The 114,150-nt window shown below is 56.1% G+C and carries 110 protein-coding genes (1 of these 110 only partly in view); 70 read left to right on the top strand and 40 right to left on the bottom strand.

Annotated features, from left to right (window positions below; translation table 11 throughout):
* From F3I44_RS15815 to F3I44_RS23945, 7 genes are all read left to right on the top strand, one after another.
* Positions 1–453: the 3' portion of a glycoside hydrolase family protein gene (locus tag F3I44_RS15815; protein WP_013356911.1), read on the top strand. 15 nt of this gene lie to the left of the window's left edge; 453 of the gene's 468 nt are visible here — the last part of the coding sequence; its start codon lies off the left edge, out of view; its stop codon occupies positions 451–453.
* On the top strand, positions 450–797 hold the full coding sequence (locus F3I44_RS15810; protein ID WP_150013031.1) for a hypothetical protein: 348 nt from the start codon (positions 450–452) through the stop codon (positions 795–797). Before F3I44_RS15815 ends, F3I44_RS15810 begins: the two co-directional genes overlap by 4 nt.
* Positions 794–1,087 carry a hypothetical protein gene (locus F3I44_RS15805; protein WP_039390758.1) on the top strand — a complete coding sequence of 98 codons (294 nt, stop codon included), beginning with the start codon at positions 794–796 and terminating at the stop codon, positions 1,085–1,087. Before F3I44_RS15810 ends, F3I44_RS15805 begins: the two co-directional genes overlap by 4 nt.
* 204 nt (positions 1,088–1,291) lie before the next feature.
* Entirely contained in the window at positions 1,292–3,046 is a 1,755-nt protein-coding gene (locus F3I44_RS15800) for a glycosyl hydrolase family 28-related protein (RefSeq protein ID WP_150013033.1), read from the top strand.
* A gap of 244 nt (positions 3,047–3,290) precedes the next feature.
* Complete coding sequence (locus tag F3I44_RS15795; RefSeq protein WP_223811682.1) at positions 3,291–3,620, top strand: Ivy family c-type lysozyme inhibitor; 330 nt, start codon at positions 3,291–3,293, stop codon at positions 3,618–3,620.
* Positions 3,621–3,927: 307 nt separating this feature from the next.
* Positions 3,928–4,140, top strand: a complete 213-nt coding sequence (gene cspA / locus F3I44_RS15790; RefSeq protein ID WP_003854408.1) for an RNA chaperone/antiterminator CspA — start codon at positions 3,928–3,930, stop codon at positions 4,138–4,140.
* Between the two features lie 3 nt (positions 4,141–4,143).
* The gene (locus tag F3I44_RS23945) at positions 4,144–4,314 is read left to right on the top strand and encodes a cold-shock protein (RefSeq protein ID WP_150013181.1); all 171 of its coding nucleotides are present in this window, start codon (positions 4,144–4,146) and stop codon (positions 4,312–4,314) included.
* A gap of 214 nt (positions 4,315–4,528) precedes the next feature.
* Here F3I44_RS23945 and F3I44_RS15780 read toward each other — a convergent pair whose 3' ends face one another.
* The 3 genes from F3I44_RS15780 to F3I44_RS15775 form a co-directional block, all read right to left on the bottom strand.
* Positions 4,529–6,106 (bottom strand): methyl-accepting chemotaxis protein, encoded by a 1,578-nt coding sequence (locus tag F3I44_RS15780; protein WP_150013037.1) that lies wholly within the window; start codon positions 6,104–6,106, stop codon positions 4,529–4,531.
* A 301-nt stretch (positions 6,107–6,407) separates the two neighbouring features.
* Positions 6,408–6,557 (bottom strand): hypothetical protein, encoded by a 150-nt coding sequence (locus F3I44_RS23760; protein ID WP_190285954.1) that lies wholly within the window; start codon positions 6,555–6,557, stop codon positions 6,408–6,410.
* 80 nt (positions 6,558–6,637) lie between these two features.
* A complete protein-coding gene (locus F3I44_RS15775; protein WP_013356916.1) occupies positions 6,638–7,600 on the bottom strand; it encodes a chemotaxis protein in 963 nt (320 codons plus the stop codon).
* A gap of 167 nt (positions 7,601–7,767) precedes the next feature.
* Between F3I44_RS15775 and F3I44_RS15770 the strand changes: the two genes are divergently transcribed.
* A complete protein-coding gene (locus F3I44_RS15770) occupies positions 7,768–8,160 on the top strand; it encodes a YgiW/YdeI family stress tolerance OB fold protein (protein ID WP_150013039.1) in 393 nt (130 codons plus the stop codon).
* Positions 8,161–8,196: 36 nt separating this feature from the next.
* Here F3I44_RS15770 and dbpA read toward each other — a convergent pair whose 3' ends face one another.
* The 3 genes from dbpA to F3I44_RS15750 form a co-directional block, all read right to left on the bottom strand.
* Complete coding sequence (dbpA, locus tag F3I44_RS15765; RefSeq protein WP_150013041.1) at positions 8,197–9,579, bottom strand: ATP-dependent RNA helicase DbpA; 1,383 nt, start codon at positions 9,577–9,579, stop codon at positions 8,197–8,199.
* A 1,063-nt stretch (positions 9,580–10,642) separates the two neighbouring features.
* Positions 10,643–12,031 carry an amidohydrolase gene (locus F3I44_RS15755; RefSeq protein ID WP_150013043.1) on the bottom strand — a complete coding sequence of 463 codons (1,389 nt, stop codon included), beginning with the start codon at positions 12,029–12,031 and terminating at the stop codon, positions 10,643–10,645.
* 90 nt (positions 12,032–12,121) lie between these two features.
* Entirely contained in the window at positions 12,122–12,982 is an 861-nt protein-coding gene (locus F3I44_RS15750; protein WP_150019479.1) for a LysR family transcriptional regulator, read from the bottom strand.
* Between the two features lie 87 nt (positions 12,983–13,069).
* Between F3I44_RS15750 and F3I44_RS15745 the strand changes: the two genes are divergently transcribed.
* From F3I44_RS15745 to yniD, 6 genes are all read left to right on the top strand, one after another.
* A complete protein-coding gene (locus F3I44_RS15745) occupies positions 13,070–14,242 on the top strand; it encodes a cyanate transporter (RefSeq protein WP_150013047.1) in 1,173 nt (390 codons plus the stop codon).
* 207 nt (positions 14,243–14,449) lie between these two features.
* Positions 14,450–16,105 (top strand): L-lactate permease, encoded by a 1,656-nt coding sequence (gene lldP / locus F3I44_RS15740; RefSeq protein ID WP_150013049.1) that lies wholly within the window; start codon positions 14,450–14,452, stop codon positions 16,103–16,105.
* On the top strand, positions 16,102–16,875 hold the full coding sequence (gene lldR / locus F3I44_RS15735; RefSeq protein ID WP_150013051.1) for a transcriptional regulator LldR: 774 nt from the start codon (positions 16,102–16,104) through the stop codon (positions 16,873–16,875). The genes lldP and lldR overlap by 4 nt, the downstream gene beginning before the upstream one ends.
* A complete protein-coding gene (gene lldD, locus F3I44_RS15730) occupies positions 16,875–18,062 on the top strand; it encodes an FMN-dependent L-lactate dehydrogenase LldD (protein WP_150013053.1) in 1,188 nt (395 codons plus the stop codon). Before lldR ends, lldD begins: the two co-directional genes overlap by 1 nt.
* Positions 18,063–18,119: 57 nt before the next feature.
* A complete protein-coding gene (locus F3I44_RS15725) occupies positions 18,120–18,548 on the top strand; it encodes an OsmC family protein (protein WP_150013055.1) in 429 nt (142 codons plus the stop codon).
* Between the two features lie 120 nt (positions 18,549–18,668).
* Positions 18,669–18,776: a small membrane protein YniD gene (gene yniD, locus F3I44_RS24275; protein WP_085980552.1), complete on the top strand. Its 108-nt coding sequence runs from the start codon at positions 18,669–18,671 to the stop codon at positions 18,774–18,776.
* Between the two features lie 115 nt (positions 18,777–18,891).
* On the opposite strand, the gene F3I44_RS15720 is transcribed toward yniD, so the two are convergent.
* The 3 genes from F3I44_RS15720 to F3I44_RS15715 all read right to left on the bottom strand — a co-directional run bounded on the left by F3I44_RS15720 (position 18,892) and on the right by F3I44_RS15715 (position 20,216).
* Positions 18,892–19,122 carry a hypothetical protein gene (locus tag F3I44_RS15720; RefSeq protein WP_033731707.1) on the bottom strand — a complete coding sequence of 77 codons (231 nt, stop codon included), beginning with the start codon at positions 19,120–19,122 and terminating at the stop codon, positions 18,892–18,894.
* Between the two features lie 99 nt (positions 19,123–19,221).
* The gene (locus tag F3I44_RS23755) at positions 19,222–19,392 is read right to left on the bottom strand and encodes a hypothetical protein (protein WP_003850083.1); all 171 of its coding nucleotides are present in this window, start codon (positions 19,390–19,392) and stop codon (positions 19,222–19,224) included.
* Between the two features lie 173 nt (positions 19,393–19,565).
* The gene (locus tag F3I44_RS15715) at positions 19,566–20,216 is read right to left on the bottom strand and encodes a CPBP family intramembrane glutamic endopeptidase (RefSeq protein ID WP_086905361.1); all 651 of its coding nucleotides are present in this window, start codon (positions 20,214–20,216) and stop codon (positions 19,566–19,568) included.
* A gap of 213 nt (positions 20,217–20,429) precedes the next feature.
* Here F3I44_RS15715 and F3I44_RS15710 point away from each other — a divergent pair, with 213 nt between their 5' ends.
* The 3 genes from F3I44_RS15710 to F3I44_RS15700 all read left to right on the top strand — a co-directional run bounded on the left by F3I44_RS15710 (position 20,430) and on the right by F3I44_RS15700 (position 24,069).
* Complete coding sequence (locus F3I44_RS15710; protein WP_150013057.1) at positions 20,430–23,024, top strand: EAL domain-containing protein; 2,595 nt, start codon at positions 20,430–20,432, stop codon at positions 23,022–23,024.
* Between the two features lie 275 nt (positions 23,025–23,299).
* Positions 23,300–23,596, top strand: coding sequence for an I78 family peptidase inhibitor (locus tag F3I44_RS15705; protein WP_150013059.1), 297 nt, complete (start codon positions 23,300–23,302; stop codon positions 23,594–23,596).
* 155 nt (positions 23,597–23,751) lie between these two features.
* Positions 23,752–24,069, top strand: coding sequence for a hypothetical protein (locus F3I44_RS15700; RefSeq protein ID WP_150013061.1), 318 nt, complete (start codon positions 23,752–23,754; stop codon positions 24,067–24,069).
* Between the two features lie 9 nt (positions 24,070–24,078).
* Here F3I44_RS15700 and F3I44_RS15695 read toward each other — a convergent pair whose 3' ends face one another.
* The gene (locus tag F3I44_RS15695) at positions 24,079–24,330 is read right to left on the bottom strand and encodes a biofilm development regulator YmgB/AriR family protein (RefSeq protein ID WP_150013063.1); all 252 of its coding nucleotides are present in this window, start codon (positions 24,328–24,330) and stop codon (positions 24,079–24,081) included.
* A 433-nt stretch (positions 24,331–24,763) separates the two neighbouring features.
* On the opposite strand from F3I44_RS15695, the gene F3I44_RS15690 reads away from it, so the two are divergent.
* Positions 24,764–26,038, top strand: coding sequence for a multidrug efflux MFS transporter (locus F3I44_RS15690; RefSeq protein ID WP_150013065.1), 1,275 nt, complete (start codon positions 24,764–24,766; stop codon positions 26,036–26,038).
* Here F3I44_RS15690 and F3I44_RS15685 read toward each other — a convergent pair.
* Positions 25,920–29,057: a beta-galactosidase gene (locus tag F3I44_RS15685; RefSeq protein WP_150013067.1), complete on the bottom strand. Its 3,138-nt coding sequence runs from the start codon at positions 29,055–29,057 to the stop codon at positions 25,920–25,922. The genes F3I44_RS15690 and F3I44_RS15685 overlap by 119 nt on opposite strands.
* A 253-nt stretch (positions 29,058–29,310) precedes the next feature.
* Here F3I44_RS15685 and F3I44_RS23750 point away from each other — a divergent pair, with 253 nt between their 5' ends.
* From F3I44_RS23750 to F3I44_RS15670, 4 genes are all read left to right on the top strand, one after another.
* Complete coding sequence (locus tag F3I44_RS23750) at positions 29,311–29,460, top strand: hypothetical protein (protein ID WP_190285953.1); 150 nt, start codon at positions 29,311–29,313, stop codon at positions 29,458–29,460.
* A gap of 203 nt (positions 29,461–29,663) precedes the next feature.
* Positions 29,664–29,915, top strand: a complete 252-nt coding sequence (iraP, locus tag F3I44_RS15680; protein ID WP_150013069.1) for an anti-adapter protein IraP — start codon at positions 29,664–29,666, stop codon at positions 29,913–29,915.
* A gap of 115 nt (positions 29,916–30,030) precedes the next feature.
* Entirely contained in the window at positions 30,031–30,333 is a 303-nt protein-coding gene (locus F3I44_RS15675) for a PsiF family protein (protein ID WP_135909936.1), read from the top strand.
* Positions 30,334–30,540: 207 nt separating this feature from the next.
* A complete protein-coding gene (locus F3I44_RS15670; protein WP_150013071.1) occupies positions 30,541–32,067 on the top strand; it encodes an FAD-dependent oxidoreductase in 1,527 nt (508 codons plus the stop codon).
* Between the two features lie 53 nt (positions 32,068–32,120).
* Here F3I44_RS15670 and proC read toward each other — a convergent pair whose 3' ends face one another.
* The gene (proC, locus tag F3I44_RS15665; RefSeq protein WP_150013073.1) at positions 32,121–32,933 is read right to left on the bottom strand and encodes a pyrroline-5-carboxylate reductase; all 813 of its coding nucleotides are present in this window, start codon (positions 32,931–32,933) and stop codon (positions 32,121–32,123) included.
* A gap of 168 nt (positions 32,934–33,101) precedes the next feature.
* Here proC and F3I44_RS15660 point away from each other — a divergent pair, with 168 nt between their 5' ends.
* Positions 33,102–33,551, top strand: a complete 450-nt coding sequence (locus F3I44_RS15660; RefSeq protein WP_150013183.1) for a YaiI/YqxD family protein — start codon at positions 33,102–33,104, stop codon at positions 33,549–33,551.
* A gap of 2 nt (positions 33,552–33,553) precedes the next feature.
* Here F3I44_RS15660 and F3I44_RS15655 read toward each other — a convergent pair whose 3' ends face one another.
* Positions 33,554–34,285 carry a DUF2076 domain-containing protein gene (locus F3I44_RS15655; RefSeq protein WP_150013075.1) on the bottom strand — a complete coding sequence of 244 codons (732 nt, stop codon included), beginning with the start codon at positions 34,283–34,285 and terminating at the stop codon, positions 33,554–33,556.
* Between the two features lie 315 nt (positions 34,286–34,600).
* Here F3I44_RS15655 and aroL point away from each other — a divergent pair, with 315 nt between their 5' ends.
* The 7 genes from aroL (at position 34,601) to ppnP (ending at position 40,371) form a co-directional block, all read left to right on the top strand.
* Positions 34,601–35,125 (top strand): shikimate kinase AroL, encoded by a 525-nt coding sequence (aroL, locus tag F3I44_RS15650; protein ID WP_150013077.1) that lies wholly within the window; start codon positions 34,601–34,603, stop codon positions 35,123–35,125.
* 111 nt (positions 35,126–35,236) lie between these two features.
* Positions 35,237–35,428: a YaiA family protein gene (locus F3I44_RS15645; protein WP_033731718.1), complete on the top strand. Its 192-nt coding sequence runs from the start codon at positions 35,237–35,239 to the stop codon at positions 35,426–35,428.
* A gap of 330 nt (positions 35,429–35,758) precedes the next feature.
* Entirely contained in the window at positions 35,759–36,511 is a 753-nt protein-coding gene (locus F3I44_RS15640; RefSeq protein WP_150013079.1) for an IclR family transcriptional regulator, read from the top strand.
* 286 nt (positions 36,512–36,797) lie between these two features.
* On the top strand, positions 36,798–38,357 hold the full coding sequence (locus F3I44_RS15635) for an OPT/YSL family transporter (protein WP_150013081.1): 1,560 nt from the start codon (positions 36,798–36,800) through the stop codon (positions 38,355–38,357).
* A gap of 10 nt (positions 38,358–38,367) precedes the next feature.
* Positions 38,368–39,300, top strand: a complete 933-nt coding sequence (locus F3I44_RS15630) for a DUF1177 domain-containing protein (protein ID WP_150013083.1) — start codon at positions 38,368–38,370, stop codon at positions 39,298–39,300.
* Between the two features lies 1 nt (position 39,301).
* Positions 39,302–39,979 carry an AroM family protein gene (locus tag F3I44_RS15625; RefSeq protein ID WP_150013085.1) on the top strand — a complete coding sequence of 226 codons (678 nt, stop codon included), beginning with the start codon at positions 39,302–39,304 and terminating at the stop codon, positions 39,977–39,979.
* 95 nt (positions 39,980–40,074) lie between these two features.
* Complete coding sequence (ppnP, locus tag F3I44_RS15620; RefSeq protein WP_013356948.1) at positions 40,075–40,371, top strand: pyrimidine/purine nucleoside phosphorylase; 297 nt, start codon at positions 40,075–40,077, stop codon at positions 40,369–40,371.
* 254 nt (positions 40,372–40,625) lie between these two features.
* Here the strand turns inward: ppnP and rdgC are convergent, their stop codons facing one another.
* Positions 40,626–41,537 carry a recombination-associated protein RdgC gene (gene rdgC / locus F3I44_RS15615; protein WP_150013087.1) on the bottom strand — a complete coding sequence of 304 codons (912 nt, stop codon included), beginning with the start codon at positions 41,535–41,537 and terminating at the stop codon, positions 40,626–40,628.
* A gap of 146 nt (positions 41,538–41,683) precedes the next feature.
* On the opposite strand from rdgC, the gene mak reads away from it, so the two are divergent.
* The gene (mak, locus tag F3I44_RS15610; RefSeq protein WP_013356950.1) at positions 41,684–42,595 is read left to right on the top strand and encodes a fructokinase; all 912 of its coding nucleotides are present in this window, start codon (positions 41,684–41,686) and stop codon (positions 42,593–42,595) included.
* Between the two features lie 82 nt (positions 42,596–42,677).
* On the opposite strand, the gene eat is transcribed toward mak, so the two are convergent.
* A complete protein-coding gene (eat, locus tag F3I44_RS15605; RefSeq protein WP_150013089.1) occupies positions 42,678–44,042 on the bottom strand; it encodes an ethanolamine permease in 1,365 nt (454 codons plus the stop codon).
* A 249-nt stretch (positions 44,043–44,291) separates the two neighbouring features.
* Here eat and F3I44_RS15600 point away from each other — a divergent pair, with 249 nt between their 5' ends.
* Both F3I44_RS15600 and F3I44_RS15595 read left to right on the top strand, forming a co-directional pair.
* On the top strand, positions 44,292–45,296 hold the full coding sequence (locus F3I44_RS15600; protein ID WP_150013185.1) for a phosphotransferase enzyme family protein: 1,005 nt from the start codon (positions 44,292–44,294) through the stop codon (positions 45,294–45,296).
* Between the two features lie 162 nt (positions 45,297–45,458).
* Positions 45,459–46,526: an AraC family transcriptional regulator gene (locus tag F3I44_RS15595; RefSeq protein ID WP_150013091.1), complete on the top strand. Its 1,068-nt coding sequence runs from the start codon at positions 45,459–45,461 to the stop codon at positions 46,524–46,526.
* On the opposite strand, the gene F3I44_RS15590 is transcribed toward F3I44_RS15595, so the two are convergent.
* Positions 46,523–46,915: a cell envelope integrity TolA C-terminal domain-containing protein gene (locus F3I44_RS15590; RefSeq protein ID WP_150013093.1), complete on the bottom strand. Its 393-nt coding sequence runs from the start codon at positions 46,913–46,915 to the stop codon at positions 46,523–46,525. The two genes, F3I44_RS15595 and F3I44_RS15590, sit on opposite strands and share 4 nt — an antisense overlap.
* 154 nt (positions 46,916–47,069) lie before the next feature.
* On the opposite strand from F3I44_RS15590, the gene F3I44_RS15585 reads away from it, so the two are divergent.
* From F3I44_RS15585 to F3I44_RS15575, 3 genes are read left to right on the top strand one after another with little or no spacing between them, the layout of a single operon-like run.
* Positions 47,070–47,747 (top strand): CsgG/HfaB family protein, encoded by a 678-nt coding sequence (locus F3I44_RS15585; protein WP_150013095.1) that lies wholly within the window; start codon positions 47,070–47,072, stop codon positions 47,745–47,747.
* Positions 47,748–47,758: 11 nt separating this feature from the next.
* Positions 47,759–48,118 (top strand): DUF4810 domain-containing protein, encoded by a 360-nt coding sequence (locus tag F3I44_RS15580; RefSeq protein ID WP_150013097.1) that lies wholly within the window; start codon positions 47,759–47,761, stop codon positions 48,116–48,118.
* Positions 48,115–48,771 carry a DUF799 domain-containing protein gene (locus tag F3I44_RS15575; RefSeq protein WP_150013099.1) on the top strand — a complete coding sequence of 219 codons (657 nt, stop codon included), beginning with the start codon at positions 48,115–48,117 and terminating at the stop codon, positions 48,769–48,771. The genes F3I44_RS15580 and F3I44_RS15575 overlap by 4 nt, the downstream gene beginning before the upstream one ends.
* Before the next feature lie 29 nt (positions 48,772–48,800).
* Here the strand turns inward: F3I44_RS15575 and F3I44_RS15570 are convergent, their stop codons facing one another.
* Together F3I44_RS15570 and sbcD are read right to left on the bottom strand one after the other, a co-directional pair.
* Positions 48,801–52,475, bottom strand: coding sequence for an AAA family ATPase (locus F3I44_RS15570; RefSeq protein ID WP_150019478.1), 3,675 nt, complete (start codon positions 52,473–52,475; stop codon positions 48,801–48,803).
* Positions 52,472–53,671, bottom strand: coding sequence for an exonuclease subunit SbcD (gene sbcD, locus F3I44_RS15565; protein ID WP_150013103.1), 1,200 nt, complete (start codon positions 53,669–53,671; stop codon positions 52,472–52,474). Before sbcD ends, F3I44_RS15570 begins: the two co-directional genes overlap by 4 nt.
* A 197-nt stretch (positions 53,672–53,868) precedes the next feature.
* Here sbcD and phoB point away from each other — a divergent pair, with 197 nt between their 5' ends.
* The 6 genes from phoB to proY all read left to right on the top strand — a co-directional run bounded on the left by phoB (position 53,869) and on the right by proY (position 61,231).
* Positions 53,869–54,558 (top strand): phosphate response regulator transcription factor PhoB, encoded by a 690-nt coding sequence (phoB, locus tag F3I44_RS15560; RefSeq protein ID WP_003852491.1) that lies wholly within the window; start codon positions 53,869–53,871, stop codon positions 54,556–54,558.
* 14 nt (positions 54,559–54,572) lie between these two features.
* The gene (phoR, locus tag F3I44_RS15555) at positions 54,573–55,886 is read left to right on the top strand and encodes a phosphate regulon sensor histidine kinase PhoR (protein WP_150013105.1); all 1,314 of its coding nucleotides are present in this window, start codon (positions 54,573–54,575) and stop codon (positions 55,884–55,886) included.
* 19 nt (positions 55,887–55,905) lie between these two features.
* Positions 55,906–56,826: a PstS family phosphate ABC transporter substrate-binding protein gene (locus tag F3I44_RS15550; protein WP_150013107.1), complete on the top strand. Its 921-nt coding sequence runs from the start codon at positions 55,906–55,908 to the stop codon at positions 56,824–56,826.
* Between the two features lie 164 nt (positions 56,827–56,990).
* Positions 56,991–58,097 carry a cobalamin-independent methionine synthase II family protein gene (locus tag F3I44_RS15545; RefSeq protein ID WP_150013109.1) on the top strand — a complete coding sequence of 369 codons (1,107 nt, stop codon included), beginning with the start codon at positions 56,991–56,993 and terminating at the stop codon, positions 58,095–58,097.
* A gap of 391 nt (positions 58,098–58,488) precedes the next feature.
* Entirely contained in the window at positions 58,489–59,808 is a 1,320-nt protein-coding gene (gene brnQ, locus F3I44_RS15540) for a branched-chain amino acid transporter carrier protein BrnQ (RefSeq protein WP_013356963.1), read from the top strand.
* A gap of 70 nt (positions 59,809–59,878) precedes the next feature.
* Complete coding sequence (proY, locus tag F3I44_RS15535) at positions 59,879–61,231, top strand: proline-specific permease ProY (RefSeq protein ID WP_150013111.1); 1,353 nt, start codon at positions 59,879–59,881, stop codon at positions 61,229–61,231.
* 521 nt (positions 61,232–61,752) lie between these two features.
* Here proY and F3I44_RS15530 read toward each other — a convergent pair.
* From F3I44_RS15530 to F3I44_RS15520, 3 genes are all read right to left on the bottom strand, one after another.
* Positions 61,753–63,009, bottom strand: a complete 1,257-nt coding sequence (locus F3I44_RS15530; RefSeq protein WP_150013113.1) for a histidine-type phosphatase — start codon at positions 63,007–63,009, stop codon at positions 61,753–61,755.
* A complete protein-coding gene (locus F3I44_RS15525; protein ID WP_150019477.1) occupies positions 63,010–63,822 on the bottom strand; it encodes an inositol monophosphatase in 813 nt (270 codons plus the stop codon).
* A 208-nt stretch (positions 63,823–64,030) separates the two neighbouring features.
* Entirely contained in the window at positions 64,031–64,612 is a 582-nt protein-coding gene (locus F3I44_RS15520) for an ACP phosphodiesterase (RefSeq protein WP_150013117.1), read from the bottom strand.
* 103 nt (positions 64,613–64,715) lie between these two features.
* On the opposite strand from F3I44_RS15520, the gene queA reads away from it, so the two are divergent.
* The 5 genes from queA (at position 64,716) to secF (ending at position 70,198) form a co-directional block, all read left to right on the top strand.
* Positions 64,716–65,786, top strand: coding sequence for a tRNA preQ1(34) S-adenosylmethionine ribosyltransferase-isomerase QueA (queA, locus tag F3I44_RS15515; RefSeq protein ID WP_033731738.1), 1,071 nt, complete (start codon positions 64,716–64,718; stop codon positions 65,784–65,786).
* Positions 65,787–65,865: 79 nt separating this feature from the next.
* Positions 65,866–67,014: a tRNA guanosine(34) transglycosylase Tgt gene (tgt, locus tag F3I44_RS15510; RefSeq protein WP_033731739.1), complete on the top strand. Its 1,149-nt coding sequence runs from the start codon at positions 65,866–65,868 to the stop codon at positions 67,012–67,014.
* Positions 67,014–67,346 (top strand): preprotein translocase subunit YajC, encoded by a 333-nt coding sequence (gene yajC / locus F3I44_RS15505; protein ID WP_009091760.1) that lies wholly within the window; start codon positions 67,014–67,016, stop codon positions 67,344–67,346. Before tgt ends, yajC begins: the two co-directional genes overlap by 1 nt.
* Positions 67,347–67,371: 25 nt before the next feature.
* Positions 67,372–69,219, top strand: a complete 1,848-nt coding sequence (secD, locus tag F3I44_RS15500; RefSeq protein ID WP_150013119.1) for a protein translocase subunit SecD — start codon at positions 67,372–67,374, stop codon at positions 69,217–69,219.
* A 10-nt stretch (positions 69,220–69,229) separates the two neighbouring features.
* The gene (secF, locus tag F3I44_RS15495) at positions 69,230–70,198 is read left to right on the top strand and encodes a protein translocase subunit SecF (RefSeq protein WP_150013121.1); all 969 of its coding nucleotides are present in this window, start codon (positions 69,230–69,232) and stop codon (positions 70,196–70,198) included.
* A gap of 59 nt (positions 70,199–70,257) precedes the next feature.
* Here the strand turns inward: secF and F3I44_RS15490 are convergent, their stop codons facing one another.
* Both F3I44_RS15490 and lysM read right to left on the bottom strand, forming a co-directional pair.
* Entirely contained in the window at positions 70,258–70,836 is a 579-nt protein-coding gene (locus F3I44_RS15490) for a DUF3251 domain-containing protein (protein ID WP_150013123.1), read from the bottom strand.
* Positions 70,837–70,852: 16 nt separating this feature from the next.
* The gene (lysM, locus tag F3I44_RS15485) at positions 70,853–71,290 is read right to left on the bottom strand and encodes a peptidoglycan-binding protein LysM (RefSeq protein WP_150013125.1); all 438 of its coding nucleotides are present in this window, start codon (positions 71,288–71,290) and stop codon (positions 70,853–70,855) included.
* Positions 71,291–71,475: 185 nt separating this feature from the next.
* On the opposite strand from lysM, the gene nrdR reads away from it, so the two are divergent.
* The 6 genes from nrdR (at position 71,476) to pgpA (ending at position 75,546) form a co-directional block, all read left to right on the top strand.
* Positions 71,476–71,925 carry a transcriptional regulator NrdR gene (gene nrdR / locus F3I44_RS15480; RefSeq protein WP_009091750.1) on the top strand — a complete coding sequence of 150 codons (450 nt, stop codon included), beginning with the start codon at positions 71,476–71,478 and terminating at the stop codon, positions 71,923–71,925.
* A 3-nt stretch (positions 71,926–71,928) separates the two neighbouring features.
* On the top strand, positions 71,929–73,029 hold the full coding sequence (ribD, locus tag F3I44_RS15475; RefSeq protein ID WP_150013127.1) for a bifunctional diaminohydroxyphosphoribosylaminopyrimidine deaminase/5-amino-6-(5-phosphoribosylamino)uracil reductase RibD: 1,101 nt from the start codon (positions 71,929–71,931) through the stop codon (positions 73,027–73,029).
* A gap of 90 nt (positions 73,030–73,119) precedes the next feature.
* Positions 73,120–73,590, top strand: coding sequence for a 6,7-dimethyl-8-ribityllumazine synthase (gene ribE, locus F3I44_RS15470; RefSeq protein ID WP_013356975.1), 471 nt, complete (start codon positions 73,120–73,122; stop codon positions 73,588–73,590).
* 19 nt (positions 73,591–73,609) lie between these two features.
* The gene (gene nusB, locus F3I44_RS15465) at positions 73,610–74,029 is read left to right on the top strand and encodes a transcription antitermination factor NusB (protein ID WP_009091744.1); all 420 of its coding nucleotides are present in this window, start codon (positions 73,610–73,612) and stop codon (positions 74,027–74,029) included.
* 55 nt (positions 74,030–74,084) lie between these two features.
* A complete protein-coding gene (gene thiL / locus F3I44_RS15460) occupies positions 74,085–75,062 on the top strand; it encodes a thiamine-phosphate kinase (RefSeq protein WP_150019476.1) in 978 nt (325 codons plus the stop codon).
* On the top strand, positions 75,007–75,546 hold the full coding sequence (gene pgpA / locus F3I44_RS15455) for a phosphatidylglycerophosphatase A (RefSeq protein ID WP_013356978.1): 540 nt from the start codon (positions 75,007–75,009) through the stop codon (positions 75,544–75,546). The genes thiL and pgpA overlap by 56 nt, the downstream gene beginning before the upstream one ends.
* A gap of 58 nt (positions 75,547–75,604) precedes the next feature.
* Here the strand turns inward: pgpA and F3I44_RS15450 are convergent, their stop codons facing one another.
* From F3I44_RS15450 to xseB, 4 genes are all read right to left on the bottom strand, one after another.
* Entirely contained in the window at positions 75,605–76,579 is a 975-nt protein-coding gene (locus F3I44_RS15450) for an aldo/keto reductase (protein WP_150013131.1), read from the bottom strand.
* Positions 76,580–76,660: 81 nt separating this feature from the next.
* A complete protein-coding gene (gene dxs, locus F3I44_RS15445; RefSeq protein ID WP_150013133.1) occupies positions 76,661–78,526 on the bottom strand; it encodes a 1-deoxy-D-xylulose-5-phosphate synthase in 1,866 nt (621 codons plus the stop codon).
* A gap of 19 nt (positions 78,527–78,545) precedes the next feature.
* Positions 78,546–79,445 (bottom strand): (2E,6E)-farnesyl diphosphate synthase, encoded by a 900-nt coding sequence (gene ispA, locus F3I44_RS15440; protein ID WP_150013135.1) that lies wholly within the window; start codon positions 79,443–79,445, stop codon positions 78,546–78,548.
* On the bottom strand, positions 79,445–79,687 hold the full coding sequence (gene xseB / locus F3I44_RS15435; protein ID WP_013356982.1) for an exodeoxyribonuclease VII small subunit: 243 nt from the start codon (positions 79,685–79,687) through the stop codon (positions 79,445–79,447). Before xseB ends, ispA begins: the two co-directional genes overlap by 1 nt.
* A gap of 232 nt (positions 79,688–79,919) precedes the next feature.
* On the opposite strand from xseB, the gene thiI reads away from it, so the two are divergent.
* A complete protein-coding gene (thiI, locus tag F3I44_RS15430; protein WP_150013137.1) occupies positions 79,920–81,368 on the top strand; it encodes a tRNA uracil 4-sulfurtransferase ThiI in 1,449 nt (482 codons plus the stop codon).
* A 51-nt stretch (positions 81,369–81,419) separates the two neighbouring features.
* Here thiI and yajL read toward each other — a convergent pair whose 3' ends face one another.
* Positions 81,420–82,016: a protein deglycase YajL gene (yajL, locus tag F3I44_RS15425; protein WP_150013139.1), complete on the bottom strand. Its 597-nt coding sequence runs from the start codon at positions 82,014–82,016 to the stop codon at positions 81,420–81,422.
* A complete protein-coding gene (gene panE / locus F3I44_RS15420; protein ID WP_150013141.1) occupies positions 81,970–82,890 on the bottom strand; it encodes a 2-dehydropantoate 2-reductase in 921 nt (306 codons plus the stop codon). Before panE ends, yajL begins: the two co-directional genes overlap by 47 nt.
* Positions 82,891–83,025: 135 nt before the next feature.
* Here panE and F3I44_RS15415 point away from each other — a divergent pair, with 135 nt between their 5' ends.
* Positions 83,026–83,517 (top strand): YajQ family cyclic di-GMP-binding protein, encoded by a 492-nt coding sequence (locus F3I44_RS15415; protein WP_009091726.1) that lies wholly within the window; start codon positions 83,026–83,028, stop codon positions 83,515–83,517.
* A 370-nt stretch (positions 83,518–83,887) separates the two neighbouring features.
* Here the strand turns inward: F3I44_RS15415 and F3I44_RS15410 are convergent, their stop codons facing one another.
* The 8 genes from F3I44_RS15410 to F3I44_RS15375 form a co-directional block, all read right to left on the bottom strand.
* Positions 83,888–85,252, bottom strand: a complete 1,365-nt coding sequence (locus F3I44_RS15410) for an MFS transporter (RefSeq protein ID WP_150013143.1) — start codon at positions 85,250–85,252, stop codon at positions 83,888–83,890.
* Positions 85,253–85,384: 132 nt separating this feature from the next.
* On the bottom strand, positions 85,385–86,272 hold the full coding sequence (cyoE, locus tag F3I44_RS15405) for a heme o synthase (RefSeq protein ID WP_061061826.1): 888 nt from the start codon (positions 86,270–86,272) through the stop codon (positions 85,385–85,387).
* A 13-nt stretch (positions 86,273–86,285) separates the two neighbouring features.
* The gene (locus F3I44_RS15400) at positions 86,286–86,615 is read right to left on the bottom strand and encodes a cytochrome o ubiquinol oxidase subunit IV (RefSeq protein WP_008924889.1); all 330 of its coding nucleotides are present in this window, start codon (positions 86,613–86,615) and stop codon (positions 86,286–86,288) included.
* Positions 86,615–87,232 carry a cytochrome o ubiquinol oxidase subunit III gene (locus F3I44_RS15395; protein WP_009091720.1) on the bottom strand — a complete coding sequence of 206 codons (618 nt, stop codon included), beginning with the start codon at positions 87,230–87,232 and terminating at the stop codon, positions 86,615–86,617. The genes F3I44_RS15400 and F3I44_RS15395 overlap by 1 nt, the downstream gene beginning before the upstream one ends.
* Positions 87,232–89,214 carry a cytochrome o ubiquinol oxidase subunit I gene (gene cyoB, locus F3I44_RS15390; RefSeq protein ID WP_150013145.1) on the bottom strand — a complete coding sequence of 661 codons (1,983 nt, stop codon included), beginning with the start codon at positions 89,212–89,214 and terminating at the stop codon, positions 87,232–87,234. Before cyoB ends, F3I44_RS15395 begins: the two co-directional genes overlap by 1 nt.
* 4 nt (positions 89,215–89,218) lie before the next feature.
* Positions 89,219–90,145 (bottom strand): cytochrome o ubiquinol oxidase subunit II, encoded by a 927-nt coding sequence (gene cyoA, locus F3I44_RS15385; RefSeq protein ID WP_150013147.1) that lies wholly within the window; start codon positions 90,143–90,145, stop codon positions 89,219–89,221.
* A gap of 444 nt (positions 90,146–90,589) precedes the next feature.
* On the bottom strand, positions 90,590–92,080 hold the full coding sequence (gene ampG, locus F3I44_RS15380) for a muropeptide MFS transporter AmpG (protein ID WP_150013149.1): 1,491 nt from the start codon (positions 92,078–92,080) through the stop codon (positions 90,590–90,592).
* A gap of 57 nt (positions 92,081–92,137) precedes the next feature.
* On the bottom strand, positions 92,138–92,716 hold the full coding sequence (locus F3I44_RS15375; protein WP_150013151.1) for a lipoprotein: 579 nt from the start codon (positions 92,714–92,716) through the stop codon (positions 92,138–92,140).
* A 286-nt stretch (positions 92,717–93,002) separates the two neighbouring features.
* On the opposite strand from F3I44_RS15375, the gene bolA reads away from it, so the two are divergent.
* The 9 genes from bolA to F3I44_RS15330 all read left to right on the top strand — a co-directional run bounded on the left by bolA (position 93,003) and on the right by F3I44_RS15330 (position 103,418).
* A complete protein-coding gene (gene bolA, locus F3I44_RS15370; protein ID WP_033731761.1) occupies positions 93,003–93,317 on the top strand; it encodes a transcriptional regulator BolA in 315 nt (104 codons plus the stop codon).
* Positions 93,318–93,610: 293 nt separating this feature from the next.
* Positions 93,611–94,915, top strand: coding sequence for a trigger factor (gene tig, locus F3I44_RS15365; protein ID WP_150013153.1), 1,305 nt, complete (start codon positions 93,611–93,613; stop codon positions 94,913–94,915).
* A 335-nt stretch (positions 94,916–95,250) separates the two neighbouring features.
* Positions 95,251–95,874, top strand: a complete 624-nt coding sequence (gene clpP / locus F3I44_RS15360; RefSeq protein ID WP_010255410.1) for an ATP-dependent Clp endopeptidase proteolytic subunit ClpP — start codon at positions 95,251–95,253, stop codon at positions 95,872–95,874.
* Between the two features lie 135 nt (positions 95,875–96,009).
* Complete coding sequence (gene clpX / locus F3I44_RS15355; protein WP_003850494.1) at positions 96,010–97,281, top strand: ATP-dependent protease ATP-binding subunit ClpX; 1,272 nt, start codon at positions 96,010–96,012, stop codon at positions 97,279–97,281.
* Positions 97,282–97,467: 186 nt separating this feature from the next.
* Positions 97,468–99,822 carry an endopeptidase La gene (lon, locus tag F3I44_RS15350; RefSeq protein WP_150013155.1) on the top strand — a complete coding sequence of 785 codons (2,355 nt, stop codon included), beginning with the start codon at positions 97,468–97,470 and terminating at the stop codon, positions 99,820–99,822.
* 214 nt (positions 99,823–100,036) lie between these two features.
* On the top strand, positions 100,037–100,309 hold the full coding sequence (gene hupB / locus F3I44_RS15345; RefSeq protein ID WP_033731763.1) for a nucleoid-associated protein HU-beta: 273 nt from the start codon (positions 100,037–100,039) through the stop codon (positions 100,307–100,309).
* A gap of 247 nt (positions 100,310–100,556) precedes the next feature.
* Positions 100,557–102,425: a peptidylprolyl isomerase gene (ppiD, locus tag F3I44_RS15340; protein WP_150013157.1), complete on the top strand. Its 1,869-nt coding sequence runs from the start codon at positions 100,557–100,559 to the stop codon at positions 102,423–102,425.
* Positions 102,426–102,565: 140 nt separating this feature from the next.
* Positions 102,566–102,919, top strand: coding sequence for a helix-hairpin-helix domain-containing protein (locus tag F3I44_RS15335; RefSeq protein WP_150013159.1), 354 nt, complete (start codon positions 102,566–102,568; stop codon positions 102,917–102,919).
* A gap of 100 nt (positions 102,920–103,019) precedes the next feature.
* The gene (locus tag F3I44_RS15330) at positions 103,020–103,418 is read left to right on the top strand and encodes a YbgC/FadM family acyl-CoA thioesterase (RefSeq protein WP_150013161.1); all 399 of its coding nucleotides are present in this window, start codon (positions 103,020–103,022) and stop codon (positions 103,416–103,418) included.
* A 51-nt stretch (positions 103,419–103,469) separates the two neighbouring features.
* Here F3I44_RS15330 and queC read toward each other — a convergent pair whose 3' ends face one another.
* Positions 103,470–104,165 (bottom strand): 7-cyano-7-deazaguanine synthase QueC, encoded by a 696-nt coding sequence (gene queC, locus F3I44_RS15325; protein WP_150013163.1) that lies wholly within the window; start codon positions 104,163–104,165, stop codon positions 103,470–103,472.
* Between the two features lie 41 nt (positions 104,166–104,206).
* Positions 104,207–105,925 carry an SgrR family transcriptional regulator gene (locus tag F3I44_RS15320; RefSeq protein WP_150019475.1) on the bottom strand — a complete coding sequence of 573 codons (1,719 nt, stop codon included), beginning with the start codon at positions 105,923–105,925 and terminating at the stop codon, positions 104,207–104,209.
* Between the two features lie 92 nt (positions 105,926–106,017).
* Between F3I44_RS15320 and cof the strand changes: the two genes are divergently transcribed.
* Positions 106,018–106,839: an HMP-PP phosphatase gene (cof, locus tag F3I44_RS15315; protein ID WP_150013167.1), complete on the top strand. Its 822-nt coding sequence runs from the start codon at positions 106,018–106,020 to the stop codon at positions 106,837–106,839.
* A 34-nt stretch (positions 106,840–106,873) separates the two neighbouring features.
* On the opposite strand, the gene F3I44_RS15310 is transcribed toward cof, so the two are convergent.
* Positions 106,874–107,908 carry a PLP-dependent cysteine synthase family protein gene (locus tag F3I44_RS15310; RefSeq protein WP_150019474.1) on the bottom strand — a complete coding sequence of 345 codons (1,035 nt, stop codon included), beginning with the start codon at positions 107,906–107,908 and terminating at the stop codon, positions 106,874–106,876.
* A 117-nt stretch (positions 107,909–108,025) separates the two neighbouring features.
* Here F3I44_RS15310 and F3I44_RS15305 point away from each other — a divergent pair, with 117 nt between their 5' ends.
* From F3I44_RS15305 to amtB, 5 genes are all read left to right on the top strand, one after another.
* Complete coding sequence (locus F3I44_RS15305) at positions 108,026–108,487, top strand: Lrp/AsnC family transcriptional regulator (protein WP_150013171.1); 462 nt, start codon at positions 108,026–108,028, stop codon at positions 108,485–108,487.
* A 24-nt stretch (positions 108,488–108,511) separates the two neighbouring features.
* On the top strand, positions 108,512–110,281 hold the full coding sequence (locus F3I44_RS15300) for a SmdA family multidrug ABC transporter permease/ATP-binding protein (protein ID WP_150019473.1): 1,770 nt from the start codon (positions 108,512–108,514) through the stop codon (positions 110,279–110,281).
* Entirely contained in the window at positions 110,274–112,049 is a 1,776-nt protein-coding gene (locus F3I44_RS15295; RefSeq protein WP_150019472.1) for a SmdB family multidrug efflux ABC transporter permease/ATP-binding protein, read from the top strand. Before F3I44_RS15300 ends, F3I44_RS15295 begins: the two co-directional genes overlap by 8 nt.
* 256 nt (positions 112,050–112,305) lie before the next feature.
* A complete protein-coding gene (gene glnK / locus F3I44_RS15290; protein WP_003850469.1) occupies positions 112,306–112,644 on the top strand; it encodes a P-II family nitrogen regulator in 339 nt (112 codons plus the stop codon).
* Positions 112,645–112,678: 34 nt separating this feature from the next.
* A complete protein-coding gene (gene amtB, locus F3I44_RS15285; protein ID WP_150013177.1) occupies positions 112,679–113,965 on the top strand; it encodes an ammonium transporter AmtB in 1,287 nt (428 codons plus the stop codon).
* The last annotated feature ends 185 nt before the right edge of the window (positions 113,966–114,150 follow it).

Genomic DNA, 114,150 nt, shown 5'->3' with positions numbered 1-114,150 from the left:
GCAGTACTGAATTTTGAAGAGGGATATGTCGACACGCCTTACCTCGACACGCTGGGCTTTCCCACGGTGGCGGGCGGTATCCGCATCGGGCCTAAGGGGGCATCGCTGAGTAATTACACTTTCCGCGTACCACGGCGCGTCGGGGATGTCTGGAAGCAGTGCATTCTTGAAAACAAAGTTCAGGAGATGCAGGGCAGGGATCTGCTGCGTAATGCGCTGGCGAAGTGCAATGACGCCCGTACGGATGTGTTGCTGAGCATGACCTATCAGCTGGGCGTCGAAGGCGTTATGCAGTTCAAAAACATGCTCACCGCCATCGCGGCTGAACAGTTCAATGAGGCGGCTGACGCGATGATGAACAGCCTCTGGGCCCGTCAGACACCGGGCCGGGCCAGACGTCACGCCGAGATGATGCGCAGCGGAACCTATGCGGTTTACAGGGGGTTGCTATGAGATGGCTCATGTTTCTGGTCGCCGTGCTGACGGCGATCATCATCCTGCTGCTGTTGCAGCGTTTCACCACCCTCCAGTTTGTCTCGCACGCCCGCCTGCTCTTCAGAACCTGGTCAGTCTGGCTGGCGTCGCTGGGATCGATGCTCAGCGCCTGGGCGCAATCCTTTCCTTCAGCCGCCGTTGATGCCTGGAGCGTGCTGCCGGAGGACGTCAAAACGATTCTGCCGCACAACTACCTGGGGCTGGTAGGCGCATTCATGGTGGCGATGGGCGTGATTGCACAGTTTGTTCGCCAGAAAAATCTGCTCAACGCGAAGGAGCAGGCTGAAGGAGCGAAACCATGACTCTGATTACCACCTTACTGGGCGGCAGCTGGCACTGGCTTGCCGCACTGGCTGGCGTCATTGCGGCGCTGGGTGCCAGTTATTTCGGCGGCAAGAAAATCGGCAAAGTGCAGCAAAAAGCGCGATCTGACGTTGATAACGCACAACAGGAGGCGTCCCGCGTCAGCGCGGTGGCGCAACAACAACAACATAACCGCGAGGAGGCTAACCGTGTGGCGACCGACAACCACAGCCTTGATGACGCTGCTGCTCGCGACAAGCTGCAGCAGTCGAAATACCACAAACCCTGAACCGGTGGCGATCACCGACTCTGCCTGCGTACTTTTTTCCCCTCTTTATACCTACGGCGATGACGCGCAAAAAATGGACGTCAGGACAGTGCGCGCCATCAACACCCACAACGACATGTGGGACACCCTTTGCGGCCATCCGGCTGCGGCTAAGTAGTGCGCTGACAATCAGCGCGATATCCCAATGATCCTGAGGAGGATTCTATGATCGAAGTTAACTCTTTTGCTGAACTGCGCACCACGGTCCCGCCAAAATCAGGTGAAGTTGCGAGCCTGAAACGCTATTACGACAAAGACTCCAGCTTCCGGGGTGGTGCTGACTTTGTCGGTTTTCTCTCCACTACTACGCTGAAAGATGATGGCGGTACTGTGGCGGTGGGTAACGGTTTCTACTGGAAGCGCACCATCAACGACCCTGCTGAAGTTAACATTCTGCACTTTGGCGCGAGAGGGGATGGCGTGACCGATGACACTGAAGCCTTTAAGCGGATGCTGGCATGGACGCAGTCCTATAACGCCTATGCGAAAGCGATGCCGGTACGTTTTCCGGGTGGCCGCTTCCTGATTTCACCCATCGATATCAGCGATACAGAGTTGCCGTTTTTTGGTCTGGCAGGTGATGATATCGAACTCGGGTCGTCACCGCGCACCACCATTGTCTCTGACAAAAGCGCGAGTGCGGTGTTTAAGGTTAATGCACGCAAAATCGTCATCAAAGGCATCTGCTGGCACGGACAAGCGAATGCCGGGACTGTCGACACCACTCTCAAAGTCACCGTTACGCCTGAACAGTGCAGCAACGTGCAGCCATTCTTCGAAAATACGATTGTCGGCGGGCAGATCGTCAATATCTTCTGCTTCAAGGCGCAAAGTACCGGGGGAACCGTCTTTAAGCTGCAGGATACGCTCGACAGTAAGTTCGATCAGATTTACAGCTCCTCGACCTATTCACGCGTGTTTGATGTCGGCTGGTCAAACACACCGAAGGGGAACTGGGACCACTCAACCGCCATTGAGTTATGCAACGCCAACTTCCAGTCGGGCTATGGCGACGCTACGATCTATATGCCGCGTGTTACCCAGGGGATCATGCGAAATGTCTGGATTGAGCACACCACCAACCCGGGGGATTTGTCGGACGGCGGCTGGACCATCGATACGCTCAACATTGAGGATTGTGCCACACCGCTCAATCTTAACAATGCCCGCGTGGTGATGCGTCAGATTAACCTGCAGGCGGGGGCGAAAATCACTAATGATTTGGCCGGAAGTAAGTGGTTATCGACCTTTGAATATGGCTATCGTCGGGATGAGAACTACGGCACGTTCATGACGGGTTCGCTGCGTGCCGGCTATTACAGCGGTTATAAAGTGGTGAACAACACCGATACCGATAACTGGTATCGGCTGGGGCAGCTCTTTTTCCCGGCGCCTAACCAGCAATGGGTGATGGAGTTAATCGGGAAAGCGGATGCCACTACGCCGTCCGGTACCGCCGGTTCACCCGTAAATATGCCTGCTACCGGTAAAACGCTGATCAACCTGCAGCGACTGGAAACGGTCTGGGCGGATGCTTACCACATGGGCCAGCCTTCCGTACTGGACATCCGTTACAGCCGGGTAGGAACTACCTATGCAGCGGTATGGGTCAAGCTGAAGGCCAACAGTGGCGAGACCATGTTCAACCTGAAGACCACCGGTCCAACCCGCTTCGATACCGGCTCCTGCTCGTTGTTCCAGTCCGATATGTCGGTGGTCACGGACATTACCAAAGTTGGCTCTCTGAAACCCGCTGCACGCTTCGGCATGCACAATGGACTGGCGGGCATCGGTGCCAATGAAAAAGGGGTCGTTACGCTCGCTACTGCAGCGGGTACACCGACCAATAAAACCGCGCCAACCGGTTTTGTGCTGATCAATATCAACGGCGTTGACCGCAAGGTTCCTTACTACGATTGATGATTGGCATGTTTTGGGCGAGGCTTCGGCCTCGCCCTTTTTTTGATCTGCCTCTCTGAAGCGTCAATGGCAAGCGTTCTTTGCCTGACAAACAGTGGCAAAGCCGATAGTGTCCTGTTTAACACAGGCAAAACGCAGCGATTAAGAGGGAAACCCGATGAATAAAGCTTTAATCGTCGCAGTATTAGCTGGCATGCCAATGTTAGTAGATGCTGTAACTCAAACTTATCTTTATGATTTCATAATGAATAAGCAGACCAGCCAGGCGTATCACCAGCTTATTGCCGGACATGATTTCCCTGCCTGGGTTAAGCAGGGCGGGACCAGTACCCCGGCTAATACAATCACTATTAAGGGTGAAACCTGGCAGCTACTCTCCGGCTGTAAGCCGCACAATTGCCCGGCGCAGTCGATCGCCATTCTTTACTCTCCGGAGAAAGGGGAGATTCATGGCGTCTACTCCGACTACGATCAGAAAAGCGAGCGTCAGACGCTAACATGGCTTAATCTCGATCCCACTGATGATGCGGGAATGCGTAAAATTCTGTTCAACAGGCTGAACGGCGATTTATAAGAATGAGCTTCCCTTCCGGGAGGCCGCGCAGGGCAGGGCGGGCTATAACAGCGCTCAAGCCCCGCCCCTTTGTCCGGGCAACGGTATTTGAGTTTAATTTCAATTACGGCTTGCGTCGCCCGGTGAAGTGTGGCCTAATGAACTGTCGGTTTGATTAACAGACACTATCAAAGTAAGTAACCAAAGCAGTTCTCATCTCTAAGTTTGTCGCGAGACATCCCTTCTTTTTGAGTCTTCTCTTACGTTCTGATTAAAATCTGTTCTCAGGCCATTATGCCGGAAGGCTCGATATATTAAGGATTTAAGCATGTCTAACAAAATTCGCGGTACCGTTAAATGGTTTAACGCAGAGAAAGGCTTCGGTTTCATCTCTCCTGCAGATGGCAGCAAAGATGTATTCGTACATTTCTCTGCAATCCAGGGCACCGATTTCCGTTCATTAGACGAAGGTCAGCAAGTTGAATTCACAGTAGAAAATGGTGCCAAAGGCCCAGCTGCTGCGAACGTTGTTGGTCTCTAAGGACTGAAAATTACTTTTAAATGTCCTCACTGTAATGGCTCACAGTTTCGTACATCACATTTTGATGTTACAAGAGCCAACCCGCATGGAGCGAAATGCATTTTCTGCAAATCTGTCGTTGTTCAGGTGAAAGCGGCGAGGATTGCAATTCAGAGCCAGCTTCGCGCTTTCTGAAAAGGCTAGTGAGCTTTATAGCGTTGTTGCATTTACAGTAATTAAAGGCTGCCTCTGGCGGCCTTTTTTGTTTCTGCTGTGTCCATCCGCAATTCCTCATCCTTTCTTCTGTACCCGCCGGAATACCTTAGCTTCTCTGTGTAACTTTTGGGTCAACCCCCGTTTAATATCACCGATCTGAAAAAGGCCCGCCGGAGCAGGCCATAAAAGTGAATCAGCGAAGCACGGGTTGCAGTGCGAGCTTGCCGGTATTAAACACGCTCATCGCCTGCGCCATACGCTCAGCCTGATCCTGCAGTGCCTGTGAAGCGGCTGACGCTTCCTGAACCAGCGCGGCGTTCTGCTGCGTGACCGCTTCCATTTGGGTAATCGCCTGATTAATTTCATTGATACCGCTGCTCTGCTCGCTGCTGGCAATGGTGATTTCACTCATGATATTTGCCACGCTCTGCACGCTGTTCACCACCTCACCGATGGTCGAACCCGCATGGGTTACCAGTTTGCTGCCTTCATCGACTTTAGCGACCGAATCTTCAATCAGTACCTTAATCTCTTTGGCCGCGGAGGCTGAGCGCTGTGCCAGATTACGCACTTCACTCGCAACCACGGCAAAACCGCGACCCTGTTCACCCGCCCGCGCAGCTTCAACGGCGGCGTTCAGTGACAAGATATTGGTCTGGAAGGCGATGGAGTCGATAACGCTGATGATATCGACAATTTTGCGTGAAGAGAGGGCGATCGCTTCCATCTTCTCGATCACTTTCTCCATGACCACGCCACCTTCTCGCGCTACGCTGGACGTCGTCGATACCAGGTGATTAGCTTCACGCGCGTTATCGGCATTGTGTTTCACGGTCGACGTCATCTGCTCCATGGCAGAGGCGGTCTCTTCCAGCGAGCTGGCCTGCTGCTCAGTGCGGGTTGAGAGGTCAAGGTTACCGCTGGAGATCTGATTAGAGGCGACCGCGATAGTGTCTGAGCCGGTGCGTACTTCAGTCACAATCGACAGCAGGTTATCGTTCATGCGCTGCAGCGCCTGCATCAGGACGCCGGTTTCATCACGCGAGGTGACCTGCATCTGGGTACTCAGATCGCCCGCGGCAACGCGTTCAGCGACGTCAACCGCGGCAACCAGTGGACGGACAATAGATCGGGTCAGGAAGTAGCCCAGCATAATCGCGGCCAGAATGGCCAGCGCGGAAAAAATCAGCGTGATGGTGATGGCTGCCTGTCCATTTTCCACAATACCCTGGCCTTCACTGCGCAGCTGTGAGTCCTGTGAGTTGGCAAAATTCACCGCATCCTGAAGAAATTTATTTTGTGTAGCGGTCATCGATTTCAGGACATAGGTGCTGGCAGCATCAAAATCGCCTGCTTTAATCAGGGCGATCAGCTCAGCTTTAACCTTCTCAAATGCCTGAGCAGACGCCAGCAGACCGGCGATCTTTTTCTTACCTATTGGCGTGACCTGAATATCCTCAATCTTTTTCATCGCGATGTTAGTGCGTTGCGTGGCTTCATCCAGCTGGCTATAACGCTTCACATTCATTTCCGGGTGTGTTGTGTCGATCACCATGCCGCGCAGGTATTTGATCTGATCGTTCACGCCGTCGCGCACATCAAATGCCAGTCGTACTTTCACATAGCGATCGTCGATGATCGATGCGATCGCCGTATTAATACTGTTAATTCTGGTAATGGATGTTACGCCAATCACTATCAGTAACGTCACAATAATACCGAAGGCTGCTGCGAGCCGCATACCGACCTTCATATTCTTGATACTGAACATGTTCTCTTCCCCGTTTTATTATTAATCAGTTTGTTAGCAGCACTCAGGTTTTCTGCTGTTGTGCGCAGTGCCTTGCTGATGTCTGTGGTCACAACCGCAGGCAAAAAGGTGATCTCGCACAGTCTGTTATCGGAGCACGCAGTTGTACCTTTAATATTTTTTAAGTAATAACGGAGCGTGAATGAATAGTCACTGAAAAGCTTCAGAAAGGGTTAACAAATAAACAAAGAGGAAACTCGGGCAAAAAAAAGGGCCGTCAGCAGGAATGCTGACGGCCCGATCCAGACAAGCAGGACTGGATTCAGAAAACTAAGAAGTAGAGGCCTGCCCAGAATGCGAGACTTAACGTGACGGCGGTAATCCAGGCCAGCTGGCGTAAACGGCCACGCAGCACTTTCTGAGGAGAAGGGGTAGCAGGTGCCGGTGTAACAGGTAAAGTTTCAATGTGCATAGTCGGTTCCTGGTCAGGTCAGTCATTCTGCTGGTTTAAAAGTAAAGATATACCGGGCATTCTTCGCGGCCCGGATTTGTTTAGCGGGCAGTGTCGAGAACGTTGAAAATCACGTCTGACAGCTCATTCAGTTCAAACTTCGCCACATAACCGTCGGCACCCACTTTGCGCACATGATCTTCGTTGGCGCTGCCAGAGAGTGAGGAGTGAATGACCACCGGCAGCACCTTGAGAATCGGGTCACGCTTGATGTTGCGGGTCAGCGTAAAGCCATCCATCTCTGGCATCTCCAGATCGGTCAGGACCAGCGCAATTTTGTCGTGAATCGACTCGCCCGCAGCCTGTGCTTCCTGGCTCATCAGCTTGATTTTTTCCCAGGCTTCCAGACCGGTGTTAAACATCAGCGCCGGAATACCCATGCTCTTCAGACCCTGCTCCAGCAGCTGACGCGCCACTTTAGAATCTTCTGCCACAATGGCGACCGCACCAGGGCGATAGTTGAAGGCACGCGGTCTGGCCGCTTCCGGTTCAACGCCGCGCACTGAAGGAATGATGTCATACAGAATCTGCTCAACGTCCAGCACCATCGCCAGTTCGTTGCTCTGCTTGTCGCTGTCCAGGCAGGCGATGCTGGTAATATTGCGGCCACCGATACCGGCTTCGGCAGTATGCACCTGGCTCCAGTCGAGACGCACGATGTTCTCAACTGACTCCACGGCAAACGCCTGGGTGTTACGGGCATACTCGGTCACCAGCAGCAGGTTAAGACCGGTTTCAGGCACACAGCCCGCTACCGCAGGCAGGTCTATCACCGGAATGAACTGACCACGAATACTCGCCATACCCAGCAGCGGTGAACGCATGCCCGCGGCTTTAGTGATGGTCGGCATCGGTACAATTTCACGCAGCTTGAAGACGTTTATGCCAAACAGTTCAGACTTGCCTTTCAGCTGATCGGAACCTAAGCGAAACAGCAGCAGCTCAAACTTATTCGATAACGCGAGGTTCGCTCTTTCATCGATCTCTTTTTGAAAATTATCCATGGTTGCCTCTGCATTAACGCAGCTGGTGAAATTGGGTGTGAACAGGTTATCGGCAGCAAACGGAAAAAGGTGAGAAGAGAAGGGTGAAATAAAACGAATGCCAATTATTGTGCCAGGCTTAACCCTTAAGGTTCAACATGGACACCTTTCCAATAAAGGAGTGTGAAATGAAAAAAGTGATTTTAGCGTCGTTGCTGGTGATGATGAGCGCGGGCGTTTCAGCTGAAGAGGGCGGATACAAAGCTGGCGATGCGCCGCCGCCGCAACACAAGCAGGATGCCGGCTATAAAGGTTCTGAAGATACCGGTCAGACCCACATCGATCAGATCCGCGATTTCCGTCAGGGCGGGTATGTGACGCTGGAAGGTTACATCGTGAAGAAAGAGCAGGGCGAGCGGTATCAGTTCCGCGATAACACCGGGACGTTACCGATTATTGCCCCGAAGAAGACCTTTGATGGTAAAACCTACACCGCTGAAGACAAAGTACGCGTCAGTGGCAAGGTACAGGGCAAAGGGGATAAAACCACGCTGCATGTGTCAAGCATCGAAGAGCCATAACAGACCGGGCGAGGTCATGACCTCGCCCTCTTTTATTTAGTCTTTCAGCAGAATCGCCCGGCAGGTTTTGCCTTTGATTTTGCCCTGCTTAAGTTTCACCAGTGCCGCTTTGGCCTGATTTGCCTCAATCGCTACGTAGGCATGGGTCGGGGTCAGAACAATTTTCCCGATCTGCTCAGCGCGATAACCCGCTTCACCGGTCAGTGCACCCAGAATATCTCCCGGACGTATCTTGGCTTTACGGCCACCATCAATGCATAACGTCATCATGGCGGCAGGCAGTGGCTTGCTGCTGCCCTTTTTCAGCGTGCTGGCCGAGACCCAGGGCAGTTTCTGTTGCAGGAAATCTTCCAGCGCATGCGCACGCGCCATCTCATCAGCCGCGACCAGGCTGACGGCAACGCCATGTTCGCCTGCACGCGCCGTACGACCGATACGGTGCAGGTGAACTTCAGGATCCCAGGCGAGCTGATAGTTGACCACCATCGCCAGCGATTTGATGTCGAGTCCGCGCGCGGCGACATCGGTGGCCACCAGCACGCGGCCGCTGCCGTTCGCGAAGCGAATAAGCACACGTTCACGATCGCGCTGCTCCAGGTCACCGTGAAGTGGCAGGGCGCTGATATCACGCGCGTTAAGCGCCGCAGCGACATCATCACATTCACGCCTGGTATTGCAGAAGACCACGCAGGATGAAGGCTGACGATCGCTGAGCAGGGCGATCAGCAGGCCCAGCTTTTCATTGTGGCTGGCTTCAAAGAACTGCTGGTCGATTGACGGCAGCTCGCTGACATCTTCAGTCACTACGCTCAGCGCATCACGCTGAAAGCGGGTGCTGATAGCGGTGATGCCGTCGGGCCAGGTAGCGGAAAAGAGCAGCGTCTGACGCGAGGCGGGCGTCGCTTCAATGATCGTTTCCATATCGTTCAGGAAGCCCATCTCCAGCATCCGATCTGCCTCATCCAGTACCAGCGTGCTGAGCTGGTCCAGCTTGAGATTTTCGCGGTTGATGTGGTCGAGGATACGACCAGGCGTGCCGACCACAATATGCGGTGGATGCACCAGTGAATCACGCTGTGCGCTCATCGGCTGTCCGCCACACAGGGTGAGGACTTTGATGTTGCGTGTGAAGCGCGCCAGCTGGCGCAGGACATTGCCCACCTGATCCGCCAGTTCACGGGTCGGACAGAGGATCAGTGCCTGCGTCTGAAAGCGGGTGCTGTCGATATGGTGCAGTAAACCAATACCAAAGGCAGCCGTTTTGCCGCTGCCGGTTTTTGCCTGCGCGCGCACGTCGCGTCCCTGCAGAATGGCGGGCAGCGTAGCGGCCTGCACGGGCGTCATGCTGGTGTAGCCCATCTCGCGCAGGTTATCGAGCTGGCTATCGGGAAGCGAATTGAGGGTAGAAAAAGCGGTCACGGGCGCGGCCTCTGAGGCTGAAAGTGTAGGGCATTATTGCGGGGCAAGTCTGGCAGAAAGCACGCCTGACAGCAACGGGAACCTCGATGGTTAGCGGTATGAAACTAAATCTGCCGGTGCGCTTAGGAATAAGCTGAAGTTTACTGAAAAAAGGTGGTTTATTTTTATAGATTAACGGCGGCTTAACGTAAGTGTTCCGGAGTGACGATCGGTTAATGCCAGTAATTATTTTATAAGTGACCGTTTTTAAAAAAATATTTCATTGTTAATCAGATAAATCCTCAACTAAGACTCCAGTAATAGAATTAATCATTAAAAAATATCACCACTGGTGCCGATAAAAATCCTGATCTAATTGCTTTATATTTATCGCGCCATATTCCTGGTACAACGACCGGTAGAGGGTATTTGCATTGAGTAATAGCATCCAGGGACCACATGAAAATGTGCTTAAAATAGTAGGCCGCGCCGTACTGACACTGCATGTTCATGGCGAGAGTTTATCTGCGGATAAAATCGCATCCATGATCGGCTGTTATGCGGAAGATGAGCCCTGTGATCAGGAAGATCGTCGCTTATACGCGCTGGCAATGGAATTAATGTCGAATGATCAATGGGCCAAAAGCGCGTAACCCGCACTCCGCTCAGGTAAATGCAGAGCCTCCCGTGTGGAGGCTCTGTTGTTTTTGGGAGGCGTATCAGGGGACAGGTTTAGGCAGTAAGGTCGCTGCTGGCAAATCCTGAGCAGGTAGGTGTTAGCCGCAGAGCAGGCTTCAGGGAGCATATGCCCTCGACAAAGACGCAAAACCGCTATCTGTGGCCCGCTATGCTTTGCTACAGGCATAGGCTCCCTTCGCTTCACATCGGGCAGACGCTTCCCGTTTCAGGACCGTCGCTGCGGGTAAACCACGGGCACTGGGAATCTATCAGCAATAAACAAGCTTAAAGCGCAGGGAAGCCGGTCAGAAGAGGAAAGCGTCCCGCGGCCTGGGACAGCTTAAGCGCCTTTCCGCTCTGACCGGTTTCCCTGAGCAGGCTCGATCTCGCCGCTAGCTGAGAAGGCTCAAGCCGATGCCAGGGCAAAGACCGGTTTACCGCGTGAAAAGGTCGCCACTACCGGTGAAATGCGCGCTACGGCTTCAGCGGAACAGCTTGCTGCTACCAGCATCATGCTCGCGTCATCGCCCGGTTGCGGCCACTGTCTTTCGCCCTGGGCCGAAAGCGGGAGCCGATTGTCTGTGGCTATCCCCAGCGCCCGCGACAGCGAGAACTCGTCCGAACCACGATAGAGCTGCGCATAGAGATTCGCTTTTTCCAGCATGCTGCCGGTGCCAAACGGAGACCAGTGATCGATCACGCTGTCGGTGCCGGTCATCACTTTGATGCCCGCCGCCTGCAGCTGTGGTATTGGCATAGTCAACTTGCCAATCGGCAATGTGGAAGCGACGCTGAACTGCTGCTCCGCCAGCCCTTCAATCATTTTATCCAGCGCACTGCCGTTGAGCGTCGCCAGCGCAAAACCGTGGCTCAGCGTCACATTGCCTTTCAACACCGGATTCTTCGCCACGGTGTCAATCATGTACTGAATCGCCGCCACGCCAGCCTGTGAGGTTTCATGCAGATGAATATCCACACCGCGCTGATAGTCGAGCGCAATCTGAAACATGGCATCCAGCGACTTCTCCATCGCGCCATCCACGTTAGTGGGATCCAGCCCGCCGACATACTCAACGCCGTGCTGCATCGCCTCACGCATCAGGCCATCAACCTGCGAGTGCAGCAGGCCGTGCTGCGGGAAGGCAACGATCTCGCAGGAAAAGGCGGGATGACGGGCTAATGCCGCCTGCAGATGTTCCAGGCTTCTCAGGCCGCTGACCGGATCGATATTGCAATGGCTGCGGGCGCGGGTGGTGCCTTTGGCGTGCAGCAGGGCGATCAATCCTTCGGCGCGGGCCTGGGAGTGCGGCAGCAGCTGCGGAATCAGCACCTGCTCGCGCGCAATCATATCCATGATGGTTTTGCCCTGACGTGGACGTGGAGCCTGCCACGGGCCGCCGTAGAAGGTTTTATCAAGATGGATATGCATATCCTGCGTCGCGGGCAGCAGCAGCGCCTCCTGCGCATCCCACGACGGTAGCGTGCTGTCACCCTGGCCCGCCGAGGTCAGTTGGTCAATTTTGCCGTCGCGCACGCTGATGTCGTAAAGACCGGTCCGGGTCGCGACGACGTCGTCATCCTCGCGGATAAAGCCCTCTTCCAGTCGCACATTGCGTAGCAGATAGTGGTCCTGTCGGGGCAGGGCGGCAGGCTGGTCGGGATTGATGGCGGACAACGATGAGCGGGTGGCGGCACTGGCCTGACCGAGACCGGCGGCCAGCAAGCCGCCTGCGGCGGTCCAGCGAACGCTTTGCCCCAGGAAATCACGGCGGCTCGGCGAAGAGGAAATAGGCATCAGAGGCTCCTGTAAAGTGAACAAGGTCTTAATCTGACAAACGACGCTTCGCCCTGCTGCGTTATTTTCCACTGACGGCTATTCGATATTTCACTGCCAGCGCAGCTTGCCGAATGCCGCCAGCGACGCCGCCAGTTCGCGCTGCAGCGGATCCTGCGGATGACGGCAGAACAGCGCCAGTTCAAAGGTATCAATCACCGGCAGACCCTGTTCAGACCCCAGAACCCGATGCGCCGGCAGACGGCAGCTGGCAGGCAGTAACGTCAGCCCCAGCCCCTGTGCACTGGCGGCGGCCAGCGCGACCAGGCTGGCGCTGCTGTAGCTGATGCGCCAGCTTCGGCCCAGCGCATCAAGCGTCTGACAGACCTCATCGCGATAAAGCCCCTGCTGGGGAAACAGCACCAGCGGCACCGGCGTCTGCTCAAAGCAGGGCCACGCTGCACTGTCGAGCCACAGTAGCGGTTCCGGACGCGACGCCAGCGGACGGTCGCCAGCGGGCTGTTTAATCAGCATGATGTCCAGCTCTTCACGCTGCCAGGCACGACGAAGCTCCACCTGCATACCGCTCATCACATCCAGCCGCAGCTGCGGATGATCGCGACTGAAGTGCGCCAGCAGACCGGCCGTGGGGGCGGCAAAATCTTCCGGCACGCCAAGGCGCAGTACGCCATCGCGCCACTGGTCACTCAGCACATCGTGCGCTTCCCCGTTCAGGGCAATAATTCGCCGGGCGTAGCCTAAAAGTTTTTCGCCTTCTTCGGTGATCTGTACCTGATGCGAGGAGCGGACCAGCAGTTCTTTGCCAACCATCTCCTCCAGCCGCCGCACCTGTTGGCTGACGGTGGACTGCGACAGATGCACCCGGTCGGCGGCGCGGGTAAAGCTGGCGGTTTCGCACACCGCCACAAAGCTGAGCAGCTGTTGCGGAGTGAACATCGGTTGACGATTCATTTTTCCACTACCTGGCAGAGTAATATTTCATTTCCAGATAGTAGCGACTGTTGTCAGGCTGGCAACTTTTAATGGCGCAGATTTTATATGAAGAGAGATAATAACCTGCTGCTGGCGGCGCTGGTGCTGGCCGGGCTGAATATGCGGCCACTAATGACCTCGGTCAGTCCGTTACTCGGTGAACTGCGACAGAGCATCGGTCTGTCACCGCTGGCGGCCTCGCTGCTGCCTGCGGTGCCGATGATGATGATGGGGGCCATTGCCCTGGTCAGTGCGCCGCTGATGCAGCGCTTTGCGATACGCAAATTGCTGCCGGGCGGGCTGTTATTGCTGCTGCTGGCGCTGGTGAGTCGATGGTTTGTGACGGACGGACGCGGGCTGGTACTGACTGCCGTACCGGGTGGGGCGGGCATTGGTATCGTCCAGATGGCGATGCCGGGATTGATTCGTCAGCGCTTTGGCAGCCGCAGTGCGGGCGTGACCGGACTATGGGCAGCGGCGCTGATGGGCGGCGGCGGGATTGGCGCGGCGGTCTCGCCGTGGCTGAGTGCACATGCTGGCTGGCAGGGGGCACTGAGCAGCTGGGCACTGCCGGTGGTGCTGGCTATCCTGCTCTGGCTGTTGATCACCACCACGCCGCCCGCAGCCCGCATGGAGGCCGCCGCGCTGCCTTCGCTGTGGCGAAAAACCCGCGCCTGGACGCTGGCGCTGAGCTTCGGGCTGGTGAACGGCGGTTACGCCATCTGTGTTGCCTGGCTGCCCGATTTTTACCATCAGCTTGGCTGGCGTGCGCAGGCGGGCGGTTCACTGCTCGGCATGATGATCGGCTGTCAGGTTACCGGTGCGCTACTACTGCCGTTGCTGGCGCGGGGCCGCGATCGTCGTCCATTACTGCTGCTGGCCCTGGCCATGCAGTTCTGCGGCATGCTCGGCTTCCTGTTTGCACCACAGCTGGCACCGTGGTTCTGGGCGGGGATGGCGGGCTTCGGGCTGGGCGGAGCGTTTCCGCTGGCACTGGTGCTGGCGCTGGATCATCTGGAGCAGCCCCAGGCTGGCGCGCGGCTGGTGGCTTTTATGCAGGGCGTCGGCTTTATTATTGCGGGCAGCATGCCGTTTATTGCCGGTCAGCTGCATGCGCTCACCGGAAATTTCGCCAGCGTCTGGATTCTGCAGGCGACGGTCACGCTGCTGCTGTTTGCGCTTAATCTGCGTTTTCATCCGCACAGCTATCAGCGGGCATTCCCGGAGAGAAACCGCTGATTTTGGTCCGACCAATTCCGGCAATCTTTTTCTCTGGTTCACACTCCGGGAAAATTCGCCCAACTTCTGTTGCCATAGATTAACAATGCATTAACTATCTGTTGCCATAAGCCCCGATACAGCGGTTTGGTCTGACCAATCCGGGGGCAGATGGCATACAGTGCTGCCGCTGCATGCCACATCATCTTTTCCTCTGGAGATACTGGCATGCAGATCTGGCAACAAAATTACGATCCGCTGGGTAATATCTGGCTCTCAAGCCTGGTCGCGCTGATCCCGATTCTCTTTTTCTTCTTTGCACTGATTAAGCTGAAGATGAAAGGCTACATGGCCGCCACCACCACCGTGGTGCTGGCGCTGCTGGTGGCGCTGTTTCTCTATCGGATGCCTGTTGCCCAGGCGCTGGCCGCCGTGGTGTACGGTTTTCTCTATGGGTTATGGCCGATTGCCTGGATCATTGTTGCCGCCGTCTTCGTCTACAAAATCTCGGTCAAAACCGGCCAGTTCGATATTATCCGTGCCTCTATCCTCTCCATTACTCCCGATCAGCGTCTGCAGATGCTGATTGTCGGCTTCTCGTTTGGGGCCTTCCTGGAGGGCGCGGCAGGCTTTGGTGCGCCGGTGGCGATTACCGCCGCGCTGCTGGTGGGGCTGGGCTTTAATCCGCTCTACGCCGCCGGCCTCTGCCTGATTGTGAATACTGCGCCGGTCGCGTTTGGCGCAATGGGCATTCCAATTATCGTGGCGGGTCAGGTAACCGGACTGGATAGCTTCGCCATCGGCCAGATGGCCGGACGCCAGCTGCCGCTGCTGACGCTGATTGTGCTGTTCTGGATTATGGCGATTATGGATGGCTGGCGCGGGGTGAAAGAGACCTGGCCAGCGGTTGTTGTGGCGGGTGGATCCTTTGCACTTGCCCAGTTCCTCAGCTCCAACTTCCTGGGGCCGGAGCTGCCCGACATCATTTCGTCACTCGCCTCGCTGATTTCGCTGACGCTGTTTCTGCGGGTCTGGAAGCCGGTGCGCATTTTCCGTTTTGCCGATGCAGAGTCGAAGCACAACGATGTACTGCAACCGCCGCAGCAGTATCGGCTGGGTCAGGTGATCCGCGCCTGGATGCCGTTCCTGTTTCTCACCGCCACCGTCACGCTCTGGAGCATCCCGCCGTTTAAAGCGCTGTTTGCCAAAGGTGGAGCACTCTATGAATGGGTGCTGGCTGTGCCGGTTCCGATGCTGAATGAGCTGGTGGCGCGGATGCCGCCCGTGGTCGGCAGCGCGACCCCTTATCCGGCGATCTTTAAGCTGGATCTGGTTTCCGCCACCGGCACCGCCATTTTCATTGCGGCGATGATGGCGATGCTATTCCTGCGCATGAAGCCAAAGGCGGCGCTGCAGACCTTTGGTGAAACGCTGAAAGAGCTGGCGCTGCCAATCTACTCTATCGGAATGGTGCTGGCCTTTGCGTTTATCTCCAACTACTCCGGTCTTTCTGCCACGCTTGCTCTGGCGCTGGCGCACACCGGCCACGCGTTTACCTTCTTCTCGCCATTCCTGGGCTGGCTGGGCGTGTTCCTGACCGGGTCCGATACCTCATCGAATGCGCTGTTTGCCGCGTTACAGGCGACTACAGCCCAGCAGATCGGCGTTTCCGATATTCTGCTGGTGGCGGCTAATACGACTGGCGGTGTGACGGGTAAGATGATCTCGCCGCAGTCGATCGCCATCGCCTGTGCAGCGGTCGGGCTGGTGGGGAAAGAGTCCGACCTGTTCCGGTTTACGGTTAAACACAGCCTGATCTTCACCTGTATGGTGGGGGTGATTACCACGCTTCAGGCCTACGTCTTCCCCTGGATGATCCCATGAGCAACACTGCCGATCCGCTGGTGACACGCCTGCGGACCTATATCACCGACCATCAGCTTGAGCCGGGCATGCGCCTGCCCGCCGAGCGCCAGCTCTCTGCTGAACTCGGCGTCTCGCGTTCTTCGCTGCGTGAAGCGATACAGCAGCTGATCAGCAGTGGCATGCTGATCAGCCGACGCGGTGGCGGCACCTGGATTCGTCAGCAGCTGGCACCCTGGTCGGAACAGCGCATCGTTGAACCGATTCGCCAGCTGCTGCGCGACGATCCCGACTACCGCTACGACATTCTGGAAGCGCGCCATGCCATTGAGGCCAGCACCGCCTGGCATGCTGCACTGCGTGCCACCGACGCCGACAAAGAGAAGCTGCAGTACGCCTTTGACGCCACCCTGAAGCTGAAAGAGAGTGACGATCCCGACCTCGCTGCCCAGGCAGATGTGCGCTTCCATCTGGCGATTGCCGAGGCGTCACACAATGTCGTGCTGCTGCAGACCATGCGCAGCTTTTTCGAGCTGCTGCAGTCGTCGGTGATGCAGAGCCGTCAGCGCATGTACACCCAGCCAGCCATTTTCGCCCGCCTGACGGAACAACATCAGGCGCTGCTGGATGCGATCCTCGCGGGCGACGCCGACGCGGCCCGTCAGGCGGCCATGCAGCATCTGGGTTTTGTCCACACCACCCTGAAAAGCCTCCATGAAGATGAAGCGCGCCAGGCGCGCATTACCCGCTTACCGGATAACGACACACGCAACCCAAAGGAATCTGACTGATGATTATCTCAGCTGCCAGTGACTATCGCGCCGCCGCACAACGTATCCTGCCGCCGTTTCTGTTTCACTATCTTGATGGTGGTGCTTACGCCGAGCACACTCTGCGACGTAACGTGGAGGACCTTTCTGACGTGGCGCTGCGCCAGCGCATTCTGAAGAACATGTCGGAACTGAGCCTCGAAACGAAATTATTTAATGAAACCCTGTCGATGCCGGTTGCGCTGGCACCGGTCGGCCTGTGCGGTATGTATGCTCGTCGGGGCGAAGTGCAGGCGGCACGCGCGGCAGCCCTGAAAGGCATTCCGTTTACCCTGTCGACAGTCTCGGTCTGCCCGATTGAAGAGGTGGCCCCGCAGATCAACCGTCCGATGTGGTTCCAGCTTTACGTGCTGCGTGACCGCGGCTTTATGCGCAATGCGCTGGAGCGGGCCAAAGCCGCCGGTTGCTCAACGCTGGTGTTTACCGTGGATATGCCGACGCCGGGCGCGCGTTATCGCGATGCGCACTCCGGAATGAGCGGCAATCACGCGGCGCTGCGTCGTTACTGGCAGGCGATCACTCATCCACAGTGGGCGCTGGATGTGGGTCTGCAGGGCCGTCCGCACGATCTGGGGAACATCTCCGCCTATCTCGGCAAGCCGACCGGGCTGGAAGATTATATTGGCTGGCTGGCGAACAACTTTGATCCTTCCATCAGTTGGAAAGATCTGGAGTGGATCCGCGAGTTCTGGGACGGGCCGATGGTGATCAAGGGCATTCTCGATCCGGAAGATGCGCGCGACGCGGTACGTTTTGGCGCGGATGGCATCGTGGTCTCGAATCACGGTGGACGCCAGCTGGATGGCGTGCTCTCCTCGGCGCGTGCGCTGCCAGCGATTGCCGACGCAGTCAAAGGTGACATCACTATTCTGGCGGACAGCGGCATTCGTAACGGGCTGGATGTCGTGCGAATGATTGCGCTGGGCGCAGACAGCGTGCTGCTGGGACGGGCATTTATCTATGCGCTGGCGACTCACGGACAGCGCGGCGTGGAAAACCTGCTAAACCTGATTGAGAAAGAGATGCGCGTGGCCATGACGCTGACCGGCGCAAAATCGATAAGTGAAATTACCCGCGATTCGCTGGTGCAGGCGGAGGCGCTGCTGACACCAACAAGCACGGTATCACGTCCCCGCGCGGTGAGTTAGCCTGCGAAAATGAATGTATTGTCTATACTTAGCTTCTTTACCAACAGGAGGAATGACATGACCATTCATAAGAAAGGTTCGGCGCACTGGGAAGGCGATATTAAAGGCAAAGGCACCGTCAGCACCGAGAGTGGTGTACTGAGCCAGCAGCCTTATGGCTTTAATACCCGTTTCGAAGGCGGCAAAGGCACCAACCCGGAAGAGCTGATTGGTGCAGCGCATGCGGCCTGTTTCTCTATGGCACTGTCGCTGATGCTGGGCAATGCGGGCCATACGCCGGAAAGCATCGATACCACGGCTGACGTGTCGCTGGATAAAAAAGGCGACGGCTTTGCCATCACCAAAGTGGCGCTGACCAGCACGATTTCTCTGCCTGGCATTGATGATTCGGCCTTCGACGAAATCATCAACAAAGCCAAAGCGGGCTGCCCGGTTTCTCAGGTACTGAACGCGGAAATTACGCTGGATTACACCCTGAACAACTGATACCGGCAACGGGTCGCCTTTTGGTGGCTCCGACGTTATGCTATGCCTCCCGGTCCTGTTGCTGACCGGAACAGATGCGCCTCCCGGCGCATCTTCGCTTTCTGACCAGAGGAAATCGGGGTGACAAGATACCGGGCGGCTAAAAAATACTGGAAGATGGTGCTGGTTCTGCTGTGCATCTGCGGCGGGCTGCTGCTGATACGCTGGGCTGCCATGATCTGGGCCTGAGCAGATGAAGTGGATGAGTCGTCACTCGCTGGGCATCTTAGTCATGGTCATTATCGTCCTGGAAGCGGTTCATTTTCTGCTCACCGCCTCATGGCTGCCGTGGCGATAAACGCACTCAGACAAAGGCATCCTCGCGCCGTTTAGTGCGCACATCGCTGCGCGCAATGCGATAAGCCTTACGCGGATCGCCCACCACAAACTCAAAGGTTGGCGTGTAGTAAAATGGCAACCAGCCGCCATAGCTGCTCTCCCACTCCCATCGGACGGGGCAGGGCCACAGAATGCCATCATACAAAAGATAGTAAACCCAGCGTCCACCAGGACGACGGGGGCGTGATGTTTTCATGGGATTCACTACGATAATGGTTAACAACAGCTTATATTTTGTACGCTAAAGCGCCAGCTTGCAATGTTGCAGCCCTGCTTTATTGAATCTGGTCCTGAATCAGCGATGAACCTCACCACAAAGCAGGACCACATTTGGTCTGACTTTATGAATACGGTTTGCCATCGTTTCACAGTCCACCTTCGTCGGATAGATGCGCTCCGAGACCGGCAGCGCTTCGCAGGCATCGTAGCCACACGCGCTCACTAACAACACAAATCCTATCAACATAGATCCTCTCCTTTACACGGTCTGGTGGTCCGGACTGTGGTGCTTTTTATCCCTTTTTACCCTCCAGTATAGACAAACGTGACGGGGCGGCATTGTCAGTGTGAGCGATGACCTGGCAGGCAGCGGTCTGCGGCAGGATGAGGGCTGTGTAAGATGAGGGCGCAGGCAGGGCGTCAGCCAGCAAAATACCAGGCGGGTAGCAGCGCAATCAGGTTATTCAGGGTGTGCAGGAAGATGGGCAGCGCCAGACTGTTACTCCGCAGCCGCGCATAGCAGAGCAGCAGCGAAAACAGCGTCAGAGCGATAAGGGTCTGCCAGTGCACATACTGCGTATGCATCACCGCAAACAGCAGTGATGTCAGCAACATGCAGGCGAAGCGACTGCGCGGCGCCCACAGCAGAAAACCCTGCAACAGGAAACCGCGGAACAGCACCTCTTCAAACACGGGTGCCAGCAGCACGGCGGTCAGCAGCAGGATTAACAGCGAATTACGTCCCTGCTGGGCCTGCATCACCAGCCAGCCTTCCGGCTGCATGAACTGCATCTGTGCCGCCATCAGCACAAACAGCGCGCCGGTAAACAGCAGGGTTTGCAGCGTGTAAAGCTCACCCAGCGGCAAATCAGTGCGACGCTGGCAGTAGAAGCGATAAAGCGGGTAGATAACAGCAAATTCAAACAGGCAGAGTACGGGCACCAGCAGGCCGTCATTACGCAGTACGCCGTAATTAGGGAACAGCGTGATCAGCATGGTAACCAGGTAATAAACCACAAAGCTGCCGACGTAGAACAGCGTCAGGGTCACTCTGTCGGAATTGGTGTTCATAGGCGACTCAGCCAGCGAAGGTAAGCGCATAGTAGCAATGCACCCGATCACTGTCGAGTGAGCCTGTTACACATTATTTAAGCGCAAAATGTTAGCCGCAGACTAAACACCGGAGCGCCCGGGCCGATAACTGATGAAACTAATCTGGCCAGCAACGCATGTTGTATTGCAGGCCTGTGATCTTAACCCCTGGCTGTGTAGTGAGCACTCTTAATGACTTTTAACCCGCCGTCGCCGCCATTCAGACATGCCGCTGAAGATCGCACTGTTCGCTTTACGCGGCGCAGCCTGCGTACGCTTTCGCTGCTGCTGTCTGGTGTGCTGGTGCTCTCGATGCTGATGGTGCTGATGATTGCACAGCGTCAGAACAGCGCATCGGTTGAGCATGACCGCATGCTGATGCAGCAGACGTGGCAAAATCGTCAGGAGGCGATGGTCACCGATATCCGGGATTATGCCTTCTGGGGAGAAGCCTGGCGCAATCTCCATGTCAGGGTGAACAAGATCTGGGCGTTTGACGAAGAGAACTTCGGACCGGGTCTTTACGAAGAGTATCACTATGAAGGCGTGTTCGTGGTTGACGGCAAAGGTCGCACTACCTACAGCGTGATTAATGGGCAACTGGCGGATACGCCGCTGGAAGCCTGGCTGGGTAATGAAACATCCGTGCTTATTGCGGCAGCGCGTCAGCTTAATAATAAAGCGATGACCCGTAATGCGCTGATCAATCATCTGCCCGCGATTGTGGTGGCTGCACCTATCAGCAGCGGTAAACTGCCGAACGTACCGCCCATGGCAGGGCCTGCATCAATCATGGTGTTCGTAAATCTGTTTACACCCGCCAAATTACAGGCGCTGGGCGCGACGCTGGATGTGCGCGAACTGCGTCTGCCCGCCAGTCAAGAGGATGGCCTGCGTGAACCGCGAATGATACTACCGTTGGCAGGCGGGGAGCCGATTGTACTGCGCTGGACGTCAAAAATGCCGGGCATGGGCCTGATCGGGTTGCTGCTGCCACTGCTGCTGATGACCGCGATCATCATCGGTATCATCACTCATCGCGTCAGCCGCCATGCGCTCTCCAATGCGATTCTCTCTGACCGCCGCTTTGCCATGCTGGCAATCAGTCAGCAGGAGCTTGCCAGCAGTGAAGCGCGGTTTCGCGATCTCGCTGAGGCGGCGTCAGACTGGATCTGGGAAACGGATGAAGAGGGCCGCCTGATCTATCTGTCAGCACGTTTTCATACCCTTACCGGCCACGACATCACACACTGGCTGGGACGCCACATTGATCACCTGCTGACCCATCCCAGCCATTCGCTGGTCGCCTGGCTGCGGCGGCAGGAGGCAGAAGAGCAACAGATGCCGCTGCGCTGTCAGTTTATGTCGGCACAGGGTCAACGCCGCATCGGTCAGCTGGTGGCAAAAACCATCTGGCATGACGCGCGGCGTATCGGGTTTCGCGGCACGGTATCGGACATCACCCAGGGCATGGAAGCAGAGGCACGCATTCAGTTTCTGTCGCGTCACGACGTTTTAACCGGTCTGTCGAACCGCATGCAGCTGCTGGAGTTTCTGACGCTGCACCTTGCGCTGCCTGACGGCGCTGCGCCGCTGACGCTGATTACCCTCGATCTCGATCAGTTCCGGCCAATCAATGAAACCTGGGGTCATGCGGCGGGCGATGAAGTCCTGAGTCAGATAGCGCAGCGTCTGAAGCACTGTATCGGCCCGCAGGAGCTGGTGGCGCGGCTGAGCGGCGATGAATTTGTCCTGGTGTTGCGGGAAACGAACCGTGAGCGGATCGATCAGCGTTGTGCTCAGCTGGTGCATGAGGTTCAGCAGCCAGTCAGCACCGGCCAGCATGTCCACTATCTCACTATCAGCATGGGGATTGCCTGTGCGCCGCAGGATGCCAGCCATCCGGAAGCGCTGCTACAGATGGCCGATATCGCACTGAATGAAGCACGCGATGCGGGACGCAATCAGTGGGTCTGGTACGCCAATGAAATGGCGAGCCAGCGCGAAGATAAGCGTGAAATGTCGCGGCGGATTGAGAAAGCGCTGACTAACAACGAATTTCGTCTGCACTATCAGCCCCGTTATCAGCTGCTGACCGGCCAGCTGGCCGGCGCTGAAGCGTTGATCCGCTGGCAGATTGCCCCGGATCAGTGGATTACGCCTGATCACTTTATCCCGCTGGCGGAAGAGAGTGGTCTGATCGCCACTATCAGCGACTGGGTTCTGATGCGCGCCTGTCAGGATGCGCTGGGCTGGGGCGGCGATCGCTATGTGTCAGTCAATATTTCGCCGATGGAGTTTCGCACCAGCGATCTGGTGCAACGGGTGGCAGATGCGCTGGCGAAAAGTGGTCTGCCAGCGACAAGACTGGAGCTGGAGATCACGGAGAATGTCACCTTTGAACATCCACAGCATGCGCTGGAGGTGATGCAGGGCTTACGGTCGCTGGGGGTGAGGTTAACCGTTGACGATTTTGGTACCGGCTATGCCGCGCTGGGCTACCTGAAGACCTTCCCCTTTAACGGTCTGAAGATTGATCGCTCCTGGATGAAAGATTTCCCGGAGTCACAGCAGGCGCAATCGGTGGTGGCGGGTATTATTGCGCTGGCACGCGCCTTCGCCCTGACGATCACGGCGGAGGGAATTGAGACAGAAGCGCAGCTGAACCAGCTAAAACAGCTCTCGTGCGAAGAGGGGCAAGGCTATTTCCTCGGTCGTCCAATGCCGCTGGCTGCATTCAGTACGCTTCTGGAAAGAACAACGCAGAATCAGGCAGAGCCGGTTTAACGAACTTTGACCGCCACGGCGGTCATCAGCATTGCGCAGACAACAAAAATAATCAGTTCCATCGTGACCTCCACAGGGCTAAGAATATTCTTAAGATAGTGTAGCGGCTCACTGTGTTTTTTTTAGGCAGTGAGTGCGATTAATCTTAAAAAATGACCCTGTGCGACATCCGGCTTCACGCTGACTGTAACAACTTTACCTTTTCCGGCTTCTGGTCAGCAGGCACGCTTTGCTACTCTTGGTTCAGGTTTTACACGTCCAACAGGAGAACAAACGTGAAATTTTATGGAAAAGGGCTGCTGGTAGTGGGTCTGTTTGCTTTAACCGCCTGTCAGTCTGCCAGTAAACCTGACACCGCCAGTGTGCCACAGGATCCTGAAGCCGACCGCTGCGGTGCCTCTCAGTTTCAGAACTATGTCGGCAAACCGTTAACCGCGCTTCAGGGTCAACACTTTGAACAGCAGGTGCGTCCAATCCCCTATAATTCTGCGGTCACCATGGACTTCAACCTTAACCGGCTTAACTTCCTGGCCGACAAAAATGGCAATATCAGCTCAGTTTATTGTGGCTGACGGCCGGTCTGTCATAGGCTTGTCATAACGGCAGGCGAGGATAGCAGCGCGTTTAAGAAACTTCCTCGTCACACAATAAAGAGTGCTCGTCTTGTTTATTCCCGCCCCGGCGGGAATTTTTTTAGCGCCTTCGGGCCGGAACAGGAGCGGAGAAGATGAAATACATAGGGGTACTGCTGCCCACGTTGTTACTCAGCAGCACACTGGCACAGGCGTCCAGTGAAGAGGCCTGGCAGAAGAGCCGTCAGATCATGACACAGGCGTGTATTAATGCCAGCCACCTGAGCAAAGTAAAGGTGATGGGCGAACCGATTGAGTATGACGACAACACAGGTTACAGCGCACTGTTGCTGGAAGGGCGCTATCCCCAGCACCATATGAAAAACAGGCGTGGACGGGAGCTCTGCCTGTTTCAGCGCAGCAGCGGACGGGCCAGCGTCAGCGAAGCAGATAAATTGCGCTGGGTGAAGTAAACCGCTGCTTCACATATCCGGCTGCGTGTCGATGAGCTGTGCCAGCAGGGTGCGATAGCGCTGTAACTGCGCCTCATCGCCTTCTACTTCCAGTTTGTCGATCACCCGGGCAATAAGCGCTTTGCTGGTGGCGGGTTCTCCCGCCTCCATAATTTCACGCAGAATAACCGCCAGCAGATCGGACTCTGGCGGTGTTCGCCAGTCCGGGCTGTTAAAATAGTCACTGATAGCACGGCTGGCACTGTTGGTTTGCACTCTCATTTCCCTACCTCCGCTGAAACACTACCCCGACCCTTACACAGGCGTAAGGGCATCTATGCATGTCATAAGCTGAACTGCCTCAGCGTAGCCGGATGGTCTGGACCGTTTTTTAGCGGAGGACGTCGCGCCAGGCAGAATGATCGCCACATCGCCATATCTGGCGATTTTTTAAACATAGAAGCGGTGTGAATCGTTGTCAGTAACAGAATGACATATTTTTCCATATTGATGAGGGCAGGTTGTCAGAGAAGGTGCCAGAGCAGGTCATCGGCACGGGATTCACGCTGTAAACCGCTGGTCAAAGAAAATTTTCGCGAGTAATTGCGCTGAATCAAGAGGAATCCGGTCTTTTGCCGTTTGTGCCATGTTATGTCGGTCACGTTGAGCATCGTCGCGTTAAACTAAGTACTCTTTCTCTTTGAATCATCTGCTCATGCCACGCACTATTGAACCCTGGAAGATAAACCTGATCTCAGTCTGGTTTGGCTGTTTTTTTACTGGCCTGGCCATCAGCCAGATTATCCCTTTTCTGCCGCTCTACCTTGAGCAGCTTGGCGTCACCGGAGGCGAATCCCTGAGTCTCTGGTCGGGGCTTACCTTCAGTATCACCTTCGTGGTTTCGGCGGCGGTCGCCCCGCTGTGGGGCAGTCTGGCCGATCGCAAAGGCCGTAAACTGATGCTGTTACGCGCGGCGTTTGGTATGGGTGTGGTGATCCTGCTACAGGCTTTTGTCACCGAAGCCTGGCAGTTATTGCTGCTGCGCGCCCTGATGGGGCTGACCTCCGGATATATCCCCAACGCGATGGCGCTGGTGGCGGCTCAGGTGCCGCGTGAACGCAGCGGCTGGGCGCTGAGCTGTGTCTCCACCGGGCAGATTGGCGGTGTGATTCTGGGGCCGATGCTGGGGGGGCTGCTGGCTGACTGGGTCGGTTTGCGCACGGTATTTATCGTCACCGCGGCGTTGCTGATGGTCAGCTTTCTGGTGACGCTGTTCCTGATTAAAGAGACCGGTTACACCCCGGTGAGTAAAAAGGAGAAGCTCAGCGGACGCGAGGTTTTCCGCTCGCTGGATAATCCAAAGCTGATACTCTGCCTGTTTTTCACCACCATGGTGATCCAGATGTGCAACGGATCGGTGAACCCGATCCTGACGCTGTTTGTGCGGGAGCTGGCACCCACCGCAGAGAATATCGCGTTTCTCAGTGGTGTGATTGCCGCGCTGCCTGGCGTCTCTGCGTTGATGGCCGCCCCCCGGCTGGGACGGCTCGGCGATCGCATCGGCACGCAGCGTATTCTGCTCGCAACGATGGTTATCTCGCTGCTGCTGTTTATCGCCATGTCTTTTGTCACCAGTGCCACGCAGCTGGGCGTCTTACGTTTCCTGCTGGGCTTCGCCGATGGCGCGATGATGCCTGCGGTACAGACGCTGCTGGTACGTCATTCGCGTGACACTATCACCGGCCGGATCTTCGGTTATAACCAGTCGTTTATGTATCTTGGCAATGTTGCTGGCCCATTACTGGGCGCAGCGGTATCGGCGGTGGCAGGTTTCCGCTGGGTCTTTTGTGCCACCGCCGTTGTGGTGCTGATTAACGTGCTGTTCCTGAAACGCTTTTACCGGCGTCCGAAGACTGTGCTGCCCGCGTCGGCTGACAAATCGTCAGCTCAGCCTGCCAGCGCTGCTGAGTCAGCAAAAACTCAGGACTGACGCTGGGGCTCCAGGAGTCATCGCCGCCGACGCCCATATGGAAGGCGTCCAGGTGCAGCCAGCAGCCCGCCTCCGGACGCAGAAGGTGGCGGTGGGATGCCTCACGCAACTGCTCCAGACTGAAGCGGCTCAGTGAGAAAGCAAAATCGCCGCTGACCTGCCAGCTGCCGCTGTCGAGCTGGCGGGTGCCGCCACGCAGACCATTCTCGCTGGGGAAAACGTAGGGCGTTGAAAGCTGATCCAGCGGCAGTTGCCAGCGTGAAAACTGCGCTGCCAGCTGGCGATCGGGATAGTTTTCATGCGGTCCCAGGCCGAGCCAGCTTACCTGCTGCGGCATCTGCGCCAGCTCACAGCGTAAGCCGATGCGCGCGGGCGGTGGCAATCCGCGTGACTGCTCAACGGAAAGCTGTAACTGCAACTCCCCCTGCGCATTGATCAGATAACGCTTACGGCTGATAAAGGCGAGCTGGCCACTGGCGAGCCAGCTGTGCAGCGTCTCAATCTGCACCTCCTGCGGCAACGCATGCGCGGCTATCGACACCAGCTGGCTGCTCATCTGGTCATAACCTGCCGCTTTCCAGCGCTCAACCCACGCATTAGGATCAACCCGTTCCGCTTCGCTGGTGCCGATGTCATTGTCCAGCGGCGCGCGAATAAAGCAGTCCTGAAGCGGCGAGAGCAGCGTCGGTGTCTCATTGACGAACCACTGCGTCAGTTCACCGCTGTGGCGTGAAAAATGCCAGCGTTGCTGCTGATGGGTGACGATAATCTCACTGGCGTCATCATGGAGGACTGGTGCTTCAGCCGTTTCCGGCAGCGGAGGCAGCGCCAGCAGCGAAGGCAGCGCCCACTGATGCCAGGCGACACACCAGTCCGCAGCACTCCAGCGGGTCGGGTGAATCTGATGAACCGCAACGTTAAGCCAGCATTCGCCCTGTAACGCGGGCGGTGACGGCAGGGTGATCCGTTGCTGACCCTGTGGGCCGATATCCAGTACGACTTCACCTTCTGTCACCACCTGGCCCTCCTGCTCAATGCGCCAGCGCAGCACTTCATTGTCACTGAGACGGAATAAGTAGTCGCTGCTGACCGTAAAGCTCAGCGGGTCGACGGGATCTGGCGTGAACTGCCAGAACTGCTGGGCGCGCTGCGCCTCATACAGCGCCGGATGCGGCGTGCGATCGGCAAACACCAGCCCATTCATACAGAACTGCCGATCGTTGGGCTTATCACCAAAATCGCCACCGTAGGCCTGCCAGGGCTGGCCCTGATCGTCATAACGGGTCAGGCTCTGATCAACCCAGTCCCAGACGAAGCCGCCCTGCAGACGCGGAAACTGGCGGAATGCCTCCCAGTATTTCGCGAAACCGCCAAAGCTGTTGCCCATCGCATGCGCGTACTCACACAGGATCAGCGGACGGGTTTCGCCCGGCAGACCGATCCACTTTTTCAGCGACCATTTCGGCACCGCCGGGAACGGCTGATCTTCATCGACCCTGGCATACATCGGGCAGATGATATCGGTCGCGGCGGTGTCCGCACCGCCGCCTTCATACTGCACCGGACGGGTGGGATCGCTGCTTTTCACCCAGCGGTAGAGCGCATCATGCGTGGTGCCATGTCCAGACTCATTACCCAGCGACCAGATAATAATGCTGCAGTGATTACGATCGCGCTGCACCATACGCGTCACGCGTTCGCTATAGGCAGCGAACCAGCGGGGATCGTCGGAGAGCCGGTTCATTGGCTGCATGCCGTGGGTTTCGATATTCGCTTCATCCACCACATAAAGCCCGTACTGGTCGCACAGCCGATACCAGAGCGGATGATTGGGATAGTGCGAACAGCGCACCGCATTGAAATTGTGCTGCTTCATCAGCTCAATGTCGCGGCGCATTGTCGCCTCATCCACCGCCTGACCGTGCTCCGGATGGTGTTCGTGGCGGTTGGTGCCACGGATTAGCAGCGGTTTGCCGTTGAGACAGAGCAGGCCGTTATCGATAGTGACCTGACGGAAGCCGACATCATACGCTTCCACCTCGATCAGCTGCTGATCCCCATCCAGCAGCGCCAGCGTGGCGCGATAGAGATGGGGCGTTTCAGCGCTCCATAGCGCGGGCCGTTCCACCGGCAGGCTGAGCAGGGCGCGTTCGGGATAGTGGCCCCGCTCGTCAATAATGGCGCTGCCCAGCGGCTGCTGACACTGCGCCACCGGCTGTTCACCCTGCCACAGCGTCAGGCGCAGCTGATAATGCGAGGTGAGATCAGGCGGCAGGGCGACGCGGACCCGGGCGCGCAGCTCGGCATGGTAAAACCCCGGGCTGAGCCGGGTTTCCAGCTGCACGTCAGCCAGATGCACCTGCGGCTTATGCAGTAACGTGACATCGCGGAAAATGCCGCTCATCCGCCACATATCCTGATCTTCCAGATAGCTGCCGTCGCTCCAGCGCAGCACCATCACCGCCAGCCGGTTTTTGCCTGGTCGCAGATAAGGGCTCAGGTCGAATTCAGCGGGCAGGCGGCTATCCTGAGAGTAGCCAATCCACTGTCCATTGCACCACAGATGAAAGGCTGAATTGACGCCGTCAAAGATGATGCGTGTCTGCCCGGAAGTGAGCCAGGCTGCATCCGTGGTGAATGTGAGCGAGTAACATCCTGTCGGGTTCTTTTTGGGTACAAACGGGGGATTAACCGGAATCGGATACTGCACGTTGGTGTAAATAGGCGCATCAAAGCCGTGCATCTGCCAGTTTGCCGGGACCGGAATCGTGCTGGCATCCGGCAGATCCTGCAGTAACCAGCTGGCCGGGACCGCCTCAGGCTGCGCAAAGTAACTGAAACCCCACTCCCCATTCAGGCTCTGCAGTGACACCGAGGGCGTGTCATCACGTGCCGCTGCTTCGTCCCGCCAGCTGGCAAAAGGCGGGTGCGCATCCAGCCGATGCAGCGAGGTTACGACCGGATTTTCCCAGTCGCGCCGGGAGAGGATGTCACTGAAAGTAGCCTGTGAGAGAGTCATGGTTATATCCTGTAAATGTAATGCGCTCACAATGCGCAAAATTATTCAGGCTGTAAAGCGTTCGCCATCCCGATTTGCACAAATAGTTTGCCCCGAAAGCAGGCCGGAATGTTGAGAATGTGGGGGCTTACTGACTGTAAAACGTTAAGTCTGGTCAACAAAGATGAATAGCAGCCGGATGCGGAGGAATCTCACTTGTCGCCATGCGGGTGGCTTCATACACTCAGCCCGATTTCATCACCCTGAGGTAAATATGGTACGAATCGTTAAGCTGGCTGCCGTTGTGGCATTAGTGACTGCATTAAGTGGATGTCTGTTCCCGCCTCCTGGCGGCGGCGGTGGCGGTGGTGGCTGGGGCGGACCTGGCGGCGGGCCGGGCCGTGGATTTGTCGATCCGCGCTAAACCCTGCTGTTAAATGCTGGCAGGCGAAACGTTTAACAGCGGTGATGTTTGCCTGCAAAACGTTTCGCCTGCAAAGTTAGCCGGAAATCGCCATGAAAAGCGCAGCGGTGCAGCCTAACCCGCTGAAAAAACGGCTGTTGCACTCTGTTTTTTTAGCCAGCGTGGTGATAATTTCAGCTTTTCTTCACCGCTGAGACAACAGCATGAAAAACCTGATTGCTGAGTTACTGATTAAGCTGGCTGAAAAAGAGGCGACTGCGAAAGAGCAGGTGGCGCAGATTGAGGCGCTGGAAATTGTCGTGACCGCACTGGTTCGCAAGCTGGATCCGCCACAACATCTGGAAATGACGACCACGATTGAAACCGCCATGGACAACGTGGCCGATGCAGACAATGACGATGTGCGCCTGCTGCGCAATTACATCGAAAAGCTGTTGCGGCATCCCCGCCAGTGACGCCGCCAGTCTCAGACTGGAATGGGATCTTCACGTCACTTTGACCTGAAACATTTTCCGCTTTGCTTATTCGCTGCCAGAATAACAGGGGACAATCCATTGTGGAGATAACAAGATGAAAGTCGGTTTAATGGCGATGATGATGGCAGGCCTGCTGGTCAGTGGTATGGCGGGTGCGGCGGAGAAGACCCCGCAGCAGGAAAAGATGACGATGTGTAACCAGCATGCTAAATCACAGGATCTCAAAGGGGATGCACGTAAAACCTTTATGAGCGAATGCCTGAAAAAAGACAGCAAGCTGTCGCACATGTCGCCACAGCAGATGAAAATGAAAAGCTGTAACGGCGAAGCTGGCGATAAAAAGCTGGCGGGCGATGCGCGTAAAACCTTTATGAGCCAGTGCCTGAAAAAAAGCTGAACCTCCTTCACGGCCACGCAGGTGGCCGCTTCTCCCTGCCCGCCTGAAGACGATTAAATTACCTCTCACAACAGCAGCTTAACCTTCTGACAAACATTCGGCATCAGGCTTCCCGGTTCCTTTGCCACACTTACTGTTTGTGGGGATTTGCGCGGTTCTTTTTTTACCGCGTAGCATCAGACCCGAAACAGCGAAAGGAGCCATGCCGTGAACTACCAATTTACCACTGACCTGAACGATCTGCCTCAGCGACAGCCGGTTAAGAAAACGCTGGGTGAGGTAGAAGTCTTACTGATTCGCGACGGGGACAACGTACGCGCGTATCAGGCGAAATGTCCACACGCGGGCGCGCCGCTGGATCAGGGTGCAATCTGCGGCGACCGGCTGGTCTGCCCGTGGCACAAAGCCGCATTTGATCTGGCCGACGGCAAAATGTGTGAACCGCTGGCGCTAGCCGATCTCAAACAGTATCCGCTGCGCATCGAACAGGGGCGGGTGCTGGTGAATCCAAAAGCGATGTCACCCGCTGCACCCATTGGCAGCGGGGCAGCCGCACCGGTCTATGTGGTGCTGGGCGGTGGCGCGGCGGGCAGCGCGGCGCTGTGGCGTCTGCGTCATGACGGCTTCAAAGGCCGCCTGATTCTGGTTGAGCGGGAGGCGGACGCGCCTTATGACCGCACCGCGCTGACCAAATTTGTGCCGTCGGGCAAAATGGACATCAGCGAGGTGCCACAGCTGCTGAAAGCGGATGTGATGGATCATGTTGAACGAGTGCAGGCTACCGTGAGTCGCCTCGATGCGCAGCAGCAACGGCTAATCTTCGACGATGGCGAAACGCTTGCCTTCGACAAACTGCTGATCGCCAGCGGCGCGAAGCCTGTGCGTCCCGATTTGCCAGGCAGCGAACTTGACGGGGTCTATCTGCTGCGCAGCAAAGCGCAGACCGATGAGCTGCTTCAGGCGGTGGATGCGACCCATAAAATCGTGATTATCGGCAACAGTTTTATCGGCACCGAGCTGGCGTCGGCACTGCGTAACCGTGACATCGACGTTACAGTGATTGCCCGCCAGGCGCTGCCCTTTGCTAAACGGTTTGGCGATCAGATTGGCCGCTATTTCTATCAGTTGCATGAGCAAAACGGCGTGAAGTGGGTGCAGGGTGAGATCGAATCACTGCAGGGCGACCAGCAGGTGAGTGGCGTGCAGCTTAAGGGCGGACGGCAACTGGACGCGAATGTAGTGCTGTTTGCGACCGGCGTTAAACCGGCTACCGACTTTATCCACGATCTGCCGCTGGCAGAGGATGGCAGTCTGCAGGCAGACGATCATTTACGGGTCGTTGACAATATCTGGGCGGCGGGTGATATCGCCACGTATCCGTCGGCACAGGGTCCGCTGCGCATTGAGCACTATCGCGTCGCGCATCAGCAGGGGCAGACCGCCGCATGGAATATGCTGGATCAGAGTGTCACCTTTGATCGTGTGCCATTTTTCTGGACGACGCAGTATGGCACCCGTTATGAGTATGTTGGACACGCGGCAGAATGGGATAATTTCGAGCTAATCGGCTCGCTGGAGGACAAAAAGTTTATGGCGTTTTATGGTCAGCAGGGACAGCTGGCCGCGATCTGTTCATGCGGTATGTACACGCTGACCGCTGAGCTGGTGGAGCGGATGCAGCAACCGATGACGCTTGCCGACGCGGTAGCGCTCAGTCAGGCGCACATCAGTTAAGCTGCGCGCAGGGCGATCCGCGAGACGGGCCGCCCTGCGCAATGCCTGGACGTTTAGCTGCGGCTCAGTTTTTCGGACTTCGCCATGCACTGCTGCATCGCTTCAATCACCGCCGAGCGCATCCCTTTTTCTTCCAGCACCTTCACGGCTTCGATGGTGGTGCCGCCAGGCGAGCAGACCATATCTTTAAGTTCAGCCGGATGTTTACCGCTGGTCAGCACCATCTCCGCCGCCCCTTTTACCGCCTGTGCAGCAAACTGATAGGCCTGGGCGCGCGGCATGCCGCCCAGTACGGCCGCATCGGCCATCGCCTCAATAAACATAAAGACGTAGGCCGGCGCAGAACCGCTGACGCCGACCACGGAGTGAATCAGATATTCATCCACCACGGCCGCTTTGCCGAAGCTCTCAAAAATCGCAACGACCTCGTCGATCTCCGCCTGCTCAACCAGCACGTTGGGCGTGACCGAGGTCATGCCTTCGTTGACCAGCGAGGGCGTATTCGGCATCGCCCGGACAATTTTACGATCGTAGCCCAGCACCGATGAGAGCGAATCCAGCGTCACGCCCGCCGCAATCGACACCACCAGCGCCTCTTTTTTCAGACTGCCGGCCAGCTCTTTTAATACTTTCAGGATCACATTGGGTTTTACCGCGCCGAACAGGATGTCCACCTCACGCGCCAGCGCATCCGCGCTCTCAGCTGCGTTGATGCCATACTGCTCTGCCATCGCCTGGTTGGTCTCTGCTTTGCGATCGTAAACGAAGATATCAGACGGGGCGATTTTGCCGCTGTTGACCAGTCCGCCGATAATGGCTTTCGCCATGTTTCCCCCGCCGATAAACCCGATTTTTTTTGCCAGCATCGCCATCTCCTTAGGACATTATTCGGTTTTCTCAGTGGGCTAGCTTACTTCAGCCAGCCCGAATAACAAGTCAGCCGGGTGCGGGCTGGAAAGCGTGCCGCAAATAAAATTTGCCATTCAGGGAGAACCCGGCAAGATCTCAGGCTTCTCTGACTGTAAGGAATCATGATGTTTATCTGGGTCGATGCCGATGCCTGTCCGAATGTGATCAAAGAGGTGCTCTACCGTGCGGCGGATCGCACCGCCACCACGGTCACTTTTGTGGCAAACCAGTTTCTGCGTGTGCCGCCATCGCCTTATCTGCGCACCCTGCAGGTGCCAGCCGGATTTGATGTGGCGGACAATGAGATTGTCAGACGTTGTCAGCCTGGCGATCTGGTGATCACCGCCGATATTCCGCTGGCGGCCGAGGTGATTGAGAAGGGGGCGGCAGCGCTGAATCCGCGCGGTGAACGTTACTCACCGGCAACGATACGTGAACGCCTGACGATGCGGGATTTTATGGATACTCTGCGGTCAAGCGGCGTGCAGACCGGCGGCCCCGCGACGATGAGTCCGCGTGACCGCCAGCAGTTTGCGAATGAGCTGGATAGCTGGCTCACCCAGCAGAAACGCTGAATTTAAACGAAGCTGTCGTCATCGTCGAAATCACCGCCGCCAAAATCGTTCAGATCGCTGTTGTCAGCATAATTACTGTCCCAGCCCGAGTTCTGATCGAGGAAGGCGTTATCGTTACCGCCGTTAAAGGCATCGGCGTTGTCATCGCCACCGTTAAAAGTGTTGAGATTATCATTCACCTCCGGCAGCGGCGGCTCATTGATGATGTTCACAATCTCTTCCGGCTGTGAATGGTGGAACATGCTGGTCAGCATATCGGCCATCACCACACCCCCTGCCACGCCCACCGCTGTTTGCAGTGCGCCGCCAAGAAAACCGGTGCCACGTGGCGCTGCTGCCTGAGCAGGGGCATACTGCTGCTGTGCCGGTTGTTGCGGCGCACTGTTCCACGGCGACTGTTGCTGTTGCTGCTGCTGAACGGGCGGCTGCTGGCGCGAACCGCTGCCAAACAGTCCCGACAGGAAGCCGCCGCTGCTCTGTGCCGGTTGCAGCTGCTGTTGCTGTTGCAACTGTGCAACCTGGCTTTCCAGCGCTGACACTTTCTCATTGAGTTTTTTCAGCGCCGCTTCCTGAATCAGGATCGCCTGCGCCATGTAGTAAGGCGCGCCCGGCTGCGCCTGAAGATGCTGGTTAATCAGTTGTTCAGCTGCGGCATCGCGTGCCGCGGTCTGGCTTTCAGCCTGTTTCAGACGGCTGAACAGCCCTTCAATCAGTTGTTGTTCTTCGCGTTGCATGATGACTCTCCTGTGGCAATGGTTATCAGTATATGTGGGCGCCAGTAAGAAAAGTAAAATCGCGGCGGTAAGCAAATATTGCCAGCGCATTCCGGACGCTGTTTTATGCGTTTTTTATCGTCCTGTTAGCGCGCTGATGCACAAAACGTGCATGCTTTTCCTGTTGAAAACACGGAGATTATCGCTGTTCAGGTAACGAAAATGCGTAAATCATGCCTGACAGGTGGAGGCGATAATAATTTCCAGTTATCATGCGTCGCATTATTAAGCTAACCATGCAGCCGCATCGCGCGGTCAGGCGGAGGAACGGCCCTGATGTCACTACCCATCTTTTTGATTGGCGCTCGAGGTTGCGGCAAAACCACAGTCGGCGAAGCGTTGTCGCAGGCGCTGGGCTACGCCTTTACGGATACCGATCACCATCTGCAACTCAGCACGCAGCGCAGCGTGGCCGAGATTGTTGCGGCAGAAGGCTGGGAAGGTTTTCGCGCCCGTGAAACGGAATCGCTTAAAGCGGTGACGGCACCCGGGACCGTGATTGCCACCGGTGGCGGTATGATTCTGGCTGAAGAGAACTGCCGTTTCATGCAGGAGCAGGGCCAGGTGATCTGGCTCAGCGCGTCGCCCGAAGTGCTGGCAGAACGACTGGAAAGCGAACCTGAAGCGGCTCAGCGTCCGACGCTGACCGGACGTCCGATTGCCGATGAGATGAGTGATGTGCTGCGTGAGCGCGCGCATCTCTATCAGGCCGCAGCCCATCATCAGGTGAATGCCATGCAATCGCCTGAGTGCGTAGTGGAAGAGATTTTGCTTTCCCTCTCTCTGGCGCGCGCCAGCTAACCCTCAGATTTTTCCCGCTTTGATTCCGCTTCGGATGGCATTGTCTATACTGATCCTATGACAGGCAGCAGCCTGTCCTGTGGAATGTGATTCAGACAAGAGGGACACACTATGCCGACCAGACCACCATACCCACGTGAAGCGAAAGTTGTGCCTGTTGAAAAGGGTCCTGAGGGAAACAAAGTAACCTCCTACGAATTGCGTGCTGATCATCCTAAACCGAATTCATTAATCAGTGAGCACGAGACGGAAGAAGAAGCGCGTGACGCCAAAGAGCGCTACGAAGATGTCGAGAAAGAGTAAAGTTTTGCTGCTGGCAGGGACGCCAGCCTGATAAGCCTGTTTTTTCCAGCGCAACGCTGTCCCAGTACACTCCCTCTGTGCCCTCATGGCGAGCTGATTACTAAAGAAGCGAAATTTACGCAGAATGACTGTCGTATGCTTTCTGCTCATGTGTCTGTTCTGCCCTCTCTCTACGTCGCCATATAAAGCCCCGCTAATCATTTATGTCACATTATTTTCTCTGCTGCCGATAACGGTGAGTGGTGAATTGTCGCTTGACCGATTCAGCGTCACGTTTTACTTTCGTCAAACCAGCAGAGGAACTTAGTTCCATATAGTGGAACACGTTACATGACCACACTTGAAAATGCGGCTGCCGTAATCCGATTGTTTCAGCACAAAGGTGTAACGCAGGGGCATGTCGGTCTCTCATTCAGCGAGGTCGTTGAGGCGCTGACGCTGCCGAAGAGCACCGTTTCGCGTCTTCTGGCCACGATGGAAAGTCAGGGGCTGCTGGAGCGGGATACGGACACGCGCGGTTATCATATTGGTCGCGTATTGCTGGCCGCCGCCGGTCATTATCTCTCGGCACCGCTGGTTGACAGCGTTTCAGCAGCGATGGTCCGGCTGGCAGCGAAGACCGGTTGCATGGGATACGTGTCGAAGCTCGATGGACGGGAAGTATTAGTGATGCGCATGTTTCATGGGCGTCACTTTACGCAGATGGTCACACCGCCCGGCAGTCGAATGCCTGCTGCTGCGACGTCAACCGGCCGGGCGCTGTTAGCGCAACTCAGTGACGAAGAGGTCATGGCGCGCTTCCATGATCACTGGCAGGCTGGCCCGGCGAACTCACCGCAAAGTCCCGAGGCACTCTGTGCCAGACTGGCTGACATCCGCCAGCACGGCTGGTCCCTGGCCCGCAATGAAACGCTGCCAGGCATCAGCTCGCTGTCGGTCATTGTTCATAACAAACATCATGGCGAAACGGTGGCACTCTGCCTGTCGTTTCTGTCACAGGAGAGTGAACCGGGTTTCCCGCCAGCGCTCCTTGAAGCATTACGTGCAACGGCCACAGAGATGACCGACAAATATGGCGCGTAACTTCACCACAATTTTACCGGCGTAATACTTTCGCCACACCAGGGAAAACCAGGGCCTTCGGGCCTTTTTCTTTCAATCTGATCGCTATGTTGTTCGCAGCAACCCGGTTGCCTGTGTTCGTCACCCCTGTCTCCTGTATCGGGTCAGCATCCGGGGTGACGACCATCTGCAATGGCTGTTGCTATGCGGCGCGCACCAGAGCGGTGAACCAGAAAACCGGCGTAAATCTGTCAGCAGGCAGGCAGACGTTATTTCATCTCTTCTCAACAAGGACTGGCGGGGACATATGGAACGGGTAAATCCAATCAGGCACGTTGGCGTGGCACTGGTTTTGATTTTTCTTTCTATCGCGGGTGCCATTATCGGCATTCAGCTGATTACGACGATTGGCGTCACGCCAAACACCTCCATTATCGGGGCGCTGTTTGCCATGCTGCTGGCGCGTATTCCGCTGCAGGCATTTCGCCGTTATCGTTCGATTGAAATCCAGAACCTGGCGCAGACCGCCATCTCTTCAGCGACCTTCGGGGCGGCTAACAGTCTGCTGATGCCGATTGCCGTGCCCTGGGCGCTGGGTGAGCCTCAGCTGGTGCTGCCGCTATTCTGTGGCGTCAGCGCCGCGATGCTGCTCGATGCCTGGCTGCTCTATCGGCTATTTGATACCCGCGTCTTTCCGGCCAGTAATGCATGGCCGCCAGGCGTTGCAGCAGCAGAAGCGATTAAAGCGGGAGATAAAGGCGGACGCCAGGCGTGGCTGCTGGTCGCGGGCATTGCCGGTGGCGTTGTTGGTGCCATGCTGAAAATTCCGATGTCCGCTTTTGGCACCGCGTTTATTGGCAATATCTGGGCGCTGTCGATGCTTGGCATCGGTTTTCTGCTGCGCGCCTATGCACAGCCGGTGGCCGGTATTGATATCAATGCGCTCTATATTCCGCATGGCGTTATGGTCGGTGCCGGTCTGGTGGCGCTGATTCAGGTGGTGATGGTCATCCGCAGCCGTAAAAATGATGCGCTGACGGTGAGCCGCAACGGTAATGAGGTGCAGCGGGCGCTGGGTTTTGGCAGCGTGGGCTACATCGTGATTTCGGCGCTACTGGCCCTGGCGGGTGGCCTGTGGAGTGAGATGGGCATTGCGATGCTGCTGCTGTTTGTTCTCTATGCTGCGTTTGCCGCTTTCGCCCATGAACTGATAGTTGGCATTGCCGCCATGCACTCCGGCTGGTTCCCGGCTTTTGCCGTGGCGCTGATTACGCTGATTATCGGCATTCTGATCGGCTTTCCACCGCTGGCGCTCTGCCTGCTGTGCGGCTTTACGGCCGCTACCGGCCCGGCGTTTGCTGACATGGGTTATGACCTGAAGGCGGGCTTTATCCTGCGCGGTAACGGTGCCGATCTGCAGCAGGAATTGTGGGGACGTCGTATACAGTTGATCGCAGCCATGATCGCCTTTGTGGTGTCGATTCCTCTTGTCTGGTACGCGCACACCTTTTTCTTTACAGACAATCTTCTGCCGCCAGTGGCGCGAGTGTATGCCAAAACAATTCAGGCGGGTGCTGAACCCGGTATCGCCGGAAATCTGCTGATGTGGGCTATTCCGGGTGCCCTTATCCAGCTGATCGGCGGGCCGAAACGGCAGTTGGGCGTGCTGCTCGCCACCGGTTTATTAATTAATAGCGCGATGGCGGGCTGGGCGGTGGTGGTGGGGATCGCCTTACGCATTGTGATCATTCGCATCTGGGGCGAACGCGGCCGGTCGCCCATGGAGGTCATGGCGGCAGGCTTCATTGCCGGTGATGCCCTCTATAGTTTCTTTCATTCGCTGTTTGCCAGCAGCAGCAAAAAATAAAGGATAACGCATGAGCTTGCAGCAGACCCTGGCGGTTTTCGAGTTACTGGATAGTGCCCACATTGACGGGCAGCAGGTCGTGGATCTGTTTACCTCTTATCCGGACGTGATGGCCCGCTTTACCCGCGTCACCGGCCCCAAAGGTCGTACTGATTTTGTGCGCATTGATATCCCGGGTACGCAGGGTAAATCAGGCGGCGGCACGGCACCGACGCTGGGCATCATCGGTCGCCTGGGTGGCATTGGTGCCCGTCCGGGCCGTATTGGCATGGTATCCGATGCGGATGGCGCGATAGCGGCGATCGCCAGTGCGCTTAAACTGGCGCAGATGCAGAGCAAAGGCGACAGGCTCGCCGGTGACGTAATCATCACTACCCATATCTGTCCTGATGCACCGACACGGCCGCATCAGCCGGTCGATTTTATGGATTCGCCGATTGATGATGTCACCATGAATGATAATGAAGTGGTGGCGGACGTGGATGCGATTCTGTCGATCGATACCACCAAAGGTAACCGCATCATCAATCACAAAGGATTTGCCCTGTCGCCGACGGTGAAAGAGGGCTATATCCTGAGGGTGTCGGAAGATCTGCTGCGCATCATGGAGATGACCAGCGGTCGTCCGGCGGTGACCTTTCCCATCACTACGCAGGATATTACACCTTACGGCAATGGTGTTTATCACCTCAACAGCATCCTGCAACCCTCGACCGCCACCGATGTGCCGGTGGTCGGTGTGGCGATCACCGCCGAGTCGGTGGTGCCGGGCTGCGGAACCGGGGCCAGTCATGAAGTGGACATTGCGGCAGCGGCAAAGTTTGCTATTGAGGTGGCGAAGGAGTTTGGTCGTGGAACCTGTCACTTCTATGACGCTGAAGAGTATGCGCGGCTGATTACGCTCTATGGCAGCCTGGCGCACCTGCGCCACCGGAACCACTAAGATGGCGAAATCACTGGCGACCCTGACAATCGGGCAGTCACCGCGCAGCGATATTCTGCCGTTGCTGCGTCAGCATCTGCCGGATGCGGTGACCGATCATGCCGGTCTGCTGGATGGACTCAGCACCGCTGAGATTGCCGACCACTTCGCGCCAGCCGCGGGCGACAGGGTTCTGGTGTCACGGTTACAGAGTGGCGAACAGGTGCGGTTATCGGCGTCGAAGGTGGAGCAGGGATTACAGCGTAAAATCAGCGCGCTGGAGCAGTTAGGGTATGACACCATTCTGTTGCTATGCACCGGTGAATTCAGCCGACTTGTGACCCAGCGTGCGCTGCTGCTGGAGCCGGATCGCATCATTCCTCCGCTTATCCGCGCCATAGTGCAGCAGCAACGGGTCGGGATTATGGTGCCGGTTGAGGAGCAGATTGTTGAACAGGCCGGCAAGTGGCAGCCACTGCCCGCGCAGCCCTGTTTTGCGGTCGCCAGCCCTTATCCGGGCGATGAGGCAACCTTCGGCGATGCCGCAAACCGTCTGAAAGCGCAGGGCGCAGAGCTGGTGGTGCTTGACTGCATGGGCTATCACCAGCAGCATCGGGCATGGTTACAGCAGCGGCTGGATGTGCCGGTTCTGCTCTCTAATCAGCTGGTAGCCCGACTGGCGGCGGAGTTGCTGCCCTGACGCAGGCGATCACAAACCGCCATCATTTCGCGTGACAGATCAGCGGGTTCCCTTCTACACTGCCTGACACACAACATGTGCTCTGGAGAACTATTATGCTCAACGTAAGTGAGTATTTTGACGGAAAAGTTAAATCTATCGGTTTTGACAGTGCGAGCACCGGCCGTGCCAGCGTGGGCGTGATGGCTGAAGGTGAATACACATTTGGTACCGGCCAGCCGGAAGAGATGACCGTGGTCAGCGGCTCGCTTAAGGTGCTGCTGCCAGGTGAGACCGAGTGGAAATGGTTTGAAGCGGGTTCGGTATTTAACGTGCCGGGTCACAGCGAATTTCATCTGCAGGTTGGCGAGCCAAGTTCCTATCTCTGCCGTTACCTGAAAGATAAAGATTAAAAAAAGGCCGCTAAGCGGCCCTTTTAGTTTGCAGTGAACCCCGGATAGGGTGATTCACGCAGCAATGAATAAGCTTAACGCACAGGTAACACGGTCAGAAGAGGAAAGCGTCCCGCGCCATGGACGGCGCGGGCCGAGCTGTCATGGATGACATTTTTGCGACTTTCCGATCTGACCGTGTTTCCTGTGCAGGCAAGGTCTCACAGCCAGTGCGGACAAACATCCTCTTTACGGATGATTCTGCCGGTTACAGCTTAACGCTGGGCTTCGCCGCCTAACGCTTCTACCAGATTGCTGGTCAGTGCCGCCAGTTCGCTGGTCATCAGAATAAAGTCCGCATCAAAGCGCTGGGCAAAATCTTCGCGGTCGATATCGTCGTTCTGGTCACGCAGCGTGTCGCTGAACTTCAGACGTTTCACCGAACCGTCATCCGCCAGCACGAACTGAATGCGTTCCTGCCAGTCGAGTGCCAGTTTGGTCACCAGCTTACCCGCTTCAATGTGGTTGGCGATCTCGTCACACACCAGATCCTGTTTCTTACAGCGGATCACGCCGCCATCTTCCAGCAGCGCTTTCAGCTCCGCTTCATCCATCAGCGCAAAACCGGCAGGCAGGTCGCCCGAACGTACCCATTCGGTCAGCGTCAGCTCAATCGGGTTTTCCAGCGTCAGCGGCACCACTGGCAGTGAACCCAGGCTTTTGCGCAGCAGCGCCAGGGTATCTTCCGCTTTTTTCGCGCTGGCACAGTCAACCATAATCAGATTGTTGACCGTGTCGATCCACAGATAAGTCTGGCTGAAACGGCTGAAGGCGCGCGGCAGCAGGCTGTGCAGCACTTCATCTTTCAGGGAGTCTTTCTCCGTCTTTTTGAGCTTGCGGCTCTGCTCAGATTCCAGCTTGTCGATTTTCGCTTCCAGCGCCTGTTTCACAACCGGCGACGGCAGGATTTTCTCCTCTTTGCGGGCGCAAATCACAATCTGGCCTTTGTTCTCATGGGTCAGCGCGTCGCTGCGGTTACCCATTGGCGGGACCCAGCCGGTCTTGCTCATATCCTGACTGCCACACGGTGAAAACGTGAAGGCGTCGAGCTGTTTTTCCATCTCATCTGCGGACAACGGAATGTCACGATTCAGACGATAAACCATCATATTTTTAAACCACAACATCGGGATTCCTTACCGGGGCGCGATCGGGCGCACAAGTCTGCGAGAGTCAGCGCGCATGATAGCGAAACATCGGAGTGGTTTCATTGCCTTTAAGGCAGCCGCCTTCTACTGTATCTCTCACCTGAATGAATAACGAGGACGTAACCTTGCGCATAGGCATAGATCTGGGTGGGACCAAGACAGAAGTGATTGCATTGTCGGATAAGGGACAGGAGCTGTTCCGCCATCGGGTGAATACCCCGCGTGATGACTATCAGGCAACGGTGCAGGCGATTGTCGATCTGGTCACACTGGCAGAGCAGAAAACCGGCGAGACCGGTACGGTCGGCCTTGGGATCCCTGGCTCGCTTTCGCCCTTCAGTAAGCGGGTGAAAAATGCCAACTCCACCTGGCTCAACGGTCAGCCGCTGGATAAAGATCTGGCTCAGGCGCTGAATCGGGAAGTGCGCATCGCCAACGATGCTAACTGCCTGGCGGTATCGGAAGCGGTTGATGGGGCGGGAGCCGGACAGTCGCTGGTGTTTGCCGTGATCATCGGCACCGGGTCGGGCGCGGGTGTGGCGATTAACGGGGAGTCGCGCATCGGTGGCAACGGCAATGCTGGCGAGTGGGGCCACAATCCGCTGCCGTGGATGGATGAAGATGAGCTGCGCTACCGCCAGGAAGTGCCCTGTTATTGCGGGCAGCAGGGCTGCATCGAGACCTTTGTTTCTGGCACCGGTTTTGGTATCGACTATCAGCGGCTGAGCGGCGTGCATCGCAAAGGCGCAGAGATCGTTTCGCTGCTGGCGCAGCAGGATCCGATCGCCGAACTGGCGATGAGCCGCTATGAGCTGCGGCTGGCCAAATCACTGGCGCAGGTGGTGAACCTGATCGATCCCGACGTGATCGTGCTGGGTGGCGGGATGAGCAATGTGGATCGGCTCTATCAGACCGTGCCGGTACTGATGAAGAAGTGGGTATTTGGCGGGGAGTGTGAAACGCCGGTACTGAAGGCGCAGCATGGCGATTCCAGCGGTGTGCGCGGTGCGGCGTGGCTCTGGCCGCTTAATGGCTGATGCCGTTCCTGTCTGCGGTTCAGCACCTGAAGCCCGGGTGCTGAACCGTCATCCTCTGGGGCAGCACCCTGCCGCGTCGCGGTTATTCGCCAGCCAGCATTGTGTCCTGCGGTGCCCGATCGCGCTGCGCTTTGGTGGCCAGGAAGTAGAGATAGCCGACCAGCATAATGGCGACAAACAGCGCGCCAATCACCGGATTAAACCACAGCATCGCCAGCAGGCAGACGACTGACAGCAGCAGGGCGATGCCCGGCACAATCGGATAGCCCGGCGCGCGGAAACTGCGCACCATCTCCGGCGCGCTGCGGCGCAGTTTAAACAGACTCAGCATGCTCATGATGTACATCACAATCGCGCCGAAGACCGCCATGGTGATCATCGCCGCCGTCAGCGTCATCCCCTGCAGATTAATGACGCCATCGCTGTAAATCGCCGCGATGCCCAGCACGCCGCCGAGAATAATCGCGCGATGCGGTGTCTGGAAACGCGACAGTTTTGCCAGCGAAGGCGGCAGATAGCCCGCGCGGGCCAGGGCAAAAAACTGCCGTGAGTAGCCGAGGATGATGCCGTGGAAGCTGGCAATCAGGCCAAACAGCCCAATCCACACCAGCATATGCATCCAGTTAGAGTGTTCGCCAACGATCATTTTCATCGCCTGCGGCAGCGGATCGTTAATGTCAGCAAGTTTGCGCCAGTCACCTGCGCCGCCCGCCATCAGCATCACGCCAATTGCCAGCACCACCAGCGTCAGGATCCCGCTGATATAGGCGCGGGGAATGGTCCGGGTCGGATCTTTCGCCTCTTCGGCTGCCATCGCTGCGCCTTCAATGGCAAGGAAAAACCAGATGGCGAAGGGAATGGCGGCGAAAATGCCGGAGAAGGCGGGCAGGCCGAAGCTGTCGCTGCCCGCCCAGCCGTGTGCGGCGAAGTTCGCCAGGCTGAAGCCAGGTGAGACCACGCCCATAAATACCAGCAGTTCAATAACTGCCAGCACGGTAACGACCAGTTCGAACATCGCCGCCAGTTTTACACCGAGAATATTCAGCGTCATAAACAGCAGGTACGCGCCGACCGCCGCGGTTTTCGGATTGAGTTCGGGATACTGCACGTTGAGATAAGCCCCGATCGCCATGGCAATCGCCGGTGGCGCAAAGACAAACTCAATCAGCGTCGCCAGACCAGCAATCAGCCCGCCGGTTTCGCCAAAGGCGCGATGGCTATAGGCAAAGGGGCCGCCCGCATGGGGGATCGCGGTGGTCAACTCGGTGAAGCTAAAAATAAAGCAGGTGTAGAGCGTGGCGATCAGCGCGGTAGTGACCAGAAATCCCAGCGTGCCCGCCACGGCCCAGCCGTAACTCCAGCCAAAATATTCGCCTGAGATCACCAGGCCAACCGCAATCCCCCACAGATGCAGGGTGCCCAGCGTGGGCTTGAGTCTGTTTGTCATACTGTTATCCCCGTCGTTGTTGGTCTCACGCGGCGTTACACCGCCATAACTACTAAAGTAAGGGGATAATGCCGCTGCATTACTCACCACGACTTGACGCGGGCGTAGTGACTTCTGTCCTCCACGGTCAACTCACAGGCAACAACCTGGCCAGCTGCACGCTGCGGTCAACTTTGTCTCTTCTGAGGTCAAGCAGCTCACCTTCTGGCAACGCATGCTGAGATAACGCAAGTGAAAAGGAGCCGGATGATGAGCGCTAAACAATATGACAACCTGACTGATTCCCAACTGACCCTGATGGCGCAGCAGGCGCTGGCCTGTTATCCCGCTGCGCTACAGGGGCAGCTCAGCCTGCTGTGCCGCTCAGAGAATGCCACGTTTTTGGTGAAAGCGGCCGGCCGGCGTTATGCGCTGCGGCTGCATCGCGGCGATTACCATCAGAAAGCGGATATCCTCAGCGAACTGCTATGGCTCGACGCGCTGCGCGAAACCGGCATCAGGGTGCCGGAAGCCGTGCCGGACAATGCGGGCGAAACGGTGCTGACGCTGCGGCTGCCGGATGGCAGTGAGCGCTACGTGGTGCTGTTTCACTGGATCGACGGGGAGATGCCGACCACCGACGTTGATCCCCGCGCCTTTCAGCAACTGGGCCAGATTACCGCGCGGCTGCATCAGCACAGTAAACAGTGGCAGCCACCCGCGGGTTTCCAGCGCATCATCTGGGATCACCACACCATGACCAGCGCTGAGAGTCACTGGGGATGCTGGCAGGATGCGCCCAATCTGCCTCCCGCCGATCACGGCATCGTTGAACAGACGATCGCGCAGGTCGGCGCGGCGATGGCGCAGTTTGGTAAGGGATCGGATCGCTATGGTCTGATCCACGCCGATCTGCGACTGACCAATCTGCTGCTGCACAAGGGTGAAACGCGGGTGATCGACTTCGATGACTGCGGACTCGGCTGGTATCTGCACGATCTGGCGGCAGCGATCAGTTTTGTTGAGCATCATCCGCGCGCGCCAGAGTGGATCGAACACTGGATCCGCGGTTATGAGCAGGTGGCGCATATCAGCGATGCGGAGATGGCCATGCTGCCTGCGCTGCTGATCCAGCGTCGTATCCAGCTCACTGCCTGGGTAGGATCGCATGCTGAAACCGAAATGGCGCGCAGTCTCGGCCCGGCGTGGGCCAGTCACTCGGTCCGCCTCTGCCGCGATTATCTTGAGGGGAAGCCGCTGCCGGTCGGCGTCTGATGCACCAGCGGCGGGCGTGGCTGCGCCGCCGCAGTGCCGGATGCCGTGTCCGCGCGCAGTCCGGACCGCCCGCAGGCGGTGCGGCGGGGTTCAGGGACCTGGTATGGAATTTGCTCTGATCTCAGGAACGGGTGATCCACCTGACTTCTCACTGAGGCGACCATGAATCCGACACTGATCAAGCCTGATGCGTTTGCGGCCTGCTCTGCAGCAGCGGGAGCAGGCAATCACGGCGTGCTGGCTGCGGCAGCAACCGGTTTAAGCGAGTTTATTCATACTCAGGGCGGCGATGTTGAGCGCATTTTTGGCATTAGCGGCATCGATCCGGAGCGACTGGCCAGCCCAACGCTGAGCCTGGGGCTGGTTAACTACTGTCGGGTACTGGAAGAGGCGGCGCGTCACTCCGGTTTTGATAACTTCGGTTTGCACTACGGCAGGCAGTTTAAACCGCAGTCATTAGGCCTGATCGGCTATATTGGCTTGTGCTCCGATACGCTGGAACAGGCGCTGCACAATGTCGTTAACGCGTTTCCCTGGCATCAGCACGACACCTTAGCCCGGCTGGTAGATAAGGGAGAATGCTGGCGGCTCGACTATCAGGTACGGCACGGCGCGATCCTGTCGCGCCGTCAGGATGCCGAGCTGACGCTGGGAATGTTTATGAATCTGATCCGCCACGTCGCGGGCAGACACTGGGCACCGCGCGAAGTCCATTTCGAGCATCCGCGTCCCGGGCAGTGGCACGATCACTGCAAAGTATTTGATGCGCCGGTCTGGTTCGATCAGCCGTTTAATTCGCTGGTGATCCCGAAACGCGATCTGCTGCGCGCAATGCCGGAGAGCGATCCGATCCTGTTGATGGTGATGCAGGATGCGATTCGGCGGCTGAACCGCGGGACGTCGCAGCAGAGCATGATTGAGCAGGCGCGTTCGCAGGTTAATTTATCGCTGATGCAGGGCGAGCCGGTGCTGGAAGAGGTGGCGGATAAACTCGGGCTGTCGAGCTGGTCACTGCAGCGGCGGCTGCGCGAAGAGGGCAGCAGCTTTACCGCGCTGGTGGATCAGGTGCGCTGCGAAATGGCGACGCACTATCTGCAGCAGAAGCAGCTGCCAATCTCGGAGATGGCGCTGCTGCTGGGCTACTCGGAAGTCAGCGCGTTCTCACGCGCATTCCGCCGCTGGTTTGGCATCAGTCCGCGCCAGTGGCGTCAGGAAGGTCTGGCCAGCTAACCACGCGGCGCAAAGCCAAACCACGCCGGTTGTCCTGGCTCCGGCGGCGGTGGCAGATCGCGGGTCTGTGCCACCAGCTGCCAGGCACGCAGGCAGAGTGCCTCATCCCCCTGAGTCTGCGTCACCGCATAATGTCTGCTGTGTTGCTGCCACTCCATCCGTACCAGACATTGCTGACCGGCATAACGCGCTGCATCAGTAAACTGCCGGTTCAGTAGCGGCTGCATTTGATTAGTCCAGTGACAGGGTTTGCTGTCCGGATCCTTCACAGGCTCACACAGATTTGCCACGCTATCACGTTGCTTTGACACGGGTTGCTGACAGGCGCTGAGCAACACTGCAATAATCACACCTGGCAATATTCTCACTATCGTATTAATTAAATTCATTAAATTAGCCATTTTTTTCTAAAGATCTTGCGGTCTGCTGCCGACAGTCTACAGACCGGCCTGCTGAATGCTATGGCATTCCTCCGACTGTCGGCAGAACCAGAATTTACCGCCCCTGTGCGGATGATGTCTCTTTTCACTTCATGGATTAGAAATGCAGAAAAAATATGCCTTTGCGGCACTCTCCCTGTTAATCACCTCGCTGATCAGCGGCTGTGCCACCGAATCTTCCCGTGCAATTCAGGCGCCACAGGTTCGCGCAGCCAGCCAGCCGGTTTATCAGGGCGTGCGCAGCCCGATTGCGGTAGGTCAGTTTGATAACCGCTCCTCGTACATGAACGGCATCTTCTCTGATGGCGTCGATCGGCTGGGTAATCAGTCGAAAACCATTCTGATTACCCATCTGCAGCAGACCAACCGCTTCAGCGTGCTGGATCGCAGCAACCTGAAAGAGCTGCAGCAGGAGTCAGACTTCAAACGCAGCCAGCAGAATATCAAAGGCGCGAACTACATCATCACCGGTGATATCACCGAGTTTGGTCGCAAAGAAGTAGGCGATCAGCAGCTGTGGGGCATTCTGGGCCGCGGCAAAACTCAGATCGCCTATGCCAAAGTGAATCTCAACGTGGTGGATGTCGCCACCTCTGAAGTGGTTTACAGCACCCAGGGTGCGGGCGAGTACCAGCTTTCGGCACGTGAAGTGATCGGCTTTGGCGGCACCAGCAGCTATGACTCGACGCTGAACGGCAAAGTGATGGATCTGGCGATTCGCGAAGCGGTCGATCATTTAGTGGATGGAATCAACAACGGCGCATGGCGTCCGGCTAAATAAGGAAGCAGTAAATGAAAATGATGACCCTGAGCAGCCTGCTGATGGCAGCGGCGCTGCTGGCAGGCTGTGCGCCAAAAGCACCGAAAACGATCTACTACTGGGGCGACTATCAGGAACAGATTTATAGCTACTATCAGCAAGGCGGCGATCCGCTGAAGCAGATCGATGCGCTGAATCTGGATGTGGAAAAAGCCCGTGCTGCGGGTCAGCCCGTACCGCCAGGCCTGCATGCTCAGCTCGGCTTGCTCTACGCAAAAACCGGCGATACCAATAAAGCGTTTGGTCAGTTCGCTACCGAGAAGCAGCTGTTTCCCGAATCGGCACCTTACATGGATTTTCTGATGAGTAAAAAACAAGGAGTGGTACAGTGAAAAAATGGATTGCCCTGAGCGGCACGCTGATGGTGCTGTTGCTGACCGGCTGTGCGCAGCCAAAAAAACCGTACGACTACACGGCGTTTCGTGCCAGCAAGCCCGCCTCGATTCTGGTGCTGCCTGCCGCTAACACCTCGCCGGATATCAACGCTGCGCACAGCCTGAACTCGCTGGTGACGCGTCCGCTGGCCGAAGCCGGTTACTACGTCTTCCCGGTGGCGGTGGTTGAAGAGACCTTTCAGCAGAATGGCCTGACCAGCGGCAGCGACGCCCAGGCGGTCAGCGCGAAACGTCTGAATGAGATCTTCCACGCCGACAGCGCGCTCTATATCTCGATCAGCGACTATGGCAGCAGCTATCGGGTGATCGACAGCGTGACTACCGTGACCGCCAAAGCACGGCTGGTGGATTTACGCAGCGGCAAAGAGATCTGGCAGGGTTCCGCCACCGCTACCGACAATGATCAGGGCAACAATAACAACAACGGCGTGATTGGTATTCTGGTCAGCGCGGCGATCAAACAGATTTCCGACAACGTCACTGACAAAGCCCATACCGTGGCCGGGCTGACCAGCAATCGTCTGCTGGCACAGAACGAGCAGGGCGGATTACTCACTGGCCCTCGCTACAAAGTCGTCAGCGCCCGCTGATCAGACTCAGACGGGCGCTCTGGCGCCCGTTATCCCTGCGGCAGCTCCAGCTGGCTGTAACCCAGGCCATTCATTTTGCGGACTTTAATCTGCACCGGGATGCGCTCTTTCATCGCTTCCACGTGGCTGATCACCCCAATGGTTTTGCCGCTGGCGTTCAGCGCGTCCAGGGCATCCAGCGCGGTGTCCAGTGTCTGAGCATCCAGCGTGCCGAATCCCTCATCCAGAAACAGCGATTCGATGCGCGTTTTGTGGCTGACCAGATCCGATAACGCCAGCGCCAGCGCCAGACTGACCAGGAAGCTCTCGCCACCTGATAACGTACGGGTATCGCGTGCGGCGTCGGCCTGCCAGGTATCGACGACATCCAGCTCCAGCAGATCCTGCGCCCGGCGCTGCAGCAGATAACGGCCATGCAGCCGATCGAGCTGACGGTTGGCGAGCGCGACCAGATGATCCAGCGTTAATCCCTGGGCGAAGCGCCGGAATTTATCGCCGCTGGCGGAGCCGATCAGATCGTTGAGCAGGCTCCACTGCGCCAGCACCACACCATCCTGTTCAATCTGCGTCATCAGGCTCTGCTGTCGGGCGCGGAGGCTGGCGTCACTGTGCAGCTGCTGCTGAATCTGACCCTGCTGGCTGGCGTTGTCGCGCAGGGCCAGCCGTAACAGCTCCAGCTGCTGCACCAGCGCGTCCGCAGATTCCGGCATCGCGTCGGGCTTCGCCTGCTGATGGGCGCTGAGCCGCTGATGCAGATCCGCCCGTCGCGCCTGCTGCTGCTGACATTGCTGATCGAGCTGCTGCAACTGCTGGCGCAGTTGCAGCGCAGTCTGCTCATCCAGCAGCGCCTCGCGCAGGCTGGCTTCATCGGCAAATCCGGCGCGCTCCAGTGCCTGCTGCAGAGCGCTTTCCGCCTCTGCCAGTTTGCCGCTGAGCGTCTGACGCTGATTTTCCAGCCCCGACAGCTCACCCTGCAGGCGACTGACCTCAGCCTGCGCCTGTTGCAGGGCGGTGAGCTGCTGTGCCAGCTGTTCATCAGCGTGCTGAACGCGGGCCTGCAGCTGCTGACGGGCGTGGGCGACATCGCGATCGCCAAACAGCGCCAGACGCTGCTGAAGCATTTCGCTGAGCTGCGCCTGGCTCTGCTGCTGCTGCTGCTGACGGATCGTGAGCTGCTGCTGTTCCTGTTCAGCCTGATGCTGCAGGGCAGTGAGCTGGGTTTCCCCTTTTAACAGCTGCGGCTGCAGGTTAGCGAGCAACTGCTCACTTTCCTGCCAGCGCTGCCAGCGTCGCTGTTGCTCCGCCAGCCACGCATCGCGATCGGCGGCATCGGGCAGGGCAAGATGGTGTGCGCTGAACTGCTGCTCAAGACGGCGCAGCAACTGCTCCCAGGCCTGCTGTTCCTGCTGCTGGCGCTGTTGCAGCGCATCCAGTGCCTGTTGCAGGCTGGTCAGCGACTGCTGCGCCAGCTGTTCGGCCTGCTGGTGCTGCTGCCAGGCCTGCAGCTGCTGAAGATGGTAATCCTTTGCGGCCTGACGCGCCTGTCCGGCGGCCTCCTGAGCCTGTCGCTGCTGCTCAAGCTGACTTTCACGTTCGCTTTGCTGCTGCTGCCACGCGGCTAAGGCCTCGCGATCGGCAAGCGGGAAGGTAAGTGCCAGCTCACCGCTCAGCGCCTGCCATTGCTGCTCAAGCAGTTCAAGCTGTTGCTGCATCCCGGCGATTTCCTCGCGCAGGGTCTGCTGCTGCACCGTTGATTGCTTCAGCTGTTCGTTTTTTGCCGTGCCCGCTTCGCGCAGTGCCTCGGTTTGCTGCTGCAGCGCAGCCCGGCGCTGCTGGTTAGCACTTACTTCCAGTGTGCTGTAGGCCCCGACGGCGGGGTGGGTGCAGGAGCCGCACAGCGGGCAGGGCTGATCGGCGGTGAGCCGGGCGCGGAAATCGCTGAGGTCGACAATCTGCTGCTCCAGCGCGCAGATTTTTTCGACATCATCCAGCTGCTGTTTTTCGCGTTTCCACGTCTCGCGCAGGCTCTGAAGTTCCGCTTCACTCTGCTGATGCGCTTTTTCCAGCGCGCTCAGCCTTTGCTGGCGCTGGCCCAGCTGCTGGTGCAGCGGCTGCCACTGCGTTGAGATCAGCAGCAGTTGCTGACGCGCCGGACGGCTGTTCTGCAACTGGCTTAATGCCTGCCGCAGTGCAGCGGGTGGATGCTGTTCATGAAGCGAAGTGAGTGCCTGCTCCGCCTGCAAAAGCGCCTGGCGGGCCTGTTGCTCCGCCTGCTGGCGCGGCAGTGCCTGTTGTGCCTGCTGTTGCTGTTTTGCCTGTTGCGCATCGATCTGTTGCTGTTGCTGCTCGCGCTGTTGTGTCAGTGCCGCCAGCGTCGCCTCACGCTGTGCCAGCAGGGCAAAGTTCTCCTGCCATACCGGCAGCGAAGCGCCCCAGTGCGGCAGATCGGCAAGCTGCTCGCGTAACTGATGCTGTTCGGCAATCGCCTGCTGCCAGCCCACGACCTGCTGCTTCTGCTGCGTCAGGCTGGCCTGGGTCTGGTCGGCATGCTGCTGCTGCCGGGCATTTTCCTGCTGCTGCTCTGCAAGCTGTTGCTGCAGCGTTGTGATGCGCTGATCCAGCGGCAGCACCTGTTCCGTCAGCAGGCTCTCCTGCTGCTGCTGTTCCTGCAACGCCTGCTGGCGGGTGGTCTGAGCGGCTGCGTAGTGCTGCTGATGCTGCTGCTGCTGGTTCTGGGCCTGCTGCTGCGCCGCATTAAGCTGCTGATAGCGGCTCTCAGCCTGCTGCTGTTCACTGCGCAATGCGTCACGCTGCTGCAGTTTAATCCGCAGTTTTTCAACCGGTTCGCTGCGAGCCAGTCGCTGGCGGTCGGTTTCAGCCGCCTGTGAGGCAGCCTGCGCCTGCTGTACTGCCGCTTCAGCCTGCGCACTTTCCTGCTGTAACTGCTCTGCCTGTTGCTGCCACTGCTGCTGTTGCTGCGCCTGCTGATAATCCGCGCTGAGCTGCTGTTCAGCCCTGGTCAGATCGCTGAGCTGCTGTTGCAGCGCGTCGCGGGCGTCGCTATCCAGCAGCGCCATCGCACCCGCCTGGCTGCGCAGCAGATCCAGCTGGGTCTTCGCCTCTTTATGACGCTCGTAGATGGCCGCGGAAATCAGGCCGTAAATTTCGGTGCCGGTCAGCTCCTCCAGCAGTTCGGCGCGTTCACTGGCTTTGGCATTCAGGAAGGCGGCGAACTGGCCTTGTGACAGCATCATTGAGCGGGTGAAGCGTTCGAAATCAAGACCTGACAGGGTTTCGATCAGCTTCAGCTTGTCACCAACCTTATCGGCAACAATGGTGTTATCGTCACAGCGCGCCAGCTCAACGCGCGGTGCCTGTAGCTTGCCGTCAGCGGTGCCGCGCGCGCGGTTCTGGCTCCAGAAGGCGCGCCACGCTTCACCTTTGATCTCAAACTCGACCTCAGCCAGACATTCTGCGCAGTCGCGGGTCATCAGCGCATTCTGGCTCTGGGAAATCGCGCCAAGGCGCGGCGTCTGGTGATAGAGCGCCAGGCAGATGGCGTCCAGCAGGGTGGTTTTACCCGCCCCGGTGGCACCGGTAATCGCGAACAGACCGTTGCTGGCAAAAGGCTCGGCGCGGAAGTCGATGAACCATTCACCGCGCAGGGCATTGAGGTTTTTAAACCGTAGCGTAAGGATCTTCATTGGGTCTCTTCCATGGCGGCCAGCGTCTGGCGGAACAGCGTGGTCATCTCGTCGATTTGCGCCGGTTGCAGCGCCTCATCCAGCGCCAGGCGGCGGGCAAAGACCTCTTCCACCTTCAGCTCACTCAGTGTTTCGTTGTCGAGCCGCGCCAGGCTCTGCTGCCGCTGTTCACGACTGCGGCGCAGCAGCAATACCTCGACCGGCAGTGTGGCGGTCAGGGTTTCGACCTGACGTTGCAGATCGCTGAGGTACTCCTGAGTGGTCACTTCGATGTCGAGCCAGGTCGGTTTTTCCTGCTCTGCCGCACTGAAGGCATTTAGCTGTTCTGCAATCTGCGCCAGCGATCCTTTCAGCACCTGCATCGGCTGCGCCTGCGGCACCACCAGCGGCGTGACTGACTGCAGGCCGCTGGCCGCCAGTTCCAGCAGGAAGACGCTTTTTTCCACGCCCAGCTCATCAAAGCTCAGCGGAATCGGCGAGCCGCTGTAGCGGATATGCTCGCTGCCCGCCACGCGCTGGGCGCGATGAATATGGCCGAGCGCAATATAGTCAGCCGCCGGAAAGGCGCTGGCCGGGAAGGCGTCCAGCGTGCCGATATAGATGTCACGTACGGAATCGCTCTGGCTGACGCCGACGGTAGTGAGATGACCGGTAGCAATGACTGGCAGCGCATAACCCAGTGCCTGGGCAGCGGCGAAACGCTGCTGATAGTGGTGGGCGATTGCCTCCAGCAGCGAGGTCTGTTTGTCGCGGCCCGACTGACCCGCCCGGCTGCGCAGGATGTCGCGCGGGCGCAGATAGGGAATGGCACACAGCAGCGCGCCCGGTTCGCCCTGACGGGTGTTGAGCAGCAACACATCATCCTGCGCCTGCGGAGTCGCGATCACCCGGGTATTGAGACAGGCGAGCAGCTCGCGCGACTCATTCAGCGTCGCCACAGAGTCGTGGTTACCCGCCAGCACAATCAGCTGACAGCCGGTGGGCTGCAGCGCCACCACGAAGCGGTTAAACATCTCGCGGGCGTAGCTGGGCGGCGTGCCGGTATCAAACAGGTCGCCTGCAATAATCAGCGCATCCACCTGATGCTGTTCAATCTGGATCAACAGCCAGTCGAGAAACGCCTGATGTTCCGCCGCCCGACTTTTGTTGTAGAAGAACTGCCCCAGATGCCAGTCCGCAGTATGAATAATGCGCATGATGAGTCCCTGCCGTTGTGATTCGCCGGGGGATTATACTGGCTCTGCGACCAAAGCAAAAAAATGTCGCTGCGCTGTCATAAATGATTACCAGTGAGGTTACAGGCAGGTTATGTTTTTCATAAAAGTGTCACAAATCTGACGCATAATGACGCCGCGAATCTCAGTGACAGCCGTCATAATCAGCAGGAGTAATAATGGCTAAGCGCATTTTGGTTGTGGAGGATGAAGCCCCCATCCGTGAAATGTTGTGTTTTGTTCTGGAGCAGAACGACTATCAGCCAATCGAGGCGGAAGATTATGACAGCGCCGTTGGCAAGCTGATTGAACCCTGGCCCGATCTTATTTTGCTGGACTGGATGTTACCCGGTGGCAGCGGTATTCAGTTTATCAAGCATCTGAAGCGCGAGGCGATGACCCGTGATATCCCGGTGATGATGCTCACCGCGCGCGGCGAAGAGGAAGATCGGGTACGTGGCCTGGAAGTGGGTGCCGATGATTACATTACCAAGCCGTTTTCACCCAAAGAGCTGATGGCGCGGATCAAAGCGGTGATGCGCCGCATTTCGCCGATGGCGGTGGAAGAAGTCATTGAGATGCAGGGGCTGAGTCTGGATCCCTCCTCACATCGCGTGATGTCCGAAACCACGCCGCTGGAGATGGGCCCTACCGAATATAAGCTTCTGCACTTCTTTATGACCCACCCGGAACGAGTCTACAGCCGCGAGCAGCTGCTGAACCACGTCTGGGGCACCAATGTGTATGTGGAAGATCGCACTGTCGATGTTCACATTCGCCGTTTACGTAAAGCGCTGGAGGTCTCCGGCCACGATCGCATGGTACAAACCGTCCGTGGAACAGGGTATCGTTTCTCTGCCCGCTACTAAACGGAGCCTTTACCGTGCTGGAACGCCTCTCCTGGAAGAGATTATTGACAGAACTGCTGCTGGCCTGTCTGCCCGCGGCGCTGCTGGGCCTGCTGCTTGGCGGCCTGTCCTGGTGGCTGCTGCTGAGCGTGCTGGTGGTGCTGTTGTGGCATTTCCACAATCTGATGCGGCTGTCGCACTGGCTGTGGCTCGACCGCACCATGACGCCACCGACCGGGCGTGCCAGCTGGGAACCGCTGTTTTATGGGCTTTACCAGATGCAACTGCGCAACCGGCGGCGGCGGCGTGAACTGGGCAACCTGATTAAACGCTTCCGCAGCGGGGCCGAGTCGCTGCCGGATGCGGTGATCCTGACCACGGAAGAGGGCACGATTTTCTGGTGTAACGGCCTGGCGCAGCAACACCTTGGCCTGCGCTGGCCGGAAGATAATGGCCAGAATATCCTCAATCTGCTGCGTTACCCGGAGTTCTCCCGCTATCTTCGTCAGCGCGATTTTGACAAGCCGCTGACGCTGGTGCTGAACAACAAACTTCACATGGAATTCCGCGTCATGCCCTACAGCGAGGGGCAATGGTTACTGGTGGCCCGTGATGTGACGCAGATGCATCAGCTGGAAGGGGCGCGCCGCAACTTCTTTGCCAACGTCAGCCATGAGTTACGTACACCGCTCACCGTGCTGCAGGGCTATCTGGAGATGATGAACGACTCGGTGATGAGCGAGCCTTCGCGCAGCAAAGCGCTGCACACCATGTCGGAGCAGACGCGTCGCATGGACAGCCTGGTGAAACAGCTGCTGACGCTGTCGCGCATTGAAGCCGCGCCTGCGATCGATCTCAAAGAGAAGGTCGATGTGCCGGTGATGCTGAAACTGCTGCAGCATGAGGCGGCGACACTGAGTGGCGGTCGGCACGATATCCATTTTCATACCGATCCCCATCTGAAAGTGTTCGGCAACGACGAACAGCTGCGCAGCGCCATCTCCAACCTGGTTTACAACGCGGTGAATCACACTCCGGAGGGCACGCGGATCGATATCAGCTGGCTGCGTGGCAAGCAGGGCGCAACCTTCCGGGTGTGCGACAACGGGCCGGGTATTGCCTCAGAACATATTCCGCGTCTGACCGAGCGGTTCTACCGGGTTGATAAAGCGCGTTCACGCGCCACCGGCGGCAGCGGGCTGGGACTGGCGATTGTGAAACATGCGCTGAGCCACCACAACGCGCGGCTCGATATCACCAGCGTGCCGCATAAAGAGACCTGTTTTACCTTTACGCTGCCCGCGAGGTTGATTGTCAGCAGCGTGATGCAGGAGAATGCCGTTCATTAATCGCTGCCGGATCTCGCTGATGCGCCTCCTTCTTTTGTTAATCATCTCTCTGCTGCCGGGCCTGGCGCTGGCCCAGCCCGGCGCGCTCTCCGGCAATCTCAGCAGCGTCGGATCTGACACGCTCGGCTATCTGATGACCCTGTGGGGCGAAGATTTCAGCCGCCAGGCACCGGGCGTGAATGTGCAGGTTCAGGCCTCTGGTTCGTCTACCGCGCCGACCGCGCTGGCGGCGGGTGCCGCTCAGCTCGGGCCGATGAGCCGACCGATGCAAGCCGACGAACGCCAGGCCTTTGAGGCGCGCTACGGCTATCCGCCGCTGGCGGTACCGGTGGCGATGGATGCCCTGGTGGTGGTGGTCAATCAGCGCAATCCACTGCAGCAGATTGAACCGCATCAGCTCGACGCTATTTTCTCCATTACCCGCCTCTGTGGCGCGCACAATGTGCCGCTGCGCTGGGGTGATCTTGGTTTAACCGGCGACCCGTGGCGCAAACGACCGATTCAGCGTTATGGCCGCAACTCCGCCTCCGGCACCTGGGGGTTCTTCAAACAGCAGGTGCTGTGCAAAGGCGATTTCCGCAGCGACGTAGCGGAGTTTCCCGGCTCGGCTGCGGTGGTGCAGGCGGTAGCCGGGAACCCGCGCAGCATTGGCTACGCCAGTTTTGGCTTTCATCTCAGCGGCGTAAAAATGCTGGCGGTGATGAATGACCAGGGGCAGGCGATTGTTCCGGATGCCGATGCTATTCGCAGTGGCCGCTATCCCTGGGCGCGTCCGCTCTATCTCTACGTCAACAAAGCGCCGGGTAAACCGCTGCCGCCGCTGGTGGCCGCGTTTCTTCAGCAGGTGCTTTCTCCTCAAGGCCAGCGACGGGTCAGCGAAGCGGGCTACCTGCCGCTGTCTGAAAGCCAGATGGCGCAGGCGCGCGCAGCGCTGCAATAATCTTCCAACCTGAATTTTTTTCACCATCGCTGAATTTTCTTCAGTTGCAGACAAAGGTGACTCGTGTCACTCTGCATTCAGACATATAGCCATCCAGATGGCTATTTATATCAGAATGTAATTATTTCCTGCCGTAATCATTTGCAGGAGAGACAGGAGTGATCATGCAAAGAGAAACCGCCCCGTTCCGCGCCGACACCGTTGGCAGCTTCCTGCGTCCCGCTGCGATTAAGCAGGCACGCGAACAGTTTGCAGCCGGAGAGATTGATGCCGCCGCCCTGCGTCAGGTTGAAGATGCGGCAATCCGCGACGTGGTCGCGAAACAGCGTGAAAATGGTCTGAAAGTGTTGACAGACGGCGAGTTCCGCCGTGGCTGGTGGCACTTTGACTTCTTCTATGGTCTTGACGGCGTTGAGAGCTATGAAGCAGAGCAGGGCATTCAGTTTAATGGCGTGCAGACCAAAGCGCATGGCGTGAAAGTGGTGAGCAAACTCGGTTTCCCGGCGGATCACCCGATGCTTGACCATTTCCGCTTCCTGCAGAGTATTGCCGGTGATGCGGTGCCGAAGATGACCATTCCCAGCCCCAGCGTGCTGCACTTCCGCGGTGGCCGCAAAGTGATTGATTCGGTGGTCTATCCGGATCTGGCGGACTACTTCGACGATCTGGCGCAGACTTACAAACAGGCGATCAAGGCGTTTTACGACGCGGGCTGCCGCTATCTGCAACTGGATGACACCGTCTGGGCGTATCTCTGTTCCGAAGATCAGAAGCGCGATATCCGCGCACGTGGCGACGATCCGGATCAGCTGGCCCAGACCTATGCGCAGGTGCTGAATAAAGCGCTGGAAGATAAACCTGCCGATCTGACCGTGGGTCTGCATGTCTGTCGCGGTAATTTCCGCTCAACCTGGATCTCAGAGGGCGGCTACGGACCCGTGGCAGAAATCCTGTTCGGCAGTGTCAACGTGGATGCATTCTTCCTGGAGTATGACAACGCCCGTTCCGGCGGCTTTGAGCCACTGCGTTACGTTAAGCCGGGCCATCAGCAGGTCGTTCTGGGCCTGATTACCACCAAAGTGGGTGAGCTGGAAGATCCGGCGCAGGTGAAAGCCCGGCTGGAAGAGGCGACGCAGTATGTCAGCCTGGACCAGATCTGCCTCAGCCCGCAGTGCGGCTTTGCCTCTACCGAAGAGGGCAATAGCCTGAGCGAAGCGGAACAGTGGCAGAAGATTCGTTTAGTGGTCGATATCGCTAATCAGGTCTGGTAATGCTGTAACGTTGTGCAGACAGGCGCGTAAAACGCGCCTTTTGTGTATCTTCCGGGCCATTTATGCGGGGTTTTCTCACGCTCTGTCTGTTATTTAAGCACATCATCTTGTGTGCCTGCGGCAAAAATTAACGCTATCCACTGCCTTTTGAAAAAATGGCGGCATAACCTTCTGGTTTTCCGATCCTGTATTGCCTTTCACCGCTATAAACGTTTTACTTAGCGCCGTTGTCGATCCATCCCTCTGTGAACAGAATAAAAGCAGCTTAAATCACCTGCGCTTTACCCTGCGACGAGCATAATGCGCTGACATTGTCAGCCTGGTCGCGGTTTGCACGCAGCGAGGGGACAACACTAACCCAACTTCCACCGCAACATCAGTGACAGGCCGTATGACACATCGTTTAACTTCGAAGGACATTCTCGCGCTGGGCTTTATGACATTCGCCCTGTTTGTTGGCGCGGGCAACATCATTTTCCCGCCCATGGTCGGTATTCAGTCTGGCGAACACGTCTGGACAGCCGCGATTGGTTTTCTGATTACCGCAGTCGGTCTGCCTGTGATGACTGTGATCGCGCTGGCCCGCGTCGGCGGCGGCGTGGATGCGCTCAGCACCCCCATTGGCAAGGTCGCTGGCATCGTGCTGGCCACCGTGTGCTATCTGGCTGTCGGGCCGCTGTTTGCCACCCCGCGCACGGCAACCGTCTCGTTTGAGATGGGCATTGCACCGCTGACCGGCGATGGCGCGCTGCCGCTATTCATCTATAGCCTGATCTACTTCGCGCTGGTGATTGGCGTGTCGCTCTATCCGGGCAAGCTGCTCGACACGGTAGGGCACTTCCTGGCACCACTAAAAATTATCGCGCTGACCGTGCTGGGTGTGGCTGCACTGGTCTGGCCTGCGGGCGGTACCATTCCGGCGACCGCGGATTATCAGCGTGCGGCGTTCTCCAGCGGTTTTGTTAATGGCTATCTGACCATGGATACGCTGGGCGCGCTGGTGTTCGGCATCGTGATCGTTAATGCCGCCCGTTCACGCGGCGTTGATAATGCCGCACTGCTGACCCGTTATACCGTGCTGGCAGGACTGATTGCCGGTCTGGGGCTGACGCTGGTCTACCTCTGCCTGTTTAAACTGGGCGCGGGCAGCGGCGCGCTGGTGGATCAAAATGCCAATGGTGCCGCGATTCTGCACGCGTATGTTCAGCATACCTTTGGCAGCATGGGCAGCTTCTTCCTGGCCGCGCTGATCTTCGTCGCCTGTATGGTGACCGCCGTCGGCCTGACCTGTGCCTGTGCGGAATTTTTTGCGCAATACCTGCCGTTGTCGTATAAAACGCTGGTGTTTATTCTGGGTCTGTTCTCGATGGTGGTGTCGAATCTCGGCCTGAGCCACCTGATTCAGATCTCCATCCCGGTACTGACGGCGATCTATCCGCCCTGTATCGTGCTGGTCGTACTGAGTTTCACCCTTAACTGGTGGAATAAGAGCAGCCGGATTATCGCGCCAGCGATGCTGGTAAGCCTGCTGTTTGGCATTGTTGATGCGATTAAAACCACCGGGTTTAAAGATTTGCTACCGGCATTCAGTCAGCATCTGCCGCTGGCTGACCAGGGTCTCGCCTGGTTGCCACCGTCGCTGGTAATGCTGCTGATTGCCGCTGTTGTGGATCGGGTGAAAGGACCGGAACAGGTGACGGTTCACTCGTAACAGAGCGCACTGATTCTTCTTTAACCACGGGCTTGCCCGTGGTTTTTTCATTTCACAGGTACAGGTTGTTATGCAAGAAACCAACAAGCTCAAACGCGGACTGAGCACGCGCCACATCCGTTTTATGGCGCTGGGATCGGCGATTGGCACCGGGCTGTTTTACGGTTCCGCCGACGCGATAAAAATGGCCGGACCGAGCGTGCTGCTCGCCTATATCATCGGCGGAGCAGTAGCCTACATCATCATGCGCGCGCTGGGTGAGATGTCCGTTAACAATCCTCAGGCCAGCTCATTCTCACGCTACGCACAGGACTATCTTGGGCCGATGGCGGGCTATATCACCGGCTGGACCTACTGTTTTGAAATCCTGATTGTGGCGATTGCGGACGTCACCGCATTCGGCATCTACATGGGCGTCTGGTTCCCCGAGGTGCCGCACTGGATTTGGGTGCTGAGCGTGGTGCTGATCATCGGTGCCGTCAACCTGATGAGCGTGAAGGTGTTCGGCGAAGTGGAGTTCTGGTTCTCCTTCTTCAAAGTCGCCACCATCATCGTGATGATTCTGGCCGGTTTCGGCATGATTATCTGGGGGATTGGCAATGGCGGTCAGCCGACCGGTATCCATAACCTGTGGACCAACGGCGGCTTCTTCGCCCACGGCGTCGTCGGCATGCTGCTGTCGCTGCAGATGGTGATGTTCGCCTATGGCGGCATCGAAATCATCGGTATCACCGCCGGTGAAGCGAAAGATCCGGAGAAGTCGATTCCGCGCGCGATTAACTCGGTGCCGTGGCGCATTCTGGTCTTTTATGTCGGCACGCTGTTTGTGATTATGTCGATCTACCCGTGGAACCAGGTGGGGACGTCGGGCAGCCCGTTTGTGCTGACCTTCCAGCATCTGGGGATCGCCGCAGCCGCCTCGATTCTCAACTTCGTGGTGCTGACCGCGTCACTTTCGGCGATTAACAGCGATGTCTTTGGCGTGGGCCGCATGCTGCACGGGATGGCGCAGCAGGGTCATGCGCCGAAAGTCTTTATGAAGGTCTCGTCGCGCGGGATTCCGTGGGTGACGGTGGTGGTGATGATGTTCGCCATGCTGATTGCGGTCTATCTCAACTACCTGATGCCGGAAAAAGTCTTCCTGGTGATCGCCTCGCTGGCGACCTTTGCAACGGTGTGGGTCTGGATCATGATTCTGCTGTCGCAGATCGCCTTCCGTCGCAAAATTGGCAAAGAGGCGGCGAGTAAGCTGCAGTTTGCGCTGCCAGGTGGCAGCTGGACGGCGGGTGTTGGCGTGGCGTTCCTCTGCTTTATTATCGGTCTGATTGGTTATTTCCCCGATACCCGCATTTCACTCTATGTTGGCATGGTGTGGATTGTGCTGTTGCTGCTGGGCTATAAGCTGGTACGTAAACCACGCTAATCTCCTGTTCTGCTCTCCCTATTTTTGGGGGAGCAGAACCCGCCATTTTCCTCTTTTATTTTCTCATATCGCTGCTTATTTTTGTGATCTGCGCCAAAACGCTGACTTCTTTTATTACGCGTTAAGCCACTGTCAGCGAAATAAGACTCTGCGCGCGTTTATTACGGCGCATGTATCCCGAAAACATTATTTAAACGGGCAGTGAATATCGCTGAAGGTTACAGGCGGGCAAAGGTGTTAATGGTGCTTCATGCGCAGGAACGTGCGGCTATACGGGCACAGCGTACTAAAGAAGCCGAGAGGCGAAAATAAAAAACGGCGAAACCAGTCGCCGAAATACGCAAGAATTACAGGAAAATAGATAATAAAGGGATGATTGACAGGACTATCGTAAATGAAAATGCGTGGCGCTGATAGTCAGGTTAATTAAATAAGAAAAGGTCGGAGTGACGTTAATTAACAGCGGTTAACATTATTAAGGCCGCATTGCGGCTGCGGCCTTAATTTGATTAGCGACAGACTCAGGGCAATATAACCGAAACCGGCAGTACAGCGCTGTTATCCAGGTTTTTCCGGAGCTGAGTCAGTGTGGATTGATAAGGGCAGAGCAGGCCGACATCGGTAACTCTGCAGTCAGGCTGATGCCATTCCTGGTGTAATAACGGATGTTTATCATCAATCGGTTGCAGCTGACGGAGTCCATCCAGACTCTGCGCCTGAAAATAGAGCCTTAAAAAACGCTCGCCGCTGCGCGTGTCGCGCCAGCGCTCCAGCACCAGACTGCTGCCCGGCGGAATGTTACCGCGAGAATAGCCGGGTAACTGCCAGTTAAAGTCCATCAGGGTGCGCACCATCGCAATGTTGGTGTCATGCGCGACGAAAATCAGCCAGCGACCCGGCGAGCTATCGGCAGCGATCGCCTCCAGCATCGTGTTGAGCAGTATCGAGCCACGGCGTTGCGCCAGGTAGAATAGGTCGTTGCTGAGATCGTAGTTGGCGGTCAGCAGCGGTAGCAGGGAGGTGATCTGCGCGGCCGAGGTGATATGGCCCCAGGCGAGCTGATCGAAAGGCAGGTTTTCGCTGTAGCCCAGTCGCAGCGTCTCAACCATGCTCGCCATCACGCTCAGCCCGTAAACGTAACTATTCCCGTTGCGGGTTTGCCGGAACGTCCAGGGCGCATCAAACAGGGGACAATCCGTTGCGGGGGGACAGACGGCGGCTTTCAGTTGCTGAATCGCCGGCTGCAGTTGCTGTTGCAGGTGTGCCAGATCGCCCGCTTTCTGCTGTTTAGCAGCCCGTTCCTGCGCGGGATCGGGCCGGGTGACCGTCAGCTTTTCACTCTGAAACAGGGGATCAACATCGCCCGCGACGTGATGCACGGTTACGCCGCAGCCGGGAAACGCGCCGTCCATCAGCGCCGCAGCCGTGGCACGGGTGCGCTGCAACGGACTGGCGCGCACGTAAACCTGATCGGCATCCGGACAGCCCGTGCCCAGCAGGCCGAGCTGGCGATAGTGCTCGCCTTCCCAGCGTCCTTTATTCACCACGGCACTGTAGCCATGACCCGTCAGCTCGCCATCGGCAGTGGTCCACTGTGTCCAGGGTTGCTGGCTGGCGGCTTCAATCTCTTTACGATTGCCTGGCGTGGGTGGACGTACGCCGTGACGGCTCAGTTCAACCACTTTCTCCAGCTGGTAATCCGCCGCCTGTGATGCCGGGCTTAACAGCCAGAGAGAACCGAGCATCAGCGCACAGCGGCACAGGGTTGGCAGCGTCATTTACTCTTCCAGTGCGCCGTTGCCGGTCAGCGCTTTAATTTTTGGATACAGGGCCGCATTGGCCAGCAACACCGGGTTACCGTTTTTCAGGCCTTCATTACGCAAATAATCATTGGTGACGCCGCCTGCTTCGCGCATAAGAACGATGCCCGGCAGACTATCCCACGGATGCATATGCGCTTCGTAGTAACCAATCAGCCGACCGGCTGCCGCCCAGGCGCTGGTCAGCGCACCCGAACCGATGCGAATAAACATACCACCCTGTTCAATTAAGCCGCCGATCAGGCGTGAGACGCTTTCGCCCGGCGTCCGGCTGGAGTTACTGATGCCAAGTAATCCCTCATTGAGATGCGCTGCGTCATGAACCTGCAGGCGACTTTCATTCAGCCATGCTCCCTGGCCTGCCCGTGCGTGGAACAGCTCCTGATGATTGGGATCGCAGACTACACCGATCACCGGTTCGCCTTCGCAGAGCACCGCCAGCGAAACGCACCAGTTAGGCAGGCCGTTGACGAAACAGGCGGTGCCATCGATTGGATCGACAACCCAGATAAAGGGCGCGCCCTCAACCTCGCCGCCGCTTTCTTCGCCATAGACGCTATCCTCAGGAAAACGTTCAGCAATTAAGGTCTTAATTAATGCCTCAACGTTACGATCAGCCTCGCTGACCACGTCCTGCAAATCCCTTTTGTGTTCCACTACCAGTGTCTGACGCTGCTGATACCATGATAAGGCCCGGCTGCCCGCCGCACGGGCGATGTCGCAGGCGTAACGGTAACGCGCGTCTATTTCAGAATGCGAAGCGGATGACATCTTTTCCTCTTATGATTTTTTTGCCATAACGAACGGAAGGCGCGCCTGAACAGGCGGTCTGGCTGTGAAATTGACTTCACTATTGTTAAGAAAGGCTTCATTAAGCCGCAGATAAGCAGCAATGGCAAGATGGTGCTGAGCCGGGTGGCCGGCTTTTTTCATCAGGTAAAAGCGCGTGTCCGTCAGCCCGGCAGCAGAGGATCGGGTTTTAGAGGGTTCTGCTGGTCGCCAGCGCCATTAAACGCGGATAAAAAACAAAAAACAGCGCTTCCAGCTGATCATAATGTTGCGTGAAATCGTGGTAAGAGTCGCGCAGTGCCGCCAGTCGTGGACGGCGGCTGGCCATGCCGTGCAGCACCCGCTCCAGCCGCGCAGGCTGGGCATAATGCTCAAACCACCGCTCGCGCCACATCACCGCGTTGAGTGCCTGAAATTCAGGAGGCGTGTCGGCCAGCTGCGGCAGGATTTCGCGCTGGGCGGTGGCAGAAAACTGCACCAGCGTCTGGTCGGGCGTAAATTGCTGCCAGTGGCGGGCCAGAAAATGGTCCCAGATGACGTCCAGCGTAATCGGGGCCACACGATAGGTTTCCGCACGAAACAGCTGACGGGCGCTGCGCACTTCCGGCAGCGCATCGGTCATCACATCCAGGCGACGATGCATCAGAATGCCGTCTGCGACAGGCGCGGACCAGTGCTGGTGCGGGTTGCCACGCACAAAATCGGCCATTAAATTGCCGAGTAAGGAGCTGTCGGCCAGCTTAGCCAGATGGAGATGAGCAAGGAAGTTCATGCCGCATTATAGGCAGAACTGCCTTTGCGCAGCCAGTTGTTCAGAATTGGTCGGTTTTCCGCTAAACTGTGCCGCCTGTTTTTGCCTGAGAAAGAACATTTCAATGCGTGTCGCCGATTTTGCTTTTGAACTGCCCGAATCCCTGATTGCTCACTATCCCCAGGCGCAGCGCAGCGGCTGTCGTCTGCTGTCGCTCGACGGTCCCAGTGGTGCGCTGTCGCACGGTGTTTTCACCGACGTGCTGGATAAGCTGAATCCAGGCGATCTGCTGGTGTTCAACAACACCCGTGTGATTCCGGCGCGCGTCTTTGGCCGTAAAGCCAGCGGCGGCAAAATCGAGATGCTGGTGGAGCGGATGCTCGACGACAAGCGCGTGCTGGCGCATGTGCGCGCTTCAAAAGCGCCGAAGCCGGGTGCAGAACTGCTGCTGGGCGAAGATGAGAGCGTGAAAGCGACCATGGTGGCACGCCACGATGCCCTGTTTGAGATCGCGTTTGATGATGAGCGTGCTGTGCTCGACATCCTCAACAGCGTCGGCCACATGCCTCTGCCGCCTTATATCGACCGTCCGGATGAAGAGGCGGATCGCGAGCTTTACCAGACGGTTTACAGTGCCCGTCCGGGTGCCGTCGCGGCCCCGACCGCCGGTCTGCACTTCGATGAACCGCTGCTGCAGGCGCTGAAAGAGAAGGGCATTGAGATGGCCTTTGTGACGCTGCATGTAGGTGCAGGCACCTTCCAGCCGGTACGTGTCGAAACCATCGAAGAGCATCACATGCACGCGGAGTATGCCGAAGTGCCGCAGGAGGTTGTCGACGCGGTACTGGCCTGTAAAGCGCGTGGCAACAAGGTGGTTGCTGTTGGCACCACTTCCGTTCGTTCACTGGAGAGCGCCGCCAAAGCGAGTCAGGATGCCCTGATTGCGCCGTTCTTCGACGATACCCAGATTTTCATCTATCCGGGCTATGAGTATCAGGTGATCGATGCACTGATTACCAATTTCCATCTGCCTGAATCAACACTGATTATGCTGGTCTCGGCGTTTGCCGGTTATCAGCACACCATGGCCGCGTATCGCGCAGCCGTGGCTGAGCAATATCGTTTCTTCAGTTATGGAGACGCGATGTTTATCAGCAAAAATCCGCAGGCGCCGCTGGAAAAAGTGGGCGACTGATTTATTAACCGATAGCCGGAATCGCCTGTCATGCGACTGAAGGTTATCTGCATCGGACTGTTTCTCCGATGGAGGCTTTGTGAAATTTGAACTTGATACCACAGACGGACGCGCACGCCGTGGCCGTCTGATTTTTGATCGCGGCGTGGTGGAAACCCCGGCGTTTATGCCCGTTGGCACCTACGGCACCGTGAAAGGCATGACGCCGGAAGAAGTGCAGGAAACCGGCGCGCAGATTATTCTGGGCAATACCTTCCACCTCTGGCTGCGTCCCGGCCAGGAGATCATGAAACTGCATGGCGATCTGCATGACTTTATGCAGTGGAAAGGGCCGATTCTGACCGATTCCGGCGGCTTCCAGGTCTTCAGCCTGGGTGACATCCGTAAAATCACCGAAGCGGGCGTCCATTTCCGTAACCCGATCAATGGCGACCCGATCTTCCTCGATCCGGAAAAATCGATGGAGATCCAGTATGACCTGGGTTCCGACATCGTGATGATTTTCGATGAATGCACACCCTATCCGGCGGACTGGGACTACGCTAAACGCTCTATGGAGATGTCGCTGCGCTGGGCGCGACGCAGTCGTGACCGTTTCGACAGCCTGGGTAATAAAAATGCCTTATTTGGCATTATTCAGGGCTCGGTTTACGAAGATTTACGAGATGTCTCGGTGAAAGGTCTGGTAGAGATTGGCTTTGATGGGTACGCTGTGGGCGGCCTGGCGGTGGGTGAGCCTAAGCAGGACATGCACCGTATTCTTGAGCATGTCTGTCCGCAGCTTCCGCAGGATAAACCGCGTTATCTGATGGGTGTCGGGAAGCCAGAAGATCTGGTTGAAGGCGTCCGTCGCGGCGTCGATATGTTTGACTGCGTGATGCCAACCCGTAATGCGCGAAATGGTCATCTGTTTGTAACCGAAGGTGTGGTGAAGATTCGCAACGCCCGCTACAAAGATGACACTGCACCGCTGGATGCGGAGTGTGATTGTTACACCTGTCGCAATTATAGCCGTGCCTACTTGTATCATCTCGACCGTTGTAACGAAATACTGGGCGCGCGTCTGAATACTATCCACAATTTGCGCTACTACCAGCGTCTGATGGCAGGTTTACGCCAGGCCATCGAAGAGGGTAAATTAGAGCGCTTTGTAACTGAGTTTTACCAACGGACGGGCAAAGAAGTTCCGCCATTAACGTCTGATAATTCATCAATGAGGGAAATTTAATGAGCTTATTCATTTCTGACGCCGTGGCCGCAGCAGGCGCTCCGTCTCAGGGAAGTCCGTATTCTCTGGTGATCATGCTGGTGGTGTTTGGTCTGATTTTCTATTTCATGATCCTGCGTCCGCAGCAGAAACGTGCGAAAGAGCACAAGAAGCTGATGGATTCCATCTCAAAGGGCGATGAAGTGTTGACCAGCGGTGGCCTGGTCGGTCGCGTCACAAAAGTCTCTGACACGGGCTACGTCGCTATCGCGCTGAATGACACCAATGAAGTCGTCATTAAACGTGATTTTGTCGCTGCCGTGCTGCCAAAAGGCACTATCAAGGCGCTGTAATTCTTTCTTCCCTAAGGGAACTGCCGTGTTAAACCGTTATCCTTTGTGGAAGTATGTGATGCTGGTCGTCGTGATTCTCGTCGGCCTGCTCTATGCGCTTCCCAACCTCTATGGTGAGGATCCGGCCGTTCAAATCACTGGTGCGCGCGGAAGCGCCGCCAGTGAGCAGACGCTGGATCAGATTCAGTCCGCATTAAAACAGGACAATATCCAGAGCAAATCTGTTGCGCTGGAAAATGGTGCGATTACCGCGCGCTTCGCCAATACGGATGTGCAGTTACGCGCCCGTGAAGCGATCATGAAAGCGCTGGGTGAAGACTACGTCGTGGCGCTCAACCTCGCGCCTGCCACGCCGCGCTGGCTGACCATGCTGTCAGCAGAACCGATGAAACTCGGTCTCGATCTGCGTGGTGGCGTGCACTTCCTGATGGAAGTGGACATGGACACCGCACTCAGCAAACTGCAGGAGCAGAATGCTGATACGCTGCGTAGCGACCTGCGCGCCAAAAATATCCCCTATACCAACGTCAATAAAATCGCGAACTACGGCGTGGAAATTCGTTTCCGTGACGCCGCCAGTCGTGATGCCGCGATCTCCTGGCTGAGTTCCCGTCATCAGGATCTGGTTATCAACAGCAGCGGCAGCGATGCACTGCGTGCCACCATGAGCGATGCCCGTCTCAGCGAAGCGCGTGAATATGCGGTTCAGCAGAACATCACGATTCTGCGTAACCGTGTGAACCAGCTGGGCGTGGCGGAACCACTTGTTCAGCGTCAGGGGGCCGATCGTATTGTGGTTGAGCTGCCGGGTATTCAGGATACGGCGCGCGCCAAAGAGATTCTGGGTGCCACCGCAACGCTGGAATTCCGTCTGGTAAACACCACCGTGGATCCTACTGCTGCGGCCAGTGGCCGGGTGCCGGGTGACTCCGAAGTCAAAAAGATGCGTGACGGCCAGCCCGTCGTGCTCTACAAGCGGGTGATTCTGACCGGTGACCATATCACTGACTCGACCTCCAGCATGGATGAGTACAACCAGCCCCAGGTGAACATTTCACTGGATGGCGCAGGCGGTAACATCATGTCCAACTTCACCAAGGACAACATCGGCAAGCCGATGGCGACCCTGTTTGTGGAGTACAAGGACAGCGGTAAGAAAGATGCTAATGGCCGTTCCATTCTGGTGAAACAGGAAGAGGTGATTAACGTCGCTAATATCCAGTCTCGCCTGGGGAACAGCTTCCGCATCACCGGTATCAACAACCCGAACGAAGCGCGTCAGCTGTCGCTGCTGCTGCGTGCCGGTGCGTTGATTGCGCCCATCCAGATTGTGGAAGAGCGGACTATCGGGCCGACCATGGGTCAGCAGAACATTACTCAGGGTCTGGAAGCCTGCCTGTGGGGTCTGCTTGCGTCGATCCTGTTTATGGTGGTGTTCTATAAGAAGTTTGGTCTGATTGCGACGAGTGCGCTGCTGGTTAACCTGGTGCTCATTGTCGGCATCATGTCCCTGCTGCCTGGCGCGACCCTGACCATGCCGGGTATTGCCGGTATCGTGTTAACCCTGGCGGTGGCAGTTGATGCCAACGTACTGATTAACGAACGTATTAAAGAAGAGTTGCGAAACGGGCGCTCGGTTCAGCAGGCAATTCATGAAGGCTACAAAGGCGCCTTCTCCAGTATTGTCGATGCGAACGTGACAACCCTGATCAAAGTTATCATTCTTTACGCGGTCGGCACCGGTTCGATTAAAGGCTTTGCGATTACCACCGCAATTGGTATCGCGACCTCAATGTTCACCGCGATTATCGGTACCCGTGCCATTGTTAACCTGGTTTACGGTGGCAAACGCATCAACAAGCTGTCTATCTGAGGAGTGCGTTGTGGCACAGGAATATAACATTGAGCAGTTAAACCATGGGCGTAAAGTCGTCGACTTTATGCGCTGGGATAAGCTGGCCTTCATCATTTCGGGACTGCTGATTGTGGCCGCGATTGCGATCGTGGGCGTGCGTGGTTTTAACTGGGGCCTCGATTTCACCGGTGGTACGGTGATTGAGATCGCGCTGGAGAAACCGGCCGACCTCGACACGCTGCGCAGCGAACTGGTGAAAGCGGGCTTTGACGAGCCGCTGGTGCAGAACTTTGGCAGCAGCCGCGACGTGATGGTGCGTATGGCACCGGTTACCGGCCCGGCAGGTACCGAGTTAGGCAATAAAGTGGTGTCGGTGATCAACCAGACCACGCAGCAAAACGCGACCGTTAAACGCATTGAGTTCGTTGGCCCGAGTGTGGGTAGCGACCTGGCGCAGGCGGGTGCGATGGCGCTGTTGTCTGCACTGATTGCGATTCTGATCTATATCGGTTTCCGCTTTGAGTGGCGTCTTGCACTGGGTACCGTGCTGGCGCTGGCGCATGACGTGATCATCACCTGCGGTCTGCTGGCGCTGTTCCGCATTGAAATCGACCTGACGATTGTTGCCTCACTGATGTCGGTGATTGGCTACTCGCTTAACGATAAAATCGTGGTCTCTGACCGTATTCGTGAAAACTTCCGCAAGATCCGTCGCGGCAGCGCTTACGATATTACCAACGTGTCCCTGACCCAGACGTTAAGCCGTACCCTGATTACCTCGCTGACGACGCTGGCGATGATCCTCATCCTGTTCATCTTTGGTGGTGCGCTGCTGAAAGGCTTCTCACTGACCATGTTGATTGGTGTGACGATTGGTACGATTTCATCTATTTATGTCTCTTCGGCGCTGGCGCTGAAGCTGGGCATGAAGCGTGAACATATGCTGGTGCAGAAGGTTGAGAAAGAGGGCGCCGATCAGCCTTCTATCCTGCCTTAATCACGCGTCAGAAATAAAAACGGGCAGCCTTTTGGCTGCCCGTTTTTTTTGCACCACGGCTAAGGGTTAGCGGATGCCGCAGGGGAGGTCTGGGACGGGGTGTCAGCGGACACGTTATGCACACGAACATAACCCAGTTGCTCCGGGGTCAGGCCGCTGAGTCGAAGCGGGATACTCGCCGAATGCTGCGGCAGCAGTGAGTCAGGCACCGCAACCGTCTGAGTCAGACTATCACTGCTCAGTGGTTTACCGGTCTCCGGATCGAGTTCACCCCAGATCACCGTTGCGTGCAGGGCGGGCAAAGGCCGATCGTCCATTGAACGCACCGTCAGGGTTGCCCGCGAGCCGCTGGCTTCTGCAGTGACAGGGGAGAGCGTCAGTCGCAGCGTGCCGAGCTGAGTCTGCAACGCTACCGGCGTGTTCGCCTGTGGCACCAGCCAGGCACCTTGCTGCAACTGGCTGTTGAGCTGCCCCTGAATTTCCAGTGCGCTGGCCTGCGTGGTCAGATGCTGCATCTGCTGATTAAGCTGACTCACTTCCTGATGCAACTCTCTGACCTGCGGATTGCTGGCCGTGCTGCTGCAGCCGCTCAGCGTCACCAAAGAGAGCGCCACCGGAACCCAAACCATCCTGCTCATAAGTTATCCTTGTCCGTTATTTTGGAATACGTAAAACCTGGCCAGGATAGATTTTATCAGGATGGGTGAGCATTGGCTTATTCGCTTCGAAAATCTTGTTATATTCGTTAGCGTTGCCGTAAACCTGTTTAGAAATAGCGCTCAGCGTGTCGCCTTTCTTCACGGTGTAAAGCTCTGACTCGGCCGCGCTGTCTGTCACGGTAACCTTGTCTTCCACTTTGGTAATGCCTGCCACGTTACCTGCCGCGATCAGAATCTTCTCTTTCAGCTCCTGAGAGAGGCCATCGCCGGTCACCGTGACGGTATCACCATTCACTTTGACATCAACCTTGTCGCTGTCGGGTAATCCGAGTTTGTTGATGTGCTCCTGCAGCTTTTTATTCTGGTCATCACCGCCATGCACGGCATCCCACAATTTTTCACCCGCTTCTTTCACAAAGTTAAACAGACCCATACAACCTCCAATGTGTTAGTGGAAAATTTCAATTGCAGCCCTTAAAGCGTAGTCCCTTTTGCTGCAGGCGAAATTTAGCATCGTTTATCCTGAGAGGTGAATCCTCTGAAAGGCACGAAGAGATTTTGTTGATTCGCAGTTCGCGCTACACTGTCTGACCCATCACTCTCGCGTCAGGAAACGTCATGCATTGCCCATTCTGCTCCGCTGTGGACACCAAAGTGATTGATTCTCGTCTGGTTAGTGAAGGCTCTTCGGTGCGCCGCCGCCGCCAGTGTCTGATGTGTCATGAACGCTTCACCACCTTTGAGGTGGCGGAACTGGTGATGCCCCGCGTGGTGAAAAGCAATGATGTGCGCGAGCCTTTCAATGAAGACAAAATGGCCAGCGGGATGATGAAAGCGCTTGAGAAGCGTCCGGTCAGCGCTGACGCGGTGGAAAGCGCCGTAAACCATATTAAAACGCAGCTGCGCGCCACGGGTGAACGTGAGATCCCCAGTAAGCTGATTGGCAATCTGGTGATGGATGAGCTGAAAAAACTCGATAAGGTGGCCTATATCCGCTTCGCCTCGGTTTACCGCAGCTTTGAAGATATCCGGGATTTTGGCGAAGAGATCGCCCGGTTACAGGATTAAAGGATGGATGAACGCTATATGGCGCGCGCGCTGGAGCTGGCGCGACGCGGCCGTTTTACGACCATGCCGAACCCGAATGTCGGCTGCGTGATTGTGCGCGATGGCGAAGTCGTGGGTGAGGGCTGGCACCAGCGCGCCGGTGAACCGCATGCTGAAGTCCACGCGCTGCGCATGGCTGGTGAGAAAGCGCGTGGCGCAACTGCCTATGTCACGCTTGAACCCTGCAGTCATCATGGCCGCACGCCCCCCTGCTGTGATGCGCTGATCGCCGCCGGTGTGAAGCGGGTCGTGGCCGCCATGCAGGACCCGAATCCGCAGGTCGCGGGTCGCGGGCTGCACCGTCTGCATCAGGCGGGCATTGACGTCAGCCATGGTTTGATGATGCAGGAAGCCGAAGCAGTGAATCGCGGCTTCCTCAAGCGGATGCGCACCGGCTTTCCCTGGATTCAGCTCAAACTTGGCGCGTCGCTGGATGGCCGGACCGCCATGGCCAGCGGCGAAAGTCAGTGGATCACCTCTGAGGCTGCCCGCCGTGATGTGCAGCGTCTGCGGGCGCAAAGCGCCGCCATTCTCAGCAGCAGCGCCACGGTACTGGCGGACGATCCCTCGCTGACAGTGCGATGGTCTGAACTCAATACTGACAGTCAGGCTCTGATTGATGAGCAGCAACTGCGTCAGCCGGTACGTGTGATTATCGACAGCCGGAATCGCGTGACGCCGCAGCATCGGCTCATCTCACAGCCGGGCGAAACCTGGCTGATGCGCCATCAGCCGGATCAGCAGCCCTGGCCCGCCGACGTCACGCAAATCGCCGTTCCGCTGCGCGAACAGCGCCTGGATCTGGTGGCGATGATGATGCTGCTGGGACAGCGACAGATTAACAGCGTCTGGGTTGAAGCCGGTGCCACGCTGGCTGGTGCCCTGTTACAGGCCGGGCTGGTGGATGAACTGATCGTTTATCTGGCACCTAAGCTGTTAGGCCACGAAGGACGCGGCCTGTGTCAGCTGCCGGGGCTCAGCCAGCTGGCTGACGCGCCTGCATTCCGTTTCAGCGATGTCCGGCAGGTCGGTGACGATTTACGTCTGACCCTGACACCGCAATAGCATGCCCGGAAAAGCGAGAGCACGCCGCCTAAGAGTATGATAGAATCCGCCCCCCTGCGCGGGGCCAACCAAACCCCTGAAAGGATAAGTATGAAAGTTATCGAAGCTGCTGTTGCAACGCCTGAGGCCAATGTTGCCATCGTCATCGCGCGTTTTAACAACTTCATTAATGACAGCCTGCTGGATGGCGCAGTTGATGCCCTGAAACGTATCGGCCAGGTCAAAGATGAAAATATCACCGTTGTCTGGGTGCCGGGCGCTTACGAACTGCCGCTGGCAGCACGTGCGCTGGCGAACTCTGGCAAACATGATGCGATTATCGCACTCGGCACCGTTATTCGTGGTGGCACTGCGCACTTCGAATATGTGGCGGGTGAAGCCAGCTCCGGTATCGCCAGCGTTGCCATGAACAGCGACATTCCTGTCGCGTTCGGCGTGCTGACCACTGAAAGCATCGAGCAGGCTATTGAGCGTGCCGGCACCAAAGCGGGTAACAAAGGTGCTGAAGCGGCGCTGACTGCGCTCGAAATGATTAACGTATTGAAAGCCATTAAAGCCTGATTTTTGTAAGGGGAATTTTGTGAAACCTGCTGCTCGTCGTCGCGCCCGTGAGTGCGCTGTTCAGGCGCTTTACTCCTGGCAGTTGTCGAATAATGACATTGCCGATGTGGAATACCAGTTTCTGGCGGAACAGGACGTCAAAGACGTCGACATTACCTATTTCCGCGAACTGCTGTCCGGTGTGGCGACCAACAGTGCGTATCTGGATGGACTGATGAAGCCCTACCTGTCGCGTCAGCTTGAAGAGCTGGGCCAGGTAGAAAAAGCGATCCTGCGCATCTCGCTGTATGAGCTGAGCAAACGTGATGATGTGCCCTATAAAGTGGCCATCAACGAAGGGATTGAGCTGGCGAAAGTCTTCGGTGCCGAAGACAGTCATAAATTTGTTAACGGCGTACTGGATAAAGCCGGGCCACAAATTCGACCCCATCGCAAATAAACAAAAAGGCCGGCTTGCCGGCCTTTTTTCATGAAGAGTCAAGCGGAACGCAATTATGTCTTGTGGTGAATTTGAACTCATCGCACGCTACTTCAACCGCAGAACACGCAGCCGCCGTGATGTCGAACTTGGCATCGGTGACGATTGTGCGTTACTTAGCGTGCCGGAAAAACAGACGCTGGCGATCAGCACCGATACCCTGGTCGCGGGTGTGCACTTCTTACGGGATATCCATCCTGCCGATCTGGGCTACAAAGCTCTGGCTGTGAATCTTAGCGATCTTGCTGCCATGGGTGCCGATCCCGCGTGGCTGACGCTGGCCTTAACGCTACCGCAGGTCGATGAGAGCTGGCTCTCCGCCTTTAGCGAAAGCCTGTTTGAACTGCTGGAATATTACGATATGCAGCTGGTGGGCGGTGACACGACCCGCGGCCCGCTGAGCCTGACGCTGGCGATTCACGGTCTGGTGCCGCAGGGCCGCGCCCTGAAACGCTCCGGTGCGAAGCCGGGCGACTGGATCTACGTGACCGGCACGCTGGGTGACAGCGCGGCGGGTCTGGCGCTGTTGCAGCATCACTGTCGCATCAGCGATCCGGCGGTGCATGAGGCGCTAATTAAACGGCATCTGCGCCCAATGCCGCGCATTCTGCAGGGCCAGGCACTGCGTTCGCTGGCCTCTTCAGCCGTGGACCTTTCCGATGGCTTGATTTCCGATCTCGGCCACGTGCTGAAAGTCAGCGGCTGTGGCGCACGGCTTAACCTGGATGCGTTGCCGCTGTCGGCGGCGCTGCGCGACCATTTCGACCCAGAGCAGGTATTGCGCTGGGCGCTGAGTGGCGGAGAAGATTACGAACTCTGCTTTACCGTGCCGGAAGTGAATCGCGGCGCGCTGGATGTGGCGCTGGGGCATCTGGGCGTGCCTTATACCTGCATCGGACAGATAGCACCGGAATCAGAAGGCTTAACGCTGCTGGATAATGGCAAACCTGCCACATTCCATCATAAAGGGTTTGATCACTTTGATACTAAATAACGACGTGGCGAAGAGCCGTCTGCGGATGAGCAATCCCTGGCATCTGCTGGCCACCGGTTTCGGCAGCGGATTAAGCCCGGTCGTGCCTGGTACCATGGGATCGCTGGCGGCCATCCCGTTCTGGTGGCTGATGACCTTTCTGCCGCAGGATCTCTATTCACTGGTTGTGCTGGTTGGTATCTGCGTCGGTGTCTATCTCTGCCATCGCACCGCCAAAGATATGGGGGTACACGATCACGGCAGTATTGTCTGGGATGAATTTATCGGCATGTGGATTACGCTGATGGCGATTCCGGTCAACAGCTGGCAATGGGTGCTGGGCGGCTTTGTGCTGTTTCGTATTCTGGATATGTGGAAACCCTGGCCGATTCGCTGGTTTGACCGCAACGTGCACGGTGGCATGGGCATTATGGTGGATGACATTATTGCTGGCGTGATTTCTGCGGCGATGCTCTATGGCTTTGGGGTCTGGCTGGCGGGTTAACCGTCGATGCTCAACGCATGATAAGAGGTGACGCCCGGCCAGGGCGTCACATTCTGATTTACTCAAATCCCACCGCCTGATGCGGCTGATAGACCTCTTCCAGCAGGGTAATCTCGTCGTCACTCAGCGTGACATCCACTGCCTTCACCAGATCCTCAAACTGCTCAGCGCGCGATGCACCGATGATCGGTGCCGTGACGGCAGGCTTGCTCAGCAACCAGGCCAGCGCCACCTGCGCCCGCGTTACACCTTTACTTTCCGCCACCTGTGCCAGCCGCTCGGCAATCACGGCATCGTTCTCTTCGGTGTTGTCATAGAGCTTCGCCATCACCTGGTCAGAGGCGGAACGCGCGGTGTTTTCCCCCCACGGGCGGGTCAGCTTACCGCGCGCCAGCGGACTCCAGGGCAGCACGGCGATCTGCTCTTTCAGACAGAGCGGATGCATTTCACGCTCCTCTTCACGCTGAATCAGGTTGTACTGATCCTGCATGCTGACAAAGCGGTGCCAGCCCTGTTCCGACTGCATCTGCAACGCCTGCGCAAACTGACTGGCGTGCATTGACGAGGCACCGATATAGCGGGCTTTGCCAGACTGCACTACGTCATGCAGCGCTTCCAGCGTCTCTTCCAGCGGCGTGTCGTAATCCCAGCGGTGAATCTGCAGCAGGTCGACATACTCCATGTCAAGACGATGCAGGCTGTCATCAATCGATTGCAGGATATTTTTGCGCGACAGTCCCTGTGAGAGATTGGTCAGCGGAAAGTAGACTTTGGTGGCGACCACGATCTCTTCGCGGCGGGCAAACTCTTTCAGGGCCCGGCCCAGGATCTCTTCACTGCTGCCATCGGAGTAGCTGTTGGCGGTATCAAAGAAGTTGATGCCCGCGTTCAGTGCCTGCTGGATCAGCGGACGGCTGCTGGCTTCCGGCAGCGTCCAGGCGTGATTGCCGCGCGTTGGCTCGCCATAGGTCATACAGCCAAGACAGAGACGCGACACCTGCAGATCGGTAGTACCCAGTTGAATCATTTTCATGGTGGAGGTTCCTGCGAAAGTGCAAAGGTTACAGCATAGCAGGATGTTGCGCTCCCCAGGGGGGAGCGCAGAGAGGAGAGGTTACTGCGCCAGCCAGCGGGCGATCTGTTGCTGAATGCCTTCGGCGTCCAGCAGATAGTCATGACGCACTTCATCCTGCGTGCCCTGCGGGATGAACTCATCGGGCAGGCCGATGTTCAGTACCGGAACGCCCAGGCGTTTCGCCATCACAAACTCATTGACGCCGCTGCCCGCACCGCCTTTGATTGCGCCTTCTTCCAGCGTAATCAATGAGTCGTGGGTGTTAGCGAGCCCGGCGATCAGCGCTTCATCCAGCGGCTTCACAAAGCGCATATCGACCAGTGTCGCGTTCAGCGCTTCTGCCGTGGCGGCGGCTTCTGGCAGCAGGGTACCGAAGTTCAGAATCGCCAGCTTTTCACCCTGACGTTTCACGACTGCTTTACCCAGCGGCAGACTCTGTAGTGGGGCCAGAGGGGTACCGACACCGGTGCCGCGTGGATAGCGCACCGCACTTGGGCCAGCCTGATGGTGGTAGCCGGTGTAAAGCATCTGCCGACACTCATTCTCATCGCTCGGCGTCATGATCACCATATCCGGCACGCAGCGCAGGTAGGCGAGATCAAACGCGCCCTGGTGAGTCTGACCATCCGCGCCAACAATACCACCGCGATCGATAGCAAACAGGACCGGCAGTTTCTGGATAGCGACGTCGTGGATCAGCTGATCGTAGGCGCGTTGCAGGAAGGTAGAATAGATGGCCACAATGGGTTTATAGCCGCCAATCGCCATACCCGCCGCGAAGGTTACCGCATGCTGCTCGGCGATCGCCACGTCAAAATATTGCTTCGGGAATTCACGAGAGAAAGCCACCATGCCGGAGCCTTCACGCATCGCCGGCGTAATCGCCATCAGCTTCGGATCGTCGGCAGCCATTTCGCACAGCCAGTTGCCGAAGATTTTAGAGTAGCTCGGCAGACCTTCTGCGCTTTTCGGCAGTTCGCCAATCGCCGGATCGAATTTAGGAACAGCGTGCCAGGCAATCGGATCTTCCTCTGCCGGGGCGTAGCCTTTACCTTTCTTCGTCATGATATGCAGGAACTGCGGCCCTTTCAGGCTGCGCATATTGCTCAGCGTATTGACCAGCGTCAGCACATCGTGACCATCAACCGGGCCAATGTAGTTAAAGCCCAGCTCTTCAAACAGCGTGCCCGGCACGACCATGCCTTTGAGATGCTCTTCGGTGCGTTTAACCAGCTCTTTAATTGGCGGCAGATTTGTCAGCACGCGCTTACTGCCTTCACGCAGTCGCGCGTAGGTTTTACCCGACAGGATCTGCGCCAGGCGATTATTCAGCGCGCCGACGTTTTCGGAAATCGACATCTCATTGTCATTGAGGATGACCAGCATGTCCGGCTTGATATCACCGGCATGGTTCATCGCTTCAAACGCCATACCAGCGGTAATCGCACCATCGCCAATAATACAGGCGGTGCGACGGCCCTGACCTTCACGTTCTGCCGCAGCGGCCATGCCCAGACCGGCACTGATAGAGGTCGATGAGTGACCGACGCTCAGGACGTCATATTCACTTTCACCGCGCCACGGAAACGGGTGTACGCCGTTTTTCTGACGGATAGTGCCGATGCGATCGCGGCGACCCGTCAGAATTTTATGCGGATAAGCCTGATGACCTACATCCCAGACCAGATGGTCAAACGGGGTGTTATAGACATAATGCAGCGCGACCGTCAGTTCAACCACGCCCAGACCCGATGCAAAATGGCCGCTGGAGCGGCTCACACTGTCTAACAGATACTGACGCAGTTCATCACACAGCGCAGGCAGCTTCTCTTTCGGCAGGGCGCGCAGCGCCTGAACGGTGTCTGCCAGCGCCAGTGTCGGGTATTTAGCAATATCAAAACTCATCAGAGACTCATTATGGAAGTTATTTGTCGCGTTCAATTATGAAGCTCGCCAGCGCCTGCAGTGCTGTAGTGTTATAGGAGTGCGCAGCGAGCAATTCTAAAGCATCAAGAGCTTCCTGATACAAATCCCGCGCCTTGGCGCGGGCATTTTCAAGGCCTAACAGTGAAGGATAGGTGCTTTTCCCCAGATTCTGATCGGCACCCTGACGTTTTCCGATCACTGCTGTGTCGCCGATCACATCCAGAATGTCGTCCTGCACCTGAAATGCGAGACCAATCGCCTCTGCATAGCGGTCGAGCAGCGGCAGCGCTTCGCGGCCCGCATCGCCTGCCGTTAATGCGCCTAAGCGCACCGCTGAGCGGATCAGCGCGCCGGTTTTATGGCGATGGATCTGCTCCAGCTTGTCGAGATCCACCGATTTACCCTCTGCCGCCAGATCAAGAGCCTGACCGCCGCACATGCCGGCCACGCCGCTGGCGTTTGCCAGTTCAGAGATCATCCGCAGCCGGTACTCCGCGCTGACACCCGGCATTGCTGCGTCAGTCAGAATGGAAAAGGCCAGCGTCTGCAGGGCGTCGCCCGCCAGAATCGCCGTATCTTCGCCATATTTAATGTGACAGGTTGGCTGCCCGCGACGCAGTGCATCGTCATCCATCGCAGGGAGATCGTCATGAATCAGAGAGTACGCATGAATGCATTCAACTGCGGCGGCAGGGGCATCCAGACTCGCCGAATTGGCGTGGAGCATTTCGCCGGTCGCGTAGACCAGAAAAGGACGCAGACGTTTACCGCCTAATAATGCCCCATAATGCATGGCATTCACCAGAGGAGAACTCTGAAAAGGAAGTGGCTCTATAAAACGCGTCAGCGCGGCGTTCACCTGCTGCTGATAAACGTCGAGTAAGTGGGCAAAATCCATTAGTCGTTTTCCGGCGTGAAAGCAGTGAGGTCGGCATCTTTATCATCGTTTAGCAGAATGCGGACCCGCTGTTCAGCCTGCTGCAGCGTCTGCTGACCATTCCGCGCCAGCTGCACGCCGCGTTCAAATTCGTTCAGGGCTTCTTCCAGCGGCAGTTCACCACTTTCAAGACGGCTGACAATCTGCTCCAGCTGCTGCAATGACGTTTCAAAGCTGGCTGGCTGTTCGGCTTTTTTCGGCATATTTCGTGTCGACTCACGGTTGGGACATTATCTCGCAATCGGTCATGGTAGCTGAGACCCTATGATTAGCAAAATAATCAATGCGGCGGCTGATGAAGAAGCAGTCACCTGACAAAGGTGATATACTCCCGCGCCTCGGATGCGGTTGCGCCTTGCAGCCCGCAATTTTGTGATTTTACCAGCTAAGTGCCGCCTGTTTTAGCACTTATTTGCCCAACGAAGCTGTGTCGCCATGAAGTTTATCATCAAGTTATTTCCTGAAATCACCATCAAGAGTCCGTCGGTGCGTTTGCGCTTTATCAAGATTCTTGCCAGCAATATCCGCAACGTCCTGAAAACCGTCAGCGACGACATCGCCGTTGTGCGCTACTGGGATCACATTGAAGTGCGGTCAAAAAATGCGGCGCTGGCTGGCATTATTCCCGATGAGCTTTCCCGCATTCCCGGTATCCATCACGTTTTAGCGGTTGAAGATCGTGAGTACACCGATATTCATCACATCTTTGAACAGACGTTAGCGCAGTATCGTGACAGTCTTGAAGGCAAGAGCTTCTGCGTACGTGTTAAACGTCGCGGTAAGCATAGCTTCAGTTCGCAGGATGTAGAGCGCTATGTGGGCGGCGGCCTGAATCAGCATATTGAAAGCGCCCGCGTGCAGCTTAAAAACCCTGACGTGACGGTGAACCTTGAAGTTGAAGAGAACCGCCTGACACTGGTGACTGCACGTTACGAAGGTCTGGGGGGCTTCCCGATCGGCACGCAGGAAGATGTGCTGTCACTGATTTCCGGTGGTTTCGACTCCGGCGTCTCCAGCTATATGCTGCTGCGTCGCGGCAGTCGCGTACATTACTGCTTCTTTAACCTTGGCGGTGCCGCCCATGAGATTGGCGTTCGTCAGGTTGCGCACTATTTGTGGAATCGTTTTGGTCGTTCACACCGCGTGCGCTTCGTGGCGATCAATTTTGAGCCGGTTGTCGGCGAGATCCTGGAAAAAGTGGATGACGGTCAGATGGGCGTGGTGCTGAAGCGCATGATGGTGCGTGCCGCTTCCCGCGTGGCTGAGCGTTACGGCGTACAGGCGCTGGTCACGGGTGAAGCGGTCGGGCAGGTATCGAGCCAGACGCTGACCAACCTGCGTCTGATTGATAACGCTTCCGATACGCTGATACTGCGTCCGCTGATCTCTCACGACAAAGAGCACATCATCAAAGTCGCCCGGGAGATCGGCACCGAAGATTTCGCCAGCACCATGCCGGAATATTGTGGTGTGATCTCAAAAAGCCCAACGGTGAAGGCGGTGAAGGCGAAGATCGAGGCAGAAGAGCAGAATTTCGACTTCACGATCCTGGATCGCGTGGTGGAAGAGGCGACCAACGTCGATATCCGCACTATCGCTGAACAGACAGAAGAGGAGGTGGTGGAAGTTGAGACCGTCGCGCTGCTGAGTGAAAACGACGTGGTGCTGGATATCCGCGCCATCGACGAGCAGGAAGAGAATCCGCTTGAGCTGAAGGCCACGGAGGTGAAATCACTGCCGTTTTACAAACTCAGCACGCAGTTTGGCGATCTCGATCAGAACCGCACCTGGCTGCTTTACTGCGATCGCGGCGTGATGAGCCGTCTGCAGGCGCTCTATCTGCATGAGCAGGGCTTTAAGAACGTGAAGGTTTACCGCCCGTAGTCCTGGCTGACTGTCAGTCAGACCCTGTCGGGGTCTGGCTGATGAGCCTGTTCAGGCCTGATAGTCATAAATGCCGGGAGCCAGCACCAGCTGTGCAGCGACCTCACGCGCCATCTCTTTTCCCACCAGCAGATCGATTAACTTCAGCGCAAAATCCATTGCCGTACCAGGCCCCTGGCTGGTCAGCAGATTGACGCGCGGATCCCAGACGACACGCCGCTCCATCCATTTGTCCTCCGGAATCGTCTCTTTCAGGCCAGGAAAGCCGGTCATATTGCCGACCGGAAAGAGATCGTGAGGGATCAGTACCGTGCCTGCGGCTGCGCATATTGCCGCGACAATCTTCTCATTGAGGTGAAACTGACGCACCGTTTCGACCAGTAGCGGGCTGTCACGGAAGGTCTCCGCGCCTTTCAGGCCACCGGGCAGGACGATGGCGGCGAAATCGTTGTCGGCGACTTCAACCAGCGTGACGTCAGCCAGCAGGCGGACACCACGCGAGCAGACAATCTCACGGCTGCCATCGCTTTCGACGCTGGCGGTGACAACCTTCAGGCCGGCCCGAACCAGCAGATCGATAGAGGTGACGGCTTCGGTTTCTTCACTGCCATGTGCCAGGCAAACCAGCACCGATGCGTTCGCGGTCATAATGGGACTCCTTGCGTTTTACAATGTCATACAGACGAGTGTTCTCCGTGAGCACCAGGCCGTGCGTCCGGGCGCGGCGTAGCAGAAAGCCGCTGATATAGTCGATTTCGGTGAGCCGCTGGGCGCGAACGTCCTGCAGCATTGAGGAGGTGTTGGCCGCGGTGCTTTCGATCACGTCAAAGATGATGTCCTGTAAACTGTCACTGGCGACGTTCTGGCCTTCACGCTCCATGACCCAGCTGATCTCTTCGCACAGTTGCGCAATCTGCTCCGGATACGCGCGCAGTGCGCCGTTCTGGCACTCATACTCCACGCTGAGCGGGTTGATGACGCAGTTGACAGCCAGTTTGCGCCAGCAGGCCGCCCGTATATTGTCATGCCAGGCAACATCGGGCAGGGCAGGGTGCAGGATGTCGGCGAGGTCGCTGTAAGCGGCGCTTTTGCGGTTACCTGGACCAATGTGAGTGATGCCACTGGCGATGTGCTTGATGACGGTGCCATCACGCATCGCCGCATGCGTGGTGACGCCACGCAGGAGTGGCTGAGTCATCCCTTTGAGTTCTTCCAGCGTGCCCATACCGTTATGCAGTAGCAGCACCGGGCAGTTTTCTGGCAGCACACTTTCCAGATTCTTCACGGCGGGTGAGACCTGCGGCGCTTTAAGCGTGACCAGTAGCAGCTGGCTTTCCGCCAGAAACAGCGGATCGTTAGCGATGAAGGTGCGGTTGGCTATGTTGCCTTCCGGGTCGACGACATTGGCCGAGCAATAGGGCTGCGGCACCCGCAACCATCCCTGCACCTCGTGTCCCTGACGGGCGAGCGCTGTCAGCCAGACCTGACCCAGAGCACCGCACCCTAACACGGTAATTTTCATACTGCCTCCCGCTGGCGGGCTATCCATTTATTATTTACTGTCACACCATGAGTATAGCGTCGTGCACAGCCTGATTTTATTTAGCACCGTAAGACGCGTATTATGCATGTCACTTTAGCGTCAGGAGAAGAAGAGATGCCATCTTTCGATATCGTTTCAGAAGTCGATCTGCAGGAAATTCGCAATGCGGTGGAGAATGCCAACCGTGAGGTGTCTACCCGCTTCGATTTCCGCAACGTGAGCGCCGAGTTTGAGCTCAACGAAAAGAATGAAACCATTAAAATCACCAGCGAGTCTGATTTCCAGGTTAAACAGCTGGTCGATATTTTGCGTGAGAAGTTACTGAAGCGCGGCATTGAAGGCGGAGCCTTAGAGGTGCCGGAAGAGATTGAGCACAGCGGTAAAAGCTGGGCGGTCGATGCCAAACTGAAGAAGGGCATTGAGAGCGACGTAGCGAAGAAGCTGGTGAAGCTGATCAAAGACAGTAAGCTGAAAGTACAGACCCAGATTCAGGGTGAAGCGTTACGAGTGACCGGCAAAGCGCGCGATGATCTGCAGAGCGCAATGGCGATTGTGCGCGGCAGCAATCTGGGGCAGCCTTTCCAGTTTAAAAACTTCCGCGATTAAGTGGGGGCAGGCTGTTTTTTGGGCCTGAAGGCAGTGATGAAAAACCCGGCTCAGGCCGGGTTTTTTGTTACCTGGCAGGAGCAGCGCTGCATCTATCCAAATTTGTGAGCCGTCTGAATGAAGACGTAGTCTGTGACGTCAGTGGCATCGTGCGCTGGCTTGCATCTCTTTGAACAAGTAAAGCGTCTGGAGCGGGGTGTTGTAGGGCGTCTGTGCGATTGCGCGCTTGCTCAGGGAGCCTGTGCCTTTCGCAAAGACGCAAAAGCGCCATCCATGGCGGCTTTTGCGACTTTCCGATCTGACCCTGTTCCCTGAGCCAGCTCGATCCTGAAGCGAAACGAGCGGAAGTTGTCGTGAAAATTTTCTTAAACTAGCAACTCCCCAGCAACGCTTCCAGCTCAGGGCGGCTGGTAACTTTACTGTCGATTTTGATATAAGCGCTTTTCTCTTCCGGCACGATAAACACGGAGTTCACTCCTTTCTGCGCTTTCAGGCGCTGCTCCAGATTCGGCAAAGCCAGTGCGGCATCGCTCAGCACAATGCGCAGGCTGCTCACATAAGGCGGCTCCTGCATCGTCATACTGACAAACAGCCAGGCTGCTGCCACCATCGCGCCGACCATGAACACGGTCTGTGCATCGAAATGACCAAACACCCAGCCACCCATGCTGCCGCCAACGGCTACGCCAAGGAACTGGCTGGTGGAGTAAATGCCCATCGCCGTGCCTTTATAACCGGCAGGCGACTCTTTACTGATCAGCGAAGGGAGAATGGCTTCCATCAGATTGAAAGCGAAGAAGAAGAGCTGAACCCCAACGACCAGCGTCCAGAAATGGCCTTCCGCACCCCACAGCACGATCTCGGCAATCACAATCATCCCGACGCAGCCCACAAAGACGCGCTTCATGCGACGCTTCACTTCGGCATAAATGATGAACGGCACCACGCCCGCAAAGGCAATCAGCATGGTAGAGAGATAGACTTTCCAGTGTTCAGGTGCCGGGAAACCCGCCTGTTCAAACTGTCCAGGTAAGGCAACAAAGCTCGACATCAGCAGAATATGCAGACAGAAAATACCGATATTCAGCTTCACCAGGCGGGGATTAGCCAGCACCTTGCGAAAGCTGCCTTTGACAATGCCCGATTCACGGTTCAGGACATGATGGGAGGCGGACGGCACTACGAGAAGTGTGATCACGATTCCCAGCGAGGCCAGAATCGCGATCATCCAGAACAGCGCATGCAGGCCCAGTGCGTGAGTGACAATCGGGCCGACCACCATTGCAATCGCGAAGGTCACACCAAAACTGATGCCGATAAACGCCATCGCTTTGGTGCGGTTCTGCTCACGGGTTAAATCGGATAACAGTGCCATCACGGCAGCGGCAATTGCGCCGGAGCCCTGCAGCGCACGGCCCAGAATAATGCCCCAGATGGAGTCGGTACAGGCTGCAATAACGCTGCCCAGAACAAACAGCAGCAGTCCGCCGACGATCAACGGCTTGCGGCCGATGCGATCAGAGAGCAGACCAAAAGGAATCTGAAATATTGCCTGGGCAAGGCCATAGATACCGATCGCCAGACCAATCAGCGTTTCACTCGCGCCCTGTAATGCCATGCCATAAGTGGTCAGTACCGGCAGGACCATAAACATCCCAAGCATACGCAGGGAAAAGACCGTACCGAGGCCCCATGTGGCACGCAGCTCCACCGGAGTCATTTTATTATCGTTCATTCCAACCTCTGTTAATGTGCTGCATTTATTCTAGGGGGCGGGGCAGGGCGGGTAAAACAATAGTTTTTAAGCAGTGGTAACAAAAAGAAAGGGCGCGAAAATCGCGCCCTTTTCATGCCGTATCGGTGCCGGTTACCAGACGTATGTCAGCAGGTCCTTCGAAGCCGGAGCCATCGAATCTACCGACATCATCACGCTCAGCGCGGTGATGGTCACGATAGAGAAGACAAACAGCTTACGCGCCCAGACACGGTCATCTGCGGTTTTGTAACCCGATAACGCCATGCCCAGCCACCAGACGCTGACCGCAGCGGCCACCACCAGATATTTGTAGCCTGCGTAACCGCCCAGCGTCAGCATCAGCGTGGCAATCATAAACGCCAGGATATAGAGCGTAATATGATTCTTCGCGACGGAAATGCCTTTCACCACCGGCAGAACCGGGATGTTCGCTGCCTGGTAATCTTTAAAGCGGAAGATGGCAATCGCGTACGAATGCGGCATCTGCCACAGGCTAAAGATTGCCAGCAGGATCAATGCGCCAGCATCAAACTGGTTAGAGACCGCGCAGTAGCCGATAACCGGCGGCGCAGCACCCGACAGACTGCCAATCAGCGTGCCGTAAACGGAATGACGCTTCATGTACAGGCTGTAGATGCCCACGTATACCACGAAGCCCATCACCGCCAGCCACATGGCCAGCGGATTAGCACCGAAGTAGAGCAACGCAAAGCCAGCAATACCCAGCACTGTGGCATAAACCAGGCTTACTTTCGCGGAGATAAGGCCTTTTACCAGCACCCGATTCCTGGTTCTCTCCATCTTGATGTCGATGTCGCGGTCAATCACGTTGTTGAAAACACAACCCGATGCAACCACCAGTGACACGCCCACCAGAGTGATGAGAAACAGGGCGTAATCCGTGTTGCCTTTGGAGGCCAACAGGAATCCGCCGATCACAGAAATTAAATTCCCGAAAATAATTCCTGGTTTTGTAACTTGCAGGTATTGCTTAAACATTACGCGTGACTCTTTAGTGAGGCATCATGTTGTAGTTGAGGTTCCACATGATCCACAGTGAGCCTACTACGACAATCAGGATGATGATGGCCGAGAAAACAATGGCTACCATGTTCCAGCCACCCTCAGATTTGCTGTCTAAGTGCAGGAAGTATACCAGGTGAACCAGCACCTGAATGACCGCACACACCAGAACAACACCGAGGATAGTACCGTGAGATGCACTGCCATCCATCACCATCCAGAACGGGATCGCCGTCAGGATGATAGAGAGGATGAAGCCGATCATGTAGGACTTCACGCTACCGTGTGAAGCGCCATGTTCGTTAACAGAATGACTCATTACATGGCTCCCATCAGGTAAACAACGGTGAAGACGCAAATCCAGACCACGTCCAGGAAGTGCCAGAACAGGCTCAGACACATGATACGGGTACGGTTAGTCGCGTTCAGGCCACGTTTGGAAATCTGGAACATCAGAACCAGCATCCAGATCAGACCGGAGGTCACGTGCAGACCGTGGGTACCGACCAGCGTAAAGAAGCCAGACAGGAAGCCACTGCGATCCGGACCAAAGCCTTCAGCAATCAGGTGATGGAATTCATAGATTTCCATCCCGATGAAGCCCAGACCGAACAGGAAGGTCAGCGCCAGCCAGCCGATAACGGCACCTTTTTGCTCCTTATTCATGGAGATAACAGCCATGCCGTAAGTGATCGAACTCAACAGCAGCAGGGCGGTTTCTACCAGAACAAACGGCAGCTCAAAGATATCTTTACCTGCCGGGCCACCGGCAGTGTTGTTGACCATGACGGCATAGGTCGCAAACAGGGTTGCGAAGATAATGCAGTCACTCATCAGGTAGATCCAGAAGCCAAAGACTTTGTTGGCTCCTGCATCGTGATGCCCATGCTCCGCATGGGCGTCGTGGTGATGTTTAATCAGAGTTTCAGTTGACATTATTTCAGACCTGCTTTGCTGATTTCGTCAAAGTGCTGGTTCTCAATCTTCTGAACTTCGGCAACCGGAACGTAGTAATCCACGTCTTCGTCGAAGCTCTTCACGATCCAGGTAACGATCATGCCGAGGAATGAAAGACCCGCCATCCACCAGATATGCCAGATCAGCGCGAAGCCCATCACAGTAGCGAATGCGCAGATGACGATTGCCGCACCACTGTTTTTCGGCATATGAATTTCTTCATAGGATGCCGGCTGTTTGTACGCTTCGCCTTTCTCTTTCATTTCCCAGAACGCATCACGCTCATGGACATGTGGGATGACAGCAAAGTTATAGAACGGTGGTGGTGAAGAGGTTGCCCACTCCAGCGTACGACCGCCCCACGGGTCACCGGTCAGATCACGGTTCTGGTCGCGGTCACGGACCGAAACATAGAACATGGTCAGCTGGCACAGGATACCCAGCGCAATCAGACCTGCACCGACCGCAGCGACTACCAGCAGAGGGTGGAACTGTGGATCGATATCCTGGCTCAGACGACGGGTCATACCCATGAAGCCCAGTGCGTACAGCGGCATAAAGGCAACGAAGAAGCCAATAATCCAGAACCAGAATGCGCGCTTACCCCAGGTTTCGTTCAGGGTGAAGCCAAATGCTTTCGGGAACCAGTAGGTCACGCCCGCCATACAACCGAAGACAACACCACCGATGATAACGTTATGGAAGTGTGCAATCAGGAACAGGCTGTTGTGCAGAATGAAGTCAGCACCTGGAACGGCCAGCAGTACGCCAGTCATACCCCCTACAGAGAAGGTTACCAGGAAGCCAACGGTCCACAGCATGGCAGAGTGCATCTGAATGCGGCCCTGATACATGGTGAACAGCCAGTTGAAGATTTTAACCCCGGTCGGAATCGCGATGATCATCGTCATGATACCGAAGAAGGCGTTAACGTTGGCACCCGCACCCATGGTGAAGAAGTGGTGCAACCAGACGATGAACGACAGTACGGTAATGGCGATGGTCGCCCACACCAGTGAGGTATAACCAAACAGACGTTTCTTGGAGAAGGTCGCGGTAATTTCTGCGAACACACCAAACACCGGCAGAACCAGAATATACACTTCCGGATGGCCCCAGACCCAGATCAGGTTGACGTACATCATCATGTTCCCGCCCATTTCATTGGTGAAGAAATGGAAGCCGAGATAACGATCAAGGGTCAACAGCGCCAGGGTCACGGTCAGAACCGGGAATGCAGCGATGATCAGGACGTTGGTGCAGAGCGCGGTCCAGGTAAAGACCGGCATTTTGAACAGGCTCATGCCCGGTGCGCGCATCTTCAGGATGGTCACGAAGAAGTTAATACCGGTTAAGGTCGTACCAATACCCGAGAGCTGAAGGCTCCAGATCCAGTAATCGACCCCGACGCCGGGACTGTACTCCGCGCCGGAAAGTGGCGGATAAGCCAGCCAGCCGGTCTGCGCGAACTCGCCCACACCCAGCGACAGGTTAACCAGGATCACACCGACCGCGGTAAACCAGAAGCTCAGGTTGTTCAGGAACGGGAACGCAACGTCACGTGCACCAATCTGCAGCGGAACGGCGATGTTCATCAGGCCAACCACGAAAGGCATCGCCACGAAGAAGATCATAATGACGCCGTGCGCCGTAAAGATCTGGTCGTAGTGATGCGGTGGCAGAATGCCCGCTTCACCGGCCGACGCCATCACCTGTTGAGTACGCATCATGATGGCATCAGCAAAACCACGCAGCAGCATGACGAATGCCATGATGACGTACATGATACCCAGTTTTTTATGGTCGACAGACGTCAGCCATTCAGACCACAGATATTGCCATTTACCAAAATAGGTGATGGCGGCAATCAGTGCCAGACCACCTAGAATGATACCGGCGACCGTGACCATGATAATCGGCTCATGGTACGGCACTGCATCCAGTGTTAATTTTCCGAACATCGTATTATTCCTCGGCTCCCGCGGAAGCGGCGTGACTCATGTCCATACCTTCATGCTGAGGCATGTCCATTTTCCCGTGGCTCATCTTGAACTTGTCGATGACTTGCATGAACAGTTTCGGATCAGCTGAAGAGAAATATTCCACCGGATGATTTTCGCTTGGCATAGCCACTTTCTCGAAATCTTCCATGGTGGTCAGCGTGTTAGGTGCTGCTTTAACTTTTGCTACCCACTGCTGGAATTCCGCATCGTCTTTGGTTGCAATGGCTTTAAACTTCATGCCAGAGAAACCACGACCACTGAAGTTCGCAGAGATACCGTCGAACGTGCCTGGCTCATTCGCAATCAGATGCAGTTTGGTCTGCATACCCGCCATCGCATAAATCTGGCTGCCGAGTGTTGGAATGAAGAAAGAGTTCATGACGGAGTTAGAGGTGATTTTGAAGTTCACCGGAGTATTTGCCGGGAAGGCAATCTGGTTCACGGTCGCAATACCCTGTTCCGGGTAAATGAACAACCATTTCCAGTCCAGTGCAACCACATCGATCTCAACCGGTTTCACATCAGATTGCAGCGGTTTGCTGGGCTCCAGTGCGTGGGTTGATTTCCAGGTCAGTACGCTAAGGAAGAGAATGATCAGGATCGGAATGGTCCAGACCACGGCTTCAACCTTGTTAGAGTGTGACCAGTTAGGGCTGTACTTCGCATTCGTGTTGGACGCCCGATACTTCCAGGCAAACACCACGGCCATCAGGACTGCGGGAATCACGACGATCAACATCAGGCCAAAGGCAGTCAGTATCAGCGAACGTTGCTCCAGTGCAATCTGTCCTTTGGGATTTAACAATGCACTATCGCAGCCACTCATTAATAAAGTGCCTGCAATTAATGACAAAATCCCCAAACTTTTATTGTATTTACTGAGTCTCATTTAACGACCTCAATGACAAAGGGCTCTATTGTCGTTTAAGTGTGCGCGCATTTTACGGGAAGGTTTATGCAGTGTAAACCAGCTTAAGGATGTGTCAGATACGTGTTGACACCTTTTGCTAAGGGTGTCACAGATGTTGCGCCAGGTGACAAATAATTAACGCAGACAAGCAGTTGGCATCAATATAACAAAAACCGATGGAAGTAACCGTAAAAAAATCAGGGAAAGGAATAACCCTTACTTTTAACTCCCAAATATTTAACAAGTCTGCATCATTTGCGCGATGAAATTTAACTAAAGTAATTGCTAACCGGTTTTTAGTATTTCCGCTACGCCTCCTCAGGATCTATTCTTATTTTTTAAAAAGAACATGCGATGATAAATGACGGCGACTTATCCGGACGTTACAAAATAAGCCGCAACCCGTTAACCTATCGATTTCACTTAAGCATCTGACGCGGGCAAAACCGGCGTTCTCTTCAGCGCCCGATAGTCCAGCAACACTCCGGCTAGCACTGCCAGCAGGGAGAGGCTCATGCCTAGCTCAAACAGGCGGGTCAGCAGCGGTGCCAGCGCAGTCATCCCCAGTGCATTCAGTGCCAGCGCGATCAGCCAGAGAGCCAGTACGCCGCAGCCGGCTGCAAACAGACGATTAGTCCAGCGATAGCCATGAGGATAGTAGCTTCGTGTGAGGAAATTGCCACTCTGCTCTACCTGATTAAGTGTTTGTCGGCAAAAAGCGAGCAGCATCAGGCCCGGCAAACCCGCGATCACCGTGAAAGCATAAAAGGTCGGCCAGCCCCAGAGTTCCACCAGCCAGCCTGCCGCCGGGCCGACATAGACCCGACCTACGGCAGAGAGCGCCGATAACAGGGCAAACTGGGTGGCTGAGAACGATTTATTGCACAGCGTCATTAACAACGCGACAAAGGCCGCGGTACCCATGCCGCCGCAGAGGTTTTCGACAAAGACTGCGCTGGCCATGCTCCACAACTGTTTGCCGGTCACCGCCAGCAGCCAGTAACCAAAATTTGAAACTGCCTGCAGCACGCCGAAAATCAGCAGTGCCCGGAACAGACTCAGGCGCTGCATCAGTACGCCGCCATAAAGCGCTCCGATAATGGTCGCCAGCAGGCCCAGCGTCTTGTTGACCAGGCCGACGTCACCGGGATTGAAACCGACGCCGCGGATCAGAAAAGTAGTGGTCAGCGAGGCGGCAAAGGCATCGCCCAGCTTGTAGAGAATAATCAGTGTAATCAGCAGCCAGGCATTGTTGCGCTGAAAGAAATCGTTAAGCGGGTCGACAACCGCCTGTCGCAGTGAATGCGGGGTGGAAATGCGCGTGTCCGGCTCGCTCGCCATCAGCGTGGCGATAATGCCCGGCACCATCATGAGCGCCATCAGCCAGTAGGTCGCCTGCCAGCCCAGATAACGGTCAGCCAGCCACAAGGCCAGCCCGCCTGAAATCAGCATCGCCAGCCGATAGCCCAGCACGGTAATGGCTGCGCCGCTGCCGCGCTCTTCAGGTGGCAGAATATCGGTTTTCCAGGCGTCAAAAACGATGTCCTGCGAGGCGGAGCAGAAAGCGATCAGCACTGCCAGCGCCGCCATCAGGGTCAGATCGCGTCCTGGTTGCAGAAATCCCATCGCGACAATCCCGCCCACCAGCGCCAGCTGACTCAGCAGTAACCAGCCGCGACGCCGGCCCAGAAACGGCGGCGTATAGCGGTCCATCATCGGCGACCAGAGAAATTTAAAGACATAGGCCTGGCCGACCAGTGAAAAGAAGCCGATGGTTTTCAGATCGACATTTTCCACCGTCATCCACGCCTGCAACGTGCCCGAAGTCAGTGCCAGCGGCAGTCCGGAAGCAAAACCAAGGAGCAGCAATACGGCGGCGTTTTTCTGGCTGAAGAGGCGAAGATAGTGGTTCATGCGGATCCTGCAGATAACAAAAAGCCCTGCACGAGGCAGGGCAGAGGTGAGACGGTATTAACGGGCGTTCTGCTTGATGAAGTCGTTAACGCTGGTGTCCTGTGCCATATCCGCAATCACATCGCTCATGGTGGCGTTCACTGCGTCAGTAATCTTCTGGTTACTGGCGTTGAACGCGCCTTCTACACTGTAAGTCTGGCGGTAGTTTTTAACCTGCTTGTTGCCGTTTTTCGCGGTCGCGATAATCGAGATGTCCGCTTTAGTGGTGATGCTGTAGCGCACATTACCCTGCGTCACGTCAGCGTAGAGGTTGTTAACCACAATCTGCAGATCAACCGCGCCATCAGGACCAATCATATAACCACGTGCGGTCATCTGCTTCTCCAGCACTTCCTGCAGCAGGAAACGGAGATCGCGCGAAGGCGTCAGGGTCACTAACTGACCATCACGGTTAACTTTTGCCAGCGCCTGATCTTTACGCTGGTCGGCACCATTGATGCTCACGGTCACGCCCATCAGGCCCGGATCCTGCTGTGGCAACTGAATTTTAGGCTGGATAGTCAGGGTATTATTGCTGGTTGCACAGCCGGCTAAAATAAACGCAGCCAACAGTGGGAATAACAGTTTTTTCAACATACTTTTTCTCGTTGGTGTCAGGGGGTTGGTTTGCAAAAACTGTAGGCATCATAGCATTGCCCGTCAGTGAAAAAAGCCCTGTTGCGGGTGAAATTATCTTTGAAACTGTTTTAAGCACCTTCTCTGACAGGCTGGTTTGATGATGGTTTCGACTGCGTTATGATGCCTGCCGGAAGCATGCTGACATAAAATGCAATATTTAGCGTCCGCCGACGGGTAAGCGCACTAAAAGCGACTAAGATTGAATGAGATGGGGCACCGCGCTCGCCATTGAGGAGTAATAGCCATGATCCGCGAACAAATAGAAGAAAAGCTGCGTGTGGCGTTTCAGCCAGCTCATCTGGAAGTACATGACGAAAGTTATCGGCACAACGTGCCTGCCGGATCGGAGAGTCACTTCAAAGTGGTTATTGTCAGCGACTGCTTTGCAGGCCAACGTTTCCTGGCGCGTCATCGCCTGATTTATAGCGAACTGGCAGCTGAATTAGCGGGCAGTGTTCACGCCTTAGCCCTGCATACTTACACCCTGAAAGAGTGGGAAGGGTTGCAGGATACCGTTCTGGCTTCGCCTAACTGTCGTGGTGCCGGAAGTCTCGCCTGAGCTCCCATCTCTGAAACGGCCTGCTGGCCGTTTTTTCTGTGATTTAACGAAAAACGCGATCTCTGGCTCAAAAAAGCAGCAAACCTGCTGAAAAGTGGTGAGTTAGCGTCCTCGACTCATTCCAGCGATGCCGCTATAATGCTGCGTCTATTTTTCCGGAATGTCTTCGGGACGCTTCTGGTAACAGGGATCAGGTTCTCTTCACGGAAGCCGTCCCGGTTGTTAGATACGGCGCATTTCACGATGTGTGGTGTCTGAAGTTGACCGAGCACGTGATTTTTTGAGGTAACAAGATGCAAGTTTCTGTAGAGACCACTCAGGGCCTGGGCCGTCGCATTACGATTACTGTTGCAGCTGACAGCATCGAAAGCGCAGTAAAAAAAGAACTGGTTGATGTTGCCAGGAAAGTTCGCATCGATGGTTTCCGTAAAGGCAAAGTGCCGATGAACATCGTAGCGCAGCGTTACGGCGCATCTGTCCGTCAGGACGTGCTGGGCGAGCTGATGACGCGCAACTTTGTTGACGCCATCATCAAAGAAAAAATTAATCCGGCTGGCGCACCAAATTATGTGCCAGGCGAATACAAAGAAGGCCAGGATTTCACCTACGCGGTTGAATTCGAAGTTTATCCGGAAGTTGAGCTGAAAGGCCTGGAAAACATCGAAGTCGAAAAACCTGTTGTTGAAGTGACTGATGCTGATGTTGATGCCATGCTGGATACCCTGCGCAAGCAGCAGGCCAACTGGATCGAAAGCGACGCAGCTGCAGGCCCTGAAGATCGTGCAACTATCGATTTCAACGGTTCTGTTGACGGTGAAGAGTTTGAAGGTGGCAAAGCCACTGATTTCGTTCTGGCCATGGGCCAGGGCCGCATGATCCCAGGCTTTGAAGAAGGCGTTGTGGGTCATAAAGCGGGCGAAACGTTCACTATCGACGTGAAATTCCCGGACGACTACCACGCAGAAACCCTGAAAGGGAAAGATGCGAAGTTCGAGATCGTGCTGAAGAAAGTTGAAACGCGCGAGCTGCCAGAGCTGACTGAAGAGTTCATCAAACGTTTCGGCGTTGAAGATGGTTCAGTAGCCGGTCTGCGTACTGAAGTGCGTAAGAACATGGATCGCGAGCTGAAAGGCGCTATCCGTAACCGCATCAAAACCCAGGCGATCGACGGCCTGGTTGAAGCGAACGAAATCGACGTGCCGGCGGCGCTGGTTGACAGCGAAATCGACGTTCTGCGTCGTCAGGCTGCACAGCGTTTCGGTGGCAACGAACAGCAGGCGCTGGAACTCCCACGCGAACTGTTTGAAGAGCAGGCTAAACGTCGTGTTGTTGTCGGTCTGCTGCTGGGCGAAGTCATTCGTACCCACGAGCTGAAAGCTGACGAAGCGCGCGTGAACACCATGATTGAAGAGATGGCTTCTGCGTATGAAGATCCGAAAGAAGTTATCGAGTTCTACAGCAAGAATAACGAGCTGATGAACAACATGCGCAACGTCGCGCTGGAAGAGCAAGCTGTTGAAGCGGTCCTGGCGAAAGCGAAAGTGACCGAGAAAGAGACCAACTTCCAGGAACTGATGAATCAGACCGCTCAGGCCTGATCACGCAGTTAACCGTCTGTGCTAAGCCCGTGACTGAAAAGTCGCGGGCTTTTTTGTGTTTTACGTACAGAACGCGACTCTTCGCCGCTATTTGCTTAATTAATCGGCAAATTATTCACCCATCGCTTTTTCCGGGTTAGCGAACAGGGAAAAGATTGTTATGCTTGAAACATGCGTGCAGCATCCCCAGATAGTGGGAGTATGCAGAAATGAGAGTGAGGCTGGCTGATTAACCGTCCTGAAGGTGTCGGAAAAGGTGCGACGTGGAGTTTCCCGCGCGTCTTACGTAGAATCGGTACAGAATGTTGCCAATGAAATTTATCCAGGAGACGGTAATGTCATACAGTGGCGATCGTGAATATACTGCACCGCACAATGCGCTGGTGCCAATGGTGGTTGAACAAACTTCGCGTGGTGAGCGTTCTTACGACATCTACTCCCGTCTGCTGAAAGAGCGCGTCATTTTTCTGACCGGCCAGGTTGAAGACCACATGGCGAATCTGATTGTGGCCCAGATGCTGTTTCTGGAAGCTGAGAACCCGGAAAAAGATATCTATCTCTACATCAACTCGCCAGGCGGTGTGATCACGGCCGGTATGTCGATTTACGACACCATGAAATTTATCAAACCGGATGTCAGCACTATCTGTATGGGACAGGCCTGTTCAATGGGTGCGTTTCTGCTGACAGCGGGCACTAAAGGCAAGCGTTTCTGTCTGCCAAACTCGCGCGTGATGATCCACCAGCCTCTGGGCGGCTATCAGGGCCAGGCGTCAGACATTGAAATCCATGCGCGTGAAATCCTCAAAGTTAAACAGCGTATGAATGAGCTGATGGCTGAGCACACCGGTAAAACGCTGGAAGAAATTGAGCGTGATACCGAGCGTGACCGTTTCCTCTCTGCAAATGAAGCGGTAGAGTATGGATTAGTCGATTCAATTCTGACGCATCGCCAATAAGACCCCGACTTACCGTTGTCCCTGGTCTATAGTTAACAGGATAACGGTACTATTATGGGTTGAATGAATTTCGGCCGTCCCTGTACGGCCTGAGCCGTACGCGGGTATGGCCTGAGAACAAGAAGAGGTTAACTGATGACAGATAAGCGCAAAGACGGTTCAGGGAAGTTGCTGTACTGCTCTTTTTGCGGCAAAAGCCAGCATGAAGTGCGTAAGCTGATTGCCGGGCCGTCAGTGTATATCTGCGATGAGTGTGTTGACCTGTGCAACGACATCATTCGCGAAGAGATTAAAGAAGTTGCCCCGCATCGTGAACGCAGTGCGTTGCCAACCCCACATGAAATTCGCCATCACCTCGATGATTATGTTATCGGTCAGGAAAGAGCGAAGAAAGTGCTGGCGGTTGCGGTTTACAACCACTACAAGCGTTTGCGTAACGGCGATACCAGTAATGGCATCGAACTGGGCAAAAGTAATATTCTGCTGATTGGCCCGACCGGTAGTGGTAAAACGCTGCTGGCGGAAACGCTGGCGCGCCTGCTGGATGTGCCATTCACTATGGCTGACGCCACCACGCTGACTGAAGCCGGTTACGTGGGTGAAGACGTTGAAAACATCATCCAGAAACTGCTGCAGAAATGTGACTACGACGTACAGAAAGCACAGCGCGGCATCGTTTATATTGATGAAATCGACAAAATCTCACGCAAGTCAGATAACCCGTCGATTACCCGTGACGTATCAGGCGAAGGCGTACAGCAGGCTCTGCTTAAACTGATTGAAGGTACTGTGGCTGCTGTTCCGCCGCAGGGTGGACGTAAGCATCCGCAGCAGGAATTTTTGCAGGTTGATACCTCGAAAATTCTGTTTATCTGCGGCGGCGCATTCGCCGGCCTGGACAAAGTGATCTCCCAGCGTGTGGAAACCGGATCCGGTATCGGCTTCGGCGCAACCGTGAAAGGGAAATCGCAGAAAGCCAGCGAAGGCGAACTGCTTTCACAGTGTGAACCTGAAGATTTAATCAAATTTGGTCTGATCCCTGAGTTCATCGGCCGTCTGCCTGTTGTGGCGACGCTGAGCGAGCTGAGTGAAGAAGCCCTGATTCAGATTCTGCGTGAGCCGAAGAACGCCCTGACCAAACAGTACCAGGCGCTGTTTAACCTGGAAGGCGTTGAGCTGGAGTTCCGTGACGAGGCGTTAACCGCTATTGCGAAGAAAGCGATGTCACGTAAAACCGGTGCTCGTGGGCTGCGTTCCATTGTTGAAGGCGCGCTGCTGGAAACCATGTATGACCTGCCTTCCATGGATGACGTGGAAAAAGTAGTGATTGATGAATCAGTTATTGAAGGTCAGTCTGAGCCCATGCTGATTTACGGCAAGCATGAAGCGCAGGCATCTGGCGAATAATTAAACAGATCGTCCATGTTGTTCTATTAAAAAAGGGGAAAATGTTTCCCCTTTTGCTTTTCTCGCCTCTGTGACGTTGAATGTCGGACAATCATCCCCATATACTCAGATACCTGTGGGTTTAACTGCATACCTGCCTGATGCGGTTCCCATCACCTGGCGGACATTAAACAAAGAGAGAGCTCTATGAATCCTGAGCGTTCTGAACGCATTGAAATCCCCGTGTTGCCGCTGCGCGACGTGGTGGTTTATCCGCACATGGTAATTCCGTTGTTTGTTGGCCGGGAAAAATCAATTCGGTGCCTTGAAGCCGCAATGGATCATGATAAAAAAATCATGCTGGTCGCACAGAAAGAGGCTTCAACGGATGAACCTGGCATTAACGATCTCTTTTCAGTAGGGACCGTTGCATCAGTATTGCAAATGCTGAAACTGCCGGATGGCACTGTCAAAGTTCTTGTGGAAGGTTTACAGCGCGCCCATATTACGACGCTGGCCGACAACGGTGACCATTTTGTGGCACAAGCTGAATATCTGGTTTCGCCAGAGATTGAAGAGCGCGAGCAGGAAGTGCTGGTGCGTACGGCGATCAATCAGTTTGAAGGCTATATCAAACTCAACAAAAAGATCCCACCCGAGGTTTTAACCTCACTGAATAACATTGACGATGCGGCCCGCCTTGCCGATACCGTTGCAGCACATATGCCACTGAAACTGGCAGACAAACAGTCTGTGCTGGAGATGTCCGACGTCAATGAGCGTCTGGAATATCTGATGGCGATGATGGAATCTGAAATCGATCTGCTGCAGGTTGAGAAGCGCATTCGCAACCGCGTTAAGAAGCAGATGGAGAAGAGCCAGCGCGAGTACTATCTGAATGAGCAGATGAAGGCGATTCAGAAAGAGCTGGGCGAGATGGATGATGCGCCTGACGAGTACGAAGCGTTAAAACGTAAAATCGACGCGGCAAAAATGCCGGAAGAAGCGCGTGAAAAAGCAGAAGCTGAGCTGCAGAAACTGAAAATGATGTCCCCGATGTCCGCTGAAGCGACTGTGGTTCGCGGCTACATCGACTGGATGGTGCAGGTTCCGTGGAACGCGCGCAGCAAAGTGAAGAAAGATCTGCGTAAAGCGCAGGAGACGCTGGATACTGACCATTACGGCCTGGAGCGCGTGAAGGATCGTATTCTTGAGTATCTTGCCGTTCAGAGTCGCGTCAGCAAAATTAAAGGGCCGATTCTGTGCCTGGTCGGACCGCCAGGGGTAGGTAAAACGTCCCTCGGTCAGTCGATCGCCAAGGCGACCGGCCGTAAATATGTCCGCATGGCGCTGGGCGGCGTGCGTGATGAAGCGGAAATCCGTGGTCACCGTCGTACCTACATCGGCTCCATGCCGGGTAAACTCATTCAGAAAATGGCGAAAGTCGGGGTTAAAAACCCACTGTTCCTGCTGGATGAGATCGACAAAATGTCTTCGGACATGCGCGGCGACCCTGCTTCAGCACTGCTGGAAGTGCTTGATCCTGAGCAGAACATTGCGTTCAACGACCACTATCTGGAAGTCGACTACGATCTCTCTGATGTGATGTTCGTGGCAACCTCGAACTCAATGAACATTCCGGCACCGTTGCTGGATCGTATGGAAGTGATTCGTCTGTCGGGTTACACCGAAGATGAGAAACTGAACATCGCTAAACAGCATCTGCTGACCAAGCAGATTGAGCGAAACGCCCTGAAAGCCAGTGAAATTACGGTTGAAGATAGCGCGATTATTGGCATTATCCGTTACTACACCCGTGAAGCCGGCGTGCGTAGCCTTGAGCGTGAGCTGTCGAAATTGTGCCGTAAAGCGGTGAAATCACTGCTGATGGACAAGACGAAAAAGCACATCACCATCAATGGTGAAAACCTCAAAGACTTCCTGGGCGTACAGCGCTTTGATTACGGCCGTGCTGACAGTGAAAACCGTGTCGGTCAGGTTACTGGCCTGGCGTGGACGGAAGTGGGCGGCGATCTGCTGACCATCGAAACCGCCTGCGTACCGGGTAAAGGCAAGCTCACTTACACCGGTTCTCTGGGTGAAGTGATGCAGGAGTCGATTCAGGCTGCGCTGACCGTGGTGCGGGCCCGTGCCGAGAAGCTGGGCATTAATGGGGACTTCTACGAAAAACGTGATATTCACGTTCACGTGCCAGAAGGCGCTACGCCGAAAGATGGTCCGAGTGCCGGTATCGCAATGTGTACTGCGCTGGTCTCCTGTCTGACCGGTAACCCGGTGCGTGCGGATGTCGCTATGACTGGTGAGATCACCCTGCGTGGTCAGGTGCTGCCGATTGGCGGGCTGAAAGAGAAACTGCTGGCAGCGCACCGTGGTGGCATTAAAACCGTGCTGATCCCGGACGACAACAAGCGTGATCTGGAAGAGATTCCACAGAACGTGATTGCCGATCTGGAGATTCATCCGGTGAAGCGTATTGAAGAGGTGCTGAATCTGGCACTGGAAAATGCGCCTTACGGCATGCAGGTCGCAACAGCAAAATAGTGATTAACGGCATAAACCGTTAAAAAGCGGAGCTGGCAAGGCAATTGGCGCTTGCCAGCTTTTTTTTGTGCCGCTAATTTAGGGGGCTGTCGGGGCGACGTTCTCAGAGAAATTCCGTTGTTTCGGCTCCACAGGCTTGATATAACTTGCTGCGCGTTCGTACCCGGCCGGAAGCCCGGTACGAGGTGAAATAATAAAAGAGGGGATGAAGAGAGTGAATAAGTCACAATTGATCGACAAAATTGCTGCCGATGCTGATATTTCTAAAGCTGCAGCAGGACGTGTTTTAGATGCATTTATGGGCTCAGTTTCAGATGCGCTGAAAGAGGGTGATGAAGTGGCTCTGGTGGGTTTCGGCACATTCTCTGTGCGTGACCGCGCTGCACGTACCGGCCGCAATCCGCAAACCGGTAAAGAGATCACCATCCCGGCTGGTAAAGTACCGGGTTTCCGTGCAGGTAAAGCATTGAAAGACGCTGTCAATTAATAACAACGAATAGATTCATTGACGCATTTTCTTCAGTGGATTAGAGGACGATTAACCCGTTCTCATGTAACATACAGGCACATCAATGAGATGTGCCTTTTTTGTTTTAACCGGTGAGAATCGGGTCGTAAGATGGACCTGGACCGGATTGAGACTGCCAGCGAAGCCAGCAGTTACGCGAATCGCCAGCCAGTGGCGAATTGCGACCGAGCTTTACATACACACTACAGCGGAGCGTTGCCTTACCATGATGGACAATTTACGCGCGGCGTCGAACCATGTCGTGCTCAAGATTATTCTGGGACTGATTATCGTCTCTTTTGTGCTGACAGGCGTTGGCAACTATCTGATTGGCGGCAATAACGACTATGCGGCCAAAGTTAACGGTCAGGAGATTAGCCGGGGACAGCTGGAGCAGGCGTTCAATAGTGAACGCAGTCGTCAGCAGCAGATGCTGGGTGACCAGTTCTCGCAGCTGGCCAGCAACGATGGCTTCATGCAGCAGATGCGTCAGCAGGCGCTGTCTCAGTTAATCGACCAGGCCCTGCTCGACAGCTACATCAAAGATCTCCACCTCAGCATCAGTGACGATCAGGTCAAGCAGGCCATCTTCAATCAGCAGGCTTTCCAGACCAACGGCAAATTCGACAATGCTAAATATCTGGCGCTAATCGGCAACATGGGTTTCAGCGCCGACCGGTATGCTGAAGCGCTGCGTAAGCAACTCTCTAATCAGCAGCTGATCAATGCTGTGGCCAACACAGACTTCACGCTGAAAGGCGAAGCCAGCAAACTGGTTGACCTGGTTTCACAGCAACGTGATATTCGTCAGGCGACGCTGGACGTCAATGCCCTGATGGCGAAACAAACTGTCACTGACGACGAAGTCAGTCAGTATTATCAGCAGCATAAAACCAGCTTTATGTCACCTGAACAGTTCCGCGTCAGCTACATCCTGATGGATGCCGCCAGCATGCAGCAGGATGCCAGCGACGCAGATATTCAGGCCTGGTACGACCAGCATAAAGCAGACTATTCGCAACCACAGCGTAGTCGCTACAGCGTCATTCAGACTAAAACTGAGGCTGATGCTAATGCGGTACTGGCTCAGCTGAAGAGTGGTGCCAGCTTCGCGGATGTGGCGAAAGCCAAATCAATTGACCCAATCTCTGCGCGTAAGGGCGGTGATATGGGCTGGCTCGAACCTTCAACCACCCCGGATGAGCTGAAAAATGCGGGTCTGACTGAGAAAGGCCAGATGTCAGGCGTGATCAAATCGTCAGTGGGCTTCCTGGTGGTTCGTCTCGACGACATTCAGCCGGAACAGGTTAAGCCGCTGGCTGACGTTCGCAGTGCCGTTGCAGCGAAAGTGAAGCAGGAGAAGGGCGTTGATGCCTTCTACAAACTGCAGCAGAAAGTCAGTGAAGCGGCCAGTAATGACAATGAGTCACTGGCGGGTGCCGAGCAGGCTTCGGGTCTGAAAGCGAAAGAGACCGGCTGGTTCAGTCAGGACACGCTGCCAGACGCGCTTAACTTCGATGCTGTGAAGCAGGCAATCTTTAACGGTGGTCTGGTCGGTCAAAACGGTGCACCGGGTAACAACTCCGACATTATCACCGTCGATGGCGACCGTGCCTTTGTACTGCGTATCAGCGAGCACAAACCGGAAGCGGTAAAACCGCTGGAGCAGGTGAAGGCGCAGATTACGGATACGCTTAAGCATGATAAAGCGACACAGCAGGCTAAAGCACAGGCCGATAAACTGCTGGCCGACCTCAAAGCGGGCAAGCTGGAAGCCCTGACTGCAGCAGGCCTGACACTGAGCGCCAGCAAAACCGTTGATCGCAATGCGCAGGATCCGGTGGCACAGGCGGCCTTTAATCTGCCTCAGCCTGCTGATAATAAGCCTTCATGGGGTGTCAGCGAAGATATGCAGGGCAATGTGGTGCTGGTGGCGGTAGATAAAGTTAAAACGGGCAGCATGCCACAGGCGCAGATTGACGAAATGGTCAAAGGCGTTACGCAGAATAATGCGCAGCTGACGTTTGAAGCCTTACTGCAAAACCTTCGTAAAGAGGCCAAAATTAAGTACGGCGCTGCGGCACAAATGCAGTAAGCCTCGCAGAAACTGCGCAACGACTGTAATAATCAAAGGCCGCATTCGCGGCCTTTTCCATTTCTGAAATCCCGCTTTTGAGCCTTGTGCGGCGTAGTGCCACTCTGTCGCTGCTGTTTACACACAAGGAGAAACACAGCATGGCTAAACCTAAACTCGTTGCCTTTTATCTCTCACTCGCACTGGGTGGCGCACTCTGTCACGGCAGCGTCTCTGCGGCACCTGAACCTGCCAGTCCAGCAGTGTCGCAGAACGTACATCCTGCACCGAAGCCGGAGGCCGCCGCGCCGTCACTGCAGGAGCAGGTCAGCATCAATGAAGCGACAGCGGAACAGCTCTCTGCCGCTATGAATGGTGTGGGGCTGAAGAAGGCGCAGGCGATTGTGAACTATCGCGAACAGTACGGACCCTTTAGCGCGATTCAGCAACTCAATGAAGTACCGGGTATCGGTAACGCGCTGATAGAGCGAAATGCGTCCCGGCTGAAATTGTGAGGCAGTACACATCTGTGATGCTTAACCCACGCTAACCAGACGACTCTGCTAAAGTGAACAGGTCCAACCAGTTAACTCACAGTAGCAGGAGAGCATGATCATGCAGACCACCATAAAAGTGCGTGGCTATCATCTGGATGTCTATCAGCACGTCAACAATGCGCGCTATCTTGAGTTTCTTGAAGAGGCGCGCTGGCAATGGCTGGAAGAGGTTGAAGCGTTCCACTGGTTGCTGGAACAGAAACTGGCTTTTGTGGTGGTCAATATCAACATCAACTACCGTCGCCCGGCCGTGCTGGGCGACGTACTGGCTATCGACAGTGAGATTACGCAATTAAATGGCAAAAGCGGCATTATTGCCCAGCGGGTGCTGCTGGCAGGTCAGGAGACCGTGGTGGCGGATGCTGCACTCACGTTTGTCTGTATTGATTTGCGGACCCAGAAGGCGGTTGCGCTGGAAGGGGAGTTACGTGAGCGGCTGATGCGTCTGATGGCATGAGCCGATAACGAGGCGGCAAATCAAGGTTCTCTGCCGCCATGCCAGACAGCCTTAGCTAAGACCGCTTTTAGCTTTCATGGCAGACATTACGCCCGCCCGATCGCTGAGATAACCCTGCAGGCCATTAGCCCGTAAATGACAGGCAGCACACTCACCACATCCGTCGCCTTTTACGCCGTTATAGCAGGTCAGCGTCTGCTCGCGTACCAGCGAGAGTTGCTGCCAGTAATCTGCCAGCGCCCAGGTTTCCGCTTTATTGAGCCACATCAGCGGCGTCTCAAAACGCACCTCGCGCGCCATGCCAAGTGACACCGCATGGTTCAGCGCTTTGACAAACTCATCGCGGCAGTCGGGATAGCCGGAAAAATCGGTTTCGCAGACGCCGGTGATGACCGCTTCCGCTTCGACCTGATATGCGTAAACTGAGGCCAGCGTCAGAAAGAGAATATTGCGTCCTGGTACAAACGTACTGGGTAATCCACTGGCTTCAGGATTATAAGCAGGCACCGGAATGTTATCTCGCGTCAGGCTGCTGACGGCGAGTTCGTTCAGCATGGTCACGTCCAGCACTTTATGCGCGCGCGCACCCAGTGTCATCGCCAGATCGCGGGCGACATCAATCTCTTCCCGGTGGCGTTGTCCATAGTCGAAAGTGACACAGTGAACTTCATCATAAAGCTGTATAGCCTGAATCAGGCAGGTAGTGGAGTCTTGTCCACCGCTGAAAACTACAACCGCGCGTTTCATGGTGTTTCCCTGATAATTAATTTTGCGCTTATGGTAATGCCTCAGTCCGCTGCTGAACAGCTGCAAGGCGGATCAATGGGCGGCGGAATCCATGCCCGGCTGAAATCAAACCAGCCCAGCGTATTCAGCTCAATCCCTTCAACGGCAGGGGGAGCATAAATCTGGTAACGATAATTGAACAGGGGCAGCAGGATGCCGTCCGTCATCAGTTGATGATAAAGCTGCTGCAGCGCACGGGTGCGACTGCCGCTATCTGCTATCTGCTGGATATCCAGCAGTTGCGCCTGGACTTCTTCGCCCTGCGGTGCAGGCCACAGCCGACGCCATAGCGGGTCAATTTGTAACCAGCTGGCCAGAGTGAAGACCGGCGCATCGCCAATCAGCCGATCGCCCATCACAATATCCGCCTCATCAGGCGGGTCGATGTGATGCCAGCTTTTCACCGGGTGAAAAACGACGTTCAGAGTACAGCCCTGCTGTTTTAACAGAGTGACCAGTGCCTGGGACATCTGATGCAGCTCAACCGGCAGCTGATAATGCAGTGTCAGAGTGGGGGGCAAGGGGACCGGAACATTATCAATCAGCGGTACTTCCCAGCCGGGTAACAGCTCTTTGCTGGGGGTAATTAATCCCTCATCCAGTGGTAACCGGCTGACGATGCCGCTTTGCTGGATCACCTGGAACAGCGTGCGCGCCTGATCGGGTGTAAAACCGGCTCGCGGGCGGCAGACCAGATAACAGAAGCCGAGACTGATGCTACTGCTGACCGGCTTCAATGTCCCGAGTTCAGTGGCATCACCAATGGCAATCTGCACCGGATGGCGACAGCTGCTGCCGAGTGCGGCATCAAACAGCTGAGGGGTAATCCAGTACTCTACCGCCTGTAATAGCGGACGCTGCAGATGCCAGCGCGCGTGACTTTCAATCCTGACCAGTTCGCCACTGAAGTGCGCAAGTTTCCACGGACCGCTGCCGACAGCGGGATCATCGGGGTGGGACAGCAGGCACAATAAGTGTGCGAGGCGATGCGGCAGCCAGAAATCAGAGCGTCGCAATACAAAACGTAGTGCAAGTGGATGGGGAGCATCCACGCTGATCACATCAGCAAGCAATAGACCTACACGTGTGTCCCGCAACAGCTGGCGGAACTGCGCCACCAGTTGCGCGGCCTGCACCGGCTCGTCGGTGTGCCACATCAGCTGAGGCCGTAACCAGAATAACCAGCTACAGGACGCCTCATCGTGCTGCCAGTGATGCGCCAGATCGCCGACCGGCTCATCCTGCTCAAAACGGGTCAGACCGGAATAGATCTGCCGAACCAGATGCTGTTCAGCCCGCCCGGTAATCTGGCGCGGCTCAGTGCTCTCCATCGGACGATAGTAGGGGATGCGCAGAACCGGCGTGTCGTTCTGCCACTGTCCACCCATTAACGGCCGCAGCATATTAATCAGCCTTTCCGGCGGCAGATCCAGCAGCTGTAAGGCATCCGCCGTATCTCCGGCATCAAGCTGTTGTTGCAACAACTGCTGCCGTAACTGTTCAGGCGTGCGCAGAAACACTAACTGACCCTGTTTGCCACGGCCCGGCTCGCCGTGCCAGCTAAGCCAGCCAGCGTGCTGCCACTGTGACAGCAGCGTACGGAGATGACGCTCGCTGCAGATGCAGTGGCGCGCCATCTCTGCCACGCAGGTCTGCTGAGGGACACCCTGGCTCTGCTGCCACAGGCGCTGAAACTGATTAAGGCGGTTAAGCTGACGCATCGTAAACCCGGAACAGTTTTTTAAAAGTATTCACTATTAGTTCCGTAATTAACAGGCAATAGTAAGCTCATCTTTTCAGCAGGAGGGTAACGATAATGCGTTTAGCCGCATTCGATATGGATGGCACATTATTGCTGCCGGATCATCAGCTGGGTCAGCAGACGCTGGATAGCCTGCAGGCGCTGCACCTGCGTGGCGTAAATCTGGCGCTGGCGACGGGCCGTCATCTGCTGGAGATGCAGATTTTACGGGAGAAATTAACGCTCCCCGCGTGGCTGATTACCGGGAATGGCACCCGCGTACACGATCGGTCTGGCAATCTGATCTTTGCCCGTGATCTGCCCTCTGCGGTAGCCGAAGAGGTCATCCATCGCCACTGGGAAACACCCGCGTCGATCCATATTTTCAACGATCAGGGATGGTTTACCGATCGCCCCCAGCCTGAGCTGCTGGTAGCCCATCAGATGAGCGGATTTGGCTATCAGTTGTGCGATTTGAAAAGGCTGCCCGCGCATCAGGTAACAAAAATCTGCTTTATCGCTCAGCATCAGCGGCTGTGCCAGCTGAAAACAGAACTGGATGCGGCGCTGGGTGAGCAGGCGAATATCTGCTTCTCTGCGGTGGACTGTCTGGAAGTGTTGCCCGCCAGCTGCAACAAAGGCAGCGCGCTGGCGCTGTTGTGCGACCATCTGTCACTGACGCTGGCGGAGTGCATGGCGTTCGGGGATGCAATGAATGACAGAGAGATGCTGTCGCAGGCTGGACGGGGCTTCATCATGGGCAATGCGATGGCGCAACTGAAAGCCGCGCTACCGCATCTGCCGGTATTAGGGCATTGCGAGACACAGGCGGTGTCTCACTATTTAAATCACTGGCTGGCAACACCCGACCTCGCGTATTCCCCCGAATGCTGAGGATTGCCGTGAACCGGACAGGATGTCCGGTTTTTTACTCGAGTTCGCGCTGCCACGGCGTGATATCGCCAATATGTTTTGCTACCCATTCCGGCCGATAGTAGCTATCGGGATAACGTTCGCCACTGTCGCACAGCAGTGTCACCAGGGAGCCCTGCTGATTTGCTGCCCTTAAGCGTTTCGCCACCTGTATCATGCCCCAGAAATTGGTGCCGGTAGAGGCACCCGGTTTGCGTCCCAGGATTTTTTCCAGCTTCAGCATCGCGGCCAGCGTCGCCCCATCCGGTACTTTGATCATTTCATCAATCACGTCAGGCATAAACGACGGCTCCACGCGCGGACGGCCAATTCCCTCGATCATGCTGCCGCGCGTGCTGGTCAGCGTTGCATCACGCTGTTGCCAGTAATCGAAAAACACCGAATGCTGCGGATCCACCACCAGCAGTTTCGTTTCCAGGCCCTGATAACGAATATAGCGGCCCAGCGTCGCCGAGGTGCCGCCAGTGCCCGCGCTCATAATCACCGTATGGGGAATCGGATAGGGTTCATGCTGCATCTGACGGAATATGCTCTCAGCAATATTATTATTACCGCGCCAGTCGGTGGCGCGTTCAGCGTAAGTAAACTGATCCATAAAGTGACCATTCAGCTCACGTGCCAGCCGTTCAGATTCTGCGTAAAGCTGGCAGGGATGCTCGACAAAATGGCACTGTCCACCATAAAAGGTGATCTGCTCAATTTTACGTTTTGCCGTGCTGGCGGGCATCACTGCAATAAAGGGCAGGCCAAGCAGCCTTGCGAAGTACGCCTCAGAAACGGCCGTGCTGCCTGACGAGGCTTCGATAATCGGCGTATTCTCTTTAATCCAGCCGTTGGAGAGACCGTAGAGAAACAGAGATCGTGCCAGCCGATGTTTAAGACTGCCACTGGGATGGGTGCTCTCATCTTTCAGGTAGAACCAGATACCGGGAAAATCCGCCAGATCGAAACGGATCAGATGGGTTTCAGCCGATCGTTGAAAATCAGCGTTAATTTCGTTGATAGCGTGGCGAATCCAGCAGGTCTGCATCTCAGGCATCCGGTAAAGAAATGATGCGGCTATTTTATGGCACGTGCAGGAAAAAGAGATTGCAAAAATACCGCTAAAATTGCGGTAATGGAGAAAATGATTCTCCCGGAGTCCCGTATGTTAGATAAAACCGACCTTAAACTGCTCTCACTGCTGCAACAGGATTGTACGCTGTCGCTGCAGGCGCTGGCGGATGCCGTCAACCTCACCACCACACCCTGCTGGAAGCGCCTGAAAAAGCTGGAAGATGATGGCATTATCCGCGCTCGGGTAGCGCTGCTGGATGGGGATAAAATCGGACTGTCACTGACAGCGTTTATGTTTGTGAAAACCCAGCAGCACAGCCGCGACTGGTATCTGGCTTTTGTGTCGGTGGTCAGCAGCATGCCCGAGGTGATGGCCTTTTACCGGATGGCAGGCGAGTATGATTACCTGCTGCGCATTCAGGTGGCCGACATGAAGAGCTATGATGCTTTCTACAAGCGATTAGTGAACGGTGTGCCTGGCCTGATTGATGTCACATCCAGCTTTGCCATGGAAGAGATTAAATACACCACGGCTTTACCTGTCGCCCCCTGAGGGCCTGAGATTGAGAGCAGCGTTGTGCGATTATTCAGTCAATTAAGTTGGTATTTTCTGCGGGAGTGGCGGCGCTATCTGGGCGCGGTCATCCTGCTGATTGTTATTGCTGTTCTGCAGTTGCTGCCGCCGCATGTCGTCGGTGTCATTGTTGATGGTGTCACACGTGACAACATGAGTACCCGTCACATCATGATGTGGATTGGCATCATGCTGGCAACCGCAGTGGTGGTCTATCTGCTGCGCTACGTCTGGCGCGTACTGCTGTTTGGGGCCTCCTACCAGCTGGCGGTTGAGCTGCGCGAAGATTTCTATCGCCAGCTGAGTCGGCAGCAACCCGCTTTTTATCTGCGTCACCGGACCGGTGACCTGATTGCGCGCGCCACTAACGATGTGGATCGGGTCGTGTTTGCAGCCGGGGAAGGGGTGCTGACGCTGGTCGACTCGCTGGTGATGGGCTGCGTGGTGCTGCTGGTGATGAGTACGCAGATCAGCTGGCAGCTGACGCTGCTGGCACTGGTGCCGATGCCCATTATGGCGATCGTCATCCATCGCTATGGTAATCAGCTGCATCATCGCTTCAAACTGGCCCAGGCGGCCTTCTCCAGCCTTAACGATCAGACGCAGGAGAGCCTGACCAGCATCCGGATGATTAAATCCTTCGGTCTTGAACAGCATCAGTCGCAGCAATTCTCAGATATCGCCCGCGATACCGGTGAAAAGAACCTGCGCGTGGCGCGGGTCGATGCCCGTTTCGATCCCACAATCTACATTGCTATTGGTTTCTCAAACCTGCTGGCAATTGGCGGTGGCAGCTGGCTGGTGTGGCATGACCAGATGACGCTGGGGCAGCTTACCAGCTTTGTGATGTATCTCGGCCTGATGATCTGGCCGATGCTGGCGCTGGCGTGGATGTTCAATATCGTGGAACGCGGCAGTGCCGCCTGGAGCCGCATCGGTGCATTGCTGGCGGAAGCGCCAGCGGTGGAAGATGGCGATAAGTCTCTGCCACCTGAGCCGGGCACGTTGCAAGTCGCAATTCGCGCCTTTCACTATCCGGCCAGCGCGGCTCCGGTGTTAAGCGATGTCAGCTTCCAGCTGAAGCCCGGCGAAATGCTGGGACTGTGCGGGCCAACCGGCAGTGGCAAAAGTACCTTACTGAGCCTGATCCAGCGCCATTTTGATATTCAGCAGGGCGATATCCGTTATCACCAGATCCCGCTGCCGCAGTTACGGCTGGACAGCTGGCGCAGTCGTCTCGCTGTGGTCAGCCAGACACCCTTCCTGTTCTCTGACAGCGTAGCGAACAATATTGCGCTGGGGAAACCGGGCGCAACCCGGCAGGAGATTGAACAGGCCGCCATGCTGGCCTGCGTGCATGACGATATTCTGCGGCTGCCGCAGGGTTATGAAACCGAAGTCGGGGAGCGAGGTGTGATGCTGTCGGGTGGGCAGAAGCAGCGTCTTTCGATTGCCCGGGCACTGCTGCTGAACGCAGAAATCCTGATTCTGGACGACGCGCTCTCTGCGGTGGATGGTCGTACCGAGCACGAAATTCTGCATAACCTGCGCATCTGGGGGCAGGGAAAAACACTGATTATCAGCGCACATCGCCTGTCGGCGCTAACGGAAGCCAGTGAAATTCTGGTATTGCAACAGGGCTGCGTGGCACAGCGTGGCGATCATGACGCGCTCACCGCCAGCGCTGGCTGGTATCGTAACATGTACCGTTACCAGCAACTGGAAGCAGCGCTGGATGATGATGAAAATGAGAAAGGAGTGCCGCATGGCTAAGTCTGCCCGCTTGTGGCCAACCCTGAAGCGCCTGCTGAGCTACGGTAAGCCCTGGCGTAAATCCCTGTCGCTGGCGGTAGGCATGTTGTGGATCGCTGCCGCGGCGGAAGTGACCGGTCCGGTACTGGTCAGCTACTTTATCGATAACCTGGTGGCGAAGCATCAGATGCCCTGGGGTCTGGTGGCCGGTCTGGTCATCAGCTTTATCCTGCTTCAGCTACTGGCCGCCGGACTGCACTACTGGCAGGCGCTGCTGTTTAATCGCGCCGCCATTGGTGTGGTACAGCGATTACGCAGTGACGTGATGAATGCCGCGCTCTGTCAGCCGCTGAGCGCCTTTGATACTCAGCCGGTCGGGCAGATTATTTCGCGCGTAACGAATGACACCGAAGTGATCCGCGATCTTTATGTCACGGTGGTTTCAACCGTACTGCGCAGCGCTGCCCTGGTCGGTGCCATGATGGTGGCGATGTTCAGTCTTGACTGGCGCATGGCGCTGGTAGCAATGATGATTTTCCCGCTGGTACTGATAGTGATGTTCATCTATCAGCGTTATAGCACGCCGATTGCGCGCCGGGTTCGCAGCTATCTGGCTGACATCAACAACGGCTTCAACGAAGTGATCAGCGGCATGAGCGTGATTCAGCAGTTTCGTCAGCAGGCGCGATTTGGTGAACGGATGGGCGAAGCGAGCCGCTCTCACTATCTGGCGCGCATGGAGACGCTGCGTCTCGATGGCTTTCTGCTGCGTCCTCTGTTAAGCCTGTTTTCAGCGATGGTATTGTGCGGGCTGCTGATTCTTTTCAGTTTTTCCGTGCCTGGGGTGTTTGAAGTGGGGGTACTGTATGCCTTTATTACTTACCTGGGTCGCCTGAATGAGCCGCTGATTGAACTGACTACGCAGCAGTCGATGTTGCAGCAGGCGGTGGTTTCCGGTGAGCGCATCTTTGAGCTGATGGATGCCGCCCAGCAGCAGTATGGTGCCGATCAGCAGCCACTGGCTTCAGGTCGTATTGCCCTGAATAACCTCAGTTTTGCCTACCGTGAAAGCCGCGATGTGCTGAGTGATATCAATCTTGAAGTCGCACCACGTGAGTTTGTGGCGCTGGTGGGTCATACCGGCAGCGGCAAAAGTACGCTGGCTAACCTGCTCATGGGCTACTATCCGGTGACGCGCGGCGAAATCCGTATTGATGACCGCCCGATTAGCGAGTTGAGTCATGCTGTGCTGCGCCGTGGTATTGCGATGGTGCAGCAGGATCCGGTGGTGCTGGCCGATACGCTGCTGGCGAATGTGCGGCTGGGCCGCGACATCAGCGAAGAGGCCGTCTGGACAGTGCTTGAACAGGTGCAACTGGCACCGCTGGCGCATGCCCTGCCGGAGGGGATTCATACCCGGCTGGGCGAACAGGGCAATAACTTGTCAGTCGGTCAAAAGCAGCTGCTGGCGCTGGCCCGGGTACTGGTTGATCTGCCGCAGATCCTGATCCTCGACGAGGCTACAGCTAACATCGACTCCGGCACCGAGCAGGCGATTCAGCAGACGCTTGCGACACTACGGCAACACAGCACGCTGGTGGTGATCGCTCACCGCCTTTCAACGATTATCGATGCGGATAAGATTCTGGTGCTGCATCGCGGTCGTGTGGTTGAGCAGGGCACCCATCAGCAACTGCTGGCGCTGCAGGGACGCTACTGGCAGATGTATCAGCTGCAGCAGGCAGGGGATGATCTGGCGTCGGGCGTACCTGTAACATCTGAAAGCTGACTTGCACCTTTTTTGCGCAGATTTATCGGAGTAATCTGTATAAATGCACTCCTTTGACGCCCTAAGCACCAAAGGAGTGCAGCCTCAGGCTGCAATCCCTGTCACATACCCTTTCTGTTTTGAATCTTCTTTAAATTATCCCTTGCTCCATCTCGTCTGACTCACTGATTAAGGTCAGATTTACACTCTGGCACAGGCTTTGCTTATATCCCTGCGTGTTCGTAAACGTTACCTATTACTCGCTGGAGGGGATCCAATGAAGCTGGTTACCGTCGTAATTAAGCCATTCAAACTGGAGGATGTTCGTGAAGCTTTATCCTCTATCGGCATTCAGGGACTGACCGTCTCCGAAGTGAAAGGTTTTGGTCGTCAGAAAGGCCATGCAGAGCTCTATCGTGGCGCAGAGTACAGCGTGAACTTCCTGCCGAAGGTCAAAATTGATATCGCGATTGCCGACGATCAGTTAGACGAAGTGGTGGATGTTATCAGTAAAGCGGCCTACACCGGCAAAATTGGCGACGGTAAAATTTTCGTGGCGGAACTGCAGCGCGTCATCCGTATTCGTACCGGCGAGACCGACGAAGCCGCTCTGTAATTAAGACTCAGTACTGTGATGGGATGGAATAAAAATGAATAAAATTTTCACTAAGCTGGGCCTCACCAGCCTGGCACTGTTACCCTCACTCGCAATGGCTGCGCCTGCCGTTGCGGACAAGGCTGATAACGCATTTATGATGATTTGCACCGCGCTGGTGCTGTTTATGTCAATTCCAGGTATTGCGCTGTTTTACGGTGGCCTGATTCGTGGCAAAAACGTTTTGTCGATGCTGACGCAGGTTGCTGTCACCTTCTCGCTGGTCTGCGTGCTGTGGGTGGTCTACGGCTACTCCCTGGCCTTCAGTGAAGGCAATGCCTTCTTTGGCGGTTTTGGCTGGGCCATGCTGAAAAACATTCAGCTCACCGCCGTTATGGGCAGTTTCTATCAGTATATCCACGTAGCATTCCAGGCCTCGTTTGCCTGCATCACTGTGGGCCTGATTGTCGGTGCCATTGCAGAGCGTATCCGTTTCTCTGCTGTACTGATCTTCGTCGGTGTCTGGCTGACGCTGGCTTACCTGCCTATCGCGCATATGGTCTGGGCGGGCGGTTTCCTGGCGCAGGATGGCGCGCTGGACTTCGCTGGCGGCACCGTCGTGCATATCAACGCCGCGGTAGCGGGTCTGGTGGGGGCATATCTGGTCGGCAAACGTGCAGGCTTTGGTAAAGAAGCCTTTAAGCCACATAACCTGCCGATGGTCTTTACCGGCACTGCTATTCTGTACGTTGGCTGGTTTGGCTTTAATGCTGGTTCAGCTTCAGCAGCAAATGAAATCGCCGCGCTGGCTTTCCTGAACACCGTGGTTGCAACAGCGGGTGCGGTACTGGCATGGACCTTTGGTGAGTGGGCGGTACGTGGTAAGCCTTCACTGCTGGGTGCCTGCTCAGGCTTTATTGCCGGTCTGGTCGCGATTACTCCAGCCTGTGGTTATGTCGGTGTGGGCGGTGCGTTAATCATCGGTCTGGTCGGCGGACTGGCGGGACTGTGGGGCGTCACCACCCTGAAAAAATGGCTGCGCGTTGATGATCCGTGCGATGTATTCGGCGTGCATGGCGTGTGCGGTATCGTGGGCTGTATCCTGACCGGCGTGTTTGCTTCCTCTTCACTGGGCGGCGTCGGTTATGCTCAGGGCGTCACCATGGGCCATCAGGTCTGGGTGCAGCTCTTCAGCGTGGGTCTGACGATTGTCTGGTCGGGCGTGGTTGCCTTCATTGGCTTCAAGCTGGCCGATCTGATTGTCGGACTGCGCGTACCGGAAGAGCATGAACGTGAAGGTCTGGATGTAAACAGCCACGGCGAGAATGCTTACAACCAGTAATGGACAGGCACTGAAATAAATAATAGGGGGCGAGCAATCGCCCCTTTTTTATTTTCTTTGACCCGTCCTGAATAGCGTTGACACATTTACCCGGTGTTTTCAGGAGAATGTGATGAAACAGTATGTTAAACGTACACAACGCGATTACTCTCTGTCTTTTAAACTGGCTGTCGTTGAGCAGGTTG

It is taken from the genome of Pantoea sp. F_5, assembly GCF_008631595.1.
Classification (GTDB): Bacteria; Pseudomonadota; Gammaproteobacteria; order Enterobacterales; family Enterobacteriaceae; genus Pantoea; species Pantoea gossypiicola.
This window is presented reverse-complemented; position numbering and strand designations above follow the sequence as displayed.

Bases quoted from the DNA above. Each gene is read 5' to 3' on its own strand.
- F3I44_RS15335 (WP_150013159.1), top strand. From the start codon at position 102,566: ATGGCTAAACCTAAACTCGTTGCCTTTTATCTCTCACTCGCACTGGGT.
- F3I44_RS15625 (WP_150013085.1), top strand. From the start codon at position 39,302: ATGGCGAAATCACTGGCGACCCTGACAATCGGGCAGTCACCGCGCAGC.
- yajL (WP_150013139.1), bottom strand. From the start codon at position 82,016: ATGACCGCGAACGCATCGGTGCTGGTTTGCCTGGCACATGGCAGTGAA.
- ampG (WP_150013149.1), bottom strand. From the start codon at position 92,080: ATGAACCACTATCTTCGCCTCTTCAGCCAGAAAAACGCCGCCGTATTG.
- F3I44_RS15795 (WP_223811682.1), top strand. From the start codon at position 3,291: ATGAATAAGCAGACCAGCCAGGCGTATCACCAGCTTATTGCCGGACAT.
- F3I44_RS15395 (WP_009091720.1), bottom strand. From the start codon at position 87,232: ATGTCAACTGAAACTCTGATTAAACATCACCACGACGCCCATGCGGAG.
- bolA (WP_033731761.1), top strand. From the start codon at position 93,003: ATGATCCGCGAACAAATAGAAGAAAAGCTGCGTGTGGCGTTTCAGCCA.
- F3I44_RS15330 (WP_150013161.1), top strand. From the start codon at position 103,020: ATGCAGACCACCATAAAAGTGCGTGGCTATCATCTGGATGTCTATCAG.
- cspA (WP_003854408.1), top strand. From the start codon at position 3,928: ATGTCTAACAAAATTCGCGGTACCGTTAAATGGTTTAACGCAGAGAAA.
- F3I44_RS15545 (WP_150013109.1), top strand. From the start codon at position 56,991: ATGCAAAGAGAAACCGCCCCGTTCCGCGCCGACACCGTTGGCAGCTTC.
- thiI (WP_150013137.1), top strand. From the start codon at position 79,920: ATGAAGTTTATCATCAAGTTATTTCCTGAAATCACCATCAAGAGTCCG.
- F3I44_RS15600 (WP_150013185.1), top strand. From the start codon at position 44,292: ATGAGCGCTAAACAATATGACAACCTGACTGATTCCCAACTGACCCTG.
- xseB (WP_013356982.1), bottom strand. From the start codon at position 79,687: ATGCCGAAAAAAGCCGAACAGCCAGCCAGCTTTGAAACGTCATTGCAG.
- proY (WP_150013111.1), top strand. From the start codon at position 59,879: ATGCAAGAAACCAACAAGCTCAAACGCGGACTGAGCACGCGCCACATC.
- dxs (WP_150013133.1), bottom strand. From the start codon at position 78,526: ATGAGTTTTGATATTGCTAAATACCCGACACTGGCGCTGGCAGACACC.
- panE (WP_150013141.1), bottom strand. From the start codon at position 82,890: ATGAAAATTACCGTGTTAGGGTGCGGTGCTCTGGGTCAGGTCTGGCTG.
- cyoB (WP_150013145.1), bottom strand. From the start codon at position 89,214: ATGTTCGGAAAATTAACACTGGATGCAGTGCCGTACCATGAGCCGATT.
- queC (WP_150013163.1), bottom strand. From the start codon at position 104,165: ATGAAACGCGCGGTTGTAGTTTTCAGCGGTGGACAAGACTCCACTACC.
- yajC (WP_009091760.1), top strand. From the start codon at position 67,014: ATGAGCTTATTCATTTCTGACGCCGTGGCCGCAGCAGGCGCTCCGTCT.
- proC (WP_150013073.1), bottom strand. From the start codon at position 32,933: ATGCTGGCAAAAAAAATCGGGTTTATCGGCGGGGGAAACATGGCGAAA.
- F3I44_RS15490 (WP_150013123.1), bottom strand. From the start codon at position 70,836: ATGAGCAGGATGGTTTGGGTTCCGGTGGCGCTCTCTTTGGTGACGCTG.
- F3I44_RS15645 (WP_033731718.1), top strand. From the start codon at position 35,237: ATGCCGACCAGACCACCATACCCACGTGAAGCGAAAGTTGTGCCTGTT.
- F3I44_RS15700 (WP_150013061.1), top strand. From the start codon at position 23,752: ATGAAATACATAGGGGTACTGCTGCCCACGTTGTTACTCAGCAGCACA.
- F3I44_RS15690 (WP_150013065.1), top strand. From the start codon at position 24,764: ATGCCACGCACTATTGAACCCTGGAAGATAAACCTGATCTCAGTCTGG.
- F3I44_RS15520 (WP_150013117.1), bottom strand. From the start codon at position 64,612: ATGAACTTCCTTGCTCATCTCCATCTGGCTAAGCTGGCCGACAGCTCC.
- F3I44_RS15695 (WP_150013063.1), bottom strand. From the start codon at position 24,330: ATGAGAGTGCAAACCAACAGTGCCAGCCGTGCTATCAGTGACTATTTT.
- aroL (WP_150013077.1), top strand. From the start codon at position 34,601: ATGTCACTACCCATCTTTTTGATTGGCGCTCGAGGTTGCGGCAAAACC.
- F3I44_RS15375 (WP_150013151.1), bottom strand. From the start codon at position 92,716: ATGTTGAAAAAACTGTTATTCCCACTGTTGGCTGCGTTTATTTTAGCC.
- lldP (WP_150013049.1), top strand. From the start codon at position 14,450: ATGCAGATCTGGCAACAAAATTACGATCCGCTGGGTAATATCTGGCTC.
- lysM (WP_150013125.1), bottom strand. From the start codon at position 71,290: ATGGGTCTGTTTAACTTTGTGAAAGAAGCGGGTGAAAAATTGTGGGAT.
- ribD (WP_150013127.1), top strand. From the start codon at position 71,929: ATGGATGAACGCTATATGGCGCGCGCGCTGGAGCTGGCGCGACGCGGC.
- F3I44_RS23755 (WP_003850083.1), bottom strand. From the start codon at position 19,392: ATGTTGATAGGATTTGTGTTGTTAGTGAGCGCGTGTGGCTACGATGCC.
- clpX (WP_003850494.1), top strand. From the start codon at position 96,010: ATGACAGATAAGCGCAAAGACGGTTCAGGGAAGTTGCTGTACTGCTCT.
- F3I44_RS15305 (WP_150013171.1), top strand. From the start codon at position 108,026: ATGTTAGATAAAACCGACCTTAAACTGCTCTCACTGCTGCAACAGGAT.
- sbcD (WP_150013103.1), bottom strand. From the start codon at position 53,671: ATGCGCATTATTCATACTGCGGACTGGCATCTGGGGCAGTTCTTCTAC.
- F3I44_RS15745 (WP_150013047.1), top strand. From the start codon at position 13,070: ATGAAGAGAGATAATAACCTGCTGCTGGCGGCGCTGGTGCTGGCCGGG.
- F3I44_RS15530 (WP_150013113.1), bottom strand. From the start codon at position 63,009: ATGACGCTGCCAACCCTGTGCCGCTGTGCGCTGATGCTCGGTTCTCTC.
- F3I44_RS15585 (WP_150013095.1), top strand. From the start codon at position 47,070: ATGCAGAAAAAATATGCCTTTGCGGCACTCTCCCTGTTAATCACCTCG.
- F3I44_RS15750 (WP_150019479.1), bottom strand. From the start codon at position 12,982: ATGAATCGTCAACCGATGTTCACTCCGCAACAGCTGCTCAGCTTTGTG.
- F3I44_RS15800 (WP_150013033.1), top strand. From the start codon at position 1,292: ATGATCGAAGTTAACTCTTTTGCTGAACTGCGCACCACGGTCCCGCCA.
- glnK (WP_003850469.1), top strand. From the start codon at position 112,306: ATGAAGCTGGTTACCGTCGTAATTAAGCCATTCAAACTGGAGGATGTT.
- lldD (WP_150013053.1), top strand. From the start codon at position 16,875: ATGATTATCTCAGCTGCCAGTGACTATCGCGCCGCCGCACAACGTATC.
- brnQ (WP_013356963.1), top strand. From the start codon at position 58,489: ATGACACATCGTTTAACTTCGAAGGACATTCTCGCGCTGGGCTTTATG.
- lon (WP_150013155.1), top strand. From the start codon at position 97,468: ATGAATCCTGAGCGTTCTGAACGCATTGAAATCCCCGTGTTGCCGCTG.
- F3I44_RS15715 (WP_086905361.1), bottom strand. From the start codon at position 20,216: ATGAACACCAATTCCGACAGAGTGACCCTGACGCTGTTCTACGTCGGC.
- F3I44_RS15450 (WP_150013131.1), bottom strand. From the start codon at position 76,579: ATGAAAATGATTCAACTGGGTACTACCGATCTGCAGGTGTCGCGTCTC.
- F3I44_RS15580 (WP_150013097.1), top strand. From the start codon at position 47,759: ATGAAAATGATGACCCTGAGCAGCCTGCTGATGGCAGCGGCGCTGCTG.
- F3I44_RS23750 (WP_190285953.1), top strand. From the start codon at position 29,311: ATGGTACGAATCGTTAAGCTGGCTGCCGTTGTGGCATTAGTGACTGCA.
- amtB (WP_150013177.1), top strand. From the start codon at position 112,679: ATGAATAAAATTTTCACTAAGCTGGGCCTCACCAGCCTGGCACTGTTA.
- cyoA (WP_150013147.1), bottom strand. From the start codon at position 90,145: ATGAGACTCAGTAAATACAATAAAAGTTTGGGGATTTTGTCATTAATT.
- rdgC (WP_150013087.1), bottom strand. From the start codon at position 41,537: ATGTTGTGGTTTAAAAATATGATGGTTTATCGTCTGAATCGTGACATT.
- iraP (WP_150013069.1), top strand. From the start codon at position 29,664: ATGAAAAACCTGATTGCTGAGTTACTGATTAAGCTGGCTGAAAAAGAG.
- ribE (WP_013356975.1), top strand. From the start codon at position 73,120: ATGAAAGTTATCGAAGCTGCTGTTGCAACGCCTGAGGCCAATGTTGCC.
- F3I44_RS15410 (WP_150013143.1), bottom strand. From the start codon at position 85,252: ATGAACGATAATAAAATGACTCCGGTGGAGCTGCGTGCCACATGGGGC.
- ppnP (WP_013356948.1), top strand. From the start codon at position 40,075: ATGCTCAACGTAAGTGAGTATTTTGACGGAAAAGTTAAATCTATCGGT.
- F3I44_RS15415 (WP_009091726.1), top strand. From the start codon at position 83,026: ATGCCATCTTTCGATATCGTTTCAGAAGTCGATCTGCAGGAAATTCGC.
- nrdR (WP_009091750.1), top strand. From the start codon at position 71,476: ATGCATTGCCCATTCTGCTCCGCTGTGGACACCAAAGTGATTGATTCT.
- queA (WP_033731738.1), top strand. From the start codon at position 64,716: ATGCGTGTCGCCGATTTTGCTTTTGAACTGCCCGAATCCCTGATTGCT.
- F3I44_RS15630 (WP_150013083.1), top strand. From the start codon at position 38,368: ATGAGCTTGCAGCAGACCCTGGCGGTTTTCGAGTTACTGGATAGTGCC.
- cyoE (WP_061061826.1), bottom strand. From the start codon at position 86,272: ATGTTTAAGCAATACCTGCAAGTTACAAAACCAGGAATTATTTTCGGG.
- F3I44_RS15810 (WP_150013031.1), top strand. From the start codon at position 450: ATGAGATGGCTCATGTTTCTGGTCGCCGTGCTGACGGCGATCATCATC.
- F3I44_RS15310 (WP_150019474.1), bottom strand. From the start codon at position 107,908: ATGCAGACCTGCTGGATTCGCCACGCTATCAACGAAATTAACGCTGAT.
- F3I44_RS15675 (WP_135909936.1), top strand. From the start codon at position 30,031: ATGAAAGTCGGTTTAATGGCGATGATGATGGCAGGCCTGCTGGTCAGT.
- F3I44_RS15770 (WP_150013039.1), top strand. From the start codon at position 7,768: ATGAAAAAAGTGATTTTAGCGTCGTTGCTGGTGATGATGAGCGCGGGC.
- ispA (WP_150013135.1), bottom strand. From the start codon at position 79,445: ATGGATTTTGCCCACTTACTCGACGTTTATCAGCAGCAGGTGAACGCC.
- F3I44_RS15550 (WP_150013107.1), top strand. From the start codon at position 55,906: ATGCGCCTCCTTCTTTTGTTAATCATCTCTCTGCTGCCGGGCCTGGCG.
- pgpA (WP_013356978.1), top strand. From the start codon at position 75,007: ATGGCAAACCTGCCACATTCCATCATAAAGGGTTTGATCACTTTGATA.
- thiL (WP_150019476.1), top strand. From the start codon at position 74,085: ATGTCTTGTGGTGAATTTGAACTCATCGCACGCTACTTCAACCGCAGA.
- F3I44_RS23760 (WP_190285954.1), bottom strand. From the start codon at position 6,557: ATGCACATTGAAACTTTACCTGTTACACCGGCACCTGCTACCCCTTCT.
- F3I44_RS15320 (WP_150019475.1), bottom strand. From the start codon at position 105,925: ATGCGTCAGCTTAACCGCCTTAATCAGTTTCAGCGCCTGTGGCAGCAG.
- eat (WP_150013089.1), bottom strand. From the start codon at position 44,042: ATGACAAACAGACTCAAGCCCACGCTGGGCACCCTGCATCTGTGGGGG.
- ppiD (WP_150013157.1), top strand. From the start codon at position 100,557: ATGATGGACAATTTACGCGCGGCGTCGAACCATGTCGTGCTCAAGATT.
- F3I44_RS15655 (WP_150013075.1), bottom strand. From the start codon at position 34,285: ATGCAACGCGAAGAACAACAACTGATTGAAGGGCTGTTCAGCCGTCTG.
- tig (WP_150013153.1), top strand. From the start codon at position 93,611: ATGCAAGTTTCTGTAGAGACCACTCAGGGCCTGGGCCGTCGCATTACG.
- F3I44_RS15295 (WP_150019472.1), top strand. From the start codon at position 110,274: ATGGCTAAGTCTGCCCGCTTGTGGCCAACCCTGAAGCGCCTGCTGAGC.
- F3I44_RS15755 (WP_150013043.1), bottom strand. From the start codon at position 12,031: ATGCCTATTTCCTCTTCGCCGAGCCGCCGTGATTTCCTGGGGCAAAGC.
- F3I44_RS15590 (WP_150013093.1), bottom strand. From the start codon at position 46,915: ATGAATTTAATTAATACGATAGTGAGAATATTGCCAGGTGTGATTATT.
- F3I44_RS15660 (WP_150013183.1), top strand. From the start codon at position 33,102: ATGTTTATCTGGGTCGATGCCGATGCCTGTCCGAATGTGATCAAAGAG.
- F3I44_RS15635 (WP_150013081.1), top strand. From the start codon at position 36,798: ATGGAACGGGTAAATCCAATCAGGCACGTTGGCGTGGCACTGGTTTTG.
- clpP (WP_010255410.1), top strand. From the start codon at position 95,251: ATGTCATACAGTGGCGATCGTGAATATACTGCACCGCACAATGCGCTG.
- F3I44_RS15775 (WP_013356916.1), bottom strand. From the start codon at position 7,600: ATGGATAATTTTCAAAAAGAGATCGATGAAAGAGCGAACCTCGCGTTA.
- F3I44_RS15640 (WP_150013079.1), top strand. From the start codon at position 35,759: ATGACCACACTTGAAAATGCGGCTGCCGTAATCCGATTGTTTCAGCAC.
- F3I44_RS15570 (WP_150019478.1), bottom strand. From the start codon at position 52,475: ATGAAGATCCTTACGCTACGGTTTAAAAACCTCAATGCCCTGCGCGGT.
- F3I44_RS15595 (WP_150013091.1), top strand. From the start codon at position 45,459: ATGAATCCGACACTGATCAAGCCTGATGCGTTTGCGGCCTGCTCTGCA.
- F3I44_RS15720 (WP_033731707.1), bottom strand. From the start codon at position 19,122: ATGAAAACATCACGCCCCCGTCGTCCTGGTGGACGCTGGGTTTACTAT.
- F3I44_RS15525 (WP_150019477.1), bottom strand. From the start codon at position 63,822: ATGTCATCCGCTTCGCATTCTGAAATAGACGCGCGTTACCGTTACGCC.
- F3I44_RS15710 (WP_150013057.1), top strand. From the start codon at position 20,430: ATGACTTTTAACCCGCCGTCGCCGCCATTCAGACATGCCGCTGAAGAT.
- phoB (WP_003852491.1), top strand. From the start codon at position 53,869: ATGGCTAAGCGCATTTTGGTTGTGGAGGATGAAGCCCCCATCCGTGAA.
- F3I44_RS15780 (WP_150013037.1), bottom strand. From the start codon at position 6,106: ATGTTCAGTATCAAGAATATGAAGGTCGGTATGCGGCTCGCAGCAGCC.
- lldR (WP_150013051.1), top strand. From the start codon at position 16,102: ATGAGCAACACTGCCGATCCGCTGGTGACACGCCTGCGGACCTATATC.
- F3I44_RS15400 (WP_008924889.1), bottom strand. From the start codon at position 86,615: ATGAGTCATTCTGTTAACGAACATGGCGCTTCACACGGTAGCGTGAAG.
- F3I44_RS15685 (WP_150013067.1), bottom strand. From the start codon at position 29,057: ATGACTCTCTCACAGGCTACTTTCAGTGACATCCTCTCCCGGCGCGAC.
- F3I44_RS15725 (WP_150013055.1), top strand. From the start codon at position 18,120: ATGACCATTCATAAGAAAGGTTCGGCGCACTGGGAAGGCGATATTAAA.
- F3I44_RS15805 (WP_039390758.1), top strand. From the start codon at position 794: ATGACTCTGATTACCACCTTACTGGGCGGCAGCTGGCACTGGCTTGCC.